The organism is Nocardia camponoti (assembly GCF_014646135.1).
GTDB classification, from domain to species: domain Bacteria; phylum Actinomycetota; class Actinomycetes; order Mycobacteriales; family Mycobacteriaceae; genus Nocardia; species Nocardia camponoti.
Genome location: NZ_BMMW01000001.1, coordinates 1572019 through 1687361 on the forward strand (window position 1 = coordinate 1572019; position 115343 = coordinate 1687361).

The 115343-nt window shown below is 64.6% G+C and carries 108 protein-coding genes, 2 tRNA genes and 2 pseudogenes (1 of these 112 running past the window's edge); 45 read left to right on the forward strand and 67 right to left on the reverse strand.

The genetic code is table 11. The features are described from left to right. Positions 1-565, reverse strand: the 5' portion of a protein-coding gene (locus IEX78_RS07215; protein ID WP_188827969.1) for a GNAT family N-acetyltransferase. The gene continues 254 nt to the left of window position 1, outside the view; only the first 565 of its 819 coding nucleotides appear in the window; it begins with the start codon at positions 563-565; its stop codon lies beyond the left edge, outside the window. 227 nt (positions 566-792) lie between these two features. Continuing rightward, positions 793-2079 carry an NAD(P)/FAD-dependent oxidoreductase gene (locus tag IEX78_RS07220; protein ID WP_188827970.1) on the reverse strand — a complete coding sequence of 429 codons (1287 nt, stop codon included), beginning with the start codon at positions 2077-2079 and terminating at the stop codon, positions 793-795. Between the two features lie 143 nt (positions 2080-2222). Here IEX78_RS07220 and IEX78_RS07225 point away from each other — a divergent pair, with 143 nt between their 5' ends. Continuing rightward, positions 2223-3077: a LysR family transcriptional regulator gene (locus tag IEX78_RS07225; RefSeq protein ID WP_188827971.1), complete on the forward strand. Its 855-nt coding sequence runs from the start codon at positions 2223-2225 to the stop codon at positions 3075-3077. 82 nt (positions 3078-3159) lie between these two features. Here IEX78_RS07225 and IEX78_RS07230 read toward each other — a convergent pair whose 3' ends face one another. Next, positions 3160-4116: an electron transfer flavoprotein subunit alpha/FixB family protein gene (locus IEX78_RS07230; RefSeq protein WP_188827972.1), complete on the reverse strand. Its 957-nt coding sequence runs from the start codon at positions 4114-4116 to the stop codon at positions 3160-3162. A 42-nt stretch (positions 4117-4158) separates the two neighbouring features. Next, on the reverse strand, positions 4159-4944 hold the full coding sequence (locus IEX78_RS07235; protein WP_188827973.1) for an electron transfer flavoprotein subunit beta/FixA family protein: 786 nt from the start codon (positions 4942-4944) through the stop codon (positions 4159-4161). 220 nt (positions 4945-5164) lie between these two features. Between IEX78_RS07235 and IEX78_RS07240 the strand changes: the two genes are divergently transcribed. From IEX78_RS07240 to IEX78_RS07255, 4 genes are all read left to right on the forward strand, one after another. Next, positions 5165-5956 carry a class I SAM-dependent methyltransferase gene (locus IEX78_RS07240; protein WP_188827974.1) on the forward strand — a complete coding sequence of 264 codons (792 nt, stop codon included), beginning with the start codon at positions 5165-5167 and terminating at the stop codon, positions 5954-5956. Next, entirely contained in the window at positions 5953-7461 is a 1509-nt protein-coding gene (locus IEX78_RS07245; RefSeq protein WP_188827975.1) for a 1,4-alpha-glucan branching protein domain-containing protein, read from the forward strand. The genes IEX78_RS07240 and IEX78_RS07245 overlap by 4 nt, the downstream gene beginning before the upstream one ends. Continuing rightward, a complete protein-coding gene (locus tag IEX78_RS07250) occupies positions 7458-8711 on the forward strand; it encodes a glycosyltransferase family 4 protein (RefSeq protein ID WP_188827976.1) in 1254 nt (417 codons plus the stop codon). The genes IEX78_RS07245 and IEX78_RS07250 overlap by 4 nt, the downstream gene beginning before the upstream one ends. A 102-nt stretch (positions 8712-8813) precedes the next feature. Then, a complete protein-coding gene (locus tag IEX78_RS07255) occupies positions 8814-9176 on the forward strand; it encodes a SpoIIAA family protein (RefSeq protein ID WP_188827977.1) in 363 nt (120 codons plus the stop codon). Here IEX78_RS07255 and IEX78_RS07260 read toward each other — a convergent pair. Then, positions 9173-9709: a DUF1440 domain-containing protein gene (locus tag IEX78_RS07260; RefSeq protein WP_188827978.1), complete on the reverse strand. Its 537-nt coding sequence runs from the start codon at positions 9707-9709 to the stop codon at positions 9173-9175. The genes IEX78_RS07255 and IEX78_RS07260 overlap by 4 nt on opposite strands. Positions 9710-9915: 206 nt before the next feature. Between IEX78_RS07260 and IEX78_RS07265 the strand changes: the two genes are divergently transcribed. After that, on the forward strand, positions 9916-11847 hold the full coding sequence (locus IEX78_RS07265; RefSeq protein WP_373291524.1) for a TerD family protein: 1932 nt from the start codon (positions 9916-9918) through the stop codon (positions 11845-11847). On the opposite strand, the gene IEX78_RS07270 is transcribed toward IEX78_RS07265, so the two are convergent. Then, positions 11848-13137, reverse strand: a complete 1290-nt coding sequence (locus IEX78_RS07270) for an outer membrane protein assembly factor BamB family protein (RefSeq protein WP_188827979.1) — start codon at positions 13135-13137, stop codon at positions 11848-11850. A 126-nt stretch (positions 13138-13263) separates the two neighbouring features. On the opposite strand from IEX78_RS07270, the gene IEX78_RS07275 reads away from it, so the two are divergent. Continuing rightward, entirely contained in the window at positions 13264-14001 is a 738-nt protein-coding gene (locus IEX78_RS07275; RefSeq protein WP_188828303.1) for an acyltransferase, read from the forward strand. A 110-nt stretch (positions 14002-14111) separates the two neighbouring features. Continuing rightward, a complete protein-coding gene (locus tag IEX78_RS07280; protein ID WP_188827980.1) occupies positions 14112-14657 on the forward strand; it encodes a DUF1697 domain-containing protein in 546 nt (181 codons plus the stop codon). On the opposite strand, the gene IEX78_RS07285 is transcribed toward IEX78_RS07280, so the two are convergent. The 5 genes from IEX78_RS07285 to IEX78_RS07305 all read right to left on the reverse strand — a co-directional run bounded on the left by IEX78_RS07285 (position 14654) and on the right by IEX78_RS07305 (position 19400). After that, entirely contained in the window at positions 14654-15814 is a 1161-nt protein-coding gene (locus tag IEX78_RS07285; protein ID WP_188827981.1) for a class I SAM-dependent methyltransferase, read from the reverse strand. The two genes, IEX78_RS07280 and IEX78_RS07285, sit on opposite strands and share 4 nt — an antisense overlap. After that, positions 15815-16792, reverse strand: coding sequence for a class I SAM-dependent methyltransferase (locus IEX78_RS07290; protein WP_188827982.1), 978 nt, complete (start codon positions 16790-16792; stop codon positions 15815-15817). A gap of 83 nt (positions 16793-16875) precedes the next feature. Then, on the reverse strand, positions 16876-17649 hold the full coding sequence (locus IEX78_RS07295) for an enoyl-CoA hydratase-related protein (protein WP_188827983.1): 774 nt from the start codon (positions 17647-17649) through the stop codon (positions 16876-16878). Positions 17650-17658: 9 nt separating this feature from the next. Beyond that, positions 17659-18459 carry an NUDIX hydrolase gene (locus tag IEX78_RS07300; RefSeq protein ID WP_188827984.1) on the reverse strand — a complete coding sequence of 267 codons (801 nt, stop codon included), beginning with the start codon at positions 18457-18459 and terminating at the stop codon, positions 17659-17661. Between the two features lie 98 nt (positions 18460-18557). After that, positions 18558-19400, reverse strand: coding sequence for an ABC transporter ATP-binding protein (locus tag IEX78_RS07305; RefSeq protein ID WP_188827985.1), 843 nt, complete (start codon positions 19398-19400; stop codon positions 18558-18560). A gap of 26 nt (positions 19401-19426) precedes the next feature. On the opposite strand from IEX78_RS07305, the gene IEX78_RS07310 reads away from it, so the two are divergent. After that, the gene (locus IEX78_RS07310; RefSeq protein WP_188827986.1) at positions 19427-19588 is read left to right on the forward strand and encodes a hypothetical protein; all 162 of its coding nucleotides are present in this window, start codon (positions 19427-19429) and stop codon (positions 19586-19588) included. A 253-nt stretch (positions 19589-19841) separates the two neighbouring features. Here IEX78_RS07310 and IEX78_RS07315 read toward each other — a convergent pair whose 3' ends face one another. After that, positions 19842-20594: a peptidyl-tRNA hydrolase gene (locus tag IEX78_RS07315; protein WP_188827987.1), complete on the reverse strand. Its 753-nt coding sequence runs from the start codon at positions 20592-20594 to the stop codon at positions 19842-19844. A 210-nt stretch (positions 20595-20804) separates the two neighbouring features. Between IEX78_RS07315 and IEX78_RS07320 the strand changes: the two genes are divergently transcribed. Continuing rightward, positions 20805-22484: a hydrogenase maturation protein gene (locus tag IEX78_RS07320; RefSeq protein WP_188827988.1), complete on the forward strand. Its 1680-nt coding sequence runs from the start codon at positions 20805-20807 to the stop codon at positions 22482-22484. Here the strand turns inward: IEX78_RS07320 and IEX78_RS07325 are convergent. The 3 genes from IEX78_RS07325 to ctaD form a co-directional block, all read right to left on the reverse strand. After that, positions 22481-22912 (reverse strand): protease inhibitor I42 family protein, encoded by a 432-nt coding sequence (locus IEX78_RS07325; protein ID WP_188827989.1) that lies wholly within the window; start codon positions 22910-22912, stop codon positions 22481-22483. The genes IEX78_RS07320 and IEX78_RS07325 overlap by 4 nt on opposite strands. Before the next feature lie 81 nt (positions 22913-22993). Then, positions 22994-24223, reverse strand: a complete 1230-nt coding sequence (gene serB, locus IEX78_RS07330) for a phosphoserine phosphatase SerB (protein ID WP_188828304.1) — start codon at positions 24221-24223, stop codon at positions 22994-22996. An 84-nt stretch (positions 24224-24307) separates the two neighbouring features. Beyond that, entirely contained in the window at positions 24308-26050 is a 1743-nt protein-coding gene (ctaD, locus tag IEX78_RS07335; RefSeq protein WP_188827990.1) for an aa3-type cytochrome oxidase subunit I, read from the reverse strand. A gap of 316 nt (positions 26051-26366) precedes the next feature. Here ctaD and IEX78_RS07340 point away from each other — a divergent pair, with 316 nt between their 5' ends. Together IEX78_RS07340 and IEX78_RS07345 are read left to right on the forward strand one after the other, a co-directional pair. Then, on the forward strand, positions 26367-27173 hold the full coding sequence (locus tag IEX78_RS07340) for a VOC family protein (protein WP_188827991.1): 807 nt from the start codon (positions 26367-26369) through the stop codon (positions 27171-27173). Between the two features lie 412 nt (positions 27174-27585). After that, the gene (locus tag IEX78_RS07345; RefSeq protein WP_188827992.1) at positions 27586-28665 is read left to right on the forward strand and encodes an ABC transporter substrate-binding protein; all 1080 of its coding nucleotides are present in this window, start codon (positions 27586-27588) and stop codon (positions 28663-28665) included. Positions 28666-28824: 159 nt separating this feature from the next. On the opposite strand, the gene IEX78_RS07350 is transcribed toward IEX78_RS07345, so the two are convergent. Further along, positions 28825-29394, reverse strand: coding sequence for a TetR/AcrR family transcriptional regulator (locus IEX78_RS07350; protein WP_188827993.1), 570 nt, complete (start codon positions 29392-29394; stop codon positions 28825-28827). 84 nt (positions 29395-29478) lie between these two features. Here IEX78_RS07350 and IEX78_RS07355 point away from each other — a divergent pair, with 84 nt between their 5' ends. Next, on the forward strand, positions 29479-29913 hold the full coding sequence (locus IEX78_RS07355) for a DoxX family protein (RefSeq protein WP_188827994.1): 435 nt from the start codon (positions 29479-29481) through the stop codon (positions 29911-29913). Here IEX78_RS07355 and IEX78_RS07360 read toward each other — a convergent pair whose 3' ends face one another. Then, a complete protein-coding gene (locus IEX78_RS07360; protein WP_188827995.1) occupies positions 29914-30534 on the reverse strand; it encodes a TM7S3/TM198-like domain-containing protein in 621 nt (206 codons plus the stop codon). 180 nt (positions 30535-30714) lie between these two features. On the opposite strand from IEX78_RS07360, the gene IEX78_RS07365 reads away from it, so the two are divergent. After that, positions 30715-31107, forward strand: a complete 393-nt coding sequence (locus tag IEX78_RS07365) for a hypothetical protein (RefSeq protein ID WP_188827996.1) — start codon at positions 30715-30717, stop codon at positions 31105-31107. On the opposite strand, the gene nrdF is transcribed toward IEX78_RS07365, so the two are convergent. After that, on the reverse strand, positions 31104-32066 hold the full coding sequence (nrdF, locus tag IEX78_RS07370) for a class 1b ribonucleoside-diphosphate reductase subunit beta (protein ID WP_188827997.1): 963 nt from the start codon (positions 32064-32066) through the stop codon (positions 31104-31106). The two genes, IEX78_RS07365 and nrdF, sit on opposite strands and share 4 nt — an antisense overlap. Positions 32067-32385: 319 nt before the next feature. Between nrdF and IEX78_RS07375 the strand changes: the two genes are divergently transcribed. Continuing rightward, positions 32386-33381, forward strand: coding sequence for a peptidase (locus IEX78_RS07375; RefSeq protein WP_188827998.1), 996 nt, complete (start codon positions 32386-32388; stop codon positions 33379-33381). Here IEX78_RS07375 and mgtE read toward each other — a convergent pair. Next, positions 33378-34796 carry a magnesium transporter gene (mgtE, locus tag IEX78_RS07380; RefSeq protein WP_229683757.1) on the reverse strand — a complete coding sequence of 473 codons (1419 nt, stop codon included), beginning with the start codon at positions 34794-34796 and terminating at the stop codon, positions 33378-33380. The genes IEX78_RS07375 and mgtE overlap by 4 nt on opposite strands. Positions 34797-35207: 411 nt before the next feature. On the opposite strand from mgtE, the gene IEX78_RS07385 reads away from it, so the two are divergent. Both IEX78_RS07385 and IEX78_RS07390 read left to right on the forward strand, forming a co-directional pair. Then, positions 35208-36200, forward strand: a complete 993-nt coding sequence (locus IEX78_RS07385) for an LLM class F420-dependent oxidoreductase (RefSeq protein ID WP_188827999.1) — start codon at positions 35208-35210, stop codon at positions 36198-36200. A gap of 125 nt (positions 36201-36325) precedes the next feature. Then, positions 36326-38431, forward strand: coding sequence for an MMPL family transporter (locus tag IEX78_RS07390; protein WP_229683758.1), 2106 nt, complete (start codon positions 36326-36328; stop codon positions 38429-38431). Between the two features lie 139 nt (positions 38432-38570). Here the strand turns inward: IEX78_RS07390 and IEX78_RS07395 are convergent, their stop codons facing one another. The 5 genes from IEX78_RS07395 to IEX78_RS07415 all read right to left on the reverse strand — a co-directional run bounded on the left by IEX78_RS07395 (position 38571) and on the right by IEX78_RS07415 (position 43170). Next, entirely contained in the window at positions 38571-39326 is a 756-nt protein-coding gene (locus tag IEX78_RS07395; protein ID WP_188828000.1) for an NUMOD3 domain-containing DNA-binding protein, read from the reverse strand. 36 nt (positions 39327-39362) lie between these two features. Then, entirely contained in the window at positions 39363-41495 is a 2133-nt protein-coding gene (nrdE, locus tag IEX78_RS07400; protein WP_188828307.1) for a class 1b ribonucleoside-diphosphate reductase subunit alpha, read from the reverse strand. 11 nt (positions 41496-41506) lie between these two features. After that, positions 41507-41980 (reverse strand): class Ib ribonucleoside-diphosphate reductase assembly flavoprotein NrdI, encoded by a 474-nt coding sequence (nrdI, locus tag IEX78_RS07405; protein ID WP_188828001.1) that lies wholly within the window; start codon positions 41978-41980, stop codon positions 41507-41509. Between the two features lie 10 nt (positions 41981-41990). Beyond that, positions 41991-42224 carry a glutaredoxin-like protein NrdH gene (gene nrdH / locus IEX78_RS07410; RefSeq protein ID WP_188828002.1) on the reverse strand — a complete coding sequence of 78 codons (234 nt, stop codon included), beginning with the start codon at positions 42222-42224 and terminating at the stop codon, positions 41991-41993. Between the two features lie 376 nt (positions 42225-42600). After that, a complete protein-coding gene (locus IEX78_RS07415) occupies positions 42601-43170 on the reverse strand; it encodes an NADPH-dependent FMN reductase (RefSeq protein WP_188828003.1) in 570 nt (189 codons plus the stop codon). A gap of 86 nt (positions 43171-43256) precedes the next feature. Between IEX78_RS07415 and IEX78_RS07420 the strand changes: the two genes are divergently transcribed. Further along, the gene (locus IEX78_RS07420) at positions 43257-43904 is read left to right on the forward strand and encodes a TetR/AcrR family transcriptional regulator (RefSeq protein WP_188828004.1); all 648 of its coding nucleotides are present in this window, start codon (positions 43257-43259) and stop codon (positions 43902-43904) included. 6 nt (positions 43905-43910) lie between these two features. Continuing rightward, positions 43911-44735 (forward strand): NAD(+) synthase, encoded by an 825-nt coding sequence (gene nadE, locus IEX78_RS07425; protein ID WP_188828005.1) that lies wholly within the window; start codon positions 43911-43913, stop codon positions 44733-44735. Between the two features lie 4 nt (positions 44736-44739). Here the strand turns inward: nadE and IEX78_RS07430 are convergent, their stop codons facing one another. Next, entirely contained in the window at positions 44740-44982 is a 243-nt protein-coding gene (locus IEX78_RS07430; RefSeq protein ID WP_188828006.1) for a MoaD/ThiS family protein, read from the reverse strand. Then, positions 44975-46033: a GTP 3',8-cyclase MoaA gene (moaA, locus tag IEX78_RS07435; RefSeq protein ID WP_188828007.1), complete on the reverse strand. Its 1059-nt coding sequence runs from the start codon at positions 46031-46033 to the stop codon at positions 44975-44977. The genes IEX78_RS07430 and moaA overlap by 8 nt, the downstream gene beginning before the upstream one ends. Before the next feature lie 142 nt (positions 46034-46175). Between moaA and IEX78_RS07440 the strand changes: the two genes are divergently transcribed. The 3 genes from IEX78_RS07440 to IEX78_RS07450 are packed head-to-tail and all read left to right on the forward strand — an operon-like array spanning position 46176 to position 48836. Beyond that, positions 46176-47381 carry a molybdopterin molybdotransferase MoeA gene (locus IEX78_RS07440; RefSeq protein WP_188828008.1) on the forward strand — a complete coding sequence of 402 codons (1206 nt, stop codon included), beginning with the start codon at positions 46176-46178 and terminating at the stop codon, positions 47379-47381. Continuing rightward, entirely contained in the window at positions 47378-48409 is a 1032-nt protein-coding gene (gene moaCB, locus IEX78_RS07445; RefSeq protein WP_188828009.1) for a bifunctional molybdenum cofactor biosynthesis protein MoaC/MoaB, read from the forward strand. Before IEX78_RS07440 ends, moaCB begins: the two co-directional genes overlap by 4 nt. After that, complete coding sequence (locus IEX78_RS07450; RefSeq protein WP_188828010.1) at positions 48402-48836, forward strand: molybdenum cofactor biosynthesis protein MoaE; 435 nt, start codon at positions 48402-48404, stop codon at positions 48834-48836. The genes moaCB and IEX78_RS07450 overlap by 8 nt, the downstream gene beginning before the upstream one ends. A gap of 9 nt (positions 48837-48845) precedes the next feature. Here IEX78_RS07450 and IEX78_RS07455 read toward each other — a convergent pair whose 3' ends face one another. Continuing rightward, complete coding sequence (locus IEX78_RS07455; RefSeq protein ID WP_229683759.1) at positions 48846-49871, reverse strand: CobW family GTP-binding protein; 1026 nt, start codon at positions 49869-49871, stop codon at positions 48846-48848. Positions 49872-49964: 93 nt separating this feature from the next. Next, on the reverse strand, positions 49965-51659 hold the full coding sequence (locus tag IEX78_RS24715) for an N-acetylmuramoyl-L-alanine amidase (RefSeq protein WP_373291525.1): 1695 nt from the start codon (positions 51657-51659) through the stop codon (positions 49965-49967). A 409-nt stretch (positions 51660-52068) separates the two neighbouring features. On the opposite strand from IEX78_RS24715, the gene IEX78_RS07470 reads away from it, so the two are divergent. Continuing rightward, positions 52069-53040 carry a cation diffusion facilitator family transporter gene (locus tag IEX78_RS07470; RefSeq protein WP_188828011.1) on the forward strand — a complete coding sequence of 324 codons (972 nt, stop codon included), beginning with the start codon at positions 52069-52071 and terminating at the stop codon, positions 53038-53040. Between the two features lie 318 nt (positions 53041-53358). Here IEX78_RS07470 and IEX78_RS07475 read toward each other — a convergent pair whose 3' ends face one another. Together IEX78_RS07475 and IEX78_RS07480 are read right to left on the reverse strand one after the other, a co-directional pair. Next, positions 53359-54639: a lipase family protein gene (locus tag IEX78_RS07475; RefSeq protein ID WP_229683760.1), complete on the reverse strand. Its 1281-nt coding sequence runs from the start codon at positions 54637-54639 to the stop codon at positions 53359-53361. Then, entirely contained in the window at positions 54636-55775 is a 1140-nt protein-coding gene (locus IEX78_RS07480) for an esterase/lipase family protein (protein WP_188828013.1), read from the reverse strand. Before IEX78_RS07480 ends, IEX78_RS07475 begins: the two co-directional genes overlap by 4 nt. Positions 55776-55961: 186 nt before the next feature. Between IEX78_RS07480 and IEX78_RS07485 the strand changes: the two genes are divergently transcribed. Beyond that, complete coding sequence (locus IEX78_RS07485; RefSeq protein ID WP_188828014.1) at positions 55962-57191, forward strand: PucR family transcriptional regulator; 1230 nt, start codon at positions 55962-55964, stop codon at positions 57189-57191. A gap of 40 nt (positions 57192-57231) precedes the next feature. Here the strand turns inward: IEX78_RS07485 and IEX78_RS07490 are convergent, their stop codons facing one another. The 3 genes from IEX78_RS07490 to IEX78_RS07500 all read right to left on the reverse strand — a co-directional run bounded on the left by IEX78_RS07490 (position 57232) and on the right by IEX78_RS07500 (position 59738). Next, positions 57232-57561, reverse strand: coding sequence for a transglycosylase family protein (locus tag IEX78_RS07490; RefSeq protein WP_188828015.1), 330 nt, complete (start codon positions 57559-57561; stop codon positions 57232-57234). Positions 57562-57900: 339 nt separating this feature from the next. Then, positions 57901-58545, reverse strand: coding sequence for a response regulator (locus tag IEX78_RS07495; protein ID WP_308426514.1), 645 nt, complete (start codon positions 58543-58545; stop codon positions 57901-57903). Next, positions 58542-59738, reverse strand: a complete 1197-nt coding sequence (locus IEX78_RS07500) for a sensor histidine kinase (protein ID WP_188828016.1) — start codon at positions 59736-59738, stop codon at positions 58542-58544. The genes IEX78_RS07495 and IEX78_RS07500 overlap by 4 nt, the downstream gene beginning before the upstream one ends. A gap of 196 nt (positions 59739-59934) precedes the next feature. Here IEX78_RS07500 and IEX78_RS07505 point away from each other — a divergent pair, with 196 nt between their 5' ends. From IEX78_RS07505 to IEX78_RS07515, 3 genes are all read left to right on the forward strand, one after another. Next, complete coding sequence (locus IEX78_RS07505) at positions 59935-60495, forward strand: GlcG/HbpS family heme-binding protein (RefSeq protein ID WP_188828017.1); 561 nt, start codon at positions 59935-59937, stop codon at positions 60493-60495. Between the two features lie 85 nt (positions 60496-60580). Next, positions 60581-60653 (forward strand) — tRNA-Glu (locus tag IEX78_RS07510). Between the two features lie 62 nt (positions 60654-60715). Then, entirely contained in the window at positions 60716-61861 is a 1146-nt protein-coding gene (locus IEX78_RS07515) for an acyl-CoA dehydrogenase family protein (protein WP_188828018.1), read from the forward strand. A gap of 54 nt (positions 61862-61915) precedes the next feature. On the opposite strand, the gene IEX78_RS07520 is transcribed toward IEX78_RS07515, so the two are convergent. The 6 genes from IEX78_RS07520 to IEX78_RS07545 are packed head-to-tail and all read right to left on the reverse strand — an operon-like array spanning position 61916 to position 67234. After that, positions 61916-63136: a cytochrome P450 family protein gene (locus tag IEX78_RS07520; protein ID WP_229683761.1), complete on the reverse strand. Its 1221-nt coding sequence runs from the start codon at positions 63134-63136 to the stop codon at positions 61916-61918. Beyond that, positions 63133-64362 (reverse strand): cytochrome P450, encoded by a 1230-nt coding sequence (locus IEX78_RS07525; protein WP_188828019.1) that lies wholly within the window; start codon positions 64360-64362, stop codon positions 63133-63135. The genes IEX78_RS07520 and IEX78_RS07525 overlap by 4 nt, the downstream gene beginning before the upstream one ends. Next, positions 64359-64925: a GTP-binding protein gene (locus IEX78_RS07530; protein ID WP_268240886.1), complete on the reverse strand. Its 567-nt coding sequence runs from the start codon at positions 64923-64925 to the stop codon at positions 64359-64361. Before IEX78_RS07530 ends, IEX78_RS07525 begins: the two co-directional genes overlap by 4 nt. Positions 64926-64953: 28 nt before the next feature. Further along, the gene (locus tag IEX78_RS07535) at positions 64954-65298 is read right to left on the reverse strand and encodes a DUF742 domain-containing protein (protein ID WP_188828021.1); all 345 of its coding nucleotides are present in this window, start codon (positions 65296-65298) and stop codon (positions 64954-64956) included. Further along, positions 65295-65705 (reverse strand): roadblock/LC7 domain-containing protein, encoded by a 411-nt coding sequence (locus tag IEX78_RS07540; RefSeq protein WP_188828022.1) that lies wholly within the window; start codon positions 65703-65705, stop codon positions 65295-65297. The genes IEX78_RS07535 and IEX78_RS07540 overlap by 4 nt, the downstream gene beginning before the upstream one ends. Beyond that, entirely contained in the window at positions 65702-67234 is a 1533-nt protein-coding gene (locus IEX78_RS07545) for an ATP-binding protein (RefSeq protein WP_188828023.1), read from the reverse strand. The genes IEX78_RS07540 and IEX78_RS07545 overlap by 4 nt, the downstream gene beginning before the upstream one ends. Before the next feature lie 158 nt (positions 67235-67392). Between IEX78_RS07545 and IEX78_RS24510 the strand changes: the two genes are divergently transcribed. Next, complete coding sequence (locus tag IEX78_RS24510; RefSeq protein WP_268240881.1) at positions 67393-71316, forward strand: arabinosyltransferase domain-containing protein; 3924 nt, start codon at positions 67393-67395, stop codon at positions 71314-71316. A gap of 168 nt (positions 71317-71484) precedes the next feature. Here the strand turns inward: IEX78_RS24510 and IEX78_RS07565 are convergent, their stop codons facing one another. The 4 genes from IEX78_RS07565 to IEX78_RS07580 form a co-directional block, all read right to left on the reverse strand. Continuing rightward, positions 71485-72630 (reverse strand): alpha/beta hydrolase, encoded by a 1146-nt coding sequence (locus IEX78_RS07565; RefSeq protein ID WP_188828311.1) that lies wholly within the window; start codon positions 72628-72630, stop codon positions 71485-71487. 120 nt (positions 72631-72750) lie between these two features. Next, positions 72751-73392 (reverse strand): LppP/LprE family lipoprotein, encoded by a 642-nt coding sequence (locus IEX78_RS07570; protein WP_188828024.1) that lies wholly within the window; start codon positions 73390-73392, stop codon positions 72751-72753. 126 nt (positions 73393-73518) lie between these two features. Beyond that, positions 73519-74118, reverse strand: a complete 600-nt coding sequence (locus IEX78_RS07575; protein ID WP_188828025.1) for a Uma2 family endonuclease — start codon at positions 74116-74118, stop codon at positions 73519-73521. 27 nt (positions 74119-74145) lie between these two features. Next, the gene (locus IEX78_RS07580) at positions 74146-74625 is read right to left on the reverse strand and encodes a nitroreductase family deazaflavin-dependent oxidoreductase (RefSeq protein WP_188828026.1); all 480 of its coding nucleotides are present in this window, start codon (positions 74623-74625) and stop codon (positions 74146-74148) included. Positions 74626-74784: 159 nt separating this feature from the next. On the opposite strand from IEX78_RS07580, the gene IEX78_RS07585 reads away from it, so the two are divergent. The 5 genes from IEX78_RS07585 (at position 74785) to IEX78_RS07605 (ending at position 78452) form a co-directional block, all read left to right on the forward strand. Further along, positions 74785-76155, forward strand: a complete 1371-nt coding sequence (locus IEX78_RS07585; protein ID WP_188828027.1) for a flavin monoamine oxidase family protein — start codon at positions 74785-74787, stop codon at positions 76153-76155. A gap of 45 nt (positions 76156-76200) precedes the next feature. Then, positions 76201-76530, forward strand: a complete 330-nt coding sequence (locus tag IEX78_RS07590) for a hypothetical protein (protein WP_188828028.1) — start codon at positions 76201-76203, stop codon at positions 76528-76530. Between the two features lie 92 nt (positions 76531-76622). Further along, positions 76623-76958: a helix-turn-helix domain-containing protein gene (locus IEX78_RS07595; RefSeq protein WP_188828029.1), complete on the forward strand. Its 336-nt coding sequence runs from the start codon at positions 76623-76625 to the stop codon at positions 76956-76958. Between the two features lie 13 nt (positions 76959-76971). Next, positions 76972-77841 (forward strand): ImmA/IrrE family metallo-endopeptidase, encoded by an 870-nt coding sequence (locus IEX78_RS07600; protein WP_188828030.1) that lies wholly within the window; start codon positions 76972-76974, stop codon positions 77839-77841. Then, entirely contained in the window at positions 77838-78452 is a 615-nt protein-coding gene (locus tag IEX78_RS07605) for a PIN domain-containing protein (protein ID WP_188828031.1), read from the forward strand. The genes IEX78_RS07600 and IEX78_RS07605 overlap by 4 nt, the downstream gene beginning before the upstream one ends. A gap of 58 nt (positions 78453-78510) precedes the next feature. On the opposite strand, the gene IEX78_RS07610 is transcribed toward IEX78_RS07605, so the two are convergent. The 3 genes from IEX78_RS07610 to IEX78_RS07620 are packed head-to-tail and all read right to left on the reverse strand — an operon-like array spanning position 78511 to position 81681. Then, positions 78511-79272, reverse strand: coding sequence for an ABC transporter ATP-binding protein (locus IEX78_RS07610; protein WP_188828032.1), 762 nt, complete (start codon positions 79270-79272; stop codon positions 78511-78513). 28 nt (positions 79273-79300) lie between these two features. Next, positions 79301-80167: an ABC transporter permease gene (locus tag IEX78_RS07615; protein WP_188828033.1), complete on the reverse strand. Its 867-nt coding sequence runs from the start codon at positions 80165-80167 to the stop codon at positions 79301-79303. Between the two features lie 29 nt (positions 80168-80196). Then, positions 80197-81681 carry an ABC transporter substrate-binding protein gene (locus IEX78_RS07620; RefSeq protein ID WP_188828034.1) on the reverse strand — a complete coding sequence of 495 codons (1485 nt, stop codon included), beginning with the start codon at positions 81679-81681 and terminating at the stop codon, positions 80197-80199. Positions 81682-81946: 265 nt separating this feature from the next. Between IEX78_RS07620 and IEX78_RS07625 the strand changes: the two genes are divergently transcribed. Together IEX78_RS07625 and IEX78_RS07630 are read left to right on the forward strand one after the other, a co-directional pair. Further along, positions 81947-82288, forward strand: coding sequence for a YidH family protein (locus IEX78_RS07625; protein WP_188828035.1), 342 nt, complete (start codon positions 81947-81949; stop codon positions 82286-82288). Further along, entirely contained in the window at positions 82285-82614 is a 330-nt protein-coding gene (locus tag IEX78_RS07630; RefSeq protein WP_188828036.1) for a DUF202 domain-containing protein, read from the forward strand. The genes IEX78_RS07625 and IEX78_RS07630 overlap by 4 nt, the downstream gene beginning before the upstream one ends. A gap of 87 nt (positions 82615-82701) precedes the next feature. Here the strand turns inward: IEX78_RS07630 and IEX78_RS07635 are convergent. The 6 genes and pseudogenes from IEX78_RS07635 to IEX78_RS07660 all read right to left on the reverse strand — a co-directional run. Beyond that, positions 82702-83841, reverse strand: a pseudogene (locus IEX78_RS07635) (SulP family inorganic anion transporter); the annotation flags it as partial. A gap of 70 nt (positions 83842-83911) precedes the next feature. Then, a complete protein-coding gene (locus IEX78_RS07640; RefSeq protein ID WP_188828038.1) occupies positions 83912-85294 on the reverse strand; it encodes an arylsulfatase in 1383 nt (460 codons plus the stop codon). 50 nt (positions 85295-85344) lie between these two features. After that, entirely contained in the window at positions 85345-86148 is an 804-nt protein-coding gene (locus tag IEX78_RS07645) for a GntR family transcriptional regulator (protein WP_188828039.1), read from the reverse strand. A gap of 208 nt (positions 86149-86356) precedes the next feature. After that, the gene (gyrB, locus tag IEX78_RS07650; RefSeq protein WP_188828040.1) at positions 86357-88282 is read right to left on the reverse strand and encodes a DNA topoisomerase (ATP-hydrolyzing) subunit B; all 1926 of its coding nucleotides are present in this window, start codon (positions 88280-88282) and stop codon (positions 86357-86359) included. Further along, on the reverse strand, positions 88279-89232 hold the full coding sequence (locus IEX78_RS07655) for a formylglycine-generating enzyme family protein (protein WP_229683762.1): 954 nt from the start codon (positions 89230-89232) through the stop codon (positions 88279-88281). Before IEX78_RS07655 ends, gyrB begins: the two co-directional genes overlap by 4 nt. A gap of 131 nt (positions 89233-89363) precedes the next feature. After that, complete coding sequence (locus IEX78_RS07660; protein WP_188828041.1) at positions 89364-90392, reverse strand: DUF4331 family protein; 1029 nt, start codon at positions 90390-90392, stop codon at positions 89364-89366. A gap of 191 nt (positions 90393-90583) precedes the next feature. Between IEX78_RS07660 and katG the strand changes: the two are divergent. Beyond that, a pseudogene (gene katG / locus IEX78_RS07665) lies at positions 90584-92781 on the forward strand (catalase/peroxidase HPI). A 54-nt stretch (positions 92782-92835) separates the two neighbouring features. On the opposite strand, the gene IEX78_RS07670 reads toward katG, so the two are convergent. After that, complete coding sequence (locus IEX78_RS07670) at positions 92836-93867, reverse strand: LacI family DNA-binding transcriptional regulator (protein WP_188828042.1); 1032 nt, start codon at positions 93865-93867, stop codon at positions 92836-92838. A 157-nt stretch (positions 93868-94024) separates the two neighbouring features. On the opposite strand from IEX78_RS07670, the gene IEX78_RS07675 reads away from it, so the two are divergent. The 4 genes from IEX78_RS07675 to IEX78_RS07690 all read left to right on the forward strand — a co-directional run bounded on the left by IEX78_RS07675 (position 94025) and on the right by IEX78_RS07690 (position 98191). Beyond that, entirely contained in the window at positions 94025-95296 is a 1272-nt protein-coding gene (locus tag IEX78_RS07675) for an aryl-sulfate sulfotransferase (RefSeq protein WP_188828043.1), read from the forward strand. Positions 95297-95463: 167 nt separating this feature from the next. After that, positions 95464-96465 carry an ABC transporter permease gene (locus IEX78_RS07680; protein ID WP_229683763.1) on the forward strand — a complete coding sequence of 334 codons (1002 nt, stop codon included), beginning with the start codon at positions 95464-95466 and terminating at the stop codon, positions 96463-96465. Between the two features lies 1 nt (position 96466). Beyond that, positions 96467-97222: an ABC transporter ATP-binding protein gene (locus IEX78_RS07685; protein WP_188828044.1), complete on the forward strand. Its 756-nt coding sequence runs from the start codon at positions 96467-96469 to the stop codon at positions 97220-97222. A gap of 15 nt (positions 97223-97237) precedes the next feature. After that, positions 97238-98191, forward strand: coding sequence for an ABC transporter substrate-binding protein (locus tag IEX78_RS07690; protein ID WP_188828045.1), 954 nt, complete (start codon positions 97238-97240; stop codon positions 98189-98191). A 233-nt stretch (positions 98192-98424) separates the two neighbouring features. On the opposite strand, the gene IEX78_RS07695 is transcribed toward IEX78_RS07690, so the two are convergent. From IEX78_RS07695 to IEX78_RS07705, 3 genes are all read right to left on the reverse strand, one after another. After that, the gene (locus IEX78_RS07695; protein WP_188828046.1) at positions 98425-99342 is read right to left on the reverse strand and encodes an SDR family oxidoreductase; all 918 of its coding nucleotides are present in this window, start codon (positions 99340-99342) and stop codon (positions 98425-98427) included. Positions 99343-99438: 96 nt separating this feature from the next. Beyond that, a complete protein-coding gene (locus tag IEX78_RS07700; protein ID WP_188828047.1) occupies positions 99439-99873 on the reverse strand; it encodes a DUF8021 domain-containing protein in 435 nt (144 codons plus the stop codon). Between the two features lie 329 nt (positions 99874-100202). Beyond that, positions 100203-101315, reverse strand: a complete 1113-nt coding sequence (locus IEX78_RS07705; protein ID WP_188828048.1) for a helix-turn-helix domain-containing protein — start codon at positions 101313-101315, stop codon at positions 100203-100205. Between the two features lie 220 nt (positions 101316-101535). On the opposite strand from IEX78_RS07705, the gene IEX78_RS07710 reads away from it, so the two are divergent. Further along, positions 101536-101754: a hypothetical protein gene (locus IEX78_RS07710; RefSeq protein ID WP_188828049.1), complete on the forward strand. Its 219-nt coding sequence runs from the start codon at positions 101536-101538 to the stop codon at positions 101752-101754. 249 nt (positions 101755-102003) lie between these two features. Here IEX78_RS07710 and IEX78_RS07715 read toward each other — a convergent pair whose 3' ends face one another. From IEX78_RS07715 to IEX78_RS07735, 5 genes are read right to left on the reverse strand one after another with little or no spacing between them, the layout of a single operon-like run. Next, the gene (locus IEX78_RS07715) at positions 102004-102456 is read right to left on the reverse strand and encodes a hypothetical protein (RefSeq protein WP_188828050.1); all 453 of its coding nucleotides are present in this window, start codon (positions 102454-102456) and stop codon (positions 102004-102006) included. Positions 102457-102467: 11 nt separating this feature from the next. Continuing rightward, a complete protein-coding gene (locus tag IEX78_RS07720; protein WP_188828051.1) occupies positions 102468-102884 on the reverse strand; it encodes a hypothetical protein in 417 nt (138 codons plus the stop codon). Further along, positions 102881-104365, reverse strand: coding sequence for an AAA family ATPase (locus IEX78_RS07725; protein ID WP_188828052.1), 1485 nt, complete (start codon positions 104363-104365; stop codon positions 102881-102883). Before IEX78_RS07725 ends, IEX78_RS07720 begins: the two co-directional genes overlap by 4 nt. Beyond that, complete coding sequence (locus tag IEX78_RS07730; protein WP_188828053.1) at positions 104362-104724, reverse strand: hypothetical protein; 363 nt, start codon at positions 104722-104724, stop codon at positions 104362-104364. Before IEX78_RS07730 ends, IEX78_RS07725 begins: the two co-directional genes overlap by 4 nt. 42 nt (positions 104725-104766) lie before the next feature. Then, a complete protein-coding gene (locus IEX78_RS07735; protein ID WP_188828054.1) occupies positions 104767-104979 on the reverse strand; it encodes a helix-turn-helix domain-containing protein in 213 nt (70 codons plus the stop codon). Between the two features lie 55 nt (positions 104980-105034). On the opposite strand from IEX78_RS07735, the gene IEX78_RS07740 reads away from it, so the two are divergent. Together IEX78_RS07740 and IEX78_RS07745 are read left to right on the forward strand one after the other, a co-directional pair. Continuing rightward, complete coding sequence (locus IEX78_RS07740; RefSeq protein ID WP_188828055.1) at positions 105035-105580, forward strand: hypothetical protein; 546 nt, start codon at positions 105035-105037, stop codon at positions 105578-105580. Continuing rightward, positions 105577-106752 (forward strand): tyrosine-type recombinase/integrase, encoded by a 1176-nt coding sequence (locus tag IEX78_RS07745; RefSeq protein WP_188828056.1) that lies wholly within the window; start codon positions 105577-105579, stop codon positions 106750-106752. Before IEX78_RS07740 ends, IEX78_RS07745 begins: the two co-directional genes overlap by 4 nt. A 79-nt stretch (positions 106753-106831) precedes the next feature. Here IEX78_RS07745 and IEX78_RS07750 read toward each other — a convergent pair. The 5 genes from IEX78_RS07750 to IEX78_RS07770 form a co-directional block, all read right to left on the reverse strand. Next, positions 106832-106904 (reverse strand) — tRNA-Ala (locus tag IEX78_RS07750). A gap of 185 nt (positions 106905-107089) precedes the next feature. Beyond that, a complete protein-coding gene (locus tag IEX78_RS07755; RefSeq protein ID WP_188828057.1) occupies positions 107090-107833 on the reverse strand; it encodes a DsbA family protein in 744 nt (247 codons plus the stop codon). Between the two features lie 75 nt (positions 107834-107908). Continuing rightward, positions 107909-109210 (reverse strand): MFS transporter, encoded by a 1302-nt coding sequence (locus tag IEX78_RS07760; RefSeq protein ID WP_188828058.1) that lies wholly within the window; start codon positions 109208-109210, stop codon positions 107909-107911. Then, positions 109207-110841 (reverse strand): phosphoglucomutase (alpha-D-glucose-1,6-bisphosphate-dependent), encoded by a 1635-nt coding sequence (gene pgm, locus IEX78_RS07765; protein ID WP_188828059.1) that lies wholly within the window; start codon positions 110839-110841, stop codon positions 109207-109209. Before pgm ends, IEX78_RS07760 begins: the two co-directional genes overlap by 4 nt. Positions 110842-111160: 319 nt before the next feature. Next, a complete protein-coding gene (locus IEX78_RS07770) occupies positions 111161-112648 on the reverse strand; it encodes an MFS transporter (protein ID WP_188828060.1) in 1488 nt (495 codons plus the stop codon). 134 nt (positions 112649-112782) lie between these two features. Between IEX78_RS07770 and IEX78_RS07775 the strand changes: the two genes are divergently transcribed. Next, positions 112783-113469, forward strand: a complete 687-nt coding sequence (locus IEX78_RS07775) for a TetR/AcrR family transcriptional regulator (protein ID WP_188828061.1) — start codon at positions 112783-112785, stop codon at positions 113467-113469. 53 nt (positions 113470-113522) lie between these two features. Continuing rightward, positions 113523-114818, forward strand: a complete 1296-nt coding sequence (locus tag IEX78_RS07780; RefSeq protein WP_188828062.1) for a D-arabinono-1,4-lactone oxidase — start codon at positions 113523-113525, stop codon at positions 114816-114818. 9 nt (positions 114819-114827) lie between these two features. Here IEX78_RS07780 and IEX78_RS07785 read toward each other — a convergent pair whose 3' ends face one another. Continuing rightward, on the reverse strand, positions 114828-115298 hold the full coding sequence (locus tag IEX78_RS07785) for an NUDIX domain-containing protein (RefSeq protein ID WP_188828063.1): 471 nt from the start codon (positions 115296-115298) through the stop codon (positions 114828-114830). Positions 115299-115343: the final 45 nt, after the last annotated feature.

Consider the following 115343-nt stretch of genomic DNA (forward strand, 5'->3'; position numbering starts at 1 on the left):
CGGGGTCGCACGCGTGGCGACCAAGCAGCTGGTCACGCACGCCGCGCACGTTCACGCCGGGCGCGTCGTCGGGGCCGTCCTGCATGGGCACCGAAACGCAGCCCATCACCCAGTCGTAGCCGGTGAGCTGGATGTAGTGCAGGATTCCGGCCCACATGAGCGTGAGGACCGACCCGTTGCGGTGCTCACCAAGCACGCACGCGCGCCCCATCTCAACGATGCGGTTGCCGGTGGGGTCGAGCCGGGTGAGGTCGAATTCGGTGGCGGTGTAGTAGCCGCCCGCGGCAGCGACCTTGTCGGGCGGCAGCATTCGGTAGCAGCCGACGAACTGTTCGGAGAATTCGTCACGCACGAGCAGGTGGTCGCAGTGCTCGTCGAACGCGTCGGCGTCGAGGCCGGTGCCGTTGTCGGGCATCTGAAAACCGGGCTCACCGGCGAAAACGTGAAAACGTAAGCGCTGCGCGGCTTCTCGATGCTCAGCGTCGGAGGCGACGACCAACGAGTACCGCGACTTCCCCACCCCGGCGTCCGGTGTAGGCGTGGTCAACACGGACGAGATTGTCATAAAGAAAATGAAGCCAGCCCGAATCGGCATCGGGCTGACCGTCAAGTGTCGCGCTGATGCCGGTTCGGTGAACGAGACACCCGTCACACCATTCGTTTACCGAAGCGCCGCGAAACATTCGTCTACCTGCGCGATTACGGTTTCCCATCGCGGTTGTAGGCTCGCGTTTTCGCCCGGAAAACCGAAAGGCCGCCAACCTTGGTCGACGGCCTTACAGTCTCACTAACTCAGTGCGTGAGCACACTTTCGCGTTCCGCGACAACGGGTTCCGGCGCGGCGGCAACCGCCTTGACCCCGTCAAAGCCCGGACGCGCGGTGCCGATGAACGCGACCAACCACGAAGCGACAGCGGCGAAGCGGTTGCGGAACCCAACCAGGTACATCAGGTGCACCGCCAACCACATGCCCCACGCGATCGTGCCGCGGAAGCTGACACGGTCGTTGAGCTTCACGACCGCGCTGAAGCGGCTGATCACGGCCATGCTGCCCTTGTCCCAGTAGACAAACGGCGTGCCAGCGTCGATCTTGCGACGGATGATGTCGGCGGCGTGGCGACCTTCCTGCATCGCGACCGGGGACTGACCCGGGTAGCCGTTGAGCGACGTCATGTCGCCGATGGCGTAGATATCGGCGTGGCCGCCAACGGTGAGGTCGGGGTTGATGAGCAGTCGACCAGCGCGATCGGTTTCGGCACCGGTCGCCTCGGCGAGGATCGTCGCGAACCCGCCCGCCTGCACACCGGCCGACCACACGACGGTCTCGGCCGCGATCTTGCGCTCGATGCCGTCGCTGTCCTTGACGGTGACCTTGCCTTCGTCAATGTCGGTGACGAACGTGCCAAGCAGCACCTCAACACCACTATCAACCAGCGACTGCTTCGCGTACTCCGAAAGCCCGCCACCGAACGGCGGCAGAACCGCGCCCGCACCTTCAACCAGCGTGACCGACACCGGCAGGTGGAAGTGGCGACGTGCCAGTTCCTGAATCTGGCCAGCCACCTCAACACCGGTCGCGCCCGCGCCGACAACAACGAAGCTGAGCAGCTTGTGGCGGGTGACCTCGTCGGCCTTCTCCGCTTCGGCGAACACCCGCGCGATCTGCACGCGGAGGCGGGTCGCATCGTCAATGGTCTTGAGCGAGAACGTCTTTGCCGCGAAATCGTCGCGACCGAAGTAGGACTGGTTCGCGCCCGTCGCCGCGATCAGCGAGGCGTAGCCGATTTGCTTGGTGCCTTCGGCCGTCTCGTAGGTGAGGACCGCGGCGTCGGCGTCGATAGCCGTGACCTTGCCGAGGCGGACGTCGATCGTGGGGTGGCGACGCAGTACGTTCTTGATCGGCGGCGCGATCTCGTGGGCGTCAAGCACGCCGGTGGCCACCTGATAAAGCAGCGGCTGGAACAGGTGCTCGGGAGTACTCGAGATCAACACGACATTGACTCGTGACTTAGCGAGCTGCTTCGCGGCGGCAAGGCCACCAAAGCCCGAGCCGACGATGACGACATCAGTGGTTTCCATGATCGGTGCTCCCGTACCAACAAGTTATTCGGCGTTTTCGTTCTTCCTATGAGTAAACGCGATGCGGAACGCATATGTTTCGCCCGGCTAGGCGCATAATGAAGATGACTCTTATCTTGATTGCTAATTAATGGAGGTCAGGCATGGAATTGCGTCAACTGGCGTACTTCGTCGCGGTGTGTGAGGAGCTCAGTTTTAGTCGCGCTGCCAATCGTTGTTACATCTCCCAAAGCGCGATCAGCCATCAGATCGCGAGACTCGAACGTGACCTCGGGGCGCAACTGTTCGAACGGACAACGCGCGCGGTAGTGCCGACCGACGCGACCATGCGCCTGCTGCCGCTCGCCAAGCAGATGTTGAGCCTGGAGTCGGCGATCCGGGCCGCCGTGCGAACAGTGGGCCCGCAGGTGCGGTTGGCGGCGAATATGTCGTTTGCCGCGCGGTCGCTGTCGGCGATCGCCGCGGCGCGGGCCGCGCATCCTGAGGCCGAGATCGAGTACGTGATCAAGCCGTTCCGTCAGCGGATTCTGGCCGTCGCGGAAGGTGACTGTGAACTGGCGCTGATTCGCGGCAGCGTCGATCAGCCGGGGGTGGTTGTCGAGCAGTTGTGGGTGGAAGACTTGGTGATCGCGATCGCGAGCACGCACCCACTCGCCGAGCGTGGTGAAGTGACCCTCGCCGAGCTGAGCCCGTACCCGCTTTTGTTGCCCCCGGAATCGGAACAGGTGTTGCTGCACACGCTCATTCGCACCGCGTTCGCCGACTTGCCGAAGGGGCCAACCTTCGGCCCGCCGATCCCCCCGGACCACACCGCGACCATGGAGCTACTCAACCACCCGGACTCGTGGACGGTCCTATATGAGGGCCCCACAAAGGGTTTGGCGACATTGGAACTCACCGATCACCGCTTGCGCATCCCCGTCTCGGCCGTCCTGCGCGAGGACGCGCGCGAAAACCCCATCCTGGTAACCCTTTTGGACGCACTACACCGCCACTGATCAGCATTCGAGGGCGGCCAAACACCAACGGCCCGGCTCCCACAATGGGAACCGGGCCGTTCGGACAGCGGTGTGAAGCGAATTAGCCCTTGTGAGCTTTGACCGCTTCGGTCAGCTGCGGGGACACGTTGAACAGGTCGCCAACGATGCCGTAATCGGCGATCTCGAAGATGGGCGCCTCTTCGTCCTTGTTGACCGCGACGATGGTCTTCGAGGTCTGCATGCCCGCGCGGTGCTGGATGGCACCGGAAATGCCGAGGGCGATGTAGAGCTGCGGCGAAACCGTCTTGCCGGTCTGACCAACCTGGAACTGGCCCGGGTAGTAGCCCGAGTCGACAGCGGCACGCGAAGCGCCAACGGCGGCACCGAGCGAGTCGGCGAGCGCCTCGACGACGGCGAAGTTGTCGGCCGAACCGACACCACGACCACCGGAAACGACGATCGACGCCTCGGTGAGCTCGGGGCGGTCGCCGCCAACGATGGGCTCACGCGAGGTGACCTTGACGACGCCCTCTTCCTGGGCGGGAACCTCAACGACAACCTGCTCGCCCGCACCAGCGGTCGGCGCGGCTTCGATGGCACCCGGACGGACCGAGATGACCGGGACATCGCCGGTGGCCTTGGCGTCGACGGTGAACGCGCCACCGAAGATCGAGCCGGTGACCGAACCGTCGGCGTTGATGCCGATCACGTCGACGAGCAGGCCGGAGCCGATGCGCGCGGCAAGGCGGCCCGACACCTCCTTGCCCTCAGCGGTGGCGGCGACGAGCACGGCGGCGGGGGCGGCGGCGTCGACCAGGCCGGCGAGGACGTCGACCTTCGGGGTCACGAGGAAGCCCTCAACGTCGTCGGACTCGGCGACGTAGATCTTCTCAGCGCCAGCGGCGGCCAGCGAAGCGGCGAGCTTGTCGGCGGTGCCAGCCGAGCCGAGCACGACAGCGGCGGGCTCGCCGAGGGTGCGGGCGGCGGTGAGCAGTTCGGTGGTGACCTTCTTGACAGCACCGTCGGCGTGCTCAACGAGCACGAGTACTTCAGCCATGTTCTTTCTCCTAGTGGCTTAGATAAGTTCGGACGGGCCGAATCAGATGATCTTCTGACCGATGAGGTAAGTGGCGATCTGGTTGCCGCCTTCGCCCTCGTCAGTGATCTTCGCGCCTGCGGTGCGGGCAGGCTTCGGGGTTGCGCCGGTGACCTGGGTGCCAGCGTTGGCGACACCGACCGTCTCCGGGTCGACGCCAAGGTCAGCCAGGGTCCAGACCTGAACTTCCTTCTTCTTGGCGGCCATGATGCCCTTGAAGGACGGGAAGCGCGGCTCGTTGATCTTCTCGGTGACCGAGACGATCGCGGGCAGCGAAGCCTCAAGCTTGAAGACGCCCTCGTCGGTCTCACGCTCGCCGGTGATCTTGTCGCCGTCGACGACCAGCTTGCGCAGGTGCGTGAGCTGCGGGATGCCGATGTACTCGGCGATGATCGCGGGGACGGCACCGGCGCGACCGTCGGTCGCCTCGTTGCCAGCGATGACCAACTCGACGCCTTCGACCTGGCCAAGCGCGGCCGCGAGGACGTACGCGGTCTGCACGGCGTCAGAGCCGTGGATCGCGGGGTCGTTGATGTGGATGGCCTTGTCGGCACCCATGGAAAGGGCCTTGCGGATGGCCTCGGTCGCGCGGTCGGGACCGGCGGCCAGCACGGTGACCTCGCCACCCTGGGCTTCCTTGATCAGCAGCGCTTCCTCAACGGCGCGCTCGTTGATCTCGTCGAGCACCGCGTCGGCGGCCTCGCGGTCGAGGGTGTAGTCACCATCGGTCAGCTTGCGCTCGGACCAGGTGTCAGGAACCTGCTTGATGAGTACGACGATGTTCGGCATCGGTCTTCGTCGACCTCCTTCTTGGACACGTGAGGTGGTTGGCCGCACGAGCTGGGCCGTACGCGCCGGGTGTGAAATCTAGCTCAGGTATAGCTCAGGTCTAGTTCGGGACAGAACACTACCCTACGCTAAGTTACTCGTGGGTAACCTAGTTGCACAAGACCTTCGGAACAGGTCCCTGACGTGTTGACGAACCAGCGGTACCAGTAACGTCGAAAGGATGAGCGAGGCTGTGATCCCTGCCGCACCAGTGGCCGATACACAACAACCACTGCCGTTGACCGGCGAGCGGACCGTGCCTGGAATCGCCGAGGAGAATTACTGGTTCCGTCGGCACGAGATCGCCTACGCCCGCCTGCTGCGACACTGTGTCGACCGCGACGTTCTCGAAGCTGGTTCCGGTGAGGGTTACGGCGCGAACATGATCGCCGACGTCGCGACGCGAGTTATTGGTCTCGACTATGACGACAGTGCTGTCGCGCACGTACGCGCGCGCTACCCGCGCGTGGAAATGGTTCAGGGCAACCTAGCCGCGCTCCCCCTCGATGACGCCTCAGTCGACGTCGTCGTGAATTTCCAAGTTATCGAACACCTTTGGGATCAGGGCCAGTTCCTGCGCGAATGCCTGCGCGTGCTGCGGCCGGGCGGCAAGCTGCTGATCTCGACGCCCAACCGCATCACCTTCTCCCCCGGTCGCGACACCCCTCTCAACCCGTTCCACACGCGTGAACTGAACGCGGTCGAACTCACCGAGCTGCTGGTCGACGCCGGTTTCGTCGTTGACGAGATGCTCGGCGTCTACCACGGCGAAACGCTGCGCGACCTCGACGCCAAGCACGGCGGTTCGTTCATCGACGCCCAAATCGAGCGGGCGCTCGCTGGCGAACCGTGGCCCGCCGACCTCACCGCCGACGTCGCCGCCGTGACCATCGACGACTTCGACCTGCGCGCGGGCGACGACATCGACGCCAGCCTCGACCTCGTCGCGATCGCAACCAAGGCGTCGGCGTGAGCGAGCGCGTTCCCGGGCAGTTCACCTTCGTTCTGCACTCACACCTGCCGTGGCTCGCCCATCATGGGCGGTGGCCGGTTGGCGAGGAGTGGCTTTACCAGTCGTGGGCCGCGTCGTACCTTCCGCTGGTCAAGGTGTTGAAAAACCTTGCGGCAGAAGGTCGTTCACACTTGCTGAGTCTGGGCATCACGCCCGTGCTCGCCGCCCAACTCGACGATCCGCACTGCCTCGCTGGCATGCATCACTGGCTTGGCAACTGGCAGTTGCGCGCTGATGAGGCGTCGATGTCGGGCAACGTCGCGCTTGGTCGTCATGAACATCGCTTAGCCGCAACAGCTTTGGCCGATTTTGAACGCGAATGGCGACATGGCGGTTCGCCGGTGTGGCGCTCGCTCATCGACGCCGACGCCATCGAACTGCTCGGCGGTCCGCTCGCGCACCCATTCCAGCCGTTGCTTGACGCGCGACTGCGCCAATTCCAACTCACCGAAGGCCTCGCCGACGCGCGGCTGCGCTGGGGCACGCAACCCACCGGCATCTGGGCACCCGAATGCGGGTACACGCCCGGCATGGAGGTCGGTTACGACGCCGCGGGTGTGACGCATTTCATGGTCGACGGGCCATCGCTGCGCGGCGATTCCTCGCTCGGTCGGCCCGTTCGCGACGCCGATGTGGTGGCGTTTGGGCGGGATCTGCACGTGAGCTACCGCGTGTGGTCGCCCAAGCAGGGCTACCCCGGTCACGCCGCCTACCGCGATTTCCACCACTATGACCACGCGACCGGACTCAAGCCGTCGCGGGTGACAGGCAAGACCGTCGCCGGTGCTGACAAGGCCCCTTACGATCCGGCGTTGGCCGCGGAAGCCGTCACGCGCGATGTCGCTGACTTCGTCGAAACCGTGCGCAACCGGCTCATCGACGAGTCCGCGCGCATCGGCCGCGACGCGCTCGTCATCGCCGCCTTCGACACCGAACTGTTCGGCCACTGGTGGCACGAAGGTCCGCAGTGGCTTGAGCAAGTACTGCGTGCACTGCCCGAGGCTGGCGTGAACGTTGGCACCCTCGCCGACGCTCGTGCGAACGGCTACGTTGGCGCTCCGGTGCAGCTCACTGACTCGTCGTGGGGTTCGGGCAAGGACTGGCGGGTGTGGGCTGGCGACCAAGTTGCTGATCTTGTTGAGCTCAACGCCGACATCGTTCGACTCGCCCTCGACACCCTCGACAAGCTGCCGCGCGAAGGGTCGCCGCGTAATCCGGTCGCCGATCAACTGTTGCGTGAAGCGATTTTGACGGTGTCGAGCGACTGGGCGTTCATGGTCTCCAAGGACTCGGCAGCCGGGTACGCGCGCGACCGCGCCCACGAACACGCGCACGCCGTTCGGGAAATCGCTGAGGCGATTAGTGCCGGTCAGGTCGCCAAAGCAGCGCGTCTCGCGGCAGGATGGGCCACGGCTGACGGGCTGTTCCCGGGGCTGGACGCGCGACGGCTGCAAGGAATGTCATGAAGATTTTGATGGTGTCGTGGGAGTACCCGCCGGTGGTTGTCGGCGGGCTCGGTCGGCATGTGCATCACTTGGCAGTCGAGTTGGCCGCCGCTGGGCATGAGGTTGTCGTGCTTGCCCGTCGCCCAACTGGTACCGACGCGCTCACGCACCCAACGCACTCGTTCATCGCCGACGGAGTCTTGGTCGTCGCGGTCGCGGAAGACCCGCCCGCCTTCGACTTCGGCGAAGACATGCTCGCGTGGACGCTGGCGATGGGTCACGCGATGGTGCGCGCTGGCGTCGCGTTGGGCAAGCCTGGTGTTGGCGACGGCTGGACGCCCGACGTGGTGCACGCGCACGACTGGTTGGTCGCGCATCCATCGATCGCGTTGGCCGAATTCTATGACGTCCCTTTGGTTTCCACGATTCACGCGACCGAAGCTGGGCGGCACAGCGGGTGGGTTTCGGGGCGGGTGAACCGGCAGGTGCATTCGGTTGAGTGGTGGCTGACGAACGAGTCCGACCAACTCATCACCTGCTCGTCGTCGATGCAGGACGAGGTTGAGCGCCTCTACGGGCCCGAACTTTCGCCAATCACGGTGATTCGCAACGGTATTGACGTTGGCGCGTGGACCTTCCGCGCTCGCGCGCCGCGCACCGGGCCGCCACGATTGCTGTATGTGGGGCGACTTGAGTACGAAAAAGGGGTGCAGGACGCGATCGCCGCGCTGCCGCGCATCCGTCGCGCGCACCCTGGCACCACGCTGACCATCGCTGGGGTCGGGACGCAATTCGAGTGGTTGCGTGAGCGTGCCCGCGTGCATCGCGTTGCGCGCGCGGTGAATTTCGTTGGCAGCCTTGACCATACGGAGTTGCTTGGTTGGTTGCACGGGGCTGACGCGATCGTGTTGCCGAGCCGGTACGAGCCGTTCGGGATTGTCGCGCTTGAAGCGGCGGCGGCTGGCGTGCCGTTGATCGCGTCGACGGCGGGCGGGCTCGGGGAAGCGGTCATCGACGGGGTGACCGGTGCTTCGTTTGAGCCTGCCGACGTGAACGGGATCGTGGAAGCGACGTGCGCGGTGCTCGACGACCCGGTTGCCGCGCAGGAACGGGCCGACACCGCGCGTGAGCGGTTGACGGCCGACTTCTCCTGGGACGTCGTCGCGAGCGAGACGGCGCAGGTGTACTCGGCGGCGAAACGTCGGGTGCGGACGGGACTTGGTCGTCCGGTGATTGATGAGCGGCCGTTGCCGGAGCGGGATCCGAAGTAGGGGTGCGCGGCCGGTTTGCTCGGTTCACCCGCTCGGGGTGAGGCGGGGCGCGGCGGCTTCGGGTTGGCTTGCGGTGTTGTCCCGCCAACGTGAGGAGCAGCCGTGCCTTTGCAGCCCATCCCCGACCTCGGTCCAGCGACGTTGGGTTTCCGCGCGAGCGGCACCATCACCGCCGACGACTACAAGAACGTCCTCGATCCGGCGATCAAAAACGCCGTTGACCACGAGGAACCGATTCGCCTGCTTTTCGTCCTCGGCAAGGATTACCAGGGGTATTCCCTCGGCGCGCTGTGGCAGGACTTGCAGCTGGTGAAGGTGCCGCGCGACATGTGGAGTCGCATCGCGGTGGTCACCGACAACAAGGGCATCACCGAGGCGATCCACCTTTTCCACTTCGCGCTGCCCGCCGAGGTGCGGGTGTTCCCGGTTGACGACGAAGCCGACGCGGTGGCGTGGTTGAACTAGAGCTTGCGACCGCGTAGCAGTCGGAGGCCGATTTCGAGGGTCGCGCCGAACACGGCGTGGCTCGTCGCTTCCCAGCACACCGCCGACAGCGGCATCTTCCACGGCGGTTGCTGCACCCCGAACAGTGGCAACAGCGTGGCGTGCGTTGTCCCGTAGAGGGCGAGCCCGGCCGGAATACCCAGCCCGCGCCCGATCGCGGGGCAATTCGCGGTCGCGACCCCATACGCGGCCCCGACAACCGCACCGAATCCGTAGTGGATCACCTGCTGAGCTTTGAGTTTCTCGCTTTTGTCGAGCGGTTTGCCGTAGACGGCTTCACTGAACTCGTTGGCGATGACGGCGGGCGGCATGTTGTCGAGGTGCCCGGCCGGATCGGCCCCAACCAACTTGAGCTGTTGTGGGGTTGGCGGAAAGAGCCGATCAAACGCTTTCTCCAGCATCGGCTCAGTGATCGACTTGACGGTAGAGGCAGCGAACGACACGATCGCCCCTTGCACCGCGGGACGCACAACCGCTTCTTTGAGTGATCCCATGCGCCCGAAGGTAGCCCCGCTTTTCGCACTACCCCCACCATCGCCGCAGATCAGCGGCGGGAACGTGATGTGATCGTGACGGGCAAGCGCACCACCAACGAACTAAACGTGACTTCGATCACATAATTCGGCTTCGCTAAACGGCGCTTCCGAATTGAAGGAAAAGTCGGCGCCACCGTCTTGTTCAAGTCTCGGAGGGTGGGCTGTTGTTGTTATCTAAGGGTCAAAACATCGCGCTGCCAGTGGATGTCGAGCGTATCGACGTTCTAATCGGTTGGCCTGAACGCGATATCGAAGTCGACGCGTCAGCGCTCCTACTTGGACAAGACAAGCGCGTTCGCGACGATGCCGATTTCGTGTTCTACAACCAGCCTGAATCACCGGACGGCGCAGTATCTTTCCTCGGCAGCAGCGTGACTGAGGAAGGCCGACAGGCCCGTCTGTCGATCAACTTGCTCGCCGTGCCGGTCGAGGTCCACTCCGTTGTACTCGCGGGCAGTGTCAGCAGCGGAACCTTCGGCGCCCTAGGCAAACTCTCGCTGCACATCGTCGATGCGGCAGGCGGCTCTCTCGCCGAATACCTCACCGCGGACGCCGACACGGAATCCGCGTTTGTCTTTGGCGAGGTCTATCGCCGTGACGGGGCGTGGAAAGTGCGCGCGGTCGGCCAGGGCTGGGACTCCGGATTGAGCGGTCTCGCAACAGATTTCGGTGTCACCGTCGAGGACGAGCCAGAGGTTGTCGAAGCGCCCGCGTCCGAAGCCGTCACCCCTGTGGCCGAAGCCGTTCCCTCGCCCGCCGCACCGGTCAAAGCCGGGGTGCGCACGGCAAAACGCCCTGTGCGGAAACCGAAGCCGATCACCTTCACCCAGGCAGAGTCCGATTCGTGGCAACCCGCGCGACTGTTCTCCGTCTTTGGCATCGGGGCGGGTGAGGAGCAGGAGCGCCGTACTACTTCGGCATTGATCTCGACCATGCAAGCGGTGCGGCCGTTCGCCCGGGCCATCTGCGCGCGACTCGGTGCCCCCGTCGGCGCGTTCGAGGGCTACATCGAAGTTCAGTACGAGGCTGGCGAAGCCAAGGTCATCCCGGACGCGGTACTGAAAGTCAGCAGAGGAGCGAGGCAGTGGACCGGGCTGCTGGAATGCAAAACCGGCGCCGGACGCCTCAAAAAGGAACAGCTCGAAAGCTACCTTGACGTGGCGCGACGACGGAAGTATGACGTGGTCGTAAGCCTGTCCAACGACATCCCCGCAGGGCCGGGTGAGCTGCCAGTTCAGGTTGACCGTCGCAAACTGACCAAGGTCGCGCTGCGACACCTCTCATGGGCCGAGGTCGCACACGAGGCACGAATGTTGCTCGCGCACAGCGACTTAGACGACCCGTTGCAGGTCTGGGTACTCGCCGAATTCCTGCGCTATCTCGACCACCCGCGTTCCGGCGCGGCGGAATTCGTCGATATGGGGCGGCATTGGGTTACCGTCCGCGACTCCGTCACCGCGGGCACGCTGCGCGCGGGCGATCAGAAGGCATTGGCTGTGGCCGACACCTGGGTCGCGCTGAGTCGCCACCTCGCGTTGCGACTCACCGCCGAGCTTGGCGTCGAGGTCAAGCACGTGTTAGCGCGCAAACATCGGGCCGACCCGGCGAGCAGGGCGGCGGCGGTAGCCGAGCGACTCGCTGCGGACGGGTCCTTCGAGGCAGTGCTGCGAATCCCCGAAACTGCTGGCGACCTGACTGTCGTCGCTGACATTCGCACCAACAAGGTGCGCTGCCGCACCACCGTCGCCGCACCCGATGAAGGCACCGCCACGCGGCGCGTCACGTGGTTGACCAAACAACTCGCCGACGCGCCAGCACAGTTGCGCGTTGAGGCGGTGTTTGCCGAACGCGGCGGCGAGACATGCGAAACACTGGAGACCCTCCGCGCCGAGCCCAAGGCGCTCGTTGACGGCAGAGCCGCTGAGATCGTCTCCTTCACGCTGGAACAGAGCTTCCCGATGGGCAGCAAGCGTTCGGGAACGGCGGCGAGTTTCATCGCAAGCGTCACCGCGGCGACGGACAGCTTCTATGGCACTGTCATGCAGCCGCTACGGGAGTGGGTTGGGGCTGCTCCTCGGCAGGTGGAGGTTGAATAGCTAACGGCCCGGGGCGAAGGTGAAGAGTTCGCCGACGCGGGTGGCTACTACTACCTCGCCCTTCGGGCCGATGGATGTGCCCGTTGTCGTGCCCGTCGCCGACGGGAGAGGGTCGGAGTCGACGGTGTTTCCTGTTGTCGTGTCGAAGGTGATCAGGTTCAGGCCAGCGCCGATCGCGGCCACCGTGTATGCCGTGTGGTCGGCCGCCACTGCCGGGGTGCCGCGCTGGTCGAGATCCTTTCGCGCCCAAGCGGTTTCGGCGTGGTCGCCCGCGTCGCGTACTGCCGTCAGGTAGCCGTCGTCGCCTGCCGGGATGAGGAGGTTGTCGGCTACCGCGATCGGGCCGCGTGGCGCCCACTCAAGCGGGGCGGTCCAACGTGGCTTGCCGGTTTCGGTGTCGACGGCGATGAGGCGCTTGCTGTTGTCGCCCACGTACACGGTTTTGCCGTCGGCCGACAGGGCAGGGCTCGTCGCGCTGCCGTCAACGAGGAATTCCGACGACCACAGCTGGCTCACCTTGCCGTCGGCGTAGCGCATCGCACGCAGGGCAGCAGCCGGGCGGCCCGGCTCCCACACCGTCACGAAAAACCGATCCGACGCATCGATTGCCACACTGTTCGCCACCGCGCAGCGGGCACCGCCGGTGACGCAGTCGTCGAGACCGTCGCCCGACGCGGGCCGCGTCAACCCGGGATACGACAGGAAATCGGCGTCGCCGAGCAACTGCGCGGTCGGCACCTTTCGCTCACCCGTTTGGCGACTGAGCACGTCGACCTGACCCGACTGTGTCACCGACAACACGTTGCCGTCGCTGGTGAACGCGAGCGCGGTCGGCACCCCGGCAACGGGCGTGCGCCAACGCGGCTGACCGAGGAAATTGAACGAGTTCACCGCGCCGTCGTCGCCGACATACACGTTCGACATGCCGTCAATGACGGTCGGCGACTCGATCGACGCGGGCCCAATCGGATTGCAGAACCGTTTGCGCCCGGTCGGGATCTGGAACGAAGCGACCGTGCACGGCCCGGCGTTAGTAGTAAGGAACAGCTGCCCGTCGCGGGCGATGGTGACGGGCTGCGCGATCGGTCCGCCAACCGGGCGCGACCACCGCAACGACATCGCGTCGCTGCCGCTCACCGACGTGACGCCGCTGTTGCGTCCGTCGTGGTGGACTGCGGGCCACCCCGTCCCGGCCCCGACGGTAATGTCGTCTACGTCGGTACCGCAGCCCGCCAACGCCAGCACGGCGGCGGCAGCGAGCGAGGCGACGACACGGGTCCGAGTTCGCACCTGCTGATCTCCCTGTCAGGTCGGCGGGGTTGCACCAGTTGTGGTGAGTTGGCGTGCGAACCGAAAGTACTCTGTGTAACCGACGACCGAACCCCCGGGTATAAGGAGAACACGTTCGTGACGAGCATGTGGGGTGCGCCCCTGAACGCGCGGTGGCGGGGATCGCGCCGCCGCGACCCGCAGCAGGCCAAATTCTTGACCCGCGACTCGCTGCGTTGGGTGCTCGCCAACCGCGCCTACACGCCCTGGTACCTCGTGCGGTACTACCGGTTGTTCAAATTCCGGCTTGCCAATCCCCACATCGTGTTGCGCGGCATGGTTTTCCTCGGCCGCAATATCGAAGTCCACGCGACGCCGGAACTCGCGCGCATGGAGATCGGCCGCTGGGTCCACATCGGTGACGGCAACGCCATCCGTTGCCACGAAGGTTCGCTGCGCATCGGCGACAAGGTGGTTTTCGGCAAGGACAACGTGGTCAACACCTACCTCGACATCGAGATTGGTGAATCGACCCTGGTCGCCGACTGGTGCTACATCTGCGATTTCGACCACCGCATGGACGACATCACCATGCCGATCAAGGACCAGGGCATCGTGAAGAGCCCGGTGCGCATCGGCCCCGACACCTGGATCGCGGCGAAGGTCACCGTGTTGCGCGACACCCGCGTCGGCCGGGGTTGCGTCCTTGGCGCGCACGCGGTGGTTCGTGGCGAGGTGCCGGATTACAGCATCGCCGTCGGTGCGCCGGCGAAGGTCGTGAAGAACCGCAAGGTCGCATGGGATTCGGCGGCTGAGCAGCGGGCGGCGTACGCGGCGGCGCTGGCCGATATCGAACGTAAGAAGAGCGCACCGGCCGAGGCGTAGCGCCCGACCAAGATCACCAGGCTCTCCGGGATTTTTCTACTCGACGTTTGTCTACCTGAGAGCCTGGTGATCTTGATGGATTGTCGGTGGGCGCGGGTAGCGTCGCACCCATGACCGAACGCTATGCCGCATTGCTGCGCGGGATCATGCCGAGCAACCCCAATATGCGCAATGAGAAGCTGCGCGGGGTGCTCGAAGGGCTTGGGTATGAGCGGGTCGCGTCGATTCTGGCCAGCGGCAATCTCACGTTCGCGACGAAGTCGACCGACCCTGCCGTGCTGGAAGATCGCATCCAACAAGCACTTTCGGCCGAGCTCGGCATTCCCGGCGGCACGCTGATCCGCAGCTATCCCGAGCTGCGCGACCTACTCGACCGCGACCCGTTCGACGGGCGCGTCCACGAGCGCGGCACCTATCTCACGGTCACGTTCTTCAAAAACGACGTGATCGAAGCGGATCTCAGCGAATTCGCCGACGACCCGCTCACCAAGGTGATCGGCTACGACCATCCCACCCGCGCCTTCCTCACCGTGCTCGACAACAGCACCGGGGTCACGCCGCCGTTCATGGGCCGACTCGAAAAGATCTACGGCAAAGACATCACCACGCGCACGTGGCTCACCGTGCAGCGGGTGGTGAAGAAGATGGAAAGCTAGGGAGTTTCGCAGAGGAACGCGACGCCGTCGCGGCCGATGCGGGTGAGGACCAGCGTAAATGGTTGCGTCCCACGGAGTTTGAGCTTCTTACGGAAGGCGTCGGGGTCGACGTCGACGCCGCGCACCAAGATCTCAAGGCGGCCGCAATCTCGGCGGGCGAGTTCCTGACGCAACGTCTTCTCGCGCAGGTCAAGCCGGTCGATGATACGGAAGCCGCGCACACCGTCGGGCACGGTGTCGCCGGTGAGGTAGGCGATGCGCGGATCTAGTTGCCACAGACCATGTTTCGCCGCGTAGTGGCGGACCAAACCCGCGCGCACGATCGCACCGTCGGGGTCGATCAGGAAGTCGCCGGGGGCGCGCTCGGGAATGTCGTCGGGCATCGCGTCGGTGAAAGTTGTTGCGCCGCCGTGGGAATCGAGGACCGTCGCGCGACGGGTCACGCCCGATTCAGCAAGCCCCGGCGACCACAGGCACGCCTCCTTCACCGCACCATCGAGCGAGACAACCTCGATCTCGCCTTGCCAATCGAGCGCGGCGAAGTCGAGCCCGGGTGCCGACTTCACGGCGATATCGCGGCCCGCGTAGGCGGTGAGCAGATCGGGAAGGGGCGGTTGGAGTTTCGCCGGATCGTGGGTGCGGCGACCGTCAGCGCGACGGGCTGGGTCGGCAATGATGACGGTGTCGCGCGACGTGGGTATGAGCGCATCAGCCTTGGCCAGCAACACCTTTCGCGCGGCGAGGTTATGGGCGGCCATCGCCAGCCGCACGTCATCGAGGTCGCTGCCGAGCACCGCCGGGCACATGGTCGACAACTCTGCGAGCTCCGCGCCAATCGAGCACGTCACGTCGTGGACAGCCCGCCCACCCAACCGCGCGGCACGATGTCGCGCGACTAACGCGGGCGTCGCCTGCTGCATCGCATCGTCAGTGAACAACCACCCAGCGCTGTCGGGCAGCTTCGCAATTGCCTTGCGGCGCAAGCGAACTGTCTCAATCAACGCTGCGGCACGCTCGCCGTAATCGCGACGCACCCGCTGCAAATCGTTCAGATGCGACGCCGGGGTGAGCGCGAGGGTGTCGACCTCAGACAGCGCGACCGCACCGGCCGCGCTGTCTAGGTAGGCGACATCGTCGCGCCCAAAGGCGTACCCCACTTACTTGCGCGCCGAATCCGGCTTCACTCCGGTGATCATCGCGTTGTAGAAGAACTCACGCGGGACAACCTTGCGCAGCACGTTCTCGTCGAGCCAGCTCAGGCCAAGCCACGCGCGGTACTGCGTGAGGCGGTAGGTCATGGTGAGCTTCTCGTCCGGCACGGCGGCTTCAAACGTGCGCACTGGCCAACCCCACAGGGCGGCGGCGAATTCTTCGGTGGTCGCCTTCACGTCGACCGCGCCCGCCGAGCGCGCCATGCGCTCAAGGTCGCTCGGGTCAAAGGTGTGCAGGTCGACGACGGCTTCGAGCGCGGCGGCACGCGAGGAATCGTCAAGCTCGGTCTGTGGCCGACGCCACCCCGAAAGGAACGGCAGCTTGGTGATCTCGGTCGTGATCTTCCACGTCGCCTGACCAAGGCGACGGGCGTAAAGGTTGCCGATGGTCGTCGGCTCGCCAGCGAAGACGAACCGGCCGCCCGGCTTGAGCACGCGCAGGCATTCCTTGAGCGCCAGCTCAACGTCGGGGATGTGGTGAAGCACGGCGTGGCCGCACACGAGGTCGAAGGTGTCGTCCTCGTACGGGATGGTTTCGGCGTCGGCGACGCGACCATCGACGTCGAGGCCAAGGTGCTCGGCGTTGCGCAGCGCGACCTTCACCATGCCCGGCGACAGGTCGGTGACCGAACCGGACTTGGCGACGCCGCCCTGCATCAGGTTCAGCAGGAAGAAGCCGGTGCCGCAGCCCAGCTCAAGCGCGCGCTCATACGGCAGCGGTGCCGCGCCGACGGCCAGGTCAAACCGACCACGGGCATAGGCGATACAGCGCTCGTCATAAGAGATCGACCACTTGTCGTCATAGGTCTCAGCTTCCCAGTCGTGATAAAGGACCTGGGCCAGCTTGGTGTCTTCGAGCGCTGCTTCGACCTGAGCCTGCGTGGCGTGCGGGTTTGGCGCCGGATCGTCGGAATGAACCGTCATAACAGTGCAGCCTAATATGAGAGGCCGCGCACGCGATCCCCGGTCTTGTTTGCGGGAATTCTTCCTAGACGATTGACCGAGGACTACTCGCCCGTGAACTCCGCGCTGTTGGGTCCGTCGGCTAGCACGCTGGCCGTTCCGGTCCGGGTGTCGGCGGTGTTGAACAGGGCAGACCACTCCGTCACCGCGCGCGAATGGCCGTGCGGACCCGCTTCGAAAACCGCTTTCGCGGCGGCCAGTGCGCGCGGGGAAGCGCGAACGAATTTCGACGCCCACGCGCGCGCCGCCTTCAACACGTCGTCGGGCGCGACGACCTCGTCGACGAGCCCCAACTTCAGCGCCTCGTCAGCGCCGACGTATCGGCCGCTGTAGACGAGGTCCTTCGCCTTACTTGGCCCGATCAGCAGCGACAGCTTGCGGATGCCAGCGAGCGGGATCAGGCCCGCTTTGATCTGCGGGAAGCCGAGCTTGACGTTGTCGCCGACGATGCGGTGATCAGCGCTCAGCGCCAATTCAAGCCCAGCGCCGAGGGCGTATCCGCTGATCGCGGCGACCGTCGGCTGCGGCACGTACGCGAGGCAGTTCAGCGCGCGTTGCAGGTCGGGGGCGAGGCGTGCCGCCTGGGCGGGGTCGAGGTCGGCGAGTTCGGCCATCTCGTCGCCCGCGCTGAAAACGCGCTCGTCGCCGTAGACGATCAACGCGGCGACCGACGGGTGCTCGCCCGCCGACCGCGCCGCCGCTTCAACCTCACGCGCGAGTTGCGCGTCGACCAAGTTCAGCGGTGGTCGGTCGATCCGCAACACGGCGACACCACGAGTGGGCGCGTCGGGCAGCTCAAGCGTGACGAATTCGGCCATGCGGCCAACTTACCGGGGGCCGAGGATGCCGCCGCCCGGGAGCATGGCGAAATAGCGTTCGTTGTCGGGGAAGTCGCTCAGCGGACGACCCGCGTCGCCGGGCCGATAGGTTGGCATGATCGGCGCGATTTCCCGCTCGGACGCGAGCACCGCCGCGGTGTCGGCGAAGGCGGCGAGGCTGTCGAGTTGCGACCATGTTGGCGGCATGAGGATGTCGACGCCGGAAGTCCAGCTGTTGATCGCGTCGGCTGGGGTGCGCCAAAGGACTTGCGCCGCTTCGGAAGTCTCACCGTCGGCGCGTTGACCTTCGGGCAGGACAGCGACGAAGAAGCGGGTGTCGTAGCGTCGCGGTTCGGCGAGCGGAGTAATCCAGTTCGACCACGGCCGCAGCAGGTCGGCGCGCAACACCAGACCTTCTTTCGCGAGGAACTGCGCGAGCGAAAGTTCGCGTCGCTCAAGCTGTCCGCGCGCTTGTCGGTAAACGCTGGAATCACTGACGACGGTGTCGGCGGTCGGGCCAGCGAGCAGCACGCCGCACTCTTCGAACGTCTCGCGAACGGCAGCGGCGACGAGCGCTTGGGCGGTGGGCTCGGTTGTCGCGAACCGCTCGGCCCACCATGCGGGCGACGGGCCAGCCCACGCGATATCGGCGGTGCCGTCGGCGGGATCAACGCCGCCACCAGGGAAAACGGTGACGCCGCCAGCGAAGGCCATGCCCTTAACCCGCCGCTGGAGGAACACTTCGATGCCGCTTGTCCCGTCACGCAGCAACATCACCGTTGATGCGTCCTTGGCCACTGCCGAACTCATGAGCACTCCTTCGCGCGGCGCCGATGCCGCTTTCGCACCATAGCCCGCGAAGGTGCGCATGACCGCCGATCTGAACACGGCGGTGACCGAATTGCTGGCTAACCGCGCCTGCGATGCCCTCCCGACCTGCGCGCTCGGCGGGCGAACCAGCGACCGTCGACTCGATCCAGGGCGATCGACTGGCTGAACGCGTCACTCAAATTCTCGGCCGTGAGGACGTCGTCAAGGAGGCCCTGGCTCACGACCTGGCCCTCCTTCAGCAGGAGTGCGTGCGTGAAACCCGGCGGGATTTCCTCGACGTGGTGGGTCACCAACGCCATCGCGGGCGCGTCGGGGTCGGCGGCCAAATCGCCAAGGCGCTCAACGAGTTCCTCGCGACCGCCGAGGTCGAGGCCGGCGGCGGGTTCGTCGAGGAGCAGCAGTTCTGGGTCGGTCATCAGTGCTCGTGCGATCAGGACGCGCTTGCGTTCACCTTCCGACAAGGTGCCGTAGGTGCGGTCCGAAAGATGTTCGGCCCCAAGGGTTTCCAGCATGTCGATGGCGCGTTCAGTGTCGATGTCGTCGTAGCGTTCCCGCCACCGACCGAGCACCGCGTACCCGGCGGAGACAACAAGGTCGCTGACTTTCTCATCGACCGGAATGCGACTCGCCACCGCGGCCGACGACAAGCCGATGCGCGGCCGTAGTTCGTTGACGTCGACGCGACCCATGGTCTCGCCCAACAGGTTCGCGCGGCCAGCGGTGGGGTGCAGTTCGGCGGCGGCCATCCGCAGGAGCGAGGTTTTGCCAGCTCCGTTGGGGCCGAGGACCACCCAGCGTTCGTCGAGTTCGACCTGCCACGTCACCGGGCCGACGAGGCTGCGCCCGCCGCGACGAATGGTGACATCAGAGAAGTCGATGAGCAGATCAGGATCGGGATCGGGTTGCGACACGCGCTCCATCTTGGCCCACCGCGCGGCTCAGCGGAATGACCGACCCCGAAGCGATTCGTCGGGAACCCGGCCGATCGATGCCGCGCCGCAGCATTCGGGCCGCGATCACCGAGACCGGGATCGAGATGAGCGCCCAACAAATCAAGATCACCACGATGGTTGTTAGCGTCATTGCGAACCTCCCCGTGTCTCTGTGAGCTCGGTACAAGTCGCAGTAGCTATACCCGCAAATGAGCCGCGTCATGTGTTGCTGGCCCGGCGCGTCGGGAAAACCGCAGGAAAGTGCCGGTTTCGCGGGGTTTACGCGGCGCCCTGGACGGCGTCGGCCCCGAGCGGGGCCGCTTACATCGGCTCACTTTCTGGGCGGGCACGCCGATCACGGTCATCGACCCCGGCACGACGTCGGTGAAATCCGCAGCACGCTGCCGAATCCCGACCGCCTTCACCCCGTCAACCAGGCACACCGATCACGGTCATCGAACCAGGCGCGACCTCGGTAAAGCCCGCGTCGCGCACGGCGATCGCGCGACCCGCTTTCACCTCGTCGACCAACGACGCCCACTCCCCCGCGCTCGCCGAGCGCACCGAGCACGCGAAGTCGCGCTTCGCCCATTCGGCGACCACCTCAACCGGCAATGCCCCCGCCAACAGCATCGACGCGTGCCCCACCTGCGCGGCGGCCTTGCCAACCGACATCTCAAGCGACTCGTTCACCCACAGCACCGGCAGACCGACCGGAGGCGCGGCGGGCTGATCGTGTTCGAGGTCGGTTCCCCCGATTTGCAGCTTGCGCACGCGCGGGTCGATCTTGCCAACCGGGCCGGGCACGAACGCGCGCGCTTGCGCACCGTTGACCTCAACCGTCACGCCGGGCACGTCCTGCGCCGCGGTCCACTGCGCCCCGCGCGCCCGTCGCGCGACTTTGCGGATGCGCGACCGCTGCCACGCCAAATACCGGGCTTCCCACTCCCCGCCAGGCCCCGAACGCGGGTCGAGGCACACCGCCAGCGCGGCCGACGCGGCGGCGGCGAGCACATCGCTGCGCGCGGGCGGGTCGACTTTGGGCAGGTGCAACACCATCTGCATGGCCTGCACGAGCAGCGGGTCGTCGGGGTCACCCGACCCGCCGTAGCCGCGCGCTAGTTCGGCGTGGCGCGCGCGGAACGTCGCGAAGTAGTCGAGGACGGGAAGTGGTTCATTCATCGCCAAGCAAGCCTAATCAGACCAGTCAGCTACGGCGACCAGGGCGCCCGTCGGGAACCATTGCCGACCGGTTGCCACGTTATTGTTTTGACACGCCAACTCCAAATTCGAAGCGCGACACGGGGATAGAATTGCCCGGTGCGTGAGGCTCGACGGGGAGCGTCGTCGCATTCTTTCTCGCCCTATTTTCGCGTTTCCCTAGGGGGAATCATGCGCATTCTTTTGCTCGCGAGCGCATTCAATAGTCTTTCGCAACGCGTATTCACTGAGTTGCGTGCGCGCAATCATGTCGTCGGGGTCGAACTTGCCTTGAGCGACAGCATCATTCGCGCTGGCGTCACGCGTTTTCAACCTGAGTTGATCATCGCGCCCATGCTCACCACCGCAGTGCCAGAAGACATTTGGCGCACGCGCCCAGTCTTGATCGTGCACCCAGGACCGCTCGGCGATCGCGGCCCGTCATCGCTCGACTGGGCCATCACCATCGGCGCGCGCGAATGGGGCGTCACCGTGCTGCAAGCGGTCGCGGAAATGGATGCGGGCCCGGTCTGGGCAACGGTCCCGTTCCCAGTCACAGCGTGCGGCAAAAGCGAGTTGTACCGCACCGAGGTGGCAGACGCGGCCGTCGAAGCCGTGCTGCTGGCGGTCGCGCGCTTCGCCTCGGGCATCTTCCGACCGCGCCCACTCGACTACACCGAGCCCGACATTCGCGGCCAAGAACGGCCCTATTTCAGCCAGGACCGCAGGCAGCTCGACTGGCAAACCCAGCCAACCCGCGACATCCTCCGCACCCTGCACGCCGCCGATTCGCAGCCGGGTGTGCTCGACGAACTCTGCGGTCGCCAGTTCTACCTGCATGGGGCGCATCCCGAGGATCGCCTGCGCGGCACGCCCGGTGCGGTGATCGCGACACGGGAGGGTGCGATCTGTCGCGCGACCGTCGACGGTGCGGTCTGGCTGACTCAACTGCGCGAAAGAAGCCCTGGCCGAAGGGCTTTCAAGCGGGCTGCGGCCGAGGTCATCGAGCTAAGCCAGGTGCCCGAGGTCAAGGTGAGCCCAACCGAAGCGGCCAGTCGCAAAACCTTCACGCACGTAAGGTATTTCGAACGCGACAACGTGGGCTATCTCGAATTTTCCTTCCGCGGTGGTGCGATGAATACCGCCGCGTGCGAACAATTACTCGCCGCCTACCTGCAGGCTCGCGAACAGGCCGTCGACGTCATCGTGCTGGGCGGCCCGCGCGACTTCTTCTCCAACGGCATCGACCTCAACACCATCGAAGCCGCGAACGACCCCGCGATGGAGTCACTACGCAACATCAGCGCGATGAATGACCTGGTCGAAGCGATTTTGACGACGACGGACAAGCTCGTGATCTCGGCACTCGCGGGCAACGCGGCAGCCGGCGGGGTGATGCTCGCCATCGCCGCCGACGAGGTGTGGTGCCGCGAAGCCGTCGTGCTCAATCCGCACTACGTGCTCATGGGCCTCTACGGTTCGGAATACTGGACTTATTCACTGCCGCGAAGAGTGGGACACGCGACAGCGAAAAGACTGACCTCCCAACCACTTCCGCTCAATGCGCGCGCCGCAGCCGCGCTGGGATTGGTTGATCGCGTTATCGCAGGCGACGCTGCGGGATTTTCCGCGCGCGTCCATCGCGACGCAACCATTCTCGCGCGCGACCCGGATTTGACCACTCGCCTTGTCGAAAAGAAACGTCGCCTCGCCGCCGATCAGGCCGACAAACCACTGCGCGTTTATCGCGCGGAAGAAATGGCGCGCATGCGCGAGAATTTCTTTGGGACGCGAAGTACTTATCACGATCTTCGCCGCAAGTTTGTTTACGGCGAGAAACCGATTGCTACGCCCGCCTATTTGCGCGGTTAGCGCACCTGGACCTGCAGCGAGAACGTGGGGTCTGGGTTGGTCGGCGGCCGGTTCGCCGCGGTGAAAACGAACTCGACCTGCGTGACCCCGTTTTGGATCGCGCGGAAGGCCCACACGGTCGCGTTGCCGTCGGCTTGCGGACCGCCGTCGGGGATCAGCGTGCCGGGGTCTTCGTTGACCTGTACCCACGTCGACAGCGAGTCGGGGTTTTGCGGCAGCCGGACCGTGAGCCGCTGACCAATGACCATGTTCACCGTGGTGTTGTTCGCGCTTTCGTCGACGCTGATCGGGCCAGCTACCACGGCCGATGTCGTTGTCAGCGGCAAGCTCGACGGGGTGATGTCGGTGTCGCCGGACTCATCCTTCGCGCATCCGATCGCGAGACCCGCGACCACCCCGACAACAAGAACAAACCCAACTGCACGCACCGCGACCTCCCGGTTGCCGACCGTTAGCTCTCCGAGTTCCCTGAGGGTAACCGGAGGAAGTCGGCGAACCGGGCAGGCGCGCTAGCGACCGAGCAGCGGCACGCGGCGCACGCCACCGTCGCGGGCATCAGCTGCTTCGACCTCACCACGCGTGACACCGAGGATGAACAGCACGGCGTCGAGGTACGGGTGCGACAGCGCCGCGTCGGCGACCTCGCGCAGCGCGGGCTTGGCGTTGAACGCGATGCCGAGGCCGGCGGCATTGAGCATGTCGATGTCGTTCGCGCCATCGCCAACGGCGACGGTCTGTTCCATCGGCACGCCCGCTTCGGCGGCGAACTTACGCAGCGCGACCGCCTTGAACGCCCGGTCGACAATCTCGCCGACAACGCGGCCGGTGAGTTTCCCGTCGACGATTTCGAGGGTGTTCGCCTGCACGAAATCGAGTTCAAGCTCGTGCGCGAGCGGCTCGATAACCTGGCGGAACCCGCCGGAAACCACGCCACAGCGGAAGCCAATGCGACGCAGCGTGCGGATCGTCGTCCGCGCGCCGGGGGTGAGTTCGATGCGGTCGGCGACCTCGTCGATCACTGATTCGTCGAGTCCCTCAAGCGTCGCGACGCGCTGCCGCAGCGATTCGGCGAAGTCGATTTCGCCGCGCATCGCGGCCTCGGTGACCTCGCGAACCTGCTCTTCGACACCCGCGTGTGCGGCGAGCATCTCGATGACCTCGCCCTGAATGAGCGTGGAGTCGACGTCGAACACGATGAGTCGCTTCGCGCGACGAGCAAGACCAGCGCGCTCGACGGCGATGTCGACCTGTTCGGAAACGGCGACGTCGGCCAGGGCCGTGCGCAGTCGGACCTCGGTGTCGGCGCCGGAATCGGGCGCGGTGACGCCCAGTTCCATGCCGGTGACCGGGTAGTCTGCGATGCCGCGAATGGTGTCGATGTTGGCGCCGAGGCTCGCGAGCTGACGCGAGATCGCGCTGAACGCGCGCGCGGTGACCGGCGAACCAAGCACCACGATCGCGTGCGTCGACATCGGCGGCTTGCCGATCTGCGCGTCGACCGAAACGTCGACCTGCATGCCGACGGTGTTCATCGCCTCTTCGAGGTCGTCCTGCAACGCCTCGGGATCGTTAGGGCACGACACAAGCACGCCAAGCGTGAGCCTGCCCCTGATGACGACCTGCTCAACATCAAGCAAGCTCACCCGATGCCGTGACAGCGCCGCCAGCAACACCGAGGTGACGCCAGGCCGGTCAGGGCCGGTGACGGTCACGAGAACTGTGGTGTCGGCCAAGTCGATCTGCTCCGTTCGATTACCCACAAAAAAAGCATGCACCCGCTGGTCACCCAGCAGGTGCATACCTTAGTCGTTCGGCGGGTTTGCTTACTTGGTGGCTACCGCGCCGTCGTGTGCGTGCGCGTTGTGCTTGGCAGAACCCCAGCCGACGTGCGCTTCGGTGCGCATCTTGTCGACCATGTGCGGGTAGTGCAGCTCAAACGCGGGACGCTCGGAGCGAATGCGCGGCAGCTCGTAGAAGTTGTGGCGCGGCGGCGGGCAAGTGGTTGCCCATTCAAGCGAGTTGCCGTAGCCCCACGGGTCGTCAACGGTGACAACCTCGCCGTAGCGGTAGCTCTTGAACACGTTCCAGATGAACGGGAGCATCGAGGCACCGAGGATGAACGCGCCGATCGTGGAGATCGTGTTCAGCGTGGTGAAACCATCCGACGGCAGGTAGTCGGCGTAGCGACGCGGCATGCCCTCAGCGCCCAGCCAGTGCTGCACGAGGAAGGTGGTGTGGAAGCCGATGAACGTGGCCCAGAAGTGCCACTTGCCGAGACGCTCGTCCATCATGCGGCCGGTGATCTTCGGGAACCAGAAGTAGATACCGGCGAAGGTGGCGAACACGATGGTGCCGAAGAGCACGTAGTGGAAGTGCGCGACAACGAAGTACGAGTCGGTGACGTGGAAGTCAAGCGGCGGCGAGGCGAGGATGACGCCGGAAAGACCACCGAAGAGGAAGGTGACCAAGAAGCCGATCGACCACAGCATCGGGGTTTCGAACGTCAACTGACCGCGCCACATCGTGCCGATCCAGTTGAAGAACTTCACACCGGTCGGAACCGCGATGAGGAACGTCATGAACGAGAAGTACGGAAGCAGCACCGCGCCGGTGGCGTACATGTGGTGCGCCCACACCGCGATCGACAGCGCCGCGATACCCAGCGTCGCGTAAACGAGGGTGGTGTAACCGAAGATCGGCTTGCGCGAGAACACCGGGAAGATCTCAGAGACGATGCCGAAGAAGGGCAGCGCGATGATGTAGACCTCGGGGTGGCCGAAGAACCAGAACAGGTGCTGGTAAAGCAGCACGCCGCCGTTGGCCGGGTCGTAGATGTGGCCACCGAGGTGACGGTCGTAAGCAAGGCCGAACAGCGCGGCGGTGAGCAGCGGGAACGCGAGCAGCACGAGCACCGAGGTGACGGCGATGTTCCAGGTGAAGATCGGCATGCGGAACATGGTCATACCGGGGCAGCGCAGGCAGACCACGGTGGTGAGCATGTTGACGCCACCGAGGATGGTGCCAAGACCCGAAACGGCGAGACCAAGAATCCACAGGTCAGTGCCGACGCCGGGCGAGTGCAGGATGTTGGTGAGCGGCGTGTACGCCGTCCAACCGAAGTCCGCGGCACCGCCGGGGGTGATGAAGCCCGCCGTCGCCATCGTGCCGCCGAACAGGTACAGCCAGTAGCTGAACGCGTTCAGACGGGGGAACGCCACGTCAGGCGCGCCGATCTGCAGCGGCAGGATGATGTTGGCGAAGCCGAACACGATCGCCGTCGCGTAGAACAGCAGCATGATCGTGCCGTGCATGGTGAACAGCTGGTTGAACTGCTCGGGCGAAAGGAACTGCAAACCCGGACGGGCGAGCTCGGCGCGCATAAGCAGCGCCATAAGACCGCCGACCAGGAAGAAGCTGATCGCCGTCACCAAGTACATGGTGCCGAGCACCTTGGGGTCGGTGGTGGTGACCGCCTTGTAGAGGAACGACCCCTTGGGCCCAGTCCGAGCCGGATAGGGTCGAGTCGCTTCCAGCTGAGGGACTGGCCTGGGCTCTACCGCAGTCACTGATCCTCCTGAAGATGCCTGTACGTCACTCGCAGCGCCCGCTACTTAGACAGCAACAGGACATGCGTTGGGATGAATCGTAAACCGTGGCGCTGCCGCTTTCCGCGCGGGTCCTACTCTGTGTCGTATTCGGCGCGCCGTAGTGGAATTCGCGCTTGCCGCAGTCGATGCCAGCCCGACGCTACGCCGCAGGTGAGGCGCTCGCGGACCCTCGCGGCGATGAGTTTCGCGGCCTCACCACGTCTGTATCGTTGACCGTGCGTTCGACCGTTTGCCACTCGCACGGCCCCCTGTTGACTAAGCATGAGGAGTCGCAATGAGCTACCAAGCAAAGCCCGGTGATCCGAACTGGGTCGACCTCTACACCTCCGATCCGGCCGGTGCCGCCGCGTTTTACGGCTCACTGTTCGGCTGGTCCGCCGAAAGCAACGAAGAGTTCGGCGGGTATATCCGCTTCAGTAAAGATGGCGCCGCCGTCGCTGGTGGAATGGGTCGACGCGAGGACGACGGCGACCCGTACCCGGACCGCTGGACTATTTACCTGGCGACCAACGACGCCGCCGCGACGGCGAAGAAGGCCGAAGCCGACGGTGGCAGCATTGTTCTTGAGCCGATGGTCGTCGGCGATTTGGGCACGATGACGGTGCTCACCGACGTTGGCGGCGTCGCCGTCGGTGCGTGGCAGGCCGACCAGTTCCCCGGTTTCGGAGCCGTCGGCAACGTGTCCGGAGGTGTGTGGCGCGACGCCGCCGGGCTGCCGTCCTGGTTCGAACTGATGACCCGCGACTACGAGGGTTCGCTGAAGTTCTACCATGATGTCTTCGGCTGGACCGACACCCTCACCATCGCCGACACCCCCGAATTCAAGTACACGACCATCCACGCGACGTCACCAATGGTTGGCGGAGTCATGGACGGCAACGGGCATCTGCCCGAGGGCGTACCGGGCGCGTGGACGGTGTACTTCGGATCCGACAACGTGGACGCGACCGTCGAACAAGCCGTCGCGCTTGGCGGCAGCGTCGTTTTCGAGCCGATGGAAACGCCGTACGGGAAGTTGGCCGGTTTGGCCGACCCGTCGGGCGCCCACTTCTGTGTTGGTGGGACGGCTACGACTTCGTGAGCCGTCGCTTTGGTCCCGCGCACTGGTAGGTGCGTGGGACCGTACGCCCCGGGGGGGCGTGGGCTGGGCGGCCTGCGACTCGCGGGTCCAGCCTCGCGCACTGCTAGCACGTGGCACGCACGCGTCACGTTGGCGCCCGCCGCGAGCGCGCTGCGCGAAGAATGCTGGGGGCGTGGGCTGAGTTTGGCCCCGATCGGCGGGGCGAGCCCGGCACACTGGTAGGGCGCGTCACGTCGGCGCCCACCGCGAGCGCTGCGCGAAGAATGCTGGGGGCGTGGGCTGGGTTTGGCCCCGATCGGCGGGGCGAGTCCGGCGCACTGGTAGGGCGCGTCACGTCGGCGCACGCCAACCGCGCTACGCGAAGATCGCCCCGAGGGCGTGGGCTACGGCGGTCCGCATTACCCTCGTGCGCATGGCGCTGAGCACCCGATTCCGTCGTGTCCGCGTGCGTGGTTCGCGGGGCGCGGTCCTTGCGGTTACGGCACTGTGCGCGGTCGCGATGACGGCTGGGTGCGCCGAACAAGTCGATGACGCGTCGACCATCGTGCGGACGACGACCAATATCGCCGGTGCCGGGGTTGTTGGCGTCCAGCGCGACACAACTACCGCGTGCCCGCTACCGAGCGCGGCCGACCCGGCATCGGGACCAACCCGCAGCGTCACCAATGCCAACGGAGTCACGCAGATTCCGGCTGATCCGCAGCGCATCGTCGCGCTCACCCCGGCGGCCATCGACGCCGCGTGCGCGCTTGGGTTGTGGGAGCGCGTCGTTGGCGCGGTCACCCTCGACGGCGAACGTCCGCAGCCGGTGTATTTGGGCTACGGCATCCTCAAGTCGCCGACGGTCGGCCCGATCGGCAACCCCGATCCTGCGAAAATCGCCGCGCTCAAGCCCGACGTGATCCTCGGCGATGTCGCGAGCAATAGCGCCGAGCTGAGCGCGATCGCCCCGACCGTGCTCGTCGGCGCGAATGACAGCTGGCAGTCCGATTTCGTCGCTTACGCCGCTGGCCTTGGTCGCCGCTCGGTCGCCGAGGCCGCACTTGGCGCTTACCGCGCCGAGGCGAAGGAGGCGGGTGTCGCGATCAACGCGGCGCAGTCCCAGGCGTCGGTGCTGCGCTTCACCCCAGACGCCATCACGATCCAGGGCACGAATTCCTTTGCGGGACAGGTCCTTTCCGATGTTGGTGTGCAGCGCCCCACCCCCCAGCGCGGCCCTTCGTCCCCAGTCGCCATTGACGAACTAAGCAAGCGCGGCGAGGGCGACATCATCTACGTGATGTTCGGCCGCGACGGCTCGAGCGCGTCGGATGCTTCGGAGCAGTACGGCCGAAAAGTATTGAAGTCGACCGAGTTTGGCGAGTTGGGCGCGGCGAGCGACAAACGGGTATTCGCGGTCGACGATTACGTGTGGCACGGCTGGGGCCTCACCGCGGCCCGCGCCCTCGTGACCGATCTCAAGGCGAGTTTGAACGGGTACGTGACGGACTAGCGCGGTAGCAACTGTATGGTTGCGTCAGCAGTGGCATTTTCGTGCAAGTTCAGGGCCGGTAGCCCCGAATTGGCCCATCCGAGCGCGAACGTGCACGTTTATGCCATCGCGGACGCAACCAGATGGTTGCGAAGGTCCCCACTGCCGACGCGCGGGACGCTAATCGAACCGAATCGTCGCGATCATCTCGCGCGCTAACTCCTCAGGATCGCTAGTCCCCGCCAATACTGAGTCAGCCAGCGCACCCTCGCGCCACAGCGTCGCGAATCCGTGCACCACCGACCACGCTGCCAACTGACTCGCCCGTTGCCGCGCGACCTCCGGATTCGCTTGTGCCCCTTCCATTCCGGCACGCAACGACACACCTGATCGCTCACGAGCCGCGAGCAACTCCGGGTCGTCGGCACGCAAAACCTCTCGGCGGAACATCACGTCGAAGCGCCCGGGGTTCCTCAATGCGAAGCGGATGTAGGCCACCGCGATGTCGCGCAAATCCGGGCCCGCTGCCGCCAATTCCGTTGCGAGCAAATCGAATCCCTGCACCGCGAGCGCGGTAAACAAGCCCGCTCGGTCGCCGAAATGATGCGCGGGCGCGGCATGCGACACCCCCGCCCGCCGCGCGAGCGCTCGCAGCGAAACCGCCTCAATTCCCTCGCTCGCGATCTGCTCGGCGGCCGAGTCGAGCAACACCGTGCGCAGGTCACCGTGGTGATAGCCGGTCTTGGTCATCCCTCGATAGTCGCCCACAATCTTGTCATTGACAAGTTCGCCGCGCGGTGGCAATCTTGTCGGTGTCAAGATTGGAGTGTCCCGATGGCACCTTTTATCGTCCTCGTCGTCGTCACATTGATTGCCCGCATCGCGGGATTCGCCGGGGTGGAGTGGCTGGACTCCTTGCCGCACGCGGTCACCGTCGGCCTTGCCGCGATGTTCCTGCTCACCGCAAGCGCCCACTTCCTCGAACCGCGTCGCAGCGCGCTGATCGAGATGGTCCCGCCGAAGCTCCCCAACCCGACCGCACTCGTCACGCTGACGGGTGTCTTAGAAATCGCGGGCGCGATCGGCCTGCTCATCCCGCCGACGAGCACCCTGGCGGCAGCATGCTTGTTCGTCCTTCTACTCGCCCTCTTCCCAGCGAATGTCCATGCGGCACAGTCTGATTCAGGGATCAAGACAATGCCGCTCCCGGCGAGGGCCGCCCTCCAAGTTCTGTTCTTGGCGGCCTGCGCTGTGGTGATCGTCGGATAGTTACCCGTTCGGCCACCCACCATTGCGACTGCTTGGGTCAGGACGGTTGTCGACGGCTAGGCGCTGAATCCCTAGCCGCTCGGCAAAGAGGTGTCGCTGCACAAACCACCCTGCCGCCGACAGCGCGATCCAGATCACCGTCGTCGCTACTTCCTGTGCACCTGACTCGGGGTGCACCAAGAATTCGAGCGAATCGCTCATTCGCCCAACACCGCTCAACACCATCGACGCACCGCCGATCGACGTCAACCACAGCAGTGCGCGGGCCCGGAACTTGTCGGCGAGGAAAGCGCCAGCCACACAGGTCGCGAGGATCACGATCATGCTCAGCGCCCAATTGTTGGCACCCGGTTGCAAGACATTCGCCAGCTTCGCGCCGACCATCGCGCCAGTGAGACCGCCGATGAAGTACGACGCGAACCGGAAGACAAGCGACGTCACCACCCACGCCGAAACCGCGCCGACGAGCGCGAACAGCAGCAGCGTCCATAACGACGCGTTAAACAGGTCGGCGATCTCCCACCCCAACCCGAAGCCGATCGCGAGAATGCCCAGGTGGACTGAGCGAATGCCGTAAAAACACAGCAGCAAACCGACTAGCGCGACGACAATCCCGTTCATCAGCAACTCCTCCGCGACGCGATACCCCATTCGCAGGGTAAACCCGCATCGACGGCGCGCCGCCCGACAACATGCGCCCTGTCCGGTAACGACCCAGCCACCAAACCGGCTGGTAGCCGCGAAATTGCTACCATGGCGCTACTAGCTCGACGACCCAGTTCGCCCGTCGAAGGAGCCAAGATGTCGCATCACACGCCCCCTGCCTCCGACAATGCCGCCGACGTCGTAATGCCGTGGGCGCCCCGCGACCATCGGTGGAGTGGCGAGCAGGCCCGTCACGACGCGCGAATTTGGGCCGACGGCGACCCGATCAAGCTCGCGTCGATCTTCATTTACCGGCGCGAAGGCGGAAACCCGGCCGCGATCGACGATTACAAGTTCCCCATCGCCGACATCATCGACGGCCGCCCAACGAAGGTCTTCCACGCGGTCAGCGCGGCGGCGGGCGATCTGGACAAGGCCCACATCTCCGACCACGACCGCGAAATCGTGAAGCGCCGGATCACCGAGCTTTACCTTGAGGCGGGAAAAGCGTTCGGCGACCCGGGCTTACGTGCCCCGTGGGACCGTTAGAACTCCCAGTCCTCATCCTCGGTGTTCTCGGCCTTGCCAATCACATAGCTCGACCCTGACCCCGAGAAGAAGTCGTGGTTCTCGTCGGCGTTTGGCGACAACGCCGACAGGATCGCCGGGTTCACCTCGCACTCGTCCTTCGGGAAAAGGCCTTCGTAGCCGAGGTTCATCAGCGCCTTGTTGGCGTTGTAGCGCAGGAACTTCTTGACGTCTTCGGTGAGGCCGACCTCGTCGTAGAGGTCCTGGGTGTAGTCGACCTCGTTGTCGTAAAGCTCGAAGAGCAGCTCGAAGGTGTAATCCTTGAGTTCGGCGCGCTCGGCCTCGGTGACCAGCTCAAGTCCGCGCTGGTACTTGTAGCCGATGTAGTAGCCGTGGACGGCTTCGTCGCGGATGATCAGGCGGATCATGTCGGCGGTGTTGGTGAGCTTCGCACGCGAAGACCAGTGCATCGGCAGGTAGAAGCCCGAGTAGAAAAGGAAGCTTTCCAGCAGCGTGGAGGCGACCTTGCGCTTGAGCGGGCTGTCGCCGTTGTAATAGGAAAGGACGATTTCGGCCTTGCGCTGCAGGTTCGGGTTTTCCTCCGACCAGCGGAACGCCTCGTCAATCTCCTTCGTGGAGCACAGCGTCGAGAAGATGGAGCTGTAGCTCTTGGCGTGCACCGACTCCATGAACGCGATGTTGGTGTATACCGCCTGCTCGTGCGGGGTGAGAGCGTCCGGGATCAGCGACACCGCGCCGACGGTGCCCTGGATGGTGTCGAGCAGCGTGAGCCCGGTGAAGACCCGCATGGTGAGCTGCTTCTCATCGGGGGTCAGGGTGTTCCACGACGGGATGTCGTTGGACACCGGCACCTTTTCCGGCAACCAGAAGTTGCCGGTGAGCCGATCCCAGACCTCGGCATCCTTCTCATCCGGCACCCGATTCCAGTTGATGGCAGATGTCCGATCGATGAGCTTCATTTGCGCTTCCACACCTTTCCGCCGACCCGCGATTACTCCATGACACTACGCGTTGTGTCTCGATCCGCTCGACACCACTACACGTTGTGTCGAGCGCTACTTTCCGGCTTGGTCTAGCCCGCTATCAGACGCCAGCCGCCGCAGACTCATTGTCCGGCACGCACTCCAACGTCGGTGCGCGGGTTGGCCATCGACGCATCGGGGTCGACAACATTCTGGGAACGACCACCGTGGACGTTTGCGCGATCGTTGCTCTAGCGGGCAGACTCGGTGAGCGGGTGTGGGTGACTCGACCGGTTCGGCGACGTCAGGGGTGTGCATGTATCGCAGAGCAGTGGTGGCGGCTGTCGGGTTGCTCGCCTTCGGCACGATCGTTGGTTGTGGCGACGACGAGTCGAGCAAACCGCCGGATTACGCGAAAGAGCTGCCGCCGCCGCCTTCGCCGGTCATCCCTAAACAACCGCCACAGTTCTGGTCGACGGTCCCGCAAAACGAGGAGCAGCGCGCTGAAGTGCGCCAAGCGACGCGACAGGTCGACATCTGCGCGATCCTCCCCCGCGACGTGCTCAAACCGATGGGCAACATCAAAAGCGTCACCGTTGGCCTCGACTCCTGCCGCGCGGTGATCGGCACCGACAAACCCGGCGACGGCACCACCCTCACCTGGCACGCCACCCTCCTTGACAGCATCGGGACCGGCGGCAAAGGCACTAACCACAACGTCGGCGACGTGCCCGTCCGCATCGTCCCCGACCGCGACTCTGGCACGCCCCGAGCCTGCGGCGCGACGGCCGTTTTCCCCAACGGCGCCGCGTTCTACCTTGGCTTATCCACCCCGCCCAACACCGATCCGTGCAAGGTCGCCAACGACCTAGTCCCCGGCATGATTGACCGCTGGAAGCAGTCACCACCCCAGGGCACCTCCCCCGACACCGTCCCGACGGTCCTGCTCGGCGCCGACCCCTGCACGGTTCGTACGAAACTCGGGCCGAGCACGCTCAGCAGCGGCCAACGCCTCACCCAGTGCCTTTTCGAATATCGGGGCGAGAACGTGACGGTCGCCTACGAGTACCGCGTGCCCGAATATCTCGCGGCCAACAGCACACCCGTCGACATCAACGGTCGCGAAGCGCATCGCTCAGTTTCGTTGTACGACAGTCGAATTCCCATCTTCACCGCCGCTGTTGGCCCGGAACTGCCGCCGAACAGCACGTCGTTCGGCAGGCGTGTTCCGGTCGTCGAGGTGGTTGCCGTCACCGACGATGTCGCCAAAGATGTTCTCGGGCAAGCACTTACGCTCTTCCCGGCGAGCTAGATTCCCAGCACCAGCTTCGCTGTCGTGAAGTAGATGATCAGCCCGGTCGCATCGACGAGCGTCGTGACCATCGGTGCCGAAACCACCGCGGGGTCGATCTTGCAGCGCTTGGCGAGCAGCGGCATCGTGCCGCCGATCGTCGCCGCCCACCCGCAGATCACCACCAGCGTGATCGCGACGACGATCGCGATCTTCGCCCCGACAAACACCGTGCCGATCAGCAACCCAGCGGTCGCCAGCATCGCCCCGAGCACCAGCCCAACGCGACACTCACGCCAAATCACCTTGAACAGGTCCGACACCCGCACCTCGCCGACCGCCAACGCGCGCACGCACGCCGTCGCGGCCTGCGCGCCCGCGTTGCCGCCAGCGCCGATCAGCAGCGGGATGAACAGAGCCAACCCGGCGGCCTGCTCAAGCGTCCCCGCGAAAAAGTCGGTGACGCTCACCGTGAGCGTCGCGGCGAACAGCAAAAGCATCAACCACAGCGCCCGATACCGCGCGAGCTGGAACACCTTCGCGGCCATGTAATGGCCTTCCCACGGTGCCGAACCGGCCTGCTTGGCGACGTCTTCGCTGTCAGCGGCTTCGAGCACCTCCATCGCGTCGTCGATGGTGAGCAAGCCGACAACGCGGTCCTCGCTATCGACAACGACGAGGTTGATGTCGTTGGTCGAACTCATCAGACGCGCGGCCTTCTCCGCCGAATCGGTGGCCCGCACGAACGACGGCTCGGTGACAACCAACTCCGACACCATCGCATCGGGCGCGTGCAGCACGAGTTCCCGCAGTTCGACAATGCCGCGCAGCCGTCGACCGCAGTCGACAACCGGCAGCGTGTACACCGTCTCCGCCTTGCCGCCCTTGGCGCGCACCCACGCCAATGCCTGCGCGACGGTCAAATTGTCCGGCAGCGCAACAACTTCCGGCGTCATGTACAGGCCGACCGAGTCTTCGGGGTAGCCGAGCAGCGCCGCCGTCATCCGACGTTCGCGCGGGCTCAGCCCCTCAAGCACCTTCTTCGCAACCTTGGCCGGGGCCTCGTGCAGCATGCGCGCGCGGTCGTCGGGGTCCATCGCTTCGACCAGGTCGCGGAAGCTCTGGTCACGCAACCCCTGCAAGATTTGCTGCTGGTCGACCGGCTCAAGCTCTTCGAAAACCGTGATGGCACGGTCTTTGTCGAGGAGGCGAAACACCAGCCCTGCCGCGATAGCGTCCATGCGGGCGAGCGCGTCGGCGATCTGGTGCGGGGCGCGATTGTCGAGCCACCCGAGCGCGTCGGTGACGCGATGCGTCTCGGCGATGCGCGACAAGACCGTGAGTGCTTCGGTGACCGACTCATCCGAAATAGTCTCGGGCACAACAGGATTCACATCGTCGGCGGCACGCGAAACAGCAAGTTCAATCTGCGACATGGGAGAAGCCCTTCGGCAGCAGGCACATGCGCGGGCCATCATCAGGAGGTCGCGCAAGTGTGAGGTGAATCAACGACGGCGGAGCACCGCGGGCGTCTTCACCAAGGTGTGGCTGCTAGCCGACAGGGCAGAAGACGCCGCGCGGTGTTCGACTCGGGGGTTCGTTACGTGTCATCGCAACCCCACCTCCTTGCCGTCGTTGTGCGAGATCGCACGTCTTCCTTATTCGCAGGATACATCCGCAGCCCCACCCGGGTCACCTCGGCACAGGCGTACCAGTCCATTCCGCGCATAACCGCCGGTCCAGGGTTGTGCGCGCGGCGCGCATAACTGTTGCCGGGGGTGGGCATGATCGTCAAAAGTGGGTTGTGACGCACGACATTCGCGCGAGATCATTCGAAGGAGAAACCTGTGCGGTTCGGCATCTTCATTCCCCAGGGCTGGCGGCTCGACTTAGTCGGCATCGAACCGGCGGACCAGTGGCCGGTGATGCGCGAGCTGGCCCAGCGCTTCGACGCGGGAACCGACTGGGAGTCGATCTGGGTTTACGACCACTTCCACACCGTGCCGGTGCCGACCGACGAGGCGACACACGAAGCGTGGTCGCTGATGTCGGCGTTCGCGGCGACAACGTCGCGGCTACGGCTGGGGCAGATGTGTACGGCCATCAGCTACCGCAACCCCGCCTACCTGGCGAAGGTCGCCGCGACGGTCGATTTGATCTCGGCTGGTCGCGTTGAGATGGGCATCGGTGGCGGTTGGTACGAGCACGAGTGGCGTGCCTACGGTTACGGATTCCCTTCCGCCGGTGAGCGTTTGGGCCGACTCGACGAGGGCGTGCAGATTTTCCGACAGGCGTGGCGGACTGGTCGCGCGACGCTCGACGGCCGCTACTACCAGGTCGACGGCGCGATCGTGCACCCCAAGCCGTTGCAGGAGAACGGGATTCCAATTTGGGTCGCCGGTGGTGGCGAGAAGAAGACGCTGCGGATCGCGGCCCGCTACGCCGACTACACCAACTTCAGCGGTGACCCCGTTGAGTTCGCGCACAAGTCCGAGATCCTGCGCGCCCACTGCGCCGACGTTGGCACCGACTTCGACGCGATCACCCGCAGTTCAAACTTCAACACCGTTGTCGGCAGCACGGAAGCTGAAGTGAAGGAACGACTTTCGGCGATCGTTGAGCGGTTCACGCCGTACCTTGGCGCGGCGGAGGCGGCGGCGATCGTTGAGCAGCAATTCGGGTCGAGCGCCACCGTTGGCACACCGGAACAGATCATCGAACGGCTCTCGAAAGTGAAGCAGCTAGGACTTGGCTATTCCATTCTGAACTTCCCCGAAGCCGCGTACGACATCTCCGGCATTGAACTGTTCGAACGTGAGGTGATTCCTGCTCTGCGGTGATAATTCAGCCGGTCACCGGATGTATACATCAGGGTGATCCCTGATGCCGAATTTCAGGGTATCGCAACGGTTTTCGCGCGGCATAGCATCGATATGGCTCATCGCCCACTAAAGGGGAATTAGCGATGTCGAATGTCATTGACCGCATGGTCAGAATTCCGAGTGGCAGGCGCGGTAAGTGGGTGGTCCTCGCTGTCTGGATCATCGCCCTTATCGCGCTTGGCTCGTTCGCTGGCAAACTCGCTGGCGCACAGAAAAACGACAACATCAACTGGCTGCCGAGTAGTGCTGAGTCAACGCAGGCTTATCACCTCGCCGAACCATTCGGCGACGCCGACGAAGCCCCGGTCGTGCTCGTTTACGAGCGGACAAGCGGCATCACCGACGCCGACCGAGCAGCAGCAACCGCCGACGCACTCGCGGCGCGCGGAATGCCAAACATCGTGGCCGACAAGGTAGTTGGTCCTATTACCGCCCAAGACGGGCAAGCGTTGCAAGTGCTTGTGCCGATCAAGATGGGCAGCGACGGCTGGTCGCAGTTGACGAAAACCGTCGCTGACCTCGTCGATCATGCCGCGCCAAGGCCCGACGGGCTATCGATGAACCCCACCGGACCCGCCGGGTACGCGGCTGAATTCGGTGAGGCGTTCGAAGGGATCGACGGGATTCTGCTGCTCGCGGCAGGACTTGTTGTGATCGCCATTTTGCTCATCACCTACGGGCCGATGCTGTGGATTTTGCCGCTCATCGCCGCAGGTGCGGCCCTGGTTTTGTCGCAAAGCGCGGTCTATGGGGCGACGCATTGGGGACTCACCGTCAACGGGCAGAGCGCGGCGGTGCTCACCGTGCTGGTGTTCGGTGCTGGCACCGACTACGCGCTGCTGCTTGTCGCCCGGTATCGCGAGGAACTGCGCAAACACGAGGACAAGCACGAGGCGATGGCCGTTGCGCTGCGTCGCGCGGGGCCCGCGATTCTGGCAAGTGGTGCCACGGTGATCATCGCGATGCTGGCTTTGCTTGTGGCACGGATGAATTCGACGGCGGGCATGGGACCGGTGTGTGCGGTTGGTATCGCGGTCGGGTTGCTCGCGATGGTCACGCTGCTGCCCGCGTTGCTGGTGATCGCCGGTCGGTGGATCTTCTGGCCACGGCATCCTGATTTCGGGTCGGCTGACGTGTCGGTTTCCGGGATTTGGGCGCGGATTGGCGCGTTCATCTCGCCTCGCCCGCGTGCGGTGTGGGCGGTCACGGCCGTTGTGCTGCTTGGTCTCGCGGTCGGGATCAGTGGGCTCAAGACCGACGGGATCGCGGCGAAGGACGCCATCATTGGCGAGTCGCGCGCTGTCGCTGGTGCTGAGGTGCTGGAACGGCACTTCGATATCGGCACGGGCAACCCGGTGTTGATTCTCGGTAAGGCCGATCACGCGGACGCGCTTGCCGCGGCGGTTGCCGGGACGGCGGGGGTGAAGTCACCTACGCCGCCTGTCGTTAAGGACGGCACCGCGCTGATTCAGGCGACGTTGACCGACGGGCCCGACACCGTTGAGGCCGAAGCGACCGTCGACCGGGTGCGCGCGGCAGTGCACGCGGTGGAAGGTGCCGACGCGAAGGTCGGTGGCAATACCGCGACCGTCCTCGACATCAAACGTGCGTCCGCCCATGACAATCGGGTGATTGTGCCGGTGGTGTTGGTGATCGTGATGGGCATTTTGATGCTGCTGTTGCGGTCGGTGTTGGCCCCGATCCTGCTGACGTTGACGGTGGTGCTGTCGTTCTTGGCGGCACTGGGTTTGAGCCGCTGGATCTTCGACCTGCTCGGTTTCCAGGGCGCCGACCCGGGCTTGCCGTTGCTGGCCTTCGTGTTCTTGGTGGCACTGGGCATCGACTACAACATCTTCTTGATGTCGCGGGTGCACGAGGAATCCCAGCGCGTCGACACCCGAAAAGCGGCGCTGCTCGGCCTGTCGTCGACGGGCGGCGTGATCACGTCGGCGGGTTTGGTGCTGGCTGGCACATTCGCGGTCTTCACGACCTTGCCGCTGGTGAGCTTGGCGCAGATGGGCATCGTGGTCGCCGTCGGCGTTTTGCTCGACACACTGATCGTCCGCTCGATCCTGGTGACAGCACTGACGTTGGATTTGGGCGACCGAATTTGGTGGCCCGCCCGCCCGCGCCGCGAGCAGCCGGTGTTAGTGACGAAGTCACCGGAACCGGTGTCAGTCGGCGACTGACCCGATAGCAAGAAGGGCCGAGCGGGCGCCAGCTCGGCCCTTCTCACGCGTTAAGTCGGCAACCAGGACGGCCGTGGCAACCCAGCCACAGCGCCAGCGCGAAGGTCGGGCGCGCATAAAACGACCCGGTCATGGCCGCCTACTTCGGTCGTCCCAAGTCGTCTACGCAATGCACGCACGTCTCCTTAAAGACGCCCTTGTTGGTGTGGTGGCGTGTGTGGGCGCTGCGGGCACTTGAGGGCTTGTGTTGGCCCTTTTGGGCGGCGGACATCTTTGCCCGAGTTTCGTCGCTCGCCTTCTTCCCATAGTTCGGGTTGTTGGCGCCCATCTTCTGTTCGGATAGGCGACGAAGAGTCTCTTCCGACCACACCCGGCCATAGGCGGGATGGTCTGGGCCGAACTTGCCGAAATTCGGGTTGGCCTCGCCGCTGTACATCCCCTTCCGCTCGGCCGACCACTTCTCGCGCTGCGATGGTGAGTGGGTCAGGCCATGGAAGGGATTGTCGTCGCCGTACCGGCTCAAACCTGGTCGTCCGGTTGAGCGCAAGCGCGCGGCCTCACGCATTTCTTCGGTCCACACGACGCCGGTCGGTCCGAGACCGCCTGCTGCCAGATTCAGTAGCGGCTGGCCCTCCTTGCGGAGGTAAGCGATCCAGTCAATCTCGGCCCGGCCCAGTTCGTCCTGGTTTTCGAGCCAGTCCAAGACATCTGCGGTCACGTCGTTGCGATCCTGCTTGCGCAGCCAGTCGTAGAAGGGCGTCTTGCGACCTTCGCTGGCTGTTTTAAAGTGCTGCCGGAGTCGGACAGATGCGGTCTTAGTCGTGAGCCCGATATATCGATAATCCCACGAGGAGCGGAGTCGAATTCCGTAGATCACACCTTCAGTGCTCGTCATTCGACCTCCGCCACCCGGGGACTCGTTATCGAATCGTTATAGCATGCAGCTGACGCAGGAATCCAATTGGGTCCCTTCCAGTGCCAGTTGGCGCAAACGGATGTAGTACAGGGTCTTGATTCCCTTACGCCACGCGTAGATCTGCGCCTTGTTCAAATCGCGCGTGCTCACGGTGTCCTTGAAGAACAGTGTCAACGACAAACCCTGGTCCACGTGTTGGGTCGCTGCCGCGTACGTGTCGATGATTTTCTCGTAACCGATTTCGTACGCGTCGTCGTAGTACTCAAGATTGTCGTTGTCCAGGTAAGGGGCCGGGTAGTAAACGCGGCCGATCTTGCCTTCCTTGCGGATCTCGATCTTCGACGCGACCGGGTGGATTGAGCTCGTTGAATGGTTGATGTAGGAGATCGAACCGGTCGGCGGGACCGCCTGCAGGTTCTGGTTGTAAATGCCGTGCTCCTGCACCGACGCCTTCAGCTCGCGCCAATCATCCTGGGTCGGGATGTGCACGCCAGCGTCGGCGAACAATTGCCGCACCTTATCGGTGGCGGGCTCCCATACCTGGTCGGTGTACTTATCGAAGTACTCGCCGCTGGCGTACTTCGAATCGGCGAAGCCACCAAATGCCGTTCCGCGTTTTTTCGCGATCAGGTTCGATGCCCGAATCGCGTGGTAGACCACGGTGTAGAAGTAGATGTTGGTGAAGTCGATGCCCTCTTCGGACCCGTAATGCACCCGCTCACGCGCCAGGTAACCGTGCAGGTTCATCTGCCCGAGGCCAATGGCGTGTGACTCGTTGTTGCCCTGCTCAATCGAAGGCACCGAGTAGATGTGGGTCTGATCCGAGACAGCGGTGAGCGCCCGAATCGACGTCTCGATGGTCTGGCCGAAATCAGGCGAGTCCATCGCCTTCGCGATATTCAGCGAGCCAAGGTTGCACGAAATGTCTTTGCCGACATGGGCATAGGACAGATCATCGTTGAACACCGACGGCGTCGACACCTGCAGAATTTCCGAGCATAGGTTCGAGTGGGTGATCTTGCCCTTGATCGGGTTGGCCCGGTTCACCGTGTCTTCGAACATGATGTAGGGGTAACCTGACTCGAACTGCAATTCGGCGATGGTCTGGAAAAACTCACGCGCCTTGATCTTCGACTTGCGAATGCGCTTGTCGTCGACCATCTCGTAGTACTTCTCGGTGACGTTGATGTCGGCGAACGGCACACCGTAAATGCGCTCGACGTCGTAAGGCGAGAACAAATACATGTCCTCGTTCTTCTTCGCCAATTCGAAAGTGATATCGGGGATCACGACGCCAAGCGACAGCGTCTTGATGCGAATCTTCTCGTCGGCATTCTCGCGCTTGGTGTCGAGGAAGCGGTAAATGTCGGGGTGGTGGGCGTGTAGGTACACCGCGCCCGCACCCTGACGCGCGCCAAGCTGGTTGGCGTAAGAGAACGAATCCTCAAGCAACTTCATGATCGGAATAACGCCAGAAGACTGATTTTCAATCTTCTTGATGGGCGCACCATGTTCACGAATATTGGTGAGCAGCAACGCGACACCGCCACCGCGCTTCGACAATTGCAGCGCCGAATTAATGGACCGCCCAATGGACTCCATATTATCTTCGATGCGCAAAAGGAAACAGGAAACGGGCTCGCCGCGCTGCTTCTTTCCCGAATTCAAGAAGGTGGGGGTGGCGGGCTGGAAGCGGCCGTCCATAATCTCGTCGACGAGACGGGTCGCCAATTCTTCGTCGCCCGCGGCCAACGTGAGCGCGACCATGACGACGCGGTCTTCGAAGCGCTCAAGGTAGCGCTTTCCGTCGAAAGTCTTGAGCGTGTAAGAGGTGTAGTACTTGAACGCGCCGAGGAAGGTGGGGAAACGGAACTTCTTCGCGTACGCCTGCTGGAACAGCGCCTTCACGAACGCGCGGCTGTACGCGTCGAGCACCTCGGGCTCGTAGTAGTTCTCCTTCACCAGGTAGTCGAGCTTCTCGTCCAGGTTGTGGAAGAAGACCGTGTTCTGGTTGACGTGCTGAAGGAAGTACTGGTGTGCGGCCTCGCGGTCCTTGTCAAACTGAATCTCGCCGTTGGGGCCGTAGAGGTTCAACATCGCGTTGAGCGCGTGGTAGTCGAGGACCTCGTCGGTGGACTCGCCGCGCACCGGCGCCTGCTCTAGGCGGGCATTCTTGCCGGTCGGTGCGGTGGTTGCTGTTGCCAAAACAATCCCAATCCCTCTCGGACGCGCTCGACGTCGGACGCGTTCCCCATGAGTTCGAAGCGATAAAGGTAGGGCACCCCGCATTTGCGCGAGATGACGTCACCGGCAGCGCAGAAGGTGTCGCCGAAGTTGGTGTTACCCGCAGCGATCACGCCACGCAAGAGCGAGCGGTTGTGCGGGTTGTTAAGAAACTTCGCTACTTGACGCGGAACGAACTCTTTGTCGGGGCGTGAGCCATTGACAACGTGCCGACCACCGCCGTAAGTGGGGGTGATCAGCACGTAGGGTTCGTCGACGCGCGGTGGTTCCGCTGAGCTGTGCAGTGGTAGTCGAGTGGCGGGCAAACCCAGCTTCTCGACGAAGCGATGCGTGTTCTCCGATGCGCTGGAGAAGTAGACCAGCCCGCCCGGAGTGCTCCGTTCGGGCATGGCGAGCCCCTTAGGCAGCGACGGTCGCGAGCGACTTGATGCGGTCGGGACGGAAACCCGACCAGTGATCCTCGCCAGCCACAACGATGGGCGCCTGGAGGTAACCGAGTGCCATCACGTAGTCGCGCGCCTCGTCGTTGACGGAAATGTCGACGACCTCGTAGCTGACGCCGGCCTTGTCAAGGGCCTTGTAGGTGGCATTGCACTGGACACACGCGGGCTTGGTGTACACGGTGACAGTCATCTAGGTTCTCCCTCTCCCGAATCCAACTAAGACGTTGCTCGCACTACGTGCGCAAACTCCTGGATCGGGTGGTGAATGCCCTGCTCGCAACCCCTTCCCTTGGGCCTGAGCAGCGGCGGCGTCGCACCGTCTTCCAGTACGACAGACACTACACCTAGTGGGCGACAGATTGGAACGACACAACAGGTTGCGAGTCGCACTGATGTAATTCCGGACGGGTAAGTCCCAGGACGCGCCGAGAACGACCCGCCGGAACAGTGGTCCAGATCACGATTTCGCCACACCGGCGAGTCGCCAGCAAACCCCACGCACGCGAACGGGCACCACCTGCGTGAACTGCCAGGTGGTGCCCGTTCGATGGAACTAGTTGACCAGCTTACGCCGTCGCGACCTCAGCCTTGGCCGCCTCGGCGAGCTCGTGCACGACGGCACCGAGCTGGGCGATGACCTCGGCGTCGGCGCTCGGGTGCGTCTCAGCGAAACGCTCACCAATGCCGCCAAAGCGCGCGCTCGCGGCTTCGACGATAACGCCGCCAGCGACACCAACGGCCTTCACGGCGTCACCGTGCGCCCATTCGGCGGCACGCCCGCTGATCGACGCGCTCACCACCGCGACCGGCTTGTCCTTGATCGCGCCAACACCGTAGGGCCGCGACGCCCAGTCGATCGCGTTCTTCAGCACGGCCGACAGGGTGCCGTTGTATTCGGGGGTTACCAGCAGCACGGCGTCAGCGTCGGCAACGGCAACGCGCAGCGCCTCGGCGGCGGCGGGAACGTCGCCAGCGACGTCGAGGTCCTCGTTGTAGAACGGGATATCACCGAGGCCCTCGTAGATCGTCACCTCGACACCTTCGGGCGCGGCCTGGACGGCGGCTTCGGCGACCTGACGGTTAATCGAGGCCGCCCGCAGGCTGCCGACGAGGGTGAGAATGCGGGTCTGGCTCATAACAACTCCTGTTGTGTGACTGAATTAGCGAGTCGGTTCGTATTACGGTAACCGGACCGCAGTCCGAATACTTCCCCGGAGGGCAAGTGAGCAGTGTGAGCTACCCCACACCTGATGGCGCGTCGCGTGGCCGCCTGTTGCCTGTCGGCCAGCCCGCATCAACTCCTCGCGCCGATGCCGCACGCAACCGCGCGCTGTTGCTCGACGCCGCCCAAGAACTCGTTCGCGAGAGCGGCGTCGACGCGCTCACGATGGACGCACTCGCTAAACGCGCTGGCGTGGGCAAAGGCACGGTGTTCCGTCGCTTCGGCAACCGCACCGGCCTCATGTTCGCCCTCCTCGACCACTCCGAACAACAGTTTCAATCAGGGTTTTTATTTGGTCCGCCCCCACTCGGCCCAGGCGCGAGCCCCCTTGACCGACTCATCGCCTTCGGTCGAGCGCGGTTGCGTGACATCGCGGTAGAAGGCACCTTGCACCGCGCCGCCGAGTCCAATGGCGGCTGGCTCGGGAGTCGGCCGTACGAATTCCACAAGGCGCATGTCGTGCATCTGCTTCGCTCAGCTGGCGTGCGAACTCAGCTGGCGCCACTGGCCGATGTGCTGCTCGGGGCGCTGTCGGCGGAGTTGGTCATGCATCAAACCGACGCGCAAGGCTTCACGCTCGACCAAGTCGGCGACAACTTCGAATGGCTCGTTCGCCGGGTGGTCGCCCCGGTTGCCGCAGTAGAGTGAGCATGTATGGGGACACTGCGTGAACAGATCATCGCCGAGCTCGGCGTCGCGCCGGAGATTGAGCCGAAGCAGGAGGTCCGCCGCCGGGTCGACTTCCTCAAGGACTATCTGCGCGCCACTCCAGCTAAGGGCTTCGTGTTGGGAATCAGTGGCGGACAAGACAGTTCGCTTGCTGGTCGCCTATGCCAGCTAGCCGTTGAAGAGCTGCGTGCCGAAGGCGGCAACGCCGAATTCATCGCGGTGCGTTTGCCTTACGGCATTCAGGCCGACGAAGCCGACGCGCAAGCGGCGCTGAATTTCATCGATCCCGATCGCACGATCGTGGTGAACGTGAAGCCAGGCGCCGACGCCGTTGCCGCTGAGGTGGCCGGTGCGCTCGACCACGAACGCCTGCGCGACTTCGTGCGCGGCAACATCAAAGCCCGTGAGCGCATGGTCATTCAGTACGCGCTTGCTGGTCAGGAGAACATGCTCGTCGTCGGCACCGACCACGCGGCCGAGGCCGTCACCGGCTTCTTCACCAAATTCGGCGACGGTGGCGTCGACCTCACGCCGCTCACCGGGCTCACCAAACGCCAGGGTGCCGCGCTGCTGCAAGAACTCGGCGCGCCGTCGACGATTTGGTCGAAGGTCCCAACGGCCGACCTCGAAGACGACCGGCCCGCCCTGCCCGACGAAGACGCGCTTGGCTTGCGCTACGCCGAAATCGACGACTACCTCGAAGGCAAAGAGGTGACCGATGCCGTCGCCGCGCGCGTTGAGCAGATCTTCACCAACACCCGCCACAAGCGCACGGTTCCGGTGACCCCGCTCGACACCTGGTGGCGCTAAGTTTCTAGCCCCCCGCGAACGGCGGCAACACGTCGACGCGGGGGGTGAGCACTGTCGCCGGGTCGCGCGTGAGTTCGTCGCCGATCAGGTACGCGCACACGCCGATCATGGAGTCGAGTTCGGCGCCGTAGGTGGCGGCGAGGTGCGCGCGTAAGTCGGCGATGGTGGCTTGCGCGGGCAAGTCGAACGATTCGCTTGCCTTGCCGACCGCGTCAGCGATGGCCGCGAAATACCGAACCTCAACCACCAATGGCTCCCATCGTGCGTTCGGGGGGGACGAAACCGGCGGCGTCGATGCCATGACCGGCCCACTTCTGCCACATCGCGCCTCGCCAGAGGTCGGCGATCTCGTCGTTGGTCGCGCCCGCGCGCATCGCGCCGCGCACGTCGAATTCGTGATCGCTGAACAGGCACGACCGCAAGCGACCTTCGGCGGTGAGACGCGTGCGGTCGCAGGTGTCGCAGAACTTGCGGGTGACGGTGGCGATGATGCCGACCGTCGCCGGTCCGTCGTCGACGAGCCACCGTTCGGCGGGTGCGGACGGGTCGATGCGCCCGGTCTCGGTGAGGGTGAAGCGTTTGCCGAGGACGTCGAGCAGGTCGGCGGCGGTGACCATGTGGTCGCGGGCCCATTCGTGGTCGGCGTCGAGCGGCATTTCCTCGATGAAGCGCAGTTCAGCGCCTTCGGCGAGGCACCAGGCGAGCAGGTCGGGTGCGCCCGCGAGGTTTTCTCGCATCAGCACGGCGTTGACCTTGAGCGGCGTGAGGCCGACGTCGCGGGCGGCACGGATGCCGTTGAGTACCGACTCAAGGCGGTCGCGACGGGTGAGACGAGTGAAGTCGAGCCGGTCGACGGTGTCGAGGGAGACGTTCACGCGCGAAAGACCAGCGTCGCGTAGTGCTTTGGCGCGGTGTTCGAGGCCGACGCCGTTGGTTGTCATCGCGAGCGGGGTGTCGGGGACGGCGTCGTGGCAGCCCGCGATGATCTGCTCAAGTTCGCGGCGCATCAGCGGTTCGCCGCCGGTGAAGCGGACTTCGCGCACCCCCAATTCGCGAACAGCCAGGGTGACAAGGCGAATGATCTCGTCGGCGCTGAGCAGTTCATCGCGCGGAATGGGCGGCAGCCCCTCCTCCGGCATGCAGTAGGTGCACCGCAGCGAGCACTTCTCGGTGATGGAAACACGCAGGTCGCGCGCGACACGCCCGAAGCGGTCGACGAGCAGAGGCGTATCGGGTCTGCCGTCGAGAGACGGTAGACCTGACCGCAGCGCGGGAATCCCCATGTCGACCAGCGTCATCCTTACAGTATGACCGCTTGACCAGAAGAGCATCCGACCGACGGGCGATGTGTCACGAATTGATCGACCTCACCAATCGCGCCCCGCCGTAGTGAGCGAACCACACATGTCATGGCCCCTTACCCGCGATTAGGCTGAGCACATGAATGACCGGCCCGCGACGGCGTCGCTCCGCAGCGTCGATGACTATCGCGCCACCATCGCCGCCCTGCTTGCCCCGCTCGCTGAGCGACCGGTCGAGGAGGTTCCGGTACCTGCCGTGCTTGGCCGCACGTTGGCCGTCGACATCGCCGCGCCCATCGAACTGCCGGTGTTTCGCAATTCGGCGATGGACGGGTACGCGGTGCGGGCGGCCGATGTCGCGGTCACGCCGGTCACGTTGCCGGTGCACGGGGTGGTCGCGGCGGGAAAGCCCGGCGCCACTCCCCTACCCGACGGCAGCGCGATCAAGGTGATGACCGGCGCGCCGATTCCGCCCGGTGCCGACTGTGTTGTCCCAGTGGAGGATGTGCGGGCGTCCGACGGGGTGATCACCGTCGAAAGGGGAAGGGCGCGAGGCGATTTTGTACGCGAGCCCGGAACCGACGTGCGGGCGGGCGATCCGGTCGCGTTCGCTGGGACGCTGCTTGCGCCACGGCACATCGCCGCGCTCGCTGCCGTTGGCTTGCCGACCGTGCCGGTGTTGGCGCGCGTTCGGGCGATCGTCATTACGACGGGCGACGAACTGCTGCCCGCGGGGTCGCCGCTTGAGCCGGGGCAAATTTATGACTCGAACGGGATCGCGATCGCTGCCGCGTTGACCGCCGACGGCGTTGATGTGGTGTCGATTGAGCACAGCAGTGACGATCCTGCCGAGTTTGCTCGTGTTCTTGCCTCCGCGGTCGCGCGGGCCGATGTGGTTTTCACATCCGGCGGCGTTTCCAAAGGCGACTTTGAGGTGGTCAAGGACGTGCTCGCGCCGATGGGCGGCGTATTCGGGCCGGTCGCGGTGCAGCCGGGTGGGCCGCAGGGGTACACCGTCGTCGACGGGGTGCCGGTGCTGAGTTTCCCTGGTAATCCCGTCAGTACGACGGTCTCGTACGCGGTTTTCGCACGGTCGGTCTTGCGGGACTTCGCCGGACTTCCGCCAGTTGAGGAACGCGACGTGGCGCTGCTCACGCCGGTGCGCTCCCCCAACGGGAAACGGCAGTTCCTGCGCGGGGTGGTGAAACCCGAAGGAGTAGAAGTGGTTTCGGGACCGGGATCGCATTTGATCGCGAGCATGGCGTGGGCCGACGTGCTTGTAGACGTGCCAGCCGAGGTCACCGCGTTGCCCGTTGGCGCGACTGTGCGAATCTTGACGCTATGAGCGAGTTGTCACACGTCGACGGCGAAGGTCGCGCCCGGATGGTCGACGTCAGTGCGAAAGCCGACACGGCGCGAATCGCCGTTGCCGCAGGACAATTGCGGACAACGCCCGAGGTGCTGCGCCTAGTGCGCGCCGACGACATGCCCAAGGCCGACGTGCTGTCGACCGCGCGGCTCGCGGGTATCGGTGGGGCGAAGAAAACGTCGGAACTCATTCCGCTGTGTCATCAGCTCGCGCTGTCGACGGTGAAGGTGGAGTTCGGCTTTACCGACGATGCCATCACGATTGAGGCGATGGCGAAGACGACCGGGCCGACCGGGGTTGAGATGGAGGCGTTGACCGCCGTCGCGGTGGCGGGGTTGACGTTGCATGACATGGTGAAGGCGGTCGATCCGGGGGCGGTGCTCACCGATGTCCGGTTGCTGACGAAATCTGGTGGGAAGCGCGGGAATTGGGTTCGGGAGGATGAGGTCGGTCGGGACGTCGCGAGCTCATCCAATGCGAACGACTCATCCGCGAGTTCGCCTGTCTTCGTAGAAGATTCGCCAGTAGTCGCGCGGTCCGCCGTTGTTGTTGTCGCATCGACGGGTGCCGCTGCGGGAACGCGAGTCGACACCACTGGGCCCGCGCTTGTCGAATGGCTTCTCGCCCAAGGGTTTTCGGTACCGGAACCCCTCGTGTACGCCGACGCCGACATTGCCACCGGACTCGCTGACGCGCTCGCCTTGCGGCCCGCGCTGGTGATCACGACGGGCGGAACGGGCGCGTCACCGACCGACGCGACGCCCGAGGCGACCCTTGCCGTTCTCGATCGCGAACTGCCCGGCATCGCCGAAACCATCCGCGCGCGTGGGGCCGAGAAGTTCCCGCTCGCCGCGCTGAGTCGCGGGGTCGCTGGCCTGGTCGGACGGACGGTCGTTGTGAATTTGCCCGGCTCCCCCGGCGGGGTGAAAGACGGGATCGCGGTGCTTGAACCGCTGCTTGACCATTTGCTTGCCCAAGTCGCCGGAGGCGGAAATCATGAGTGAGTCTTACGCGGCGGTGCGGATGGCTGTGATCAGCGACGCGCCGCTCGACCCGTCGGCCGTCGAAGCGGCGGTCGACGGACCCGAGTTCGGCGGTGTTGTCGTTTTCACCGGCAAGGTGCGTAATCACGATGGTGGCCAAGAGGTTTCAGCGCTTGAGTATTCGGCGCACCCGCAGGCTGAGCGGTTTCTCGCGCAGGTGTGCGCGGAGGTCGCGGAGAAGAGCGGGCTGCCCGTTGCGGCGGCGCATCGGATCGGCGCGTTGACGATTGGCGACTTGGCGATCGTGGTCGCTGTCGCCGCACCGCACCGGGCAGAGGCGTTCGCGACGTGCGCTGAGCTGGTCGACCGGATTAAGCATGAGGTGCCGATTTGGAAGCGGCAGCTTTTCGCTGACGGGCTGTCGGAGTGGGTTAACGCCTGCGGGTAGGAGTGGTCGCTAGCGCGGGGTGTAGCGCCAGACGCTGAGCATGGCCTGGTTGTCGGTGTCGGTATGGGATTCAGTGTCTGTTTGTGATTCGGTGGCGCGCAAGCGGTTTCGTGCTTCTTCGACGTCGAGTCCCGGGCCGATCAGGACGAGGTCGGTGGATGGCGTCTCGTTGCGCGCCCAGGTGTCCGGGGTGAAGACGATGTGGTGGCCGACGAGGTGGACGGTGAACTTGCCGTTGTCGCCGGCGAAGTGGGCAAAACCTTTGGCGCGGAACAGGTTCGCTGGCGGATTCTCTAGGAATTCGACGAAGGCGCGCGGGTCAAGCGGTTGGTCGGTCTGAAAGTGGCAGGTGGTGTAGTCGTCGTGGAGATGGCGATGCGTGGGGTCGCGGTGATCGTGGTCGTCTTCGGTTAACAGGTCAAAGCTCAACTGCTGCGCTACTTTTGGTGCTTCGGGCGTGCGTTGATCGAAGAGGAGACCGGGGTCGATTTGCCCGTGGGTGGTCGCGTAGATCGGCACGTCGCCCACCGCGTCGGCAATCTGAGCCCGGAGCGCGTCGAGGTCAGCCGTGCGGTCGGCCTTGTTAATCAAGACCAAGTCGGCCAGCCGCAGGTGTGTCAGCAACTCTGGATGCTCAGCACTGGTCGCCGAAAAGTGTTCGGCGTCAACAACTTCAACGAGGCCGCCATAGGTGAGCCGAGGGTTCTCACTCGCGAGCACCATCCGAATAAGACCGCGCGGCTCAGCGAGCCCACTGGCTTCGACAACGATCACATCCACCGCGTTACGCCCTTGACTGAGCTTGGTGAACATCGCATCCAACTCCGAAACGTCGACCGCACAGCAGACGCACCCATTGGCAAGCGAAACCATCGCATCAACTTGCCCGGCGACAAGCATGGCGTCGATGTTGACGGAGCCAAAGTCATTGACAATCACCCCAATTCGCGTCCCCCGATGGGCGCGCAGGAGGTGATTGAGCAGGGTCGTCTTCCCCGACCCCAGATAGCCAGCGACAATCACGACAGGAATCACGAGACCACTGTTTCATGTTGCCTGTTTCGTCTTGCCCACAGCCGCCACCGCGCGCCGCTCCAACCAGAGCGGCGCGCGGTCAAGCGTTCGAACCTACTTCCCCGAACCGAAGACCAACGAAACCAACGTGTAAGCCAGGTTGATCATCTGCGTGGTCATCGCGCTCTTGTCCAGCCCAAGCACCTTGATGAGGGGCGAGAGCAAATCCAGCACCGTCGTGGCTAACCCACCGAGCGCGGCCAGGTCAGGAGCGGTTTCCTCCGGGGCAGGAGCCTTCGGTGCCTGCGGCCGGCTGCGCGGTGTGGGAGCGGGCGCAGGGTCGGGCGTGTTCGCCCCGAGACTGCCGGGCACCGACGGGCTGCCGGGGACTGACGGCGTTGCTGGAACCGCTGGCGAGCCAGGCAACGATTGCGTCTCCGGGACCGCAGGGCTTCCCGGGCTCACCGGCGCGGACGGCACCTCCGGCGCACCGGGCGTCCCTGGCACCCCAGGTGCCGCACGTGCGGGCGCGAGCGGCGCGGGGTCGGCCACCGGTTTACGCACGGGCCCGACGGGAACCGCAGGCTCGCTGGGCGCGGGCGCGATACCAATAAATACCTCGGGAGTCGGTGCGGATTCCGGCGAAGCGCCACCCTCGGCAGGCACACCCGGCGCGACACCACTCGGCGCAACCGCGTCCCCACCCGGAGCGGGCAGCTGCGCGTCCGGCGCAGCGCTAGGCGACACGGGCACATCCGTGCCCGGCTCGTCCGCTCCGGGAACCGCGGGAACAACCGGCGCGCCCGGCCCTGCCGGAACCGGCTCGCGGGCCGAACTCGGGCCCGGATCCTCGGGCGAAACGGGTGCCCCCGGCACCGCGGGAACTCCCGCGCGCAACCCTGCCGGATTACCCGGCGCAACCTCATCCAGCCTCGGGAACGCAAGCGCGGGCGGGACCGTCCCCGCGCCAGTGCTCGGCTGCCCACCCGGCGCGGGCGTCGCCGCACCCGGCAACGGCGCGTTCGCCGGGTGACTTCCCGGCACGAACGTCGTCGGTCCCGGCGCCGTCACCGGCTTGTCAAGCAGGTAGCTCACAATCCCCGTCGCGATCGCGATCGCGTGCTTGAGCTGACCTTCCCGGCTCTCCAACAACGCCGCGTCTTCCGGGTTCGCACCGTTGCCCATTTCGACGAAAACGAGCGGGACCTCGGTCAATGCCGGGCCAGCGATGTCGGCGCGGGTCTGAATCCCGTTGTCGGCGTAGCTCGCCGCCGGGAAACCCGACGCCAAGTACGCGTCGCGCATCGCCGTCGTCGCCGCACGACCCGGACCTTCCTGGGCGCGCTGGACTTCGGCATCGGGGACCGGCAACTCGGGCACGATGAGGTGGAATCCGCGCAGGTTGGCGGGCGCGCTGTCGGCGTGGATGCTTACCGCCACCGCCGCGCCCGACGCGTTCGCCGCGGCAGCACGTTCGTCAACGCATCCGCCCCAACCGATGTCGTCAGGTCGACTGAGCACGACTTGCGCGCCCATCGCCTCCAACGACGCCTTCACCAACCGGGCGACGTCGAAGGTGATCGTGTGTTCGGGGACGCCACCGAGCGACGTCATCCCGGTGGTCTGGCAGTCTTTCGTACCCCCGCGACCATTGTTGACCTGCCGATTCAGGTCCTCGCTGTGTCCGCTGCCCTGGTGGCCTGGGTCGAGGAAAACGGTGCGACCAGCGAGCTGGCTGTGTGGTGCGGGTTCTGGTTGTGCGGATGCGGGCAGTGTCGCGGCCAGCGACACGAGAACCGCCGCGCTCACCGCGGAGCTAAGACCGGCTTTGATGGATTTTGGTTGCATGTTCGGTCGGCACTCCGGGATGGAGCGCCCCTCCCTTCCCATTGGTAACACCAAACCCAGGAGTTAACTCTCGCAACGCTAACAACATCAGGGCAAGACCCGTTGCTGAACTGTGACGGCACCGTTGGGTTAGGACGCTAGGCGCGTACCAGGTCGTTAAGTGGCCTATCAGAATCTGCCGAGCCGGTCGGGTCACAGTTTGTTCCGCGAGCCCGGCCGGGCCTGCTCCAGGAGGGGGGAGCAGGGCCGCCGGGCTCGCCGCATCCGGGCCTAATCTGGAGAAAGACAGATGATCTGCACCGAATTGCACACATAGCAATGTCTGCATACGATAGGCGAGAATGATCTCAACGAAAGAGGTGTAGCCGATATGGGCGCAGGTCACGGCCACGATCACGGTGTGACAGCCAACAGCGACCGGCGTTGGCTCGCTGGCGCGCTCGCGGTGATCGTCGCGTTCCTGCTTGGCGAGGTGATCGTCGGCATCGTCGCGAATTCGCTCGCACTGCTTTCGGATGCCGCCCACATGACCACCGATGCCGCGTCGATCGCGCTCGCGCTGTGGGCGATCCGATTGGCCGCGCGCCCGGCGAGCGGTCGCATGACCTTCGGCTGGAAACGCGCCGAGATTCTGTCCGCGCAAGCCAACGGGCTCACCCTGCTACTCCTGGCGATATGGCTGGGTTACGAGGCGATTCGCCGACTTTTCCAACCGCCGGAAGTGCACGGCGGTCTCGTGCTCGGCACCGCGCTTGTTGGTGTCGCGGTGAACCTGCTCGCCACCTGGATGATTTCGCGCGCCGACCGAACAAGCCTCAACGTCGAAGGCGCCTACCAGCACATTCTCAACGACCTGTTCGCCTTCATCGCCACCGCGATCGCGGGCGGCATCATCATGGCAACTGGCTGGGCGCGCGCCGACGTGATCGCGACGCTGATCGTTGTCGTGTTGATGATCAAAGCGGGCATCGGACTGATCCGCGCCTCGTCGCGCATTTTCCTTGAGGCCGCGCCCGCGCATCTCGATCCGGCGAAGGTGGGTGCCGACATGGTCGCGGTGCCTGGCGTCGCGCAGGTCCACGATCTGCACATCTGGGAAATCACGTCGGGCTCGCCCGCGCTGTCGGCGCATGTCCTGGTCAGGCGGGGTTTTGACTGCCACACCGTCCGCGAGGAGGTGGCGCATATGTTGGCCCACGATCGCCATATCGAACACGTGACGTTGCAGGTTGATCATGTGCAGCCCGACGTACTCGATATCGGCGCGCGCAAGGACGACAATTGCGGCGACACCCACGATTTACATGGGTCGCACCATTTGTCTTCTGGCCAAGGGAATTAAGTAAAGCGGCCCCGTCGCGAAGACGGGGCCGCTTTTACTCGGTCAAAGAACCGAGGGCAGATCAGCCGCCGAAGGAGCCCGTCCACAGGGTGCTCGCGATGCCGTGCAGGGCGGCGTTGATGGTGTCAACGAGGACGTTGAACGACGCGCTACCTGCATCAATGATGATCGGGATCATGAGGGTTCCTCCGTTTTCCTTGCGGTTCAGCCGAAGCTGAATGACAACCGGACTATCGGGTCTCCTTCCGGTCGAGTTACGGAATTTCGCGCATTGTGAGCGCGAATACACGCCATTACTATCGCCTATTACTCACGTAATTAGCCCGAGTAACCAGACCTATGTGATTTGTTCGTGATTGTGGTAATGGGCGCGCCCATCACCATTCGCGCCAACAGGATGATCAGCGCGACATGACCACGAACCGCCCGGGGCGAGCGCGCGACCGACCGCACTGTCGACGTCCCCGTCGAGGCCGGGATACCGGCGAAGCGCGCGGTCAACCAGTCGAGGACGAACGGCACGATCAGGAATTCCAGCGGCAGATGCGAACCGCGTCGCACCCGCACGTACCGCACGGCAGCGCCAGCGCGTTCATAGCGACCAACGTGCGCGTCGATGTCGGCGACCGCGATCACCTCGTCGCGCACGCCCTGGACAACCAACATCGGCGCGGCGGGCGCGCGCTCCCCCGGTTCGATGTCGGCGAGAATGCGACGCAGCGCGGGTTCGGCGAGGAAGTCGACCAGGTCGGTACGCAGGTGTTTCGCCACGTCACGCCGCAGAAAACGCAGCAGGAGCCCGAAGGTCGAGCCACGTTCGGCGGCCGTCAGCCACGCTTGATAACGCTGGTCGACGTGGTTGTTGAGCACAGGGTCAAGGTCGGGATAGGCCCGACGCAGGCCAGCGACGAACGCGGCGGGAAATCCCGCAAACCAGCCCCCGTTGAGGCGAACGAACGCGGCAGCCGGGTCGCCGACCGGCGAGCCAGCCACTGAACCGACGACGTTCAGTTCGGGCGCGTAGGTCGCGGCGAGTTCGGCGGCCCATGCGGTTGCGAGTCCCCCGCCGGAGTAGCCCCACAAGCCGACCGGCGTTGACCGCGAAAGTCCAAGCGGCGCAAACGATAACGCCGCGCGCACCCCGTCAAGCGCGCGATATCCCGGTTCGCGTGCCGCGCCAAACCGTCCGTCGACGCCACCGTGATCTGGCACCGACACCGCCCACCCGCGCCGCAACGCCATCGCGATGATGGGCAGTTCGAGCGGCGCGATCGACCCTGCTGTCCGTGCGCCCCGCCTCAGCGCGTAGGACGGAAAGCATTGCGGCGCAACAGCATCGATCGCACATTGGAAGGAAACGAGCGGTCGACGCGACGACGCGGCACCCCACGGTAGGAGCACGGTTGTCACCGCTACTTCCGGTGTTCCATCGAGATCGCATGTGCGGTAAGCCAATTGGAATGCCGTCACGCGTTGGGTGATGCGGCCAGCTAGGGCGATCTCCACCGGACGAGACCGCAGGATCGTGCCCGGCGCGAGCGTTTCGAAGCCCGGTTCGGTGGCGTAGAAGGTGTCGTCGGGCGCTAGCGTGAGCGTCACAGGCCGCCGCCCCCACCGAAGAACCACGGGTTAAACGCACAGGTCAGCTGCGGATTCGCGACCGGGTCAAGCGCGCGAAGCGCGATCGACGCGGCACGCGGCGAGTACATCATCGTCAGGTGATCGGACAGGTCTTGTTCGCACCCGGCTTGCAGGGTGATGTTGTCGACCGTGGCGTCGGGGCCGGGTCGCAGGAACGTCCAGTCATACGGGTTCATCACCTCGTCGTAGCGACTGCCGACGGCGGTGTAAGCGACGCCGGGCACGGTGTCGCCGTTCGTGTTGAGCGTGCCGTAAAACGAAGAGCCGACGGCCTGTTCGATATTGGCCGCGCCGACGATCGGCCGGTAGAACCCGAGAATGTCGATGCCAACGTTGGTGATGATGCGGCCAAGCGTGGCGATGCCGAGCAGGGACGTGCCGTGGTAGGTCGCGCCGAACGAGATGAGGCGCGCGACTTTGCCCTGTCCCCCTTCATATTTCAGATACTGACTGGCGACGGTCCCGCCCTGCGAGTGGCCGATGATGTCGACTTGATCGCTGCCGGTCGCCGCCCGCACGCGGTCGATGAACACCGCGACCTGCTTCGCCGACTCAGCCATCGGACCAACCCCATTGCGACCGGGCAACACCGCGCCGACACCGCCACCTTCGAGCACCCCGGACTTGCCGTAGTTGGGCGCGAACAGGCAAAAGCCCTGCTCAGCGAGGCGCGGGGCGAGGTAGGCGAAGGTGTCGTAGGCGTTGAGCCAGGTGCCGTGCAGCAGCACGACCGGGCGCGGGTGCGCGGCGCTCGGCTTGCAGTCCCAGCGGTTGGTGTTCGGCGGTGCGACGTCCGGGTTGGCGAGGCCGTACGCAAAGGCGGCGAGCGGGGCGGTCATCGACGGGCCTTCGCCGACGGTGTCGGTTGCGCGGCTGCGGTCAGCCGAGCCGGTCGAACTGCCGGTGTCGGCGATCGCCGTGGGTGTGCGACCGTCGGGTGCCGCTTTCACGTTCGCGTCGAGATAGGCCGCGAGCGACTCGATGGTCGGCTCAAGCGCGGGGGCCTCGGCAGCAACCGGGCCGATACCAGCGGCACAGGTGAGTGCGGCCGCGAAACCAAGTCCGCACAGCGCGCGGCGAAGGGGGTGGTTCATCCATCAATTCCGTCCAACTCGCAGCGCTCGGAGCAGCGCCGCAAGCGAATCTATGACCTGGGCCACACTGATGTCACTGCACTGAGCGCCGAGAAACCGGGTGTCGAATTGGTTCGTGAACCAAGATTTGGGTGAGTTTAGCCAGAGCGACCCGAGCCGACCTGTCGTGCGACACAATCAGCAACCATGCTCGTCGAAGACCGCACCACCCACTTCACCGCCCGCCTGCTCGCCCGTTGGCCGCAGATCTCTGAGCGAATGCTGGCCGACGGCCTCGGCACCGCGACCCCGGCTGACCTGCCCGAAGGGCACTTCACCGCCGAGGTACTGCCGACGATTTACGCGTGCGGTCGCGCGGTGCTTGAGTCAATCGCGGCCGAGCGTCCCTTCACGAAAGCCGAGGTTGCCGCGTTTGTCGGCCCGGTCGCCGAGCGGCACGCCGAGGATCGCCTGCCGTTGCCCATGCTCATCGCCGCGATTCACTCGTCGGCGCAGACGATGCTGCTTGAGTCGGCCGCTGTCGCTGAGCCCGCCGAGATGGGCGAACTGGTTGGGCTGGTCGGTACGCGACTGCTTGAGCTACTCATGCACATCAACGTGATCGTCGTCGAGACATACGCCGAGGTCGAGCAGTCGATTTACCACGCTGAGCGAGAAGCGCGCCGGGAGTTATGTTCGGCGCTCGTACGCGGATTGCCCGCCGAAGAATTAGCAGCGCGCGCCGATACGGTGCTCACCGATTCCTATACCGTGCTCGCGATCGCACTCGACGACCCCCGGCGCGGTGCGGGCACCGCGACCAACTTGTTGACGCGTCGCCGCATCCGCGTGCTGCAACGCGCGCTCGACGCCCTAACCAACACGACGACGGCGGCCACCTTCGACGGCACGCGGGGCATCGCGCTGCTCAGCGCGACCGAGGTGCTCGCACCCGATCGGCTCGACGCACTCGCCGCCGAGCTCGGCGAACAATTCGGCGTGCCAGTGCATTTGGCGGAAATGCCCGACGTGCGACGCGAAGCGATTCCGGTCGCGGCGACAGACGCGGCGGAACTGACCGAACTCGCGCGAAAGCTCGGGCGGCCAGGCGGCTGTTATCGACTCGACGATCTGCTGCTCGAATACCAACTCACCCGACCGGGCCCCGCGCGAGAACGCTTGGCGCAGCGCATTTCTCCGCTGTTGAGCAGCCCCCATTTGCTCGAAGCGCTCGACGCGCATTTGCGCTTCGGTGCCGATCGTAAAACCGCGTCGAAGCGAATTCACGTGCACCCGAACACGTTTACCTACCGATTGCGGCGCATCGCCGAACTCACCGGATTAGATCCAGCGAATCCGAGTGAATCGCGCATGCTTGCCGCCGCATTAATGATCGAAAAAACCCACTATTCGACATCATCGTCGAATAGCGGGTAGTTCGTTTCCCGACAAGGAAAGTATTTATCGGTGCAGCGATTTACAGGTACGCGCTGCAGACCGGCCACGCGCCGGGGCCCTGGCCCGCGAGCACGTTCTCGGCGACACGGATCTGCTCTTCACGGCTGGCGTTGTCGGCCGAGCCGCTGCCGCCGTAGGCCTCCCAGGTGCTCTGGGTGAACTGAAGGCCGCCGTAGAAGCCGTTTCCGGTGTTGATGTTCCAGTCGCCGCTGCTCTCGCACTGCGCCACGGCGTCCCAGTTGTTGGCCGAGGCGGTAGCGGTGGTCAGGCCAGCCGGAACAGCGATAAGCGCGCCGGCGACGGCAGCGAGACCAAGGGCACGAGTGGTGAACTTACGATTGAAAGACATAGGGGAAAATTCCTGCCTGCGCCCGCCAGCTCGGAAAGATCATGCGTTTCCGCGCATCCTGCCCTCAGGTATGTCGGGGATCCTCGAATCGCGGGGCAGGGTTTCCGGCGTTCTAGCGATTCGATTCGGCTTAGGTTGTTGTTCAAGCCGTGATCGAATGTAGCGGGAATATGCGAAGAGGTCACGCCCCCGTCTCGTCCGCCTTTGTATCAGCAATTGTCTAAATTATGTTTGTTTCGCCCAGGTGACTCGCAATAAAGTCGTAATGACGTGGATGAAATTCAGCATCAATATCGTGACGGGGAACACGCCGATTTTGTGGCATGGGTCACGTTTAGTTCAGCCGAGAAGGCGGCGTTCGGTTGCTACCGCGACTGCCGCAGCCCTCGTTTCAACGCCCAATTTGTCGTAAATGCGGCCCAAGTGGGTTTTCACGGTGGCTTCGCTAATGTGCAGTGCGCGCGCGATTTCCCGGTTGCCAATGCCACGGGCGAGCTGGCTGAGAATGTCGAGTTCGCGCGCGGTGAGCGCGGCGGTTGGGGTGCGCATGCGAGCCATCATCTTGGCCGCGACCGGCGGCGATAGCGTGGTTCGCCCTGCCGCGGCGGCGGTAATCGCGGCAAAGAGTTCGTCGGGCGGTTCGGCTTTGAGTAGGTAGCCGGTGGCACCCGCTTCGATGGCGCGGGTGATGTCGGCGTCGGTGTCGAAGGTGGTGAGCACGAGCACGCGGGCGCTGGTTTGCGCGGTGAGCCTGCGGGTGGCTTCGATCCCGTCGATCGCGCCGCCGAGCTGGAGGTCCATGAGCACGACATCGGGTTGCTCGCTGGTCGCGAGCGTGATCGCGGTGAGACCGTCGGCGGCCTCACCGACCACCTCAATGCCGGGTTCGCTCGCCAACAGCGCACGGAGACCAGCGCGGACGACGGCGTGGTCGTCACAGAGGAGTAACCGGACCACCTTGCCTGGGTGCGCCTGCTCAGTCATTGGCTCACCTTCGCATTGGGTGCCGTTCCGAGCGGAATCGCGGCCGACAACACGGTCCCCTCGCCGGGAGCCGACTCGATGACAACCGTCCCGCCGAGTTGGTGTACCCGCGCGCGGATCGCGGGGAGTCCGTGACCGCGATGCGGCGCTGGGTCCGCGCGCGCCGACGCGGCCGGGTCGAAGCCGGTTCCGTCGTCGGCGATGTCGAGCAGCACTTGGTCGTCGAGCGTGGTGAGCGTGATCGTCGCTGTTGTCGCTTCGGCATGTTCGGCCACGTTCGCGAGCGCACCTTGGGCGACGCGCAGCAGCGTGGCCTCTATCTGCGGCGGCAGCGCCGTAGGCGGTCCTTCTAGATGAGACCGCACGGTGAGCGTCGGCGATCCACTGCGCTCAGCGAGTGCGGTGAGCGCCGCGCCGAGCGATCCTTCCGTCGCCAAATCAGCGGGCGCGAGGTCGTGGACGAAGCGACGGGCCTCGGCAAGGTCGCGTTCGGCGATCTCGGCAGCCGCGACAACGTGCGCACGCGCGAGGGCGGGGTCGGAGTCGAAGACCCGGTCAGCGGCCTGCAACAGCATGCGTTGACTCGATAACCCCTGTGCGAGGGTGTCGTGGATTTCCATCGCGAGTCGTTGTCGTTCTTCGAGCGTGCCTTCGCGCCGCTCGGTTGCCGCGAGTTCGGCCCGGGTGCGAACGAGGTCGGCGATGAGCCTGCGCTGGTCTTCGGCTTGGCGACGCATCCCGAGGAACAGCGCGGTGGTGACCGCCGCGACGGCGAACGGCGCGAGCACGAGATTGGGGTCGAGCCACGTTGCCAACCGCAACTGACTGAACACAACAAGCCCGGTAAGAATGACGACCAACGCCACCGCGACCCGCAATGCAAGCACCCGCAGCCCGGTGTACACCAGCGGCACCGCGCACCACGCGAAACTGGGCGCGATGACACATAGCACCGCCCACGCCCCAACGAGCGCGGCGAACCACGCGAGCTGACGCGACTGCCTGAGTTCGCTCATCGCGTAGGTGAACGCGAGCACCGCCGCGAGCGCCAAGACGAGCGGCGTGGCTGGCGAGCTGCCGTGCCGGATGACCCAACGCAACAGCGACGCGGCAAGCAACACATAGAACGCGCAGTGCACGATGACCGCGAGCAGCCGCAGATACGACGCCGACGCCGCCGTGTGTTCGTCCATCCCACTCACCTCCCGCGGCCATTGTTGTCGCTGATCACGCCCGGCGAATCATCCTTTCGGTTGATTTTCTGTCATCCAAAAGAGTGATCGAACTTCATCCGTCTTGCCGATTCGGCCGACCCTGCCCCGGCGACAGGATGGAGACATCAGGCCGCACCGAGCGGCCAACGACGAATCTCACGCTGTAGGAGCAACCATGACCACCGCCAAGTTCGCCACTCGCAAGCGTCTCATCGTCGCGGGAGCTTCGGCCGCCGTTGTCGCTGCCGGAGCGGTTGGCATTGTTTCGGTGCAGGCGCAGGCCCCCGACGCTGGCACCCGCACGCCGGTGGTCGCCGATGTGAGCGCGCCCAACCTCACCCAGAGCACGCACCTGTCGCTCGCCGCAGCAACGAAGGCCGCGCAGACCGCGCTCGACGCGGCGGCCAAGGAGAACGTGAAGGTCAGCGTCGCGGTGGTCGACCGCAACGGCAACGTCATCGTCACCCTGCGCGGCGACGGCGCGGGCCCGCAGTCCTACACCGCCGCCCAGCAGAAGGCGTTCACCGCCGTTTCGTGGAACGCGCCGACCACCGAGCTGAGCAAGCGCCTTGAGTCGGCCCCGCGCCTCGCCGACATCGACGGCACCCTGTTCCTCGGCGGCGGCACCCCGGTGAAGGCCAACGGTGCGCCCGTCGCCGGAATCGGTGTCGCCGGCGCGCCCTCGGGCGACCAGGACGAGAAGTTCGCCAAGGCTGGCGCGGCGGCACTGTCCTAGTGCTTCGCATCACCCGTTTTGGTTGATTGGCACGACGTGGGCTAACGTATCTACCGCACGGTTCACCTGGTGAGCCGTTGTCCACGGCCCCGTCGTCTAGCGGCCTAGGACGCCGCCCTCTCAAGGCGGTAGCGCGGGTTCGAATCCCGTCGGGGCTACAGCGAAAACTCCTCGGTCATCGCGACCGGGGAGTTTTTTTCTTCCACCTACACTCGGCCGTATGAAACGCAGTATTTTCACCGAGGATCACGACGCGTTCCGGGCGTCGGTGGCGGAATTCGTCAAGCGCAGCATCGAGCCCAACGCCGAACGATTCGCCGAAGAACGCGCGATCGACCGCGAAACCTGGCTCGCGGCAGGCGAACTCGGCTACCTCGGGCTCGGTGTTCCGGAAGAGTTCGGCGGCAGCGACGCGGGCGACTGGCGCTTCGCCGCCGTCCTTGGCGAAGAACTCGCGAAAGCCAGTGCGGCACTTTCGTCTTCGTTCGGCATTCATTACGACGTGTGCGCCCCGTACCTCGTTGAGCTGACCACCGACGAGCAGAAGCAGCGCTGGCTGCCAAAGTTCTGTACCGGTGAAATCGTGACCGCGATCGGCATGACCGAACCGTCGGGCGGCTCCGACCTCGCCGCACTCAAGACCACCGCGGTGCGCGACGGCGACGACTGGATCATCAACGGGTCAAAGACGTTCATTACCAACGGCTTCAATGCCGACCTTGTAATCGTCGCGGCGCGCACGAGCCCAGAAAAGAAGGCGAAGGGCATCACCCTGTTCGCCATTGAAGACGGCATGCCCGGCTTCAGTCGCGGACGCAAGCTCGACAAGGTTGGTCAGCCCGAATCCGACACGGCCGAACTGTTTTTCGAGAACGTTCGCGTACCCGACGCCAACAGCATCGGCGAAATCGACCGTGGCTTCATCGCCATGATGGAGCGCCTACCCCAGGAGCGCATCGGCGCCGCGGTCAGCAACCTGGCGCACGCGGCGGCGATTCTGCACGAGACACTCGCCTACGCCAAGGAACGCAAAGCGTTCGGTCAGCAGATCGGCAGCTTCCAGTACAACAAGTTCCTCTTCGCCGAACTGGTCACGAAAGTCGAAGTGACGCAGGCGTTTATCGACCAGTGCGTCGCCGCGCACGCCGACGGTGAGCTGTCTGCCGTCGACGCCGCCAAGGCCAAGTGGTGGAGCGCCCAGGTGCAAAACGACGTGCTCGACGCGTGCGTTCAGCTGCACGGCGGGTACGGCTACATGCGCGAATACCGGGTCGCGCGGGCGTGGATGGACGCGCGCGTCACGAAGATTTGGGCTGGGTCGAACGAGATCATGAAGGAACTGATCGGCCGCGATCTAGGGCTGTAAATCACGACCAACGAGTGCACGCCCGGTGCGAAAACACCGGGCGCGCACCGTAGGTCAGCCGACCGCGACGGGCAGTGCGGCGAGGTCGTTCTGGGTCAGCACCGGCAGATTCACCAGTTCATCGTCGGTCACCGCGAGCTTGAGGCCGGGGAACCGCGCGAACAACGCGGGCAGCGCGATCGACACCTCAAGTCGCGACAGCGCGGCACCGGGGCAGATGTGCGGTCCGTAGCCAAAAGCCAAGTGCGTCTTCGCCGTTGCCCGTTCGACGTCGAATTCATCGGCGTTCTCGCCGTGCACACCCTTGTCGCGCCCGACGGCACGGTAGGACATCACCACCCCGTCGCCCTTGTTGATCACCACGTCGCCAACGGTGATGTCTTCGGTCGCGAAGCGCATCAGCAGGTGCGTCACCGGCGAATCCCAGCGCAGCGTTTCCTCGATTGCCTGCTTCCATTCCACCTCGCCCGCAAGCACTTTCGCGAGTTCATCGGGGTGGTTCGACAGCGCGCGCACCGCGTTGAGGATGAGCCCAACCGTGGTCTCGTGGCCGGCGGCGACGAGCGCCTTGATATTGCCGATCACCTCTTCCTCGGTGAGCGGTTCGCCACCTTCGTCGGCGGTGAGGAACGCCGAAGTGAGGTCGTCGCCGGGGTTGGCCGCCTTGGCGCGCACGAGGTCGGTGAAGTACACGTCCATCGCGTCGATGATCGCGAGGCGTTCGTCCTGCGGGGTCATTACCGAGAAGAACGCCTTGTACCAGTCGAGCAGTTTCGCGTGGTCAGCCCGGTCGACGCCCATCAGTTCGCCAACGACGCGCATCGGCAGCGGGTACGCGAAGACCTGCTTGAGGTCGACAACGCCCCCGTTTTCCGCAGCGGCCGCCGCGACATCGTCGAGCAGCTCGGCGGTTAGTCGCTCGATGACCGGGCGCAATTCTTCAAGTCGACGCGGCGCGAGCGCTTGGGTTGTCTTGGCGCGCAGCCGCCGGTGCTCGGGCCCGTCGACGGTAAACATACTGCGACCAGCGTCAACCATGCCGATCAGCGGCCACTGCCGGGTGACGACACCCGAACTCCACAGCCCCCACGCGTTGATGTCTTTCACCAGCCGTGCGTCGGTGGTGAGCTGCCGTGCGATCGCGTGATCGGTGACCGACCACGCGGGCACCCCGAGCAGGTCGATCTGGGTGATCGGCCCAGCTTCACGCAGGTGCGTTGTCTCCTCATCGAGGTTGGTCACCATCGGGTTGATGGCGAAAGGACAGGTACTCACAACGAACCTCCGACAGGTCTAACTGGGGTAAAACGGACGGGCAGTGCGGTCATGCCCCGAAGGAAAGCCGAAGGTCGCCGAACGAGTTGGTCGGCGGGGACAGCGAGGTCGACGTCTGGGAGTCGATCGAGCAGCACTTCAATCCCGGTACGCGCGATGATCTCGGCCATCTGTTGTGCCGGGAACGGGCAGCGATATTCGCCGTAGCTGAACGCGAAATGGGCGTTGTTGCCCGCTGGGACGTTGTCGTGCAGGGATTGCCGAACGTGTGGGTCGAGGTTGGCGGCGGCGAGGCCGAGCAGCAGCATGTCGCCCGCGCGGATGGTGCGTTCGGCGAGTCGGGTGTCGCGCGCGGCCCATCGACCAGCGAGGACCGACGTCGGCCCTTCCTCCCACAGCACCTCGTTCATCGCGTCGCCAACACTGCGACGACCGCCGCCGAGCGCTGCGGCGAAGCGTTCGTCGGTGAGCATCAGTCGAAGCGCGCTACCGAGCCAGTCGGCGGTGGGCAACTGACCTGCGGCCATGATCGCCATCAGGTCGTTGACGTATTCCTCGTCGGTGAAGTGGCCTTCTTCGCGCAGCATGCGCGAGGCGAGGTCGCCGCCGGGACGTGCCTTTTTCGCGGCGAGCAGCCGGGCCATGTGCTCGCCGAAACGTTGGTGGCCGCGATGGGCGTCAGCGCCGCCGTCGGCGAGCGCTTTGATGGTCGCGGCCACGTCGGCGGCGTCGGTATCGGGCAGACCGAACACGCGACACAGTGCGAGCACCGGCAGCGATTCAGCGAATTCGGCGACGAGGTCAGCGCTGCCACGGCCGCAGAATCGGTCGATGAGCCGGTCGGCGATGTCCTCGCACACCCTGCGCAATTCGAAATGGTCAACGGCTTCAAGCGCGGGCTCGACCATCGCGAGATGCCGCCGATGTTCCTGACCTGCGGTGAAGTAGATCGACGGCTGTGGTCGCCCGACCATCGGCAGCAGCGGCCAGTCGTCGGGGACGCGACCCCACTGATTCCACAGCGAGACATCGCGTGGGAAAAGCAGCGGATCGCTTGTCACCTGGTGCAATTCGCGGTACCCGATGATCAACCACGCCGGAAATCCGCCGAGCAATTCGACAGGAACGACAGGGCCGTGTTCGCGTCGCATCCGCGAATACAGGCTGTGTGGGTCGGTGTGGAACTCGGGACCGCTCAGCGCGACCGGGCATTGTGAGGTAGTCATTCGACTGAGTCATCCTGTCCGACACGGGAATACAGGTGCTCGATCAAGGCAATCAGCACCATTTTGCTTGATTCACGCTCGCGCGCGTCGCACATCACTAGCGGGATTTCCGGGGAAAGGTCGAGTGCGTCGCGTACCTGGTCGGGCGCGTAGGTTTCCCCAAAGTCGTTGCAGGCGACCACGAATGGCGTGCCCTGATGTTCAAGCCGGTCGATCGCGTACCAGGAGTCTTCGATGCGGCGCTGGTCGACGAGCACGATCGCGCCAAGCGTTCCGGCGAAAAGGCGATCCCACAGGAACCAAAACCGTTGCTGCCCGGGCGCACCGAAGAGGTAGAGCACGTGTTCGTCGTCGAGGGTGATGCGGCCGAAGTCGAACGCGACCGTCGTCGTCGACTTCGCTGGCACGCCAGAGGCGTCGTCGATGCCGACACCAACGTCGGTCATCGTCGCTTCGGTGTCGAGGGGGCGGATCTCGCTTACCGAGCGCACCATCGTGGTTTTGCCGACGCCGAAACCGCCGATGATGACGATCTTGAATCCGTGTTGAGCGGAGTCACGCAGCGGCGCGTGCGCGCGGGTAGGCGCGGTCTCAGAGCCTGCTAAGTCCAACGAGCACCTTCTTGAGGGTGGAAGCATCGAGCGACAACGCCGCCGACAACGGTGGGCGGAGCGTGATCTTGCCCGCGTGCAGCAAATCCGAAAGCAGCACCGTCGTCACCCCGACCGGGAGCCGCAGCTCGGCCGCGATCTCAACAACGGCCGTCGGCGCACGGCACATGTCGAGGATCGCGATGTGTTCCGACGGCATCCCGTGCACGGGCGCGCTCTCGGCGACAATCAGCGTGACCAGGTCGAAGTCTTCGGCGATGGGCGCGCGACCACCGGTGATCGTGTAGAAGCGATCGGGGTCCTCGTCGCGGATCGCCCGAGTCAACTGCCGACCACCCGTCGCGGTTGCGCTGCCAAATGCTCACCGAGCTGTTCGACGAGCTGGTGCATCGTGTGACCGACCAGCCCAGCGTCGGCGTCTTCGGTGGCGATCACGGCCAAATGCGCACCGCTACCAGCTTCGATGACGAACAGAATGCCGCCGTAGAACTCGGTCATCGACTGCCGAACTCCGCCGCGCCCGTCACCGAATTCGACCGACGCGCCATGCGCGAGGCTTTGGAAGCCAGCGGCGATGGCGGCGAGCTGGTCGGCGCGGTCGGTGTCTAGCTCGGGGGTGTGACAGATTTTGAGCCCGTCGCCCGATAACAGCAGCGCGTGGCGCGCGCCGGGCGTGCCCGCGACGAGGTTGTCGAGCAGCCAGCCGAGGTTGCTTCCAGCGGTGGTCGTCATCGGTGGTCCTCCAATGGGTCGAACGGGGCACCGGGCTCGTCACGCGCGGCGGTGGGCGGCCGAGTGGGTGCGGAACGTTGGAAGGCGCCAAGCGAGCCGGGACTCGTCGCCGGGCCTGCTTGGCGCGGCGGGAACGGGGCGGGAGCTTGGCCGGTCAGGCCGTCGGGGTGGACCTGGGCGAGAGTGACGCCGCGTCGGCGTTTGGGGAGGCCACCGGGGGTTTTCGGGGCTGCGCGCGGGACAGGTTGGTCTTGGACGTAGTCAGCGAAAGTTGCTGGGCGCGACACTGTTTCGGGCACTTGCACGACTGGGTGGTCAGGGACGGTCGTGCGCTGGGAGTCGCGCGTTGGCGTTTCGTTGACCGGTGCCGAGTCGGTCAGTTGCTCGGACATGGGCGCGTTCAACGTGGACGCTTGCGGCTGGCCTGGCACCTGCGTCGCAAGGTGGTTCGGCATCGTGTTCGGGATAAGACCGCGTGGCGTTGGCGCGATGACTTGCATTGGGCGACTGCGTGGTTCGGCGCGGGCGGTGAGGTCGCGGGGGACGACAACGACGACGGCCGTGCCGCCGATGGCCGACGGGCGGAACGAAACGGTCAGGTCGTGTTTGCGTGCGAGGTGGCCCACGACGGCGAGGCCGAGTCGAGTTCCGGAAAGCGAAGCGAGGTCGGTACTTTCGTCACCTGACACTGCGGATTGCGCTCGGCGCAGTGCCGAGTCGCTCATCACGAGGCCGCTGTCTTCGATCGTAATGACAACGCCCGCAGGCACTTCCGCCGCGTAGACGTGGACCTCGGTCGTTGGTGGGGAGAAGTTGCACGCGTTGTCGAGCAGTTCGGCGAGAGTGTGCATCACGCCTTCGGCGGCATGACCGACGACGCCGACATCGGCGACGGCGCGTAGTCGCACGCGCTGGTACCCGGCGACGCGACCCATCGCGCCACGCAGAATCGACTCCATCGCGATGGGTTTCGCCCAGCGCCTGCCGGTGCGCGCCCCACTGAGGACGGCGATGCTGTCGGCGAGGCGGCCCGCCTGGGCAGTCCGGTGGTCGAGGTGAAGCAGGTCGGTGAGCACGCGCGGGTCCGCGTGCCGGTGTTCCATTTCGCGGAGTTCGGCGAGCATGCTCGTCGTCATCGCCTGGATGCGACCGGCCGCGCCAGCGAACGCGGCGAGCGCCGCCGACCCGCGCCGCGAGTTCTCCTGCGCATCCCATTCGAAGCTAGCCGCGCGGTGCTCAGCGTCAGCGAGCTGGCGGGCCGCGTGTTCTTCGGTGGCCGCGATGTGTTCTTGAAGCTGCTGTAAGGCAAGCGCGTTCGCCTTTGCACGGGCGCGTTGCCGCAGGGCGACGAACAGTGCGGGGCAGCCGATCAACGCGATGCCGAAAGCTGCCGCCGCGACGGGTAGGCCGATCTCAAGTGGCACGAAGATCGCGGTGACGGCGGCCGCGGTGAGGACGACGACGCCCACCGCGAGCGCCGGATATCCGGCGGGGGCAGACTTCGGCGGTTCGACCTGCGCTGTACTCACGAACCCCCGACCACCATTTCATCCGACCAAATACCCAGAACGCCAAGCAGTTTCACGATCGGAAGCGAGCATAACGAGGCCTCGCCCGGACTGCCACCCGAGCTGTTGGGGTTCACGCGGTGTTCGGTTGCGCGTTGTGGTGGCTAGCATCGGTGGTCGTGCAGCCAGATTCACCCGGCCTGAGTCGGATTTCGTTAATCGGCATCGCGGCGGGGGTACTTGGTGGCTTGCTCGCTGTCGCGGTGCCGCTGCTGCCTGTCGAGATGAGTAGGCCGAGCCTGAATTGGCCGCAGCCGCAGTCACTTCAGGTAAGCGCCCCGCTGGTAGATTACGTCCCGCTGACCTTGTCCGCACGCGTGCCGTGCTCGGCGATCACACCCGAGGTAGGGACGGTCCTGGCGACGGTGCCGCCAGCCGCACCGCGCGCCGGTTCGACCGGATTGATCGCGCGGGTCGACGAGCGCGGCGCGCTGTCGGTGGTGTTGCGCGACAAGATGTTGCTGAGCGTGCCGGTAAGCGAGCTTGGGGCGTGCGAGGCGTTGACGGTGTCGTCTTCGGCAGAAGCGACAACGGTTTCGCTGCTCGGAACTGCGCATACGACAACACTTTCCGGTGACGTGCGCCCGCAGGTAGTCGGCGTTTTCACGGACCTGGACCGCACTCGTTTGGGCGATGCGTTCCTGCACGCGAACATCGACGCGCGCTTTTCGTCGACCCCGAGTGTGGTGAAGCGACTGGCGACGTGGGCCGCGGTTGTGTGCGCGATGGTTGCGCTTTGGGCGTTGGCGCGGGGCGAGGGTGGACGCCGGCGGTTGGGCGGTTGGCGTCGCGGGGCGCGGCGTCGTGGTGGGGGAACGGGTGAGGCTCGCGCGCGGCTATCTCGACTCAGCGCCGTCGATGCGGTCGTTCTTGCGGTCCTCGGCATCTGGCACGTCATTGGCGCCAACAGTTCCGATGACGGGTACATCCTCACGATGGCGCGCGCTTCGCAGGCGTCGGGGTATATCGCCAACTATTACCGCTGGTACGGGGTCGCCGAGGCGCCGTTTGGGTGGCCGTATGAGGTGCTCGCCTATCTGGCTCGGGTGAGCGAGGCGGGGGTGTGGATGCGGCTGCCAGCCTTGGTCGCTGGTGTCGTGTGCTGGTGGTTGCTGAGTCGTAAAGTGTTGCCGCGCTTGGGGACTCGGGGTTCCGCCGCATCGTGGACGGCCGCGCTGGTCTTCCTCGCGCTCTGGCTGCCGTATAACAACGGGCTGCGGCCGGAACCGATTATTGCCGTTGGCGTGCTTGTCTGCTGGTATGCGATGGAGCGGGCGATCGCGACGCGGCGGCTGTTGCCGGTCGCGGTTGCGGTCGGGGTCGCGGCGTTCTGTCTGGCGGCCGGGCCGACCGGGCTGGTCTGCGTTGGCGCGCTGATCGCGGGATCGCGGCCGGTACTCGGGACGGTGATCGCGCGAGCCCGCGCCCTATCTGGACCTGCCGTGCTGCGGTACGCGGCGGTGCTTGCGCCGATCGCGGCGGTCGGCACGCTCGTTTTGGTTGTGGTTTTCGCTGACCAGACCGTTGCGACGGTGCTGGAAGCGACCCGCGTACGTCAGGCTGTCGGCCCGGACATGTCGTGGTTCGAGGAACGCACCCGCTGGGATTCGCTGCTTTCAGTGAACCCGGATGGCTCGCTCGCGCGGCGGTTCGGCGTTTTGACGATGCTGCTCAGTCTGGTTGTGTGCACGGTGACGGCCCTGTGGTGGCGCGGTCGCATCCCGCTGACCGCGCGCGGTCCAGTGCTGCGCTTGCTCGCGGTAGTCGCGTTGGCGCTTGGGTTGATGATGTTCACGCCGACGAAGTGGACGCACCATTTCGGCGTTTACGCTGGCCTCGCCGCCGCATTGGCTGCGGTCGTGACGGTTGCCGTGAGTCGAGTTGTGTTGCGCCCGAACTACTTCCGCACCCTTTATGCGGCTGCCGTGCTTTTCGTGCTCGCGGTGTGTTTCACGGGGTCGAACGGGTGGTGGTACGTGTCGGGATACGGGGTGCTGTTCCCCGATCGTGCGCCGGTCGTTGGTGGCATCTCGGTCTCGACCGTGCTGCTGTGCGCGACGGGAGTTGCGCTGGCATTCGCGCTCGTACAGTTCTTTCACGGTGGGGCGCAACGAGATTCGGGTGTCTTTGGTGTCGGCGCGGAGTCGAAGTCTGTTGATCTCGCCGACACGACAGGGGCGGTGCGGCGAGCGCAGTGGACCTTCCGACGTGGCGCTGTGTCCGGACCGCGCGCGGCCACCCCGCTAACGATCGCGGCGGCGGCGATGGTCGCGTTCGAAGTGGGTTCACTCGGCATCGCAGCCGCCAGTCAATTCCCTTCGTACTCGGTGGGTTTGGCGAACCTGCGCGCGCTCGCGGGCAGCCCGTGCGCACTCGGCGACAAGGTATTGGTCGAAACGAACACCGCCGACTCACTCCTACTCCCCTACACCGGCACGGCCGCCGACGGCCTCGCCGCCGAAAACACCGGCTTCACCCCAAACGGAGTAGGCAGCCTGACCCCCGACCCTGGCCCGGGCGAAAACACGGCCCCGCCGTCGGGATCGGGTCCGCCAGGAGGTTCGGGGGGACCCGGTGGTTCACCGAGTGGCGGTGCCCCAAGCGGTGGTGGGCCCGTCGGCAGCGGACCTACCGGCGCTTCCCCCGGCGGTAGCAACACCCCGAACAGTGGTGGTCCCGCCGGACCTTCGGCTAGCCCGGCCGGTGGCGCCCCGAGTAGCGGAGGTCCCGGACCAGCTGGCGGGCCCGCTAACGGCGCAAACCCTGGCCCGAACGCGCCGACGAACTCACCCGGAGTAGGCGCACCTTCCGGTCCCACTGCCCCCGGCCCTCAGCAACCTGGTCCTTCGGCTGCCCCAACTGGTCCCGGCTCGGGTCCAGTTCCCGGCGACGCATCGCGCGGGGGTTCAGCTCCCGTCAGCGGCGCCCCTTCGGCACCCGGCACCGGATCACCTGCACCGGGCGGACCACCACTCAACGGCACCATCACACCAGGCGGCGCACCATCCAACGGAACCACCACACCAGGTGGACCACCACCCAACGGAACACCCGCACCGGGCGGACCGCCTGCGAACGGCACCGTCGCGCCAGGCGGACCTTCGCCCACTCCCGGCGCACCATCCGCACCCGAAAGTCCCAGTACCCCAGTCAAACCCGCTGACCAAGCCAGTACCGCGAAACCTGACACGCGCCCCGCTGGCCCACCCGATGAGCAGGGGAAACCGGGAATCAACGGAAGTACCGTCGCCCTCCCGTTCGGCCTCGCGCCCGAGCGCACCCCCGTGCTCGGCAGCTACTCAACCGGCGAACCCAAGCGCAACAAACTGACCACCCAGTGGTACCGCCTCGACGCCCCCGCACATGAGGATTACCGAGTTCTCATCCTGACCGTCGCGGGCCGTATCGAATCCGTCGGTCCCGACGGGAAAACCCAACCGGGACAACGCCTTCGCGTCGAATTCGCCCACCACAACGACGACGGAACGACAACCCCAACCGGCGACCTCACGCCGCCCAGCGTCGGCGGCGCACCAGGTTGGCGCAACCTCCCCATCGCGCTCGACCGAATCCCCGCTAATACCAACGCGATTCGTCTCGTCGCGGAAGGCGAAGCTGACCCCATGCAATGGCTCGCGCTCACTCCCCCGCGCGTGCCGAAGCTGTCGTCCCTCGACACTGTCGTCGGCCAGACCACACCGGTCATCGCGGATTGGCATGTCGGCCTTGCCTTCCCGTGTCAGCGTCCGTTCAACCACCGCGACGGTGTCGCCGAGCTACCCATCTGGCGCATCCAACCCGACAAGCTCAACGCGCAGGTATCGGAAACCTGGCAGGGCGCGTCGGGCGGTGGCCCGCTTGGGTGGTCGACGATGCTAATGCGGTCGCGCGCAGTCCCGGCGTATCTGGCCGACGACTGGACCCGCGACTGGGGCGAACTCCAACGCCTCACCCGCATTATCACCGCCCCACCTGCGGAAATAACGCCGCGCACCGAAACAACGTGGGGCTTGGAAACCGACACCCCGATCAGGCTCAATTAACCCCTGAAATCGGACATTTCCATTGGCATTTTCGTGCAACTTCGCGGCCGAAGACCCCAATAACGGGGTTTAGGGCGCGAACGCGCACGAAAATGCCAGTCAAGCGCCCGCACAAACAAGAACGGTCGCCGCGTGTCTCGCGGCGACCGTGACTATCCGGACAATTCCCTACTTTGGCGGCGCACCCGCAGGCGGCTCAGCACCCGGTGGCGGCCCGAGCGGCTGCGCGCCCGGTGGCAGGGGCTTGCCGATGTTGCGCGCGATGTCGGGCATCAACCGGATCGCGACCTGCTCCCACGTCCCCCAGTTGTGAATCCCGATCTCCGGGAAGTCATAGGAGACATTCGTGTAACCCAGTGCGGTGATGCGCTTTTCAAACGACCGCGTGTTCGCCAGCGCGATCGCCTCAAGCGGCATGCCCTGGGTGATCGCGTCGATCGACGACAAGTCCTGGTCAGCAGGTTTGGCGCTCCCCGCCGACACATACAGCCGCGTGTTATTCGCGATCAGCTTCTCGGCAAAGGAATACGGGTCCATCCGCGTCCACTTGTCGCTGCCAGCGGGGGCCATCGCGTCGATGTTGTAGCCGCCGCTTGCGATCATCGCCGCGCCGAGCGCTTCGCGCATCCCCGGCATCGACAGGTTCAGATATCCCGAAAGCGTTCCCGCATAACTGAATTGCTCAGGGTGATACGCCGCCATCATCAGCGCGGCACCGCCGCCGCTCGACAACCCGACGACCCCGTTGCGCGTCGCCGAGAACCCAAGCCGCTTCGCGAGCGCGTCGGGCAGCGTCTTGGTGATGAACGTTTCCCACGCGTACGCGGTGGTTTTGCCGTTCGTGTCGGACCATCCGCCGATCGCCGAACCCGAGTCGGCGCTGGGCAGGAACGAGCCGTCGGGGTTGACGCCGAAGAAGTCGCTCGGCCGGTCCCAATCGGCGTAGAAGCTGGACTGGCCGCCGACCGGCATCACCACGTTGATGTTGAATTTCGCCAATTGAGCCGGGATGGTTGTGTGCTTTTCCCAGCCGTTGAGGTCGGATTCAGCACGTTCACCGTCGAGCAGATACACCACGCGATCGGTGTTGCCGTCGGCCGCGCGCACAATGCGAGTGTTGATGGTGCCCATCGACGAGTCGACCGGGAAGTCGATCGCCGACGGGTCCGCATCGGCGCTGGCAGGGGCGGTCGAAACCAGCGGCATGAGCGCCGCGACCGCTACGCCAGCGAGGGTGCGTCGCACTCGACTGCGCGCCCCACCCAGAGTTGTCCCACGCAAAATTTCGCCTCTCGTTGTGCGGCCCCGCCGCATCCCCGCGACACACCCGCACAGCGGGCACATCCTGTCGGGCAGCATAGCGCGCGACTGGTGATGCCGAGGAATTGTCTTCGACCGCAACGAGATCGAGTAGGTGACCGCGCCGGGACGCGGTTACCGGTGCGGGTTGGTGACCTCGGTCGGCAACGTTCCGCCCATCACGACGCGCGAACCGTTCCACGTGTAGGTCATCGTCGCCGGGCCACCCTGCGGTGCCGCGAAGGGTTCATTCCCTGCGAGCCAACGGTATTCGACGGTGGTCACCGTAGAAGTCGACGCGACAACACGAGTGAAGGCATACGGCTCGGAAGTCGCTGTGCCCAAATACTTTCCGTCGTGGAAGAACAGTACGTGTACGGGCGAACCGGCCGAGTTGCCGCCGACCGCGCTGACCCACAGGAGTTGTCCGCAGTCGCCGGGGGTATCGGTACTCGCCCGCGTCGCACGCCAACCGTCACCGAGGGAAGCCAGAGCACGTTGCACGCCAACGGAATTGGTGTCGACGCAGGCGTTGGCGCTCCCGATGTCGCTGACCGGCTTTGCCTTGGTTGGCGCTGACGTCGCGACGGGGCTACTGGGCGAACCCGGATTGCCCGTCGGCTCCCCGGCTTGTTCCCCACCACCGCCAGCGCCCGGCGTAACGGAAACCGTTGGCGCACTGGACGTTCCGCCAAGCGGCGTCCCACTCGCATCACATCCAACAACCAGCCCGGCCGCCGCGACAATCAACATCCCAAGACGCAATGAAGACTTCATGATCCCTCGATCCCTGGTATCCGCTAACGCGCTGTCACGCGTATGCCCAGTCCATCGAGCGGGTTCGGCACCCTGTTAGGCGAGATAACCACATTTGCACCCTAGGGTGAAAAACCCTAACCCTGCCTAAGTCCGCTCCAGCGCTGAGAACGGAATGGTGACTTCGACCGGGTCATCAAGCAGCAGCACTCTGCGGTGCACCGCGTGCGCGCGATAGCGACGCCCTGACCAGTCCAGTCGATATTCCTCAATTTCCTCGATCCGCTGTTCTTTCTGATCCAATCGCACGATCAGGTAGCGCGGAATGCCCGCTGCGGCGTACTGAATCCGTTTATCCCCGATGTCGGTGTCGATGGTCGCCTCCGATGTCACCTCCACGACTAACAAGAGATGGTCGCGTACCGAGTTGACGTCGTAGGGTTCACAGTCGCGGATCCCAATATCCGGGTAGCGGACGTTGAGGCGCCGATCCGCAGCGGGCGAGTCGGTGTCGGCAAAACGCGCGGCGACATCGGAGTCGACGACGAGGCACGGTCCGCCGTCGCGCCGCGCATCCTCCAGTAGCCCAGCAAGTCGACGAACCACGCGACTATGCAGCGCGCTTTGGCCTATCAGTCGCACGACGCGACCATCTACGACCTCAATGTCGCCGAGGTCGTCGGCAGCCCCGTCGAGGAACTCCGCGGCCGTCAATCGGAAGTCACGCCGCTGATCTGGCGTACTCATGCACCCATCATGGCAGTCACCCCAACCTCAGGCGTCCACCCGCGTCACCACCAAGTACTCGTTCACGCCGAACACCTGCTGGAAGACGCGTTCCATCGTCGCGAGCTGGTCGCGCAGCGACTCGGTGGGCACTACGCGCGGGTCGGTGACGCGGATGAGTTCGCCGTCGTACTTCAACGTCGCCCCACCGGCGGCGAGGACGTTCTTCATCCACTGCGTTTCGGGGCCGTACGGGAGGCCGATCAGGAACTGGTCGCCTTTCGGGAACGGGGTGATCGGGGTGGTGAACTCGCGACCGCTCGTGCGGCCAACATGGTAGATGATGCCGTTGGTTGTGCCCGCTTCGCCCGCGGTGCGGAGTTGGGGCGCGTTGAGGCGGTCGCGCTGCAACCGCGTGAACGGGTCGAGGATCGCCCGATTCTTAGTGCGGAGCCCATAAATAATGACCCCGAGGCCGACGAGAACAATGCCGATAACGGCGATAAGGAGCTTTCGAATGAGAGCCATACCCTGACTCAACCACATAATCAGGCCCGCACGGCACCCAAACATGGGGCATGAATCGGCATTTCGCCGCGACTCGCCGATGACGCGTCGAAGGGCCGCGTCCGGGTGCGTTCAGGCACGATCAACGCGACCACTCGATCGTGACGTTAAGGAGTTCGTATGCCCGCCTTCACGCGCGACGTCGCCATCATCGGTGCCGGACTGTCCGGGCTCACTGCCGCGACTGAGTTGCGCAAAGCCGGGGTATCGGTTGTCGTGGTCGAGGCGCGTGACCGGGTCGGGGGACGGACGTGGACCGGCGACATTGACGGGGCGATGATCGAAATCGGCGGGCAGTGGTTGTCGCCGCATCACACCGCCGCGCTCGACCTCGTGAAAGAGCTTGGGTTGGAAACCTTTTCACGACATCGCATAGGTGAGTCGATCTATTTGGCCGCCGACGGCGAACGGCACCTGTTCACCGGTGACGTCTTCCCCGCGCCCGCAGCGACGACGAAGGAAATCCAGCGGCTCCTCACCCTGCTCGACACGCTCGCCGCCGAGGTCGGTGCCGATCAACCGTGGGCGCACCCGCGTGCCGCCGAGCTCGACGCGGTGCCGTTCCCGCTCTGGTTGGCACGCGAATCCGACGATGAATACGCGCGTGAGACGGTCGCGTTTTATGTGTCCGGCGCGATGCTGACGAAGCCCGCGCACACCCTGTCGACGTTGCAAGCCCTGCACATGGCGGCCGCGCAGGGGTCCTACACCAACCTCGCGACCGACACCTTCATGCTCGACAAGCGCGTTGTTGGTGGGATGCAACAGGTTTCGCAACGGTTGGCCGCTTCGCTTGGCGATGATGTGGTGTTAAACGCCCCGGTCCGCAGGATGGAGTGGTCGGATGAAGGCGTCACCGTGATCGCCGACGGCGACCTAGAAGTGCGCGCTGACCAGGCAATTCTCGCGATCCCGCCCACGCTCTACCCGTCGATCAGCTTCGCTCCCCCGCTCCCCCGCCTGCGCAACCAGATGTATCAGCACATGTCGTTCGGCTTCGTCGTGAAGATCCACGCGGTGTACGACAAGCCGTTCTGGCGCGCAAAGGGTTTGTCGGGCACCGGTTTCAGCGACACCGACCTCCTTTCCGAGATTTACGACAACACGAATTACGACGCCGACAACGGCGCGTTGGTCGGCTTCATCGTGAACGAACAGGCGGACGCGTATTTCGCGATGGACGCCGACGCACGCAAGGAGGCAGCACTGGCCTCCTTCGTCCGATACCTCGGCCCCGAGGCGGCGAACCCGACAGTGTTCTACGAATCAGATTGGGGCGCCGAAGAATTCACCGGCGGTGCGTACGGCGTGAGCTTCGACTTCGGCGGCTTGACCCGCTACGGCGCGTCCCTGCGCACCCCACTCGGCCCGATCCACTTCGCCTGCTCCGATCTGGCGGGCCAGGGCTTCCAGCACATCGACGGAGCGGTGCGCATGGGACGCCGGGCCGCCGAGGAAATTGTGGAACGTCGCAAGGCAAGTGTGCTGTGATGGAAGTACGGATCGCGTAGCTCTACCCGAGCGAATCGAGGCGTCATGGACAACACCTATCGGCAAGCCGTCACCTACGGGGCCGCCGTGATCGCCCTGACCGCCCTCTGCTGCGCGGTAGGCACCTTATGGACAAACGGTCGCGCGGCCTGCGTGGACAAGGGCACGTGGCTCTGCGACGGCCCGGCGCAGGTAGCGGTGCTGATCATCCCCGCGGTGGTCCTGCTGTTAGGCGGCATCGGCGCGTTCTTCCGCACGTACGTCGTATACCGCGAGGGCAGCTCCCGCTGGCCGGTCTGGCAGGGCGCGGGTTGGTTCCTGTTCATCCTGATGACGGCGTATTTAGTAATTGGCGGCGGCGCACTCGCAAACTGAATGTCGTCAAACCGTCCCTGGCGCGAAATTCATTGACGACCTACACTGAATCATATCCGGCAACAGTGATTCAGTGAGGTAGGGCGGCAACCATGACTTCCGGCATCGGCACACTCATTGAGCGGGCGCGCGTGGCCGCGGGCCTTAGCCAGCGAGCTCTTGCGGACGCGGCCGAGATTTCGCAGCCAACCCTGTCGCGCATCATTTCTGGCGACAGGGCTGCCAAGATGCCGGAAATCGTGGCCATCGCTTGGGCCACCGGCCACACCGTCGCCCAACTCACCGCTGGCACGAGTATCGCCGACCGCACGCAGTTCGCGGCCCGAGCCAGTAACGGCACCAACATGATTCGCATGCGTGAGGCCTTGCTGCACTTTGTCGAGCTAAACGACTACCTCGACGACCAAGCCATCCCCACCACCCTCTGACCCGGAAGGCGTTGTGAACTCCGAAGCCCAGGGGCAGGCAGCTGCGGTCCGCTTCCGCGACGAGCACCGTATGGGAGCGCACCCGCTCGGCGACTTGGTATCGATCATCGAACAGGCCATGGGGATCGATGTTGCGATCCTCGACGCTGATGCCGACGAGCACGGTCTCACGGTGCGTGACCCGGTCCGCGACGCGGTATTCATCGGTGTTGCCCGGACGCGCAGACCAATGCGACAACGCAGTACCCTCGCTCACGAACTCGCCCATGTCCTTTTCGAAGACTGGACGGAAGCCCAACCTGCCGGGTGGAGTGAGCGAACCCCCACCGAGGTCCGCGCGGACGCATTTGCTCGCCATCTCCTCGTCCCGATCCAGGGTCTTCGTGAGTTCCTCGGCAGCCGAACGTCGGTCGGGCAATCCACGCTGTCGGAGGTCGTCCAGCGCTTTCTCGTATCACCCCAGCTGGCGGCCATCGCATTGCACCAGGCTGGCTATATCAACGCCGACACCAAGCACGAGTGGATGTCGCTCACCGCGCCGCAACTGGCCGGACGATTCGGTTGGAGCGACCACTATCACGCGCTGCAAGCTGACTCCCACCAGCGAAGGGCACCACAACGGCTCCTTGCCCGCGCGATTGCCGGTTACGAGCAAGGTGTTGTTTCCGCGCAGACCGTCGCCACGTTACGAGGCGTCACGCTTGCTGAGGCCGAAGCCGATTTGCAGCAGGCTGGCGTTACGCCACTGCGTCCCGACATCGTCTGGGTCGATACGGCCCAACTGCCTGAGGTCCAGATTGATCTCAATGCACTCGATCAGGCGCTCGATACGCCGGACGACGCGACAGATAACCATCGAGCAGAAGGGCATCATGCCGGGTGAGCCATCGTCCGATCATCGACGCCGGGCCCGCACTGAACTTTTTCTCGATCAACAAAGAACGCCTACTTCTCAGCGTCTTAGGCCCGCTTAGCACCCCAGAAACCGTCCAGGATGAGGTTTTTCGGAAGTGCAGCCAAGATCGCCGGTTCAGTCCTGCGGCCGCGATCTGGCGAAAACTAACGCCAACCTGGGTGCAGGTACTTTCTGATGCGCCAACACTCGAACTTGCCGCCGTCGTCCACCGCATCACCCGCCAAGAAATGGAACAGCGGATGAAGCAGCCCAGGGACCTTGGCGAAACGATGGTCGTCGCGCACGCCGTGGTTGCCGCCGAGGAAGGTTTGTCCGTCACAGTCCTCATAGATGATGGCAGGGGAGCCCAAATTGCGACCGCAGAAATCAACCGACTTCGCCGACTGCGCGCGGCTGGTCGCAACGTGGGGTCTATCGGGCTCGTCAGCACGTTGACAGTGCTTGAACGTACCGCGACAACTCCGCACCTCCCGGACCGAGCAGCGATGCGAACCACTTATGCTCGGTTGCGCGCGCTCGACGACGGGCTACCGCCGATCGAGAACACCAACCTCTTGGCATCGGCGCGCTGGAACTGAATGTCGGCGACACCGAAAATGGCCCGCAGGCGATCGCTGCGGGCCACCTGCGTGAGCGCTAACCCTTGTGCCCAAGAAAGTCCAAGATTGCTCGGCGGCGGTGCTGGTATGACTCCGTGAAAGCCGCGTCGGGGTCGCGTGGGGTGTCCAGGGTGATCACCTCCGCTACCGTTGCCGGGCGGTGGGTCAGCAGGACAACCCGGTCGGCCAGCAGCAGGGCCTCGTCCACGTCGTGCGTCACGAAAAGCACTGTCATTTTCGTCTGCTCCCACACCGAGATCAGCAGTTGCTGCATCTCAAGGCGGGTCTGGGCGTCCAGTGCGCCGAACGGTTCGTCCATCAGCATCACCTTCGGCTCGCATGCCAGGGTGCGGGCCAGTTGGACGCGCTGACGCATACCGCCCGACAGCGCGCTCGGCAGGTGGTCGAGGTAGGCCGAAAGACCAACGCGGTCAAGGTAATTCGCCGCTGCGGCACGCGCCTTCTTGCCACGCAAGCCGCGCAGTCCAAGCGGGAACTGCACGTTCTTCACCGCGCTGCGCCACGGGAAAAGCGCGTCTTCCTGGAAGACCATCGCGCACTGCGCGTCGTTACCGGTCACCGACGAGCCGTCGACGGTCGCCGTCCCGCCCATCGGGGTGAGCAAACCGGCGAGGGCGCGCAAGATGGTCGACTTGCCGCAACCCGACGGGCCGAGGAACACGATCACCTCGCCCGGGTCGATGTCGAGGGTGATGTCGGCGGCGATTTTGCCGTGAAAGCCGAGTTGCAGTCCGTCGAGTCGAACGGCCGCGCCGGAGGTGGCCAGAGTTGTGGTCATGGGAAATGCTCCTGAAGATAAGTAGGAATTACTGAGCGCGCGGCAGCCAGCGGTTCACGCGACGGCCGGTGAGTTCGACGACCCACGCGGTAATCAGCCCGAGCGCGCCGATCGACAACATCCCGACGACGACGCCCGCGTAGTCGAGCAGTCCGTACGCCTGCCATGTGTAGTAGCCGATGCCGAACTGGCCAGAGATCATTTCGGCGCTGACAACGCAGATCCACGCGACGCCCATCGCCACCGAAAGCCCGGAGAAAATGCCGGGCATCGCGCCGGGCAACACCACGCTGCGCAGGATGGTCAGGCGCCCAGCGCCCATCGTCCGCGCGGCTTCGTCCCACACCTTGGGCAGCGAATCCATCGCGTGAATCGTGCTCACGACGACGGGGAAGAACGCGGCGAAGAACGTGATGAAGACGATGCCCTGTTCACTTGAGGGGAAAAGCAAGATGGTCAGCGGCACGATCGCGATGGCCGGGATTGGGCGAACGATTTCGATGAAGGGCCGCAACGTCTTTCGCGCGGTCTTGGATCGGCCGATCAACACACCGAGCGCGACGCCGATCACCGCGGCGAGCACGAAGCCCATGAGGATGCGCTGCACGCTAGCGAACAGGTCGTCGTAGTAGGCGCCCGAACCCAGTCGCGCACTGAACTTGTCGATCACGCTGGCCGGGGTTGGCATCCGGTTGAAGCGCAACCACGCGACCACCTGATTCGCGGTGAGGTAATGCCACACCACGACGAACGTGGCGATCGGAATGAGCGGGAGCAGGACCGTCGCGGCGATCGCGCGGGCACGACGCCCAATCAAACGCGGCGCGGGCGCTTCCGTGGAAGACGTTGTGCGGGAACGGAATCGAGTAACGGGAGGAAGTGCTGTGATCGCCATGAGCTGCGATCTCCTTTCGTGGAGGAAGGTTAGGAAGTGGCCCGCGACTGTGCGAGCGCCGCTTCGTAATTCACGATGCGGGTGTTGGCGTGATCGGCGACGTAGGCGTTAGCTGCCCCGCTCGTCGCGAAGGGTAGGTAGCGCGAAGTCGGCGCGGCGGCAGGGTCGATGACCCAGGTCGCCTTGTGCGCGAACAGCTTGGTCGCGGTTGCCGTGTCGGGCACGTATCCGGCGCGCACGCGGGTCGAGTCGGCGGCGATGCGACGTAGCAGGCAGCTTGGCGTCGCCGCGACGACGGTCGAATCAGCGCCCGCGAACCACACCTCCGACGCGGTGCGCGGATCGGTCGCCGACACCCCGCACGCGTCGTCGAAGCCTGCGAGCTTGCTCGGATTGGTCACGTCGGCGGCGCGTGCGTCGTAGTCGGGGCCGATGAGCGTGCGCAGGTAGGTGTCGTTGATGAACGTGGCGACGTCGAAGTCGGCCTTTACCGACCCGCGCTTGACCAGGAACTGCTTAGCCTTGCCCAGCGCGTCGACGAAGGGCTGCTTGAGCGTCGGGTCGAAGGAGACGAGCCCGTTCGGCCCGTTGTAGAGGTAGGCGACCTCGGGTTCGATGCCGGTAATCGCGCTGATCCGCAACGCGGCGTGCAGCGGTTCCGCGGTGATGTAGTCGGTCGTCGCGCGCATCGCATGCAGGAATGCCGACGTGACCTCGGGGTTTTGGCCAGAGAATTCCTTGCGAACGACAACGCCGTGGAAGGTGGGAATGCCGTTGTCGCCGCCGTCGTGCAGCAGTCGCCCTTGGTTGCGGAACACGACCAGCTGCGGCCACGGCACGAACTGCGCGAGCGCGTCGACCTGGCCGCCCTGGATCGCGGCAGCGCCGATCGACGGGTCCTGGTTGGCGACGGCGACGTCGCTGGCCGTCATTCCTACTCGCTGCAACGACGCCGACAGCATGCCGTCGCCTGCCGAGCCAAGGCTCGTCGATACGTGTTTGCCGCGCAGGTCGCTAATCGACTGGGCCGTCGAATCATTGGGTACGACAACCTGATTCAGCGAACCGCGCAGGTTGTAGCCGGTGACGGCGACGAGCTCGGTTGCCGCGTCGGCGTACTTCGACGTCTTGGAACCGTTGGCGAGCAGCGGGTAGTCGCCCATCGAACCGATGTCGACGTGGGTGGCGATCATCGCCGCCGTGAGCGGTGCGCCGGACGAAAAGTCTTGCCAGACAACGCGATACTTCTTGCCGGTCTTCTCTCCGACCTCGCGCAGTGTCTTTTCCAGCTCGCCACGGTCGCGCATCAAGGTGCCGACATTGATGGTGTTGATGGTTTTGGACTGATAACCGACATTGACGACGACGGTCCGCGAATCCATCAACGTGCACCCGGTGAGGCTGGCGGAGAGGGCGACGAACGCGGCAGTCGCGACGGTGATGATTCGGCCGCGCCTGCTGCTACGGGCCGCGCGCGGTGGATTCGCACCACGCGGTTTTCTCTCGGTGAACATGACACCTAGCGTCGACGTGTTCTGTTACGCCCGAGCAACCCACGTTTTCCAAGTAGTTAAGCTACTTTTCGCAATAAGGATCGTCGCGGCGGTGGGATTGAAAAATCCAGCGGCAAGATCGACGAAATACGCTCCGATAAGGCGTTTCGGTGAATTGAATTATGGCTAGCAAGATCGCGAGAAGGCCCATGTCATCCTGGCGAAACCTCTGTTACGCCAAGGCCGTTCACTAGCTAATCGCACCGATTTTCGACAGGCTAAACGTATGCCCGAACCACACGCTCGTGAGCCCGATTATCGATTCACCCTCGCCAATGAACGCACATTCTTAGCTTGGCAACGGACTTCACTCGGGTTGCTTGCCGGCTCGGTCGCGATGCTACATTTTCACCCTTTTCCCGACGACCCGATCCTCTCGCGCGCCTTGGCCGCGGTGCTCGGCGTGGTCGCGATTGTCACCTCAGCGGGCAGTTTGCACCGGTGGTTCGCCAATGACCGGGCGATCCGCGCCGACGGCCCGTTGGCGCGACCGCGCCTGGTCACCGTCACGGCGCTCACGCTCACCACGTTCGCGCTGGTGATCGCGTCGCTGGCCGCCGTCGCGTGACGCACCTGCTCGAAGACCGCGACCCGGGTCTGCAACCTGAGCGCACCGCGCTGTCGTGGACGCGCACGTCGCTGGCGATGATGGCGAACGGCCTGCTTCTCGTCGGGAGAGACGTGCTCGTTGGCGACTGGCACGCGACAACGGGAATCACTTGCGCGGTAGCACTTTTGGGCGCTTTGACCGTCTACCTCATCGGGCACCGACGCGGCGCGCGACTACTCGCAGGAACCCGTTCGCGCGCCCCCATCGCGATCGTCGCGACGGGCTTCGGGGTGATCCTGCTGTGCGTGACGCTGTTCGCAACAGCACTCGCTACCAGCGCATAAGAAAAGCCCAGTGTCACAACGACACTGGGCTTCTCCGTGGGATTTTCAGACCGCGGGCTCCAACGCCGACCCGGCGCGACTTCGAGTTCGGTACATCCACACGATGCCCGCGCACGCGACGCCGACGAACACACCGATCGCCAGGTTGTGCGTCCAGACCGTCACCGCGACGGTTAGCAGCATCGCTACCGTCTCTGCGATCGGGGTGCGGCGCAGTGTCGACGGGCGTAGCGATCCCCAATCCGCCGTCGCCGCCGACACCGCGATCATCACCGCGACCAGCGCCGCCATCGGGATCGTCGCGAGTACCGGGCCCAAAACCGTTACCAGACAAAGCAAGACGAGGCCAGCGACGAAAACCGAGATTCGGGTGCGCGCGTGGCACGTCTTGACGTTCATCATCGTCTGCCCGATCATCGCGCAGCCGCCCATGCCGCCGAAGAGCCCGGTCGCGATGTTGGCGATGCCCTGGCCCCAACTTTCGCGCCGATGGTTCGATGGCGTGCCGGTGATGTCGTCGACCAACTTCGCCGTCAGCAGGGTTTCGATGAGCCCAACAAAAGCGACGCCCACCGCGTACGGAGCGATGATTCCTAAAGTGCGCCAGGATAATTCGACACCCGGCAGCCCGATGCCAGCCAATCCACCACGCGGGTCACCCTCGTCTTCCACGCGTGGGACGTCGATGGAGAACACGACCGCGACGAGCGTCAGCAACACCGTCGCGACCAGCGCGGCGGGGACCGCGTTAGTGAACCTCGGCAACACGACCATGATCACTAAACCAGCGCTGACCAGCACATACACCGGCCACGGCACGTCGATCAGATGCGGCAGCTGCGCGGTGAAAATCAAGATCGCGAGCGCGTTGACGAACCCGGTGAGCACCGACTTCGGAATGAACCGCAACAGCGAAGCGACCCCGCACCGCGCGAGCACGATTTGCAACGCGCCAGCCAAAAGCACGGTGGCGATGAGGTATTCGACGCCGTGGTCGTGCACAAGCGGTGCGACAACCAGCGCCACCGAACCGGCCGCCGCCGACACCATCGCGGGTCGACCACCGGTAATCGCGATCGCCATCGCGAACACAATCGAGGTGAACAGACCAACACCGGGCCCAACCCCGGCGAGAATCGAAAAGGAAATAGTTTCGGGAATCAGGGCGAGCGCGGTGACCATCCCCGCGAGAATTTCCACCCGCAACGCGCTCGGATTTCCAATCATGATGATCTACCTCGTAAAACTAGAGAAGAGGACACCTTAGTCGGTGCCCTCTTCTCAGGGGTGGTTGGGATTAGACGGCCACAGATTCGGGCTCAGTGCGCTTGGGCACGAAGTCAAGCGGTGCGCCCGGCGGGATCAATTCCTCGCGCGCCACGCTGTCTTCGAAGTTGCGAATGATGCGGTGCGCGTGCTGCATCACCCACCAGCGCACGAACGTCTGGTTCACCGGTTCGCGTTCCTTCGGGTCTTCGAGCAGGTTGATGATGCGTGCGAAGCCGAGCGGAATTTCCGGATCGTGGAAATGCTGCTGGCGGACGAAACTGATTTTGAACTGCGACCACTTGACCGCGTGCATTTCGTCGTTGAGCCACACAATGTGGCCCTCACGTGCCGATTCCTCGGCACCTTCGAAGAATTCACGCTGGTCGAGGCCGTCGATCTCGCGGTCGTCGGGGATCTCGCACCCGGCGTAGCCAAGCAGCGTGGTGAACATGTCGGTCACGTGCATCATCTCGTTGCTTTCGCGCGGAACGACGTGGCCGGGATAGCGAATCAGCGCCGGGGTGCGAATGCCGCCTTCGGCCGAGCTGAAGTAGGAACCGTCGAAGAAGCCAGCGGTACCGCGGCCGGCGAGGTGATCTTCGGGGCCGTTGTCACCGGCGAAAACGACGATGGTGTTGTCGCGGATACCCAATTCGTCGAGCTTGTCGAGAATGCGCTGGAAATCGTAGTCGAGCATCAGCAGCGCATCACCCCACGCGCCATTGGTTGACGTTCCCTTGAATTCCTCACGGACCTCGATGGGGAAATGCAGCAGCGAATGGTTGTGGTACAGGAAGAACGGTTTGTCGTCGGCGACGCTGCGCTCCATGAAGTCCATCGCGCGCCGGTCGTACTCGGCGTCCATGCTGCCCTTGAGGGCCACGGTCAGCTGCTCGTCGGTGGTGGTGACGCCACCTTCCTTGGTGCCGTCGTACATGTACGACCAGCCGTCGCGCTCGCCCTTGTACCACGGGTCATCGGGCCACAGGCACTCGTCGTAAGTGCGTGCGGGACCGTACCATTCGTCGAAGCCGTGGTCGGTCGGCCAGCGGCCATCTTCAGCGCCGATGTGCCATTTGCCGTAGCACGCTGTCGCGTAACCGGCCTCGGAGAGAATGTCGCCCATCGTGCGTTCCCAGGCGACGAGGCCGCCGGGATTGCCGCCGAGCGCGATGGTGTGATTTCCCGAACGAATGGGATAGCGACCGGTCATCAATGCCGAACGGGTTGGCGTGCACTGCGGTTCGACGACGAAATGCGACAGCTTGAGACTTTCGCCAGCGAAGGTGTCGATATTCTTCGTATCGGCACCGCGCAGAATTCCGCCGCCGAAACAACCCAATTCGCCGAGGCCGAGATTATCGACGTGGAAGTAGACGATGTTGGGCTTTTTACTACCGGATTCGGACATGACTGATCCTCATTTCTTTCTACGGTGAGAAAATTCAGGTTGTACTGCGGTCAGGCGCTGGGGAATCGCGCGTTGACCGAGGTCAAGGTGAGTCGGTCGCCGCGATAGCGCACCGATTCAAGGTCGAAGGGAGTGCCGTCGGCGAGGTAGGTAAGTCGGTGCAATAACAGCACTGGGGCACCGATTTTGATGTCGAGCAGTCGCGCTGTTCCTCGGTCGGCGGCGACGGCTTCGATGGTGTTCTCGGCTTCACCAATGCGTGCGCCGAGTTTGTCTTCGAGGAGGCGGAACACGTCCTCGTGTGCCAGGTCAGCGCCCGCGAGCGCGTCGATGGCCTCGGGTCGCAGCGACGTCGTATCCAGCGACAACGGCACGCCGGCAACCGAACGCAGCCGTTCGATGAACAGGATCGGGCTGCCTTCGGGGATTGAGAGTCGCGCAGCGACGAACCCGGTTGCCGTCGACTCGCGTGCCGAGAGCACCCTGTTCTCCACTGAAAGTTGGTGACCCGCGAGCGATTCCGCGAGCCCTTCCAATCGGTCGATCCGCTGACGCAGTTTGGCCCCGGTCACGACCGTGCCAAGCCCCTGCACTCGCGTGATGAGCCCTTCCGAGCGCAACAGGTCGAATGCTTCGCGAATCGCGTTGCGGCTCACGCCCCATTCAGCGGCGAGCGCGGTCTCCGGCGGCAAAAGTGGCCGAGGTGCGGCCAGTCCGCCGAATGCGCCATCGAGGATTTGGGTCCGCAGAATGTCACGAACCCAGCGCGCCGCGTCTTCGCGGGTGCCCGCGTATTTGCGGAGCGGAGGTCGGGGGAATCCCGTCGTTGGTGTGGCGCGCCGCCTTGATGTCATGGCATTAGCTTGCCAAGCGGCCATTCCCGTTGCTTTACCTGGAAGTTCTCGGTTAGTTACGCCAGCTCAGCCACCAACTAACGCGCTGGCCAGGGCATTTTCGACGGCGAATCACGCCAGTTACGCCGCTAGATTCCTGCGAAAGATACGACTTCGGCCCCGAGCGCGTAACACGCTCGGGGCCGAAAGGGGCTTCGACTCAGATGTCTCAGATGTCGAGGAAACGAATGTCGCCCGCGTTTTGGGTGATGAAGCCGCGTCGCGCGTCGACATCTTCGCCCATCAGAATGGCGAAAACCTCCTCGGCGACAGCCGCGTCGGTGACGGTGAGTTGCCGCAGCAACCGCGTCGACGGATCCATCGTTGTTTCCCACAGTTCTTGCGGGTTCATTTCGCCAAGACCCTTGTATCGCTGAATGCCCTGGGCGGCATCGATGCGGCGGCCAGCGTCAATTCCAGCGGCGAGCAGACCGTCGCGTTGACCGTCGGAGTACGCGTAATCCGGTTCGCCGCGTTGCCATTTGAGTTTGTACAGCGGCGGCTGCGCCAGATACACGTGCCCGAGCTCGATGAGCGGGCGCACGTACCGGAAAAGCAGCGTGAGCAGCAGGGTGGAGATGTGTTTGCCATCGACGTCGGCGTCGGCCATCAGCACGATTTTGTGATACCGCAGCTTAGTGAGGTCGAATTCATCCTTGATGCCGGTGCCGAGCGCGGTGATGATCGACTGAACCTCGGTGTTTTTGAGTACCTGGTCGATGCGCGACTTTTCGACGTTAATGATTTTGCCGCGCAGTGGCAGAATGGCCTGATACATCGAATCGCGCCCGGATTTCGCGCTGCCACCGGCCGAGTCGCCTTCGACGATGAACAGCTCAGCACGCGAAGCATCGGTGGTGCGGCAATCCGACAGCTTGCCGGGAAAGCCACCCATCGCGCTAGCGGTCTTGCGCCGCACCAACTCTCGCGCTTTGCGCGCCGCCGCGCGAGCCTGCGCGGTCGACGCCACCTTCGCGATAATCAGTTTGGCCTCGGCGGGATTGGCGTCGAACCACTCGGTCAGCTTCTCGTGCGACACCTTCTGCACGAACGAGCGAATCTCACCGTTGCCCAGTCGTGTCTTGGTCTGACCCTCGAATTGCGGATCGGCGACCTTCACCGAGACCACAGCGGCGAGCCCTTCGCGCACATCGTCGCCGGTGAGGTTGCCGTCAGATGCTTTGAGCAGCTTCATCTTTCGCGCGTACCGGTTGACCACGGTCGTGAGTGCCGCGCGGAACCCTTCCTCGTGGACGCCACCCTCGGTGGTGCTGATCGTGTTGGCGAAGGTGCGCACCGACTCGCTGAAACCGGTGTTCCATTGGAGCGCGATCTCCAGCTCGTAACCGGTGGCAGCCCCGGTGAGCGCGATGATGTTGGGGTGCAATGCCTTTCGGCCGATATTGAGGTGGTCGACGAACTCGCGTAAACCGCCGGGGTAGCAATACTCCCGCGATTCACCCTCGGCGTCGGTGAGCGTCATCGTGAGCCCGCTATTCAGGAACGCCATTTCCTGCATCCGGCGCGCGACAGTTTCGACGTCGTATTCGGTCGTCTCAAAGACGTCGGGGTCGGCCCAGAAACGCACGACGGTGCCGGTCGCCTCGGTTGCCGCACCGCGCGTCAGCGTCTGCGGCTCGGCGCGCAAATACTGCTGTGACCAGGCGAAACCGTCACGGCAGATGTCGACTTCCAGCCTCGTCGACAGGGCGTTCACCACCGAAACGCCAACGCCATGCAAGCCGCCGGAGACGGTGTACGCACTGTCTTCGGCACCGAATTTGCCGCCAGCGTGGAGTTGGGTCATTACGACGTCGATGGTCGGGATGCCGGTCGCGTGAGTGGCGACGGGGATGCCACGGCCATCGTCGGCGACTTCGGCGCCGCCGTCGGGCAGCAATCGCACGTCAACGCGCGTGGCGAACCCGGCCATCGCCTCGTCGACCCCGTTGTCGATGACTTCCCACAGCATGTGGTGCAGTCCGCGCGCACTGGTCGACCCGATGTACATGCCGGGGCGTTTGCGCACCACATCAAGGCCCTCAAGGACCGTGATCGCCGCCGCGCCGTACACGTGCTCAGTGGTCGCGGTCATGCCGTCACCTCACGCACGATGCAGCGGAAGCCGATGTGGCACGTCGACGCGTCCTCGGTGTGACCTTGGCGCGCGGCCGGGCGGTAGCGGTCGCAATAGTTGGGCGAGCACAGGTGCGAACCGCCCTTCACGGTGCGACGCGGATACGTCTCGCCGGTGTCTGCCGCCGCGGTCTGGACCGGATTGCGCGGGATGCAGCAATTGCTCGCTGGCGCAACGTTTTTGCCGCTTTCGGCGTGGCTCGCGGTGTGGTGGTCGGCCGTCCACTCCCAGACGTTGCCCGCCATGTCGAACAGTCCGTAGCCGTTCGGCGCGAACTTGCCTACCGGTGACGTTCCCGCGTACCCGTCCAATTCGAGGTTCTGCCAAGGGAATTCGCCCTGCCAGACGTTGCCGCCAGGTCGGCCGCGCGGTTCGCGTTCGGCACCCCATGTGTAGGTGGCGCGATCCAGACCGCCGCGCGCCGCGAACTCCCACTCGGCTTCGGTGGGCAGCGCTTTGCCCGCCCACTCGGCGTAAGCGACGGCGTCAAAGTACGAAACATGGGTCACCGGGTGCAGATTGCGGCATCCAACGTTGCTGCCCGGCCCCTCGGGATGCCGCCAATCCGCGCCCGGAACGTACGACCACCATCGTCGATAGTCGTTGAGTGGCACCGGATTTGCCGGCGGGGTGAACACCATCGACCCCGCGGTGAGCAACGACGGATCGGCGTCGGGGAAATCGGCCGGATCGGGGTCGCGTTCGGCCGTCGTGACGTAACCCGTGTCCTTCACGAACCGGCGAAACTGGGCGACGGTCACCGGGTGCGTATCGACCCAAAACCCGTCGACGTGAACCTGATGCGCGGGGCGTTCTTCGGGGTAGTGGTCATCGCACCCCATCCAATAGGCTCCGCCGGAAACCCACGCCATACCTTTGCGCGTTTGCTGGGAAGTGGTGAGCAACATGCAGGTCAGCGTGCCAAAAGCACGCTACAGACGCGTTATCGGCGATGTTACGCCACCTCGTAACTCATGAACTCGGCGCTAGAGCGGCCGTCGGTGGCGCATCCGATGCGGATACGCCACCACCGGCGTGGCTACTTCTTCAGCGGAACGAGGTACGGGAACTCGCTGGTGCGCTGGTTTTCGGTGACCGACGGCTTCAGGCCGGTGTTGATGCCCATGTTCGTGACGAGCGCGATCATCGATTCCTCGACGTTGTCGGCGAGCGAACGGCCGTTCATAATCGCGAAGCTGTAGCTGGCGACGCTGCCGAGCACATAGGTGAGCACGTCCGGGTAAAGCTGGCGCGCGACGATCTGGCCGTAGCTTTCCGGGTCGGTGCTCGTCCCTGTCGCCTTCACGACGGCGGCGATGTGGCCAGCGAGGTGCTCGCCGTCCTGCGGCCAATCCTGCGAAGGCAGCCGCGTATTGGCCGGGTTGGTGAAGTCGGTGTCCTTGGGCCAGAAGATCGGCCACATCATCGGATGACCGCCACGGTTGATCATCCGCCAGCCGCCCGCGTCGGTGGCGAGTTTGGTCGCACACCAGATGCCGACCTCACGCCCGTGCACCAGCTCGCCGTACCCCGACGGCACCTGCAACACGATCGCTTCCACCGACGTGCCAGCGAACCCGTTCTTCGCGTTGCTCGGGTCCCAGCCGGTCAGGTCGACGGCCGTACCCTTGGCCATCGCGCTGTTGACGCGACCGAGGACGTCACCGTCGGCGTAGAACGGATCTTCGACGCGCCCGCACCACACGCGGAAACCATCGGCAGCCGCGATCTCGTTGGTGCGGCCGTCGAGGATCACTTCGCCGTCGGCGCTGTCGTCGCGGGCGGCATCGCCGGTGACGACGAACAATTGGTACGCCTGCGCGCCCGCGTCGTCAGCTTCGGCGAAAACAACACGGAACGTGTACGACTCGAAATCGGCGTCGCCGAGATGGAATTTGAATTCATAACGAGCTTCATGATGGAAGCCTGGCTTCTGATAAACGCCGGTGACGTTGGAGTTGACGTCCATGATCAGCACGGTGCCCTGATCGTTAGGGAAGGCGTAGAAGTCATCGATGTAAAGCTGGCCGTTCTTCGCTGCCAGCGGGGTGTCGAGGTGATGCGACATGCGAGGCCCTTCTGCTCTTCGGCGGGTTGCTGCGTGCACCCTACGGATGAGGACCGCTATCTGCGGTTATCGACGCGCGGTATCAGCTCGGTAACTGTGCTCGCGGCCCTGCGGCGGTATGTTCGATGCGCGATCAGCTCGACCACCGCACACGCGCGTAACGCCCGCGCTGCTATGGAAAGGAAGCTGTTATGCCGGAATCTGACACCGGTTGTCCTGCGCATCCTGGCAAATTCACGCGGCCCGAAGCCGTCGGTGGATTGCCGGACTGGTGGCCACAGCAACTGAATGTCAAAATGCTGCAACAGAATCCGCCGTCGGTAAACCCGTTTGGTGCGGATTTTGATTACGGTGCCGAATTCGACACGCTCGATCTCGACGAAGTGCGTAAGGATTTGTACGCGCTGTTCAAGGATTCGCAGGAATGGTGGCCAGCCGACTTCGGCGACTACGGCCCGTTCCTCATTCGTATGGCATGGCACGCGGCGGGCACGTATCGGACCCTTGACGGGCGTGGCGGTGCCGGTCACGCGATGCAGCGCTTCACCCCGATTAACAGCTGGCCCGACAACGCCAACCTCGACAAAGCGCGCAGGCTGCTGTGGCCGGTGAAGCAGAAGTACGGCAGGAAGCTGTCGTGGGCCGACCTCATGGAGTACGCGGGCAACTGCGCGCTTGAGTCGATGGGGTTCAAGACGATGGGCTTCGCTGGCGGTCGCGTTGACTGGTGGCAGGGCGATGAGACGTTCTGGGGTCCTGAGCGCACGTGGATGGGCGACGGCGGTTCATCCCGCCCGCGCACGAGTTGGAACCGCCGCTTGGCGCGACGAACATGGGTCTGATTTACGTCGATCCCGAAGGGCCAGACGGGAAACCGGACCCGTACGGGTCGGCGAGCGACGTGCGACAGACCTTCCGCCGCATGGCGATGAACGACATCGAAACCGCCGCGTTGATCGTCGGTGGGCACACGTTCGGCAAGACGCACGGCGCTGGTCCCGCCGATTTGGTCGGGCCGCCGCCAGCTGGCGCGCCGCTCGATGAACAGGACCTTGGCTGGAAGAACCGCTTCGGCACCGGCGTTGGCCCCGACACTACGAGTAGCGGCATCGAGGTCACGTGGACGCAGACGCCGCTCAAGTTCGACAACACGTTCCTCGAAAACCTCTACGGTTTCGACTGGGAGCCCTACAAGGGTCCGGGCGGCAAGTGGCAGTGGCGACCGAAGGACAACGCGGGCGCTGACCTTGTCCCCTACCCCTTCGACGCGCACAAGCATCATCAGCCGAACATGCTGACGTCGGATATCGCGTTGAAGGTCGACCCGGAATATCACGCGATCACGTCGCGCTGGTTGCACAATCCCGACGAGTTCGCCGAGGAATTCCGCAAGGCGTGGTTCAAGCTGATCCACCGCGACATGGGCCCGATCACGCGCTACCGGGGTTCACAGTTCCCGAAGGAACCCCAGCTTTTCCAGGACCCGATCGAGCCGGTAACCCACAAACTCATCGGTGCCGACGACATCGCCGCGCTCAAGGGCGAACTACTCAACTGCGGGGTTTCGCAGCGGCAGTTGCTTTACACCGCGTGGGGTGCGGCGTCGAGCTACCGAGGCAGCGACATGCGTGGTGGCGCGAACGGCGGTCGCATTCGCCTTGCGCCGCAACGTGATTGGGCACGCAACGAACCTGCTTCGCTCGCCCAGGTCGTCCCCGCGCTTGAGGGTGTGCAGCGCAAGTTCAACGATTCGCGCTCGGATGGCGTCGCGGTTTCCTTCGCTGACCTTGTTGTTTTGGGTGGCGTCGCCGCGCTTGAGCAGGCGGCCGCGGCGGCCGGGCACCAGGTCACCGTGCCGTTCACGCCCGGTCGTGGCGACGCGACGCAGGATTGGACCGAAATCTCGTCCTTCGACGACCTTGAGGGCTTCGCCGACGGTTTCCGCAGCTACATCGTCGACGGTGCGCCGATGGAAGCCGAATACATGCTGCTCGACAAGGCCGAATTGCTGCGGCTGAGCGCACCCGAGATGACGGTGCTCATCGGCGGAATGCGCGTGCTCAACCTGAATTACGAGCAGTCGCCCAACGGGGTGCTCACCGACCGGCCGGGCGCGCTGACCAACGATTTCTTCGTGAACCTGCTTGATATGCGCTACGAGTGGAAGCCGTCGGAGCACGACAAGCAGACCTTCGTCGGCATCGAACGGGCAACGGGCAAGCAGCGGTGGACAGCGGGCCGCATCGACCTCGCGTTCGGGTGGGACGCGCAGCTGCGCGCGACGTCGGAGGTTTACGGCGCGCGCGACGGTGAGCCGAAGTTCGTGGCCGACTTCATCGCGGCGTGGACGAAGGTGATGGACGCCGACCGCTTCGATCTGCACGACTAGCTGGGCCTGATCAAGATCATCAGGCTCTCAGGGATTTTTCTACTCGACGTTTGTTTACCTGAGAGCCTGGTGATCTTGAATTGTGCAGCCGCAGGATTCGGCGGGTGCCAGGGTCACTGGCAACGGGGCCAGCGTGGCCGGTGGCGTGTCGGGAGCCAACAGTCTGGTGAGTGCCTCGTCGACTATCGCGTCGATGGGTTGCAGTACCGACGACAAGGTGATTTGGGCGAAGGGGCGCGTTGGGTCGGCGTCGAAGCCGACCACTCGAATATCCTGCGCCACCTTGAAATTCGCGTCCGTGATCGCGCGGAGCACCGCCGCCGCCTGGCCATAGGTGCCGACGACCATCGCGTCGGGAATGTGGCCCGCGCGTAGGTGCTCGCTGACCGCCCGGTACGCACCTGCTGGCGTGAGGTCTGTGCGAATCGGTTCGCTGCCAACAACTTTCGCGAAGCCCTCGAATCGGCGCGCGACCGTTTCGTGGTCGCCATGCCGGACATCCGAATCGGTCAGTCCGCCCACGAAAACCGCTGTGCGACAACCATGTACGCCGGTGAGATGCTCGGCGGCAAGCTGGCCCGCGGCGATGTGGTCGGCCCCGACCACCGGCGAATCGACCGCAACCCGTGTGTTGTGCACCCACACCACCGGCATCCGCGCGCGTGCGCAGATCGTCGCGGTCTTTGCTGGATCCACCGCGCCAACGACAAGCAGACCGTCGATACCCACGTCGGCGAACGCGGTAGTGAACTCCTGTTCACGGTCAGGTTCGTAACCAGTGTTGCCGAGCATCGTGAGGTGGTCGCGCGCGCGTGCTTCCACCTCGACCCGGCCGGCGAGCGCCGCGTACAGCGGCAGCGTCAGATCCGGCACGAGCAACCCGATTTGCCGCCAGCGGCGAGGCCTTCTTAATGCGCGGGCGAGCCGGTCGGGGCGGTAGCGCAACGCCTCGGCGGCGGCCAGGACCTTCACGCGCAGCTCGTCAGACACCGGTCGCGGACCGTCGTTGAGCACGTAGCTCACGACAGCGGTCGACACGCCCGCGTGGGCGGCGACGTCGGCGAGGGTTGGTCGTTTGGGGGTCACATTCGCTCCAGTATCGACGGTACGCGACCGACTCCGATGGGTTTTGTTCACCAAGATTCCTACCCTTTGCTCGCCCAGAATGCTGGTTACGCTAATCGATTAGATCCGTTACCGGGGCGACCAACCCCCGCAACAAATCAGAGGTGAACTAAAACCCATGTCCTACACACGACTCCGTGGCGTCACCCACTACGAACCTGACAACACCTACGAGAGCCTGGTCGCCTTCACCGGTGCGGATTCGATCTCGCGGCTCATTTCCCTCGACGGCACCGTCGTCCATGAGTGGCCGTTCGCCGGCGTGCCAGCGCGGGTGATCGACCCCGCGCTCAACGGTGGTCGCGTCGGCGACATCGGCGTTCAGCTCAGCGGCAGCGGCGACGACCGCGGCGGCATCTACGCCAATGGCACTGTCGGCCAACTCAATTGGGAAGGCGACGTCGTCTGGCAGTGGGGTGAGCAAGCACCCGGCGGCGCGGCGCGCCAGAACCACGATTGGGAGCTACTGCCCAACGGCAACCGCCTGCTCCTGGTCACGGTGCCGCGCGTGGTCGAGCAGCTCGGCATCCCCGACACCGTGGGTGACCAAGGGCTGCTTGAGGTTTCGCCGGACGGCGAGATCGTGTGGCAGTGGCTCGCTGGCGATCACCTCGACGAGTTCGGGTTCTCGCCGGAAGGACGAGAAGCGTTGAGCGCCACCGCGGCTCGCGATCCGGAGGACCCGTGGGGGTATCTGGAAATGAACAGTGCGAAGTCGCTTGGGCCCAACCGCTGGTTCGAGACCGACCCCGCTTTTCATCCCGACAACATCCTGGTCAGCTTCCGCAAAGCCAATATCGTCGCGTTGATCGAGAAGAGCAGCGGCGCGATCGTGTGGCGGCTCGGACCCTACTTCGATGCCACGCCTGGCGCTCAGCATCAGCGCATCAATACACATAAGGTGCCGCGTCCGGTTGACCAGATTTCCGGTCAGCACAACCCGCACCTGATCGCGCCCGGCCTGCCTGGCGCTGGCAACATTCTCGTCTTCGACAACCAGGGTGGTGCGGGCTATCCCCCTGCGCCCCTTGGCATTTACGCCGGTTCGCGAGTGTTGGAGATCGACCCGAGCACGCGCCAGATCGTCTGGCAGTACACGGCCGAGGATTCGGGCCTGCCGTCATGGACGTTCTTCAGCTCGTTCGTCAGCAACGCGCAACGGCTGCCCAACGGCAACACGCTCATCACCGAGGGAATGCAGGGCAGGTTGTTCCAGGTGACGCCCGCGGGTGAGGTGGTGTGGGAGTACCACAGCCCCTACACCGGCTACGGCGTCGCGGGCGAACCTGAGGTGAGCAAGGTGCGGGTGCCTGGCGTTGACCGTTTGACCTCGACCACGTTGGTTTACCGCGCACAGGCGGTCCCGTTCGAGTGGGTGCCGCAGCCATGACGGCGATCCGGACTGGGCGTGCGCGCGGGGCGGCGACAGGTGAATCTAGCGGCGGCGCAAGCGAATCCGTGATGTCGAACGAGGGGATCGCTTCGACAATGTCGGGCGAGCATGCGGAGCGTGGAGTCGTACGGGGCGGCGACGCGGCGGTGTCGAGCATTGCGAGCATGCCGGCAGTTGCGGTGCCGCCGTCCCGTTCCGACGTTGCCGACGTTGCGGGTCGCGCCCAGGACGATACCGGCGAGGCGGCAGCACACACTCCAGCTGGCGCGAGCGGTGTTCGCGGTGCGGGAGTGAGCGAAGTTGCAGCGGGTGGTGCCGAGGGGGGTTCGATGGTTGTCGCGCACGCGGATTCGCAGGTGACCGCCCCTCCCTCGCTCGCATCGCGACGTAGCCAGCTCGCGCTCGGGCGGCGGGCTCGGTCGGCGGCGTGGACGGTCGCCGGTGTGGTGATCGCCGGGGTTGTGTGGTCGCTTGTCGTCGCGTCCGGGCGGTTTCCGCGCGAGCTGTTTCCCAGCGTCCCCGAGATTTTCGACGCTGGCGTGCTGCTCTGGCGCGACGGGCTGCTCGTCGAAGACGTCGGCGCGAGCGCCCAACGTGCCATCACCGGATTCGTACTTGGCGGCGTCGTTGGCGTCATCGCGGCGGTGGTGACCGCCAATACGACGCTCGGTCGGCGCCTGCTCAGCCCCGTGCTGCGGCTGCTTTCGCCGATTCCCACGATCGGCCTCGTGCCGCTGATGATCTTGTGGTTCGGGCTTGGCGAGGACTCCAAAGCGATGGTGATCGCGCTCGGCGTGTTCGTCCCGGTGTGGATCAACAGCCATGCGGGACTGTCGAGCACACCGCACGACTACCTCAAGGCCGCGCGGTGCCTCGGCGCGAGTCGATGGCAGACGCTCACGCGAATCGTGTTGCCCGAAGCCGCGCCCGACATCATCTCCGGCTTGCGGATCGGTGCCGCGATGGCGTTCGTACTGATCGTCGTCGCGGAAATGACCGGCACAACGGCGGGCATTGGGTATCGCATCTACCAGGCCCAACTGTTCTCCCAAGCCGACCGACTGATCGCCTGCCTCGTCGTGCTCGGCGTGCTTGGCGCGCTTTGTGACTACGCCATCGCGGCGGCGACCACGCCGATCACCCGCTGGGCGCGAGAGGAACGTTGACATGGCAATCAAGACCCGAGACCTAGTCGTCCGCTACCCCGGCACCACCGCGCCGGTCCTCAACGGCATCGAGCTGAGCGTTCCCGATGGCGCGTTCGTCGCGCTGGTTGGGGCGTCGGGCAGCGGCAAGTCGACGTTGCTGCACTGCCTCGCCGGCCTGACCCCCGCTACGTCGGGCGTGGTGACCCACGACGACGAGGTCGTCAGCGCACCCGACCCGCGCCGCGGCGTCGCCTTCCAACGCGACGTGCTTTTCCCGTGGATGTCGGTCGCCGACAACATCGCGTTCGCGCTACGCGCGGCGAAGGACACGGGCAATCGTGTCGAGCGCATCGCGGAACTGCTTGAGCTGGTTGAGCTTTCGGCCACCGTCGGTTCCCGTCGTCCGAACGAACTGTCCGGCGGCATGCGCCAACGCGTGAGCATCGCCCGCATGTTGGCGAGCGAACCCGAAGTGATGTTGATGGACGAACCGTTCGCCGCCCTCGACGCGCTCACCCGCCTGAAAATGCAGGACCTCGTCATCGACCTTTGGGCGCGACTGGGCCGCACCATCGTGTTCGTCACCCACGACATCGACGAAGCCATTCGCCTCGCCGACACCGTCCACGTGCTGCGCGACGGTCGCCTCGTCGACGACATCACCAACCCACTCACCCGCCCCCGACCCGCCGATTCCCTCGCTGACCAGCCCGGATACAGCGAGATCCGCAAGCTGCTCCACCACCAACTCGCTAGCCACGCGTTCGCGCATTAGCACCAAGGACCGATCGTGAAACCTTCCATCGCGCGGCTCGCCGCCGTCGTTCTGACCACCGCATCCCTCGCCGTTTCGCTGGTCGCGTGCACGTCCGCCGACCGTGCCGACCCGACCACCCTCACCGTCGGATTCGTCGTCGACCCCTCGTGGGCGCAGATCCCCGTCGCGGACAAGGGCGGCTACTTCGCGAAACATAACGTCACGGTGAAGGTGGTGAACTTCCCGACCGGCGTCGAGGCGTTGCAGGCCGTTGCCGCAGGTCAGATCGATGTTGCCACCGCCGCTGACGTGCCAACATCGGCCGTGCTCACGCGTTCGCCGTCGCTGCGCGTGGTCGGCGACGGGTCGCGCTGGGTGGGTTCGCGCATCGTCGCGCGGCGCAGCGCGGGCATCACCACCGTTGCTGATCTCGCTGGCAAGTCGATCGGAACACCGATCGGCACGAGCGCGGCGTACTTCGCGTCGAGCGTGCTTGCCGCGCAGAAGATGGACGCCAAACTCGTGCAGGTGGCGCCGTCGGCGATGGTGACCGCAGCGACCCAGTCGAACGTCGACGCGGTATCGATTTTCCAGCCGTACCAGGCCCAGGTTGTGCAGGCGCTCGGTGCTGACGCGGTGGAACTCGACGGCGGAACGTACAAGCAGCACAGCCTCTACCTGGCGTCGAAGGACACGATCGCGGCCAAGTCGGCGGCGCTTTCCGGGTTCTTCGCGGCGCTGAAGGAGGCGAACGAGCCGTTGAAGACGCTGTCGGACCCGGCTGTCGCGGCGGTGGCGGCGGCAACCCAGCTGGACCCGGCATTGCTGCGAAAGGTGTTGGCGCAGTTCGACTTTACGTTCCAGTCGTCGCCGGAGTTGGCGGTGAAGTTGGGTGAGCTGGGCGCTTGGGCGAAGACCCAGGGCAAGATTCCGGCTGAGACAGCGCTCCCCGATTACGCCACGTTGATCGACACGAGCGCGGCGTAAGCACAATCAAGATCACCACGCTCTCATGGCGAATCGCTCTCGCGAAACGCCGCCATGGGGGCGTGGTGATCTTGTTGATTAGGCGCAGCCGCAGGATTCAGGGGGAGGTGGCGCCCCGGGTCAAGATCATCAGGCTCTCAGGGATTTTTCTACTCGACGTTTGTTTACCTGAGAGCCTGGTGATCTTGAATTGTGCGGCGGCGCATCGGGGATCGGCTGTCCAACTGGCTAACTCAGCCCGGAACGCCGCTGCCGCCCGTAATGCCCCAGATTTGGGCGGTCACATAACTGGCTTCCGGCGATGCCAACGTCACGAACAGGGGCGCGAGTTCGACCGGTTGCGCTGGACGACCGTAGGTGACGCTCGCGCCTAGTTCGACCAGCCACGACTCCGGCTGCGCGCCGTCGTACACCTGCAACGGCGTCCAAGTAGGCCCTGGCGCAACACCATTCACGCGAATGCCCTGCGGCAGCAGCTGCTTGCCGAGGCCGCGAACCATGTTGGCGATGCCCGCTTTGGTGAGGGCGTAGTCCATGAAGATGTCGATGGGTTCGTAGGCGTTGCGCGAACTGGTCGCGATGATCGAACTGCCCGGCTTGAGGTGCGGGACCGCGGCTTTGATCAGCCAAAACAGGGCGTAAAGGTTGGTTTTAAGGGTCCAGTCGAAGTCTTCGGTGCTCAGCTCGGTGATGTGATTGTGGTACTTCTGCCGGGCCGCGCAGTTGACGAAGGTGTCGAGTCCGCCGAGCTGGGTGACCGCGTCGGCGACGAGTTGCTTGCAGAACGCCTCGTCGCGGATGTCGCCGGGCAGGCCGACGCCGGTGCGGCCAGCGTCGCGAATGAGGTCGATGACCTCGTCAGCGTCGCCCTGCTCAACGGGTAGATAGTTGATCGCGACGTCGGCGCCTTCGCGCGCGAACGCGATCGCGACCGCGCGGCCGATGCCCGAGTCGCCGCCGGTGATGAGCGCGCGCCGTCCTGCGAGTCGCCCTGACCCGCGATAACTCGTCTCGCCGCAGTCGGGCGCCGGGTGCATTTTCGACTGCAACCCGGGCCACGGCTGCGGTTGCGCGGCGAAGGGCGGACCTGGATATTCGGTCACCGGATTGATGAGATCGGGAGCAGAGGAATCCTGGTCATTGCCGCTCATTGGCTCTCCTCGGGTTCGCGTGCACCAGCCGTCAGCAAACTCTCCGCAATGCTTTGAGCGTACGGCAGGAGGGGACGCAGTGCGAGGACCGAGCCACTACTCCGCGAACGGTTGGATGTTCGCCTCGATGTACTGGATCTTGTCGACGGGAATCACGAACTTTTCGGTGATGCGGACAGTCGTCATGCGCGTGCCACCCAGGCCAGCGTCAAGCAGGTAGTAGGCGGTGACGGTGTCGCCGTGCTCGACGAAGGTGATGTCGCGGGTGCCCAGAATCGTCTGATTGAGAATGCTGTAGTTGAGCTCATTGCTCAGGCCGGGACCGGAGGAGCCGGTTTGCAGGCCCATTTCGACGCGCGTGGCGTCAGGCGCGAACGGCACCGCGCTCGCGTCGTGGGAAACCAGCGCGTCAAGGTAGGTGCGCGCGATGGCCGCACGGGGACTGTCGGTCGAAACAGGTTGCGCGGCAGCGACTGTGGTGCCGATGGAGAGAAAGAGCGCGGCAGTGGCCGCAGTGGTGATCAAACGCATGAGCGACAGTAACGCGTCGGAAGTGGCGCCACCCAACTCGCAGCCAAAGGGCGCGATAAACGACGAAACCCTCCGACCGAAGTCGGAGGGTTTCGTTAAAGTGGAGCTAAGGGGACTCGAACCCCTGACCCCCACACTGCCAGTGTGAAGTTCGTTGTATTGGTGTGTTCAGTGCGTATCAATAGGTCTGCCTGACCTGCTGTTTTCGTGCTTATCCGTCCTGTGAATGTCGGTGTGTAATCGAGCGTCCTAGGACAGAGTTAGGACACAGCGAACAGGTGTGCGAACAGCCCCCGGAACGTGATGCGGTTCCGGGGGCTGTTTCGCGCTCATGCTGGGTAGGTGTCGTGGAACGCTTCGCGCAGGGTCGCGGCGCTGTGTTCGTCGCGCTGATCGATGCCGCTGACAATCTCGGATACTCGCCAATAGTGCGACGGGACAAGGCGACCTCCAACCACGACGTTGAGCGTCACGTCGGCGGCCTCCTCGGGTTTGTTGGCGGCGACCAATGCCAGCCCTAGGTCTAGGTTCGCCATCGCGATACGGCGCGGGCGGATACTCGGCGAGCGTTCCAAGTCGGCGACGACGTTGCGCGCGTAGACCTCAGCGGCAGGGTCGCCGAGCCACGACAACGTGGTTGCGACGTAGGTGTCTGCCTTCGCTGGGTCGTACCGAAAGTGATGTTCTGGGCGGTCGGGTGTCCGCATTCCTGAGACCAGTCGTGCGACCTTGCGCAACGCCCGGTAGGTTCCCGCGCTGTCGCCGAGCCGAGCGAGTGCGCGACCTTGCTGGGCGGTGGCCTGGATATAGGCGGAACTGTCGGCGGGGGCGAGATCGCGAGCAGCTTCGGAGAGTTCAGCGGCGGCGGCGAATTCGCGGTTGATGAGACGCTGCCATGCGCGTGTTTCCAACGTCCATGCCGATATCTCGGTGTGCTCGGACTCCTTGGCGATATCGCTTGCTGCCTTCAATCGTGCTGCGGCAGAAGGTAATTCGTCCAAGTCGATATGGCAGGTTCCGGCGAGCAAGGACAACCAACCGGCATTGACCAGTAGACGGCGGTGCTGCACAAGAGTCATCTTCCCGTCGAGAAGGCGCGCGGTATAGCCGAGATGGCGGCGAATGTCGGCGAGAAGGTCAGCGGGCGGGGTAGTCGAATAGGCGGCTGCCAAGTCATCGACCGCCAGCTCTAGCCGATCAAGGGTGTCGCCACCAACGTCAGATGCCGCAACGCGCGCAATCCATTCCGCTCCCGCTTGCTCGCCGTCGAGCGGTTCGCCGAGCACGAGATTGTAGGCGGCGGCGACCTCGCGCGGTACTGGTCGCTTGCCGGACTCGATGAGCGACAAGTACGCGGGAGAGTAGTGGGTACGCCGAGCGATTTCGCGCAGCGTGACCCGCGCCGCTTCTCGCGCGGCCCGTAGTTGCGCGCCCGGTTCCATCCCGGTGGTTTCCTTCGGCTCGGTCGAGCTGTGAACACGTTGTCAACACCGTATGCCCGTTCGCGGCGACCTCGCACCCTTAGCGTTCAAACCAGCCCCGCCGCCGAGTCGATGCCGGTCACGTTGACGGCACATCGGGTGTAGTGAGCTGCGTAGACGATGGCGAAAGCTCCTCGGCGGCGGGTGCATTCACAGTGACCGACCGATTGAAGGGGGACCAGTGAGCGAGTCAATCAAGGAACGCCTTGCGGCCCTATCCGCCCGCGCCGCACGCCGCTCGCTGGCGATCCGTCGCGCGCCCGAACCGCCGTGGGGATGGGAGCTGTACAGCCCGTTCCGCGTGGTCTGTCACGGGTCTCTCGACAACGTGGCCGATTGGCTGACCGCTGCCGAAGGTCGCGACCCTGCCATCCTGTGGCCGAACGGAGATCGCTCCTAGCGGCGAATCGCGACGATTCGTGCATAGCCTTGCATGAATGACTCAGAAGGACGTGCGTCGAATTGACGAGCGGTGTCCGCATTGCGATCAAGCGCTTTGGCAGGAGTTCATCAAGGCTGAAAGCTTCGATGGTTCTGAATGGGTAGCAGGGTTGAAGCTGTGTCGGACGCCGGACTGTCCGGGTCCAGCCGTACCCGTTCCGTAGGAAATCATGCAGCCCTAACCCCCGATAAATTCACTTATCGGCGGTCAGAAATCGCGGTCGGTGGCCGGAATGATCGACGCATTCATGCTGTCAACGCGATCACTGACGGAGAGCCGGTTGGCGGCCCTGTCGACCGCCGCGAAGGCGGCCCGGTATGCGCCTGACCGGGTGCGGTAGCCGAGTTCGTCGGCGATCTCCTGCCAGGTCCAACTGTCCAACCGCAGCATGACGGCTTCGGCTTGCCGTCGCTGACGCCATGATCGGCTCAGGGCCTGGTGACGCACGATGAATCGCATGATCACGTTGTAGGCGCTGGCGCGGTGGGCGTAGCCAAGCCGGTCGGCGACCTCCTGATAGGTAGCGCCATGGAGGTACAGCCCAACGGCGTTGGCTGCGCGAACCTGCTCGGCGATCGTGGCGCGAGCGGGGTTGCCCGGTCGGTTGTGGAATGGCCGGTGAGGCGAGTACGACGTTCCCCCGAAGTAGGTCTTGGGCACGGTCGATCCTTTCACTCGTTGTCAGCATTGCGTGTAGTGCAATTAGCAACGTCGTGGCGGACGCCGGTCAATATGGCTGCAAGATCGGCAAGGGTGAGCGTGACCCACTGCTGCCCAGGATCGCCGACCCCGTGCCGCTTGTGGACGACCACTCCGGCGAGCGCGTCATCATTGCCGCGTTCGTTCTCAGCTTCAGCTGCCCATCCGGCGAGATCGGTTCGGGCGGTGTTTTTGGCTTCTATGACGATGCGTCCACCGCCGGGCGCTCGAACACCGGATAGGTCGCCCCGGTCCTTGCGTCCGGTGCGTGCTCTGCGTTCGATCCGGTCATCTACGTGTTCGGCGAGGTAGCGGGCAATGGAGGTTTCGAACGCGGTTCCCGCCTTCTTCGCGCTGGTGCGGGTGCGGCGGCGTGCGGGCTGTGTCACCGTGCGGGCCCCTGCCCGACCATCACGCGGCGCTTCTCGTCGCGCGTTCGATGCTTCCAGACCAAGCTGCCGCTGTACTCCTTACCCGTCTTGGTTCGGTACCCGCCGCTATTGAGGGAATCAGCGATCTTGGCATCGCTAATTCCGTCGGCGTGAAGGCAGTGCATCACATCCAGCGCGGTTTCGCCGACCTCATCGGTCGATTCCTGGGGCGCGTCCAATTCTGGCCGTACTCCGCTTTCGCTGACCGGTCCGAAGGCGGTCGCTCCTACTGTTCGCGAGTCGACCAGCGTAGGGCCAGCCGCCGCAGCGTCGGGCTTCTGCCCGATGGTCTGGCTAGCCGCCTTCCACGCCTTGAATGCGGCGCTGGCTCGTTTGTTGTTCCAGCGCAAGCACTCTCGCGCATCCTTGATCGTTTTCGGCGGCGGGTCGAGGGCGGCGATAGCGACGATATCGGCTTGCGGCACGGCTTCTCCGGGATTGCGTTCGCCATCGTCAGGTGCCTTCACTTCGGGCCGCATCGACCCGTCGTCGCTGGGCCAGATGACGAACTTGCCCGCGAGCGGTTCCTTATCCGCGGTCGGGCTGTGCTGGCGTAGGCCGCCGTGGCGGTCCTTGTTGATCGTCAGGTGGGCGCTGCCGCCCTTGCCTGGTGTGAACGCCACGTCAACGGTCACTCGGATCGAACTCCCGCCGATGGCACGGGTTTTCGCGATCGTGCCACCGGGACCAAACCCACGTGACTCGCCGCCCTTGGCTAGGTGGTCGATGCCGATGACACACGCGCCAGTACGAACCAGGGGCTTGATCACGATGCGGTGGGTGTCGGTGAACTCGTCGGCGGAATTGCTTGAGCTGCCGTACAGGGGCAGCAACTCCCCGATGCTGTCGAGGACAACCAACGTCGGCCCCCAGGTCGCCATGTGGTCGGCGATGAGCCCCATTTCGCGGCGATCCTCGGGCTCGATGTAGAGAAACCGATTGGGATCACTGAGCACGTCGACGGGTGCGCCCATCGCGAGCAATCGCCGGATCGTCGAGTCGGGGCCGTTGTGGTCGAGGTCGACGCGCAGGACCCGGCCACCGGCGGCGAGTTCGGTCACGGTGGCGTAGTCGGTGAGCAAGGTCTTACCGCTCTCAGGATCGCCGAAGACGGCGTTGTACTGGTTTCGGTAGAAGAGTCCGACGCCATCCGTTCGGGCGCACACATCCGGGGTCGGAGGGTCGGGAAGCGTCCCGCCGAGCATCGCCGCCACGTTGAAGTAGGTAGGGAGCTGGAACGTTCCAGGAACGTTCTCGGAACGTTCTAAATCCTCAGGAACGATGTTGCCACGTTCCTCAGCTCGAAGACTCTCTGAGCTGCCGTTTTCCGGGTGGAGAACGTTCCGACCCTCTAGGCGCGGAACGTTCTCCACCCTGCTCCCCAGGTGCTTGCGGTGGATAGCCTTCACATCGGCCGCGCTTTCGACCGTGCGCGTCACGCGCGTTCCTCCTGCCACTTAACCAAGGCGAGGATCATCCACCCCGCGCCGTTGGTCCATCGACCTGCTTCGGCGATTTCGCCGAGATCAAGTTGCCGTTGGGCTTCGGTCAGCACCTCGCGAATTTGCCGCCCGACCCGCTGTTCCACCGCTGTCTGTTGCAGTCGGGCAGTAACGGCGGTTGGGTTGTGCTGCCCGACGTAGCGGCCATAGCCGCTACCGAAAAATGGTGGGTCGGTGTAGGCGTCAAGTTCGGCGCGAGCGTGTCGGACGAAGAACGCGATATCCTGGGTACGGTCACGCCGACCGATTGCCGCCCCGGTGTTCCTCGCGCCGGGGCGCGTTGCTTTCTGGGTCATGCCAATTCCTTCCTCGATGGTCTTGAGACCAATCCCGTCGCGCTAGTCAGCGACCTGGAGCAGCCGAAGCAGGGCGGCGGTTGGGACTCGGCGGCGGCGAACGCCTAGGGCGATGGTTGGCAGGTGGCCGCTGCGCGCCATCGCGTAGGCGTATGAGCGGCTGATGCCAAGGAGCTTCCCGGCGTCTTCGATTGAGACCGTGGGATGTTGGCGAAGCGATTCGATATCCGGTGTGTCCGTTGGTGTCTGCGACATGCCTTGACTGTGCCCGTTAGATATACCGTTGTCTAGTACGTGCTACGGTACGAATATGAAGCGTGAGCAACTGGAATTCATACCGCCACATGCGAAGCTCGGCGATGTCCGTGACATTTCCGTCGCGTCCGGGCCGCACCCGATGCATGTCCTTCTCTGGGGGCATCTCTTTTCCTACGAATACAACTGGGCCATGGTTGACGGCGTCCCCCGAGTTACTGACCTGCGCGTGAAGCCGCTACTGCCCGATGTCGCTCTTACGGCACGCGATCTTCATCGAATTCCGTTGCAGCGGTTAGCTTCTGCTGGCGCGATGACAATGGGCGGGGGCGAGTTCGATTGGGCTCGGTTCGGTCAACCGGAAGTGCTTCCGCCGCAGAAGCCAGGTCCTCGGGGCTATGACGATGAGTTCTACGCCGAGATTGCTGTACTTGCCCGGTTCGCTGCGGCGAGTCACTTCAGCGTGCGCCAGCACATCGCCAAGGCGAAGTCCGTGAGCGCGCACACGGCAGACAAGTGGCTGAAGGAATGCCGCAAGCGCGATCTGCTCACCCCCGGCGAACTTCGCCGGAACAACCAGAAGGGCAACGACCAGTCATGACCGACGACACTACCGACCAGCGCGCCGCGCGTACCGATAGCTCAATCACGCGCCTGCCCAACGGCAAAGGCTGGCGCGCTCGGCCAACCTTGGGGACCGATCCCGTCACCAGCAAGCAGGTACGCCCGACCAAGGTGTTCGCCACCAAGAAGGCCGCACAGGATTGGGTATCCGAGCAGCGGACGAACTGGGACAAACGGACATGGGCGGCGCGCTCGGAACGGACATTCGCCGAAGCTGCGGACCACTGGCTGAAACTGCGTGATGCGGATGACGGAGTGCGCGCGAATTCGGTTCGGGCTGACCGGGAATCGTTGGCCTACGCCAGGCGCGCCTTCGGCGAGACCGCCATTCAGAAGATCACGCCCGAAGCGCTCACCGATTGGTCGATCGGAATGACCCGCAAGTCCGGTGAACCGCTCGCCGCCGCTACCAAGCGGCGCGCGATCGTCATCACGCAGGCGGTGTTCGCGCACGCGGTCACGATGCGGTGGCTATCGCATGATCCCGCCGCGCACCTCAAGCCGCCCTCGCAGAAAGTCGTCGTCGCGGCTAAAGAGAGTGACGTGTGGACGCCCAAACAGATGAAGGCGTTCCTTGACTCGGTGGCAGACCATCGTCTTGCCGGGTGCTTCGCCTTGACGCTGCTCGGTCTGCGGCGCGAAGAAGTTGGCGGTCTGCGTTGGTCGGACATCGACCTGGCGAAGGCGACGCTGAGCATCATCCAGGCGCGCGTTGATGTGAACGGCGTCGACACGATCGACGACCCCAAGAACGCGCGCAGCGTTCGCACGTTGCCGATCCCGCCGCGCGAGCTGGCTTTGCTCAAGACGATGCACATCACGCACAAGCGCGAACGCCTTGCGGTCGGTCACCCGCTCGCCGCCAATGACCTCATCCTGGCTCGGATTGATGGCAAGCAATTGCCGGTGCGCGACTACACCCGACTGTTCGCTGAGCGCCGCAAGGCGGCGAAGCTCCCGGCGATCACGCTGCGGAACTTGCGGCACAGTTCGGTGTCTCGAATGCGCGCGATGGGGATCGCCGCTGATGTGGTCGCAGCCTGGCACGGGCATTCGGAACGCATGACGCAGATGGTCTACGGGCGGGTGAGCGACGACCGATTGACTGCCGCTTCGGCCGAACTCTCGAAAGCGGTAGGACAGAGTTAGGACATCGTGTTGATGAAGGACATAGGCCAGGACAAAAAGAAACCCCCTCCGACGCAGGTCAGAGAGGGTTTCTTACGAGTGGAGCTAAGGGGACTCGAACCCCTGACCCCCACACTGCCAGTGTGGTGCGCTACCAGCTGCGCCATAGCCCCGTGTTCTTTTGTCTCAGCCGCTCTCGCTGCTGACCTGAACGAAGTTACACCATGCTTCGCGGCGACTACAAATCGGCTGGTAGATGGGTGAAAAGTGACGATTTCACTGCGGCGAAACAGTCGGGTGAGGGGTGCGCACATCCTCCGCGACGCGTAAGATGTGCGCAAGCTCACGCCCGAGTGGCCTATGGGGCCACCTTGTTCACCCAGTTCTCGTCCTTCGTGTCGATGCGCGTCGTGCCCTGGAATACCGACGGGGTCGCCACCTGGCCGTCGAGTCGCTTGCTCAAATCCTGCTGGCCCGAATGGTCGGCCGCCTTCGCCGTCGCTAATTGCGCGCCGCTCGTGATGCACGTCGCCACCGATTCGGGTGCGCCGGATTCCTTGGCGATCGCGGCCAACGCGGCGTTGTCGAGGTCGGGGGCGCCGCCCTCTTCGGGCTGCTTCGTGGTGAACAGCGTCGAATGGAACGCGCTGTACACCGGGCCCGAACCGCCTTGTGCCACACAAAGATTCGCTGCCGATGCGCGCGTGGAATAGTCCTTGCTCTTGGACTGCGGGTCGAGGAAGGTCAGCAGGTGGTAGTTCACCGCCAGCTTGCCCTCATCCATCTTCTTCGCGATTTCCTGACCGTAAACCCGCTCCAACGCGCCACACGCCGGGCACAGCGGGTCTTCGAACATTTCGATCGTCACCGCCGCATCGGGCTTGCCAACTCGAATCACGCCATCGGGCTGCACCGACGAAACCACCGCGGTGTTGTGCACGTTGCCGTAGCCGTCGTCGCGGACGGCGACCGGGTCATGACGGCCAGCGATCAACCAAAACGCGACCACAAGGCCGATCAGCACCAGCGCGACCGCCGCCAACGCGTAGGTGGTGCGGCTCGAAACGGGACGGGGAGTGTGCGGGGAACCTGCTGTACTCACGGTGTCCACTCTGCCTGAACCCGCGCACAAGCCCGTCACCCGCCACGCGCGGTCCGACAAAACCGGCTGCCCCGCTCACTCCTTCGACCCCGGCAACGCCCCCGTGCGCTCAACCGGCACCCCATCAGGACACCCGTCACACGTACATCGCGGATCAACCCCATCCCCGGCATGCCCGTCGACATGCTCAGGGTCTTCCGGATGCGCGATCGTCGACGGCTCCGGCGTGACCACCCACAACGCCGCCGACGCCGCGAGCAACGCACCCGTGCCCAACATGCCAATCCCAAACGACGTGCGCTCAGCAACCCAGCCCAGCACAACCGGCCCAACGACGGTCCCCAAGTCGCCAGCCATCTGGAACCCAGCCAACACCGGACCGCCGCGCGCCCGCGACCCAATAACGTCGGCTAACGCGGCCTGCTGCGTCGGTGTGAACATCCCCGACCCAACCCCCGCGACGAACGACGCGACAAACAACCACAGCAAGGTAGGCGACAACCCCAACGCGACCATGCCAACCGCGCAGATCGCTGACCCCGCGACGAGGAACGGTTTGCGCCCAAACCGGTCGGAGAGCCGCCCAGAAACGAAGAGCACCGCCGCGTTGCCCGCGGCGAACACCGTGAGCGCGACACCCGACATCGACACGTCGTGATGCAGCACCTCAACAACGATCAACGGCACCAACGCCATTCGCACGCCAAACACCGCAGCGCCGGTCGCGAAGTTCGAAACCAGCACCGCGCGATAAGCGGGCACGCTCAACGCTTCCCGAAACCCAAACGCGGGCGCGGCACGCTCACTCGCCAACTCGGCAGCCGGTTCGCGCAACCCGAGGAACACAATCACGCACACGATCAGCAGCGCGACCGCGTAAATGACGAACGGCGCACGCAACCCGAAACCCGCGAACGCACTCCCAACGAGCGGCCCGACCAGCGTGCCAACAAGGAAGCTCGTTGAATACAACCCAGAAACCCGACCACGCTGGGCAGGCGGCGAAATGCGAATAACCAACGCCATCGACGACACCGTGAACATCGTCGACCCGATGCCACCAAGCGACCGCAACACAAGCAACTGCCAATACGACTGCGCGAACGCGCACGCCCCGGTCGACAACGCGACGATCGCGATGCCGGTCATATAAACCCGCCGCTCCCCCAGCTTTTGCACTAACTTGCCGCTGGCAGGCGCGAAAACCAACCGCATCAACGCGAACGCGCTCACGATCGCCGACGCGGCAGCGATGCCAACCCCGAACTCCCGCGCGAACTGCGGCAGCACCGGCGCGACCAGTCCGAACCCCAGCGCGATCACGAACGAAGCCGCGATCAGTACCCAAATCTCGGCGGGCAACCGCGCCTTTGTCACTGGCGCAGCGCCTGATTCACCATCTCCTCGGCAGCCGCTTGCACCTGAACGAGATGCTCATGCCCAAGAAACGACTCGGCGTAAATCTTGTACTTGTCTTCGGTGCCAGACGGTCGGGCCGCGAACCAGGCGTTTTCGGTGGTGACCTTCAACCCGCCAAGGGCGGCACCGTTGCCACGCGCGGTGGTGAGAATGCCGGTGACCGCTTCGCCAGCGACTTCGGTGCCACCGACGGCGGCCGGGTCGAGGGCGGCGAGCTTGGCCTTCTGCTCGGTGGTCGCGGTGGCGTCGATGCGCGCGTAGGCCGGGCTGCCGTGCTGACGTTCGAGCTCGCTGTAGCGCGCAGATGGTGTCTGCCCGGTGACCGCCGCGATCTCAGCTGCCAAGAGCGCCAACAGGATTCCGTCTTTATCGGTGGTCCAGACCGTGCCGTCCATACGAAGGAACGACGCGCCCGCGCTCTCTTCGCCACCGAAAGCCAAACTGCCACTGAACAATCCAGGCACGAACCACTTGAAGCCGACCGGCACCTCATACACGTCGCGCCCCAACACCCCGACAACGCGATCGATCATCGACGACGTGACAACCGTCTTGCCGACCTTGGTAAGCGCGTCCCACCACATGCGGTTGGCGATGAGGTATTCGATGGCGACAGCGAGGAAGTGGTTCGGGTTCATCAAACCGCCGTCGGGCGTGACGATGCCGTGCCGGTCGGCATCAGCGTCGTTGCCGGTCGAGATGTCGTAGTCGTCTTTGATGCCGACGAGCCCAGCCATCGCGTGCCGCGACGACGGGTCCATCCGAATTTTACCGTCGCTATCGAGGGTCATGAAGCGCCACGTGGGGTCGACCGACGGGTTGACCACTTCGAGTTCAAGATCGAACCGCTGCCCGATCTCTTCCCAGTAATCCACGCTCGCGCCGCCCATCGGGTCGGCACCCATGCGAATGCCAGCACCGCGAATAGCGTCCAGGTTCAACGCGTTTGGCAGGTCAGCGACGTAAACGTCTAAGTAGTCGTATTTTTCGGCCCTAGCGAGAGCTTGCGCGAGCGAAACACGTTTGACCCCGGCCAAGCCGGTGCTCAGCAATTCGTTGGCACGCGCGGCGATCGCGTCGGTCGCGTTGGTGTCGGCGGGGCCGCCGTGCGGCGGGTTGTATTTGAAGCCGCCGTCGCGTGGCGGATTGTGCGACGGGGTGACGACGATGCCGTCGGCTTGATGGCGCGTGCCGCCCCGATTGTGCCGCAGGACAGCGTGACTGAGCGCGGGCGTTGGCGTGTAGCGACCACGCGCGTCGACGATCGCGGTAACGCCGTTGCCCGCGAGCACTTCAAGCGCGGTGGCCCACGCCGGTTCGGAAAGCGCGTGCGTATCGCGTGCCAAATACACCGGGCCGTCGATGCCGCGCGTGGCGCGATACTCGACAATCGCCTGCGTGATGGCCATGATGTGCGCCTCGTTGAAGGCGATGTCTGCGCTGGAACCACGGTGGCCAGACGTTCCGAAAACCACCCGCTGGCTGGGCTCGGCCGGATCGGGGACGTAGCGGTAATAGGCCGTGACCAGATGCGCCACGTCAACCAGATCAGTGGGGCGAGCGGGGCGTCCTGCGCGATCGTGAGCCATGGGTGGGTTCCCCTTCCGTATCGACTGCGCGCGGGAGGTCATCGGGATCATCCGCACAACCACTGAGCGGCCGCGACCGCACGGACATCGAGCATCCTACGAAGGTCGGCACCCGACGCGGCAGCCATGCGGAGTCCTCCCCTGTGATTCATGCGGTAGTCGTTGCCCATGGTATCGAGACCCACCGACAACTTCGACGGGCGGGCAGCGCCGCAGATGTCCGAATCGAGAAGCTTACCGCGACACTCGTTTTCCGATCAGCAAACGCTCAGCACAACGGCCCGCACCTAAGTGGCGCGGGCCGTTGCGAGGTGGCGGATTAGTGTGCGAGCACCGGCTCACCTTCAGCGGGCGCGGGCACCTTGTTCGGAACGAGGAACCCAATCACCACCGCGCCGATCACGAACGTGGCAGCGGCCCACCAGAAGCTGACGATGTAGCTTTCGATCGCCGCCTGAGCGACCGCACCGGGTCCGTGGTCGGCCACATAGTCGGTCATCGCCGATGCCGCGATCGTGCTCAACAGCGCGGTGCCGATGGAGCCGCCGACCTGCTGACTGGTGTTGACCATCGCCGACGCGACACCAGCATCCTCGTGATGCACGCCAGCGGTCGCACCCTGGAACGCCGTCGACATCGCGCCACCGAGACCAAGCCCGAGCAGCACGAGCGCGGGCAGGATGTGCGTGACGTAACCGGTGTCGATGCCAATCTGGGTGAGCCACACCATGCCTGCCGCAGCGACGAGGAAACCGCCGCTGATCACGACCTTCGGACCGACCTTGGGCAGCAGCAACGAAGGCGCGGTTGTCGATGAGACGACCATGCCAGCGACCATCGGCAGGAACGCCAAACCGGTGGTGATCGGCGTGTAACCAAGGGTGAGCTGCATGTAGTAGGTGAGGAACAGGAAGATCGCGAACATCCCGATGCCCATGATGAACACGGTCAGATACGACGCGCCACGCATGCGGTCACCGACGATGCGCAGCGGCAAAAGCGGATGTGCGACACGGGTTTCCAGCCAGACGAACACACCAAGCAGCGCGACGCCGCCGATCAGGAAGGCCAGGGTAATGCCATCGGTCCAGCCTGCGGATTCGGCGTGGGAGAAGCCGTAGACGATGCCGAACAGCGCGGCCGTCACAGTCACGGTGCCGGGCAGGTCGAGTTTGGGTCGATGCGTCGCGGTGTGGCGCGCGAGCAACAGCATCGCGCCGACCAGCGCGACCGCGGCGAAAACGAGGTTCACATACATCGCCCATCGCCACGACGCCCATTCGGTGAGCACACCGCCGAGCAGCAGCCCGATCGCGCCGCCGGTGCCCGCGACCGCGCCGAAGATGCCAAAGGCCTTCGCCCGCTCGGCAGGCTCAGTGAAGGTGACCGTGAGCAGCGACAATGCCGCCGGTGCGAGCAGCGCGCCGAACACGCCCTGGCCGACGCGAGCGGCGACGAGCATTTCGAAACTGTTCGCCGCACCGCCAAGCGCGGAGGCGACCGCGAAGCCGACAAGCCCGACGATGAAGGTGTTGCGTCGACCGAATAGGTCGCTGAGACGGCCGCCGAGCAGCAGCAGCGAACCGAAGGCGAGCGCGTAGCCGGTGATGACCCAGCTGCGGTTGGCGTCACTGAAGCCGAGATCGTGTTGGGCTGCGGGCAGCGCGATATTCACGATGGTCGCGTCGAGCACGACCATGAGCTGCGCGATGCCGAGCACGGCGAGCACCCACCAGCGCATGGCGTGGCTGCCGCGTCGGTTGGTCCCCGCGTTCGCCTCGGCGGGCTTGTCGAGTGTGGTGGTCATAACTCCCCTAGTGGTGGGCGAGATCGGTTCGGCGGAGCATAATTGGAGATATCCCCTCCGCTTTCGCTGTCCAAGCTATCAGATAAACGGAGACACTGTCTCCACTTATTTCCCGTGATTGATAGGATGGTTTTGTGAATTCCGCCACGACCGCTGCGCCACCTCGCCGATTGCGCGCTGACGCGGCTCGCAATCAGCAGCGCATCGTCGCGGCTGCCCGCGAGCTTTTCGCTGACCACGGCCTCGACATCACCCTCGACGACGTCGCCGAACGCGCTGGCGTCGGCGTCGGCACCGTGTATCGGCGCTTCGCGAACAAGAAGGAACTCATCACCGAAGTCTTCGAGCAACATCTGCTCGACTTCGCCGAGGCGGCCGAGCAATCGCACAACAACCCCGACCCGTGGCTCGCCCTAGTCGAGTTCTTCGAAGACGCGTGCGCACACCTGGCAACCAACCGCGGCTTCGGCGAGGTCATGCTCGAACTTGGCGACGACCCCAACCGCTTCGCCGCCGTGCGCGACCGCATCCGTCCCTCGATCACGGCGATCATCGACCGTGCGCGCGACGCTGGCGCGATCCTGCCCGAGATCACCGCCACCGACTTCTTCTCGCTCATCCACATGGTCACCGCGTTCGCCGAATTCGCGAGCCCGGTCAATACCGAAGCGTGGCAGCGCTATATGGCCATCACGCTCAACGGCATTCGCACCGACGCCGTCGAACGCAGGCCGCTGCTACACGCGCCGCTCACTGACAGCGAGGTTGAAGCGGCGAAGTCGGCCTGCTGCCCGCTGCCCGGGCGTCGTCGCGAGCGGTAGCTTTTCGCCCGGTCCAGTAGCGCAGGTCACATCGCGTCCCCTATCCTGGACACATGACCAAGAACACGTGGGTGAACTGGGCGGGCGGGCAACGCTGCACGCCAGCCGTCGTCGCCGTTCCGCGCGACGTCGACGAACTCGCCGAGGTCGTCGTCACCTCCGCCCAAGCTGGGCGCGGCATTCGGGTTGCGGGCGCTGGGCACTCGTTCACCGACGCGGTCCTCACCGACGGCACCCTGCTCGACCTGCACAAACTCAACCGCGTGCTCGATGTCGACACGGCGAATCGCCAGGTTCGCGTGGAAGCGGGCATCACGTTGAACGCGGCGAGTCCGCTGCTGCACGACCACGGTCTCGCCTTCCCGAACCTCGGCGACATCGACGTGCAAACGCTGGCGGGCGCGACCGCGACGGGCACCCACGGCACCGGTGCGCGCCTGCGCAACATCTCCGCCGCCCTCGCGTCGCTTGAGGTCTTGCGCGCCGACGGCACCCGCGTTGAACTCAACGCCGAAACCGACGCCGAAGCGTGGCGTGCGGCGCGCGTGAGCATCGGCGCGCTCGGCGTTGTCACCGCGGCGACGCTGCAACTCGAACCGTCGTTCGTGCTGGAAAGCATCGAAAAGCCGGTGCCCGTCGAAGAAGTGCTCACCAATCTCGACCACTTCGTCGACAGCAACGACCACTTCGAATTCTTCGCCTTCCCGCACGCGAAACAGGCGATGACCAAAGCGAATAATCGCGTTGACGCACCCGAGGAACCGCGCGGTCGATTTAGTGAATGGCTCAACGACATCGTGTTGAGCAACCATTTCTACGACGCGCTGTGTCGACTCGGTCGCCGCATTCCCGCGACCATCCCGTCGATTCACCGCACCGCCGCCTTCGCTGGCAGCAATAACCGCCAAGTCGACCGGTCCTACCGCGTTTTCGCGACACCTCGCCTCGTGAAATTCAACGAGATGGAATACGCCATCGAGCGGGCCAACGCCGCCGACGCGGTGCGCGAAATTCTTGAGGTAGGAAAGCGATTCGCGACGCCGATGCCGATCGAGGTGCGCTGGGTCGCGCCCGACGACGCGTTCTTGTCGCCCGCTGGCGGACGCGAAACCTGCTATATCGCCGTGCACCAGTACGAAGGTATGGAGTGGGAACCGTATTTCCACGCGTGTGAAGAAGTGTTCAATCGCTATGCGGGACGGCCGCATTGGGGCAAGCGCCACTTCCAAACCGCGGAAACGCTTGCCCCCCGCTACCCGAACTGGGCCCGATTCGCCGCCGTGCGTAAGCAATTCGATCCCACCGGCGTCTTCACCAATGATTACGTGCGACGGGTGCTCGGCGAGTGATATTTACAGCTAGTCGAAGCCGGGCGTGATTTTCGGCGCGGTGCGACGCCGGAATCGGCCGAGCACGTCGCGCACCGAATCGGTGACCGGCGGTTCGTCGGTGAGCCGCACCCACTGATGGTTGTCATGCTCGGTGAGGGTGATCGGGCCGGTGGCGGCGACTTCGACGGCGAAGGTGAACTGGCGCGTGCGTGTGCCGGAGCCCGCTAGGTAGTCGAATTCACCGAGGTAATCGGTGACGCCGGTGACCTCGAGGCCCGTTTCCTCGGCGACCTCGCGGGCTAGCGCGTCGTGGAGCGACTCCCCGGATTCCACTACGCCGCTTGGCAATTCCCACAGGCCAGGCAGCGAATCGGTGGATTTTCGCCGGAGGATCAGCACCCTGCCGTGCCGGAGAATGACGGCTCCAACAACAAGGCGGCGGACCTCGTCACGTTCAGCGTCAACACGCAGCGCGGGGTAGAGGGATTCGGAGATCATCGAGTCACATCCTCTCGTCGGCTGTTCGGACTTGCCTTACTACGA

Coding starts and splice junctions, on each gene's coding strand:
- IEX78_RS07250 (WP_188827976.1), top strand. CDS start 7,458: ATGAAGATTTTGATGGTGTCGTGGGAGTACCCGCCGGTGGTTGTCGGC.
- IEX78_RS07575 (WP_188828025.1), bottom strand. CDS start 74,118: ATGAGTACGCCAGATCAGCGGCGTGACTTCCGATTGACGGCCGCGGAG.
- IEX78_RS07240 (WP_188827974.1), top strand. CDS start 5,165: ATGAGCGAGGCTGTGATCCCTGCCGCACCAGTGGCCGATACACAACAA.
- IEX78_RS07415 (WP_188828003.1), bottom strand. CDS start 43,170: ATGAGCCAGACCCGCATTCTCACCCTCGTCGGCAGCCTGCGGGCGGCC.
- IEX78_RS07525 (WP_188828019.1), bottom strand. CDS start 64,362: ATGACTACCTCACAATGCCCGGTCGCGCTGAGCGGTCCCGAGTTCCAC.
- IEX78_RS07260 (WP_188827978.1), bottom strand. CDS start 9,709: ATGGGATCACTCAAAGAAGCGGTTGTGCGTCCCGCGGTGCAAGGGGCG.
- IEX78_RS07485 (WP_188828014.1), top strand. CDS start 55,962: ATGCTCGTCGAAGACCGCACCACCCACTTCACCGCCCGCCTGCTCGCC.
- IEX78_RS07515 (WP_188828018.1), top strand. CDS start 60,716: ATGAAACGCAGTATTTTCACCGAGGATCACGACGCGTTCCGGGCGTCG.
- IEX78_RS07590 (WP_188828028.1), top strand. CDS start 76,201: ATGGACAACACCTATCGGCAAGCCGTCACCTACGGGGCCGCCGTGATC.
- IEX78_RS07300 (WP_188827984.1), bottom strand. CDS start 18,459: ATGAGTTCGGCAGTGGCCAAGGACGCATCAACGGTGATGTTGCTGCGT.
- IEX78_RS07305 (WP_188827985.1), bottom strand. CDS start 19,400: ATGGAGCGCGTGTCGCAACCCGATCCCGATCCTGATCTGCTCATCGAC.
- IEX78_RS07735 (WP_188828054.1), bottom strand. CDS start 104,979: ATGTCGCAGACACCAACGGACACACCGGATATCGAATCGCTTCGCCAA.
- IEX78_RS07770 (WP_188828060.1), bottom strand. CDS start 112,648: ATGACCACCACACTCGACAAGCCCGCCGAGGCGAACGCGGGGACCAAC.
- IEX78_RS07695 (WP_188828046.1), bottom strand. CDS start 99,342: ATGAGCGGCAATGACCAGGATTCCTCTGCTCCCGATCTCATCAATCCG.
- IEX78_RS07780 (WP_188828062.1), top strand. CDS start 113,523: ATGACCAAGAACACGTGGGTGAACTGGGCGGGCGGGCAACGCTGCACG.
- IEX78_RS07625 (WP_188828035.1), top strand. CDS start 81,947: ATGCCCGAACCACACGCTCGTGAGCCCGATTATCGATTCACCCTCGCC.
- IEX78_RS07540 (WP_188828022.1), bottom strand. CDS start 65,705: ATGACGACCACCGCTGGAAGCAACCTCGGCTGGCTGCTCGACAACCTC.
- IEX78_RS07355 (WP_188827994.1), top strand. CDS start 29,479: ATGGCACCTTTTATCGTCCTCGTCGTCGTCACATTGATTGCCCGCATC.
- IEX78_RS07375 (WP_188827998.1), top strand. CDS start 32,386: ATGTATCGCAGAGCAGTGGTGGCGGCTGTCGGGTTGCTCGCCTTCGGC.
- IEX78_RS07685 (WP_188828044.1), top strand. CDS start 96,467: ATGGCAATCAAGACCCGAGACCTAGTCGTCCGCTACCCCGGCACCACC.
- IEX78_RS07785 (WP_188828063.1), bottom strand. CDS start 115,298: ATGATCTCCGAATCCCTCTACCCCGCGCTGCGTGTTGACGCTGAACGT.
- IEX78_RS07610 (WP_188828032.1), bottom strand. CDS start 79,272: ATGACCACAACTCTGGCCACCTCCGGCGCGGCCGTTCGACTCGACGGA.
- IEX78_RS07390 (WP_229683758.1), top strand. CDS start 36,326: ATGTCGAATGTCATTGACCGCATGGTCAGAATTCCGAGTGGCAGGCGC.
- IEX78_RS07310 (WP_188827986.1), top strand. CDS start 19,427: ATGACCGACCCCGAAGCGATTCGTCGGGAACCCGGCCGATCGATGCCG.
- IEX78_RS07480 (WP_188828013.1), bottom strand. CDS start 55,775: ATGAACCACCCCCTTCGCCGCGCGCTGTGCGGACTTGGTTTCGCGGCC.
- mgtE (WP_229683757.1), bottom strand. CDS start 34,796: ATGTCGCAGATTGAACTTGCTGTTTCGCGTGCCGCCGACGATGTGAAT.
- IEX78_RS07220 (WP_188827970.1), bottom strand. CDS start 2,079: ATGGAAACCACTGATGTCGTCATCGTCGGCTCGGGCTTTGGTGGCCTT.
- IEX78_RS07675 (WP_188828043.1), top strand. CDS start 94,025: ATGTCCTACACACGACTCCGTGGCGTCACCCACTACGAACCTGACAAC.
- IEX78_RS07595 (WP_188828029.1), top strand. CDS start 76,623: ATGACTTCCGGCATCGGCACACTCATTGAGCGGGCGCGCGTGGCCGCG.
- IEX78_RS07225 (WP_188827971.1), top strand. CDS start 2,223: ATGGAATTGCGTCAACTGGCGTACTTCGTCGCGGTGTGTGAGGAGCTC.
- IEX78_RS07290 (WP_188827982.1), bottom strand. CDS start 16,792: ATGACGGTTCATTCCGACGATCCGGCGCCAAACCCGCACGCCACGCAG.
- nrdH (WP_188828002.1), bottom strand. CDS start 42,224: ATGACTGTCACCGTGTACACCAAGCCCGCGTGTGTCCAGTGCAATGCC.
- IEX78_RS07700 (WP_188828047.1), bottom strand. CDS start 99,873: ATGCGTTTGATCACCACTGCGGCCACTGCCGCGCTCTTTCTCTCCATC.
- IEX78_RS07365 (WP_188827996.1), top strand. CDS start 30,715: ATGTCGCATCACACGCCCCCTGCCTCCGACAATGCCGCCGACGTCGTA.
- IEX78_RS07565 (WP_188828311.1), bottom strand. CDS start 72,630: ATGCGGCGGGGCCGCACAACGAGAGGCGAAATTTTGCGTGGGACAACT.
- IEX78_RS07740 (WP_188828055.1), top strand. CDS start 105,035: ATGAAGCGTGAGCAACTGGAATTCATACCGCCACATGCGAAGCTCGGC.
- IEX78_RS07490 (WP_188828015.1), bottom strand. CDS start 57,561: ATGTCTTTCAATCGTAAGTTCACCACTCGTGCCCTTGGTCTCGCTGCC.
- IEX78_RS07395 (WP_188828000.1), bottom strand. CDS start 39,326: ATGACGAGCACTGAAGGTGTGATCTACGGAATTCGACTCCGCTCCTCG.
- IEX78_RS07640 (WP_188828038.1), bottom strand. CDS start 85,294: ATGTCCGAATCCGGTAGTAAAAAGCCCAACATCGTCTACTTCCACGTC.
- IEX78_RS07620 (WP_188828034.1), bottom strand. CDS start 81,681: ATGTTCACCGAGAGAAAACCGCGTGGTGCGAATCCACCGCGCGCGGCC.
- nrdF (WP_188827997.1), bottom strand. CDS start 32,066: ATGAAGCTCATCGATCGGACATCTGCCATCAACTGGAATCGGGTGCCG.
- IEX78_RS07450 (WP_188828010.1), top strand. CDS start 48,402: ATGAGTGAGTCTTACGCGGCGGTGCGGATGGCTGTGATCAGCGACGCG.
- IEX78_RS07345 (WP_188827992.1), top strand. CDS start 27,586: ATGGCGCTGAGCACCCGATTCCGTCGTGTCCGCGTGCGTGGTTCGCGG.
- IEX78_RS07585 (WP_188828027.1), top strand. CDS start 74,785: ATGCCCGCCTTCACGCGCGACGTCGCCATCATCGGTGCCGGACTGTCC.
- pgm (WP_188828059.1), bottom strand. CDS start 110,841: ATGGCTCACGATCGCGCAGGACGCCCCGCTCGCCCCACTGATCTGGTT.
- IEX78_RS07615 (WP_188828033.1), bottom strand. CDS start 80,167: ATGGCGATCACAGCACTTCCTCCCGTTACTCGATTCCGTTCCCGCACA.
- IEX78_RS07295 (WP_188827983.1), bottom strand. CDS start 17,649: ATGGCCGAATTCGTCACGCTTGAGCTGCCCGACGCGCCCACTCGTGGT.
- IEX78_RS07235 (WP_188827973.1), bottom strand. CDS start 4,944: ATGCCGAACATCGTCGTACTCATCAAGCAGGTTCCTGACACCTGGTCC.
- IEX78_RS07500 (WP_188828016.1), bottom strand. CDS start 59,738: ATGGACGAACACACGGCGGCGTCGGCGTCGTATCTGCGGCTGCTCGCG.
- IEX78_RS07275 (WP_188828303.1), top strand. CDS start 13,264: ATGTGGGGTGCGCCCCTGAACGCGCGGTGGCGGGGATCGCGCCGCCGC.
- moaCB (WP_188828009.1), top strand. CDS start 47,378: ATGAGCGAGTTGTCACACGTCGACGGCGAAGGTCGCGCCCGGATGGTC.
- IEX78_RS07645 (WP_188828039.1), bottom strand. CDS start 86,148: ATGACATCAAGGCGGCGCGCCACACCAACGACGGGATTCCCCCGACCT.
- IEX78_RS07495 (WP_308426514.1), bottom strand. CDS start 58,545: ATGACTGAGCAGGCGCACCCAGGCAAGGTGGTCCGGTTACTCCTCTGT.
- IEX78_RS07470 (WP_188828011.1), top strand. CDS start 52,069: ATGGGCGCAGGTCACGGCCACGATCACGGTGTGACAGCCAACAGCGAC.
- IEX78_RS07660 (WP_188828041.1), bottom strand. CDS start 90,392: ATGTCGCATCACCTCGACACCCCGCTGGCAGCGAAGAACGGCCAGCTT.
- IEX78_RS07580 (WP_188828026.1), bottom strand. CDS start 74,625: ATGGCTCTCATTCGAAAGCTCCTTATCGCCGTTATCGGCATTGTTCTC.
- moaA (WP_188828007.1), bottom strand. CDS start 46,033: ATGACGCTGGTCGACATGGGGATTCCCGCGCTGCGGTCAGGTCTACCG.
- IEX78_RS07655 (WP_229683762.1), bottom strand. CDS start 89,232: ATGTTGCTCACCACTTCCCAGCAAACGCGCAAAGGTATGGCGTGGGTT.
- gyrB (WP_188828040.1), bottom strand. CDS start 88,282: ATGACCGCGACCACTGAGCACGTGTACGGCGCGGCGGCGATCACGGTC.
- IEX78_RS07350 (WP_188827993.1), bottom strand. CDS start 29,394: ATGACCAAGACCGGCTATCACCACGGTGACCTGCGCACGGTGTTGCTC.
- IEX78_RS07440 (WP_188828008.1), top strand. CDS start 46,176: ATGAATGACCGGCCCGCGACGGCGTCGCTCCGCAGCGTCGATGACTAT.
- IEX78_RS07570 (WP_188828024.1), bottom strand. CDS start 73,392: ATGAAGTCTTCATTGCGTCTTGGGATGTTGATTGTCGCGGCGGCCGGG.
- IEX78_RS07340 (WP_188827991.1), top strand. CDS start 26,367: ATGAGCTACCAAGCAAAGCCCGGTGATCCGAACTGGGTCGACCTCTAC.
- IEX78_RS07505 (WP_188828017.1), top strand. CDS start 59,935: ATGACCACCGCCAAGTTCGCCACTCGCAAGCGTCTCATCGTCGCGGGA.
- IEX78_RS07705 (WP_188828048.1), bottom strand. CDS start 101,315: ATGGAACCGGGCGCGCAACTACGGGCCGCGCGAGAAGCGGCGCGGGTC.
- IEX78_RS07730 (WP_188828053.1), bottom strand. CDS start 104,724: ATGACCCAGAAAGCAACGCGCCCCGGCGCGAGGAACACCGGGGCGGCA.
- IEX78_RS07315 (WP_188827987.1), bottom strand. CDS start 20,594: ATGAATGAACCACTTCCCGTCCTCGACTACTTCGCGACGTTCCGCGCG.
- nrdI (WP_188828001.1), bottom strand. CDS start 41,980: ATGCCCGAACGGAGCACTCCGGGCGGGCTGGTCTACTTCTCCAGCGCA.
- IEX78_RS07280 (WP_188827980.1), top strand. CDS start 14,112: ATGACCGAACGCTATGCCGCATTGCTGCGCGGGATCATGCCGAGCAAC.
- IEX78_RS07745 (WP_188828056.1), top strand. CDS start 105,577: ATGACCGACGACACTACCGACCAGCGCGCCGCGCGTACCGATAGCTCA.
- IEX78_RS07680 (WP_229683763.1), top strand. CDS start 95,464: ATGCCGGCAGTTGCGGTGCCGCCGTCCCGTTCCGACGTTGCCGACGTT.
- IEX78_RS07230 (WP_188827972.1), bottom strand. CDS start 4,116: ATGGCTGAAGTACTCGTGCTCGTTGAGCACGCCGACGGTGCTGTCAAG.
- IEX78_RS07320 (WP_188827988.1), top strand. CDS start 20,805: ATGCGCATTCTTTTGCTCGCGAGCGCATTCAATAGTCTTTCGCAACGC.
- IEX78_RS07360 (WP_188827995.1), bottom strand. CDS start 30,534: ATGAACGGGATTGTCGTCGCGCTAGTCGGTTTGCTGCTGTGTTTTTAC.
- nadE (WP_188828005.1), top strand. CDS start 43,911: ATGGGGACACTGCGTGAACAGATCATCGCCGAGCTCGGCGTCGCGCCG.